Genomic DNA, 115,343 nt, shown 5'->3' on the forward strand with positions numbered 1-115,343 from the left:
TCATCGTCCCGACGGTCACCAGCGCGGCGATGTACACGCTGTTGACGTACTGCCGGACGAACGGGCGCCCGTCGAAGACCTTCTGGTAGGCCGACGCCGTCGGGTGGAGCGGCAGGAGCCGGGGCGGGTAGGAGAAGATCTCGCCGACGGGCTTGAACGACGACGTCACCATCCACCAGGTCGGGAAGACGAAGGGGATCGCGAGCACGCAGAGCAGGCCGTACAGGGCGACTCGGGCGCGCAGCGGGACCCTGCGACGCCGCGGGATCTCACGTTTCATAGAAGACCCACCTCTTGCGCAACTGCCACTGGAACACGGTGAGCGCCAGCACGATCAGCAGCAGCAGGATGGACAGGGTTGCGCCGTAGCCGAAGTGATGGAACTGGAAGGCCTGCTGGTAGAGGTAGTAGACGAGCACGGTGGTGGACAGCTTCGGGCCGCCCTGGGTGAGCACCGCGACCTGCGCGAACACCTGGAGCGAGCCCACGATGGTGATCACCGACGTCAGCAGGATCGTCGGGCTGATCAGCGGCACGGTGACGGACCGGAACCGCCTCCAGGGGTCCGCACCGTCGATCCGCGCCGCCTCGTACAGCTCCCTGGGCACGCCCTGGAGCGCGGCCAGGAACAGCACCATGTTCAGACCGACGTTCTTGAACACCTGCACGACGACGACCGAGAACATGGCGGAGCCCTCGCCGCGCAGCCAGTTGGGTCCGTCGACACCGACCGTGCGCAGCAGGCCGTTGATACCGCCTTCGGCCTGGAGCAGGAAGCCCCACACGATGGTCCAGGCGACCAGCGACACCACGACGGGAGAGAAGAACAGCGTGCGGAAGACCGTCATCCCGCGCAGCTTCTGGTTGAGCAGGACGGCGAGCGCCAGCGCCAGGGAGAGGTTGAGCACCACCAGGCCGGCCGAGAACAGGGCCGTGGACTTCAGCACCTCGGGGAGGTTGGCGTCGTCCAGCAGCTTGGTGTAGTTGTCCCCGCCGGTGTAGTGGAACTCGCCGGCCAGCACGTTCCACTCGTACAGGCTGTACCGCACGACCAGGGCGATGGGCAGCAGCACGAACACGACGCTGCCGGCGAGCTGAGGGGCGACGAACGCGAGACCGGCGAGCTGGTCGCGTCGGCGCCGGGTCCAGAACGGACGTCGCACCGGCTGCCCCGCGGTGGGGGAACCGCCCTCGGGTGGGTCCACCACCGCGGTCCGCGGGGAGACGGGCATGGTCACTTCTCCAGCAGCGGGGAGATGTTGTCGCACAGGTCGTCGAGGACGCCCTTGACGTCGGCGTTCGGCTTCCACAGCGCGTCCAGCCGGGCGCGGACCTGCTGGGCGAGTTCGGCCTGGCCGGTGTGGCCCGGCTTGTCCACGCCCTTCTTGACGCCGTCGACGACCACGCTGTCGAGCTGGTCCTCCTTCAGCAGCGGGTTGGTCCTGGCCAGGTTCTCCGCGGTGAGCTGGGACGCCCGGGGCGGCGGGAAGTAGGCGGCGAGCTTTGCGGAGTTCTGCGGGTTGGTGAAGTAGGCGAGGAAGTCCTCGGCCTCCTCGGTGTGCCCGCCCTGCTTGACCACGCCGATACCGGCCTGGCCGATCACCGAGTAGTCGCCGCTCGGCCCGGCCGGCAGCGGCACCAGGTCCCACTTGAACGTGGCGTCCTGGAGCAGCGACGCCCGGCTGATCTGGGTGACGGTCATCGCCGCGTCACCGGTGAAGAAGTCGGCGCTCTCGCCGGGGCCCGGCATCGCCTTGTCCTCGAAGATCCCCTTGTGCAGGGCGGTCATCGCGTCGACCATCGGCTTGCTGTTGAACGTGCAGGTCTTGCCGTCGGCGCTCCAGGGATCGGCCTTCCAGCCGCCCCAGAAGGTGGCCAGGTTGTCCCAGCCCTTGTAGTCGAAGTCGCGGATCACCATGCCGGCCTTGCCGGTGGAGCGGTGCACGTCGGAGCCCTCGGCGAGGACCGTCCGCCAGTCCCACTTTCCCGCCCTGACCAGCTGGTCCGGGGTCTGCTGGTGGGCCTTCTTCAGCAGGTCGAGGTTGACGAAGACACCGAACGGCGAGGTGGAGAACGGGTAGGCGTACAGCTTGTCGCCGCTCTTCCAGAGCTTGGTGGCGCTCGGGACCAGGTCGTCGTACTGGTAGCCCTTGGTCTGCTTCAGCGTGTCGTCGAGCGGCACCAGGGCCCCGGAGCTGACGAAGTCCGGCGCGGAGTTCTCGAAGACCCAGGCGAGATCCGGGGCGTTGCCGCCGGTCATCTGGGTGGTGAGCGCCGTGGTGTAGGTGTCCAGCGGCAGCGGGTCGAACGTGATCTTCTTGATCTCGGGGTGGGTCTTCCGGTACGCGGCGGCGATCTCGTTGAAGAGTTTCAGGTGCGGTGCGTTGGACGTCCACACCGTCATCCGCAGCGTCACCGGACCGCTGTCGTCGTCTCCCGAGCCGCCGGAACCACACGCGGCGAGCACGAGCGCCCCCGACATGGCGGCGGCGAACGTGGCCAGTCGTCTTCGTATCAACATGGTGTTCTCCCTGGGTGGTGCGTGGGCCTGGCCTAGGAGGCCGTGACCGGCCTAGGTCCTGTCGTCAAACTCCCGTCGTTGCCCGAAGGGCGGCCTGGCGGCGTCAGGTGCGTGCTCTGGGGGTCCCCCCTGCTCGAAGAGCTTGGGGGAGTGCCGGGCGCGAGTCCGCGTACTGGATGTACGTGGGCTTGCGCCCGGTGCGGCGAGAGGGCGTGCATGGCGTCGCCGGGCAGACGGGAGTTTGACGACAGGGCCTAGTAGCCCGCGACATCGGGCCAGCGCAGCTCGACGCCGGCCGCGGTGAGCCGGTCCTGGAAGGCGGAGAGCAGTTCGGGGTTCTCCCGGACCGCGCGGGGGCGGGTGCCGTGGGTGAGGCAGAAGTCGGCGAGCGCGCCGGCGGCCTCGCCGACGTTCCACTCGACCGGGTGCAGCCGGTAGGCGCCGTTGGTGATGTGGGTGGTGCCGATGTTCTTGCCCGCGGGCAGGAGGTTCTCGACCCGCTGCGGCAGCAGCGCGCCGAGCGGGATCTCGAACGGGCAGCAGCCGACGTCGATGTAGTTGTCGCCGCCCGTCGAGGGGTGCAGGTCGATCCGGTACATGCCGATGCCGACGGAGTCCGGGTACCGCACGGCGCCCCGCTTCCCTCGCACGGCGAGCGAGAGGTCCTGCTCCACGACGGTGTGGTCGGCCCTGATCCGGCGCGACTCGCGGATGTACGGGGCCTGGGCCAGGCCGTCGGCGGAGCCGGTGATGTCGCCGCGCAGCCGCAGTCCCGGGAATCCGGTTCCGCCGTCCGGGCGTGGTGCCTCGGTCTGCAACCAGTACAGGACGGCGAAGCTCAGCTCCCTGGCCCGGCGCAGGTGGTCGGCGGCGTCGGGGACGTCGATGACCGGGCCCTCGAAATAGTCGATCATCGGCCAGTTGACCAGGGTGATGTCGCTGGCGTAGGCGCCGTCGGTGAAGGTGCGGCGGGCGGCGATCCGGCGGAACGTCCACAGGTTGGCGTCGCCCGGGTTGACCCGCTGGTCGGCGTCGACCGCCAGCGGGTCGTCGTCGGGGTTGGGTGCGAAGTCGCGCTCGACGATCCGAAGCGTCCTGGGGTGCGGGGACCGCCAGGACAGCAGCGGTCCACCCCAGAAGTCGGGCTGGTAGGAGCGCCAGAAGTCGTAGTCGGCGGGCTTGTCGACGGTGTGGTCGCCGTCGACGTGGTCCAGGGCGAAGCACACCGAGACGGCCTGCATGTTCAGCGGCTGGGCCGCCTGGGGGGCGCTCGGCTCGCCGGTGTCGGCGGCGGACTCGAAGCCGGTGACGTACTCGGTGCCGGTGAGCGGCAGCAGTTCGCCGGTCTCGGTGGCGTCCAGCACGTAGGGAGCGGTGGCGTGGATGTGCTCGCCGGTGTCGCGGTGGGTCAGGGTCACCGCCGTCACCCGGTCGCCGTCGGTGTCGGCGGCGGTCGGACGGTACGGCTGGAGGACGGTGAGCCGCCCGCCGGCGCGGTACGGGGCGAGCATCGCCGCGATGACCGCCACCGCAACCTGCGGCTCGTGGCAGAGCCGGCTCACCCAGCCTCCGCCGGGGTTCAGGTCACGGCGCGCCCTGGCCCGCTCGGTGAGCGGGTAGTACCGGCGGTAGTGGTCGCGGATGCCGTCACGCAGGGCGCGGTAACCGGCCGTGACGCCGAACTGCTCCACCCAGGAGTGCTCGTCCGGTGGCACGGCCTGGCTGGTGAGCTGCCCGCCGAGCCAGTCGAACTCCTCGGTCAGCACGACGGTGCGGCCGGCGCGGGCGGCGGCGAGTGCCGCGGCGACGCCGCCCAGGCCCCCGCCGACCACCAGCACGTCGCTGCGTATCTCGGTCAAGAACGGTCCTCTCTCGGTTCGCAGAGGGTCTGCCCCTCGACGAAGTGGCACGGCAGGAGCCGCTGGAGCGTGGTGCTCGACTCGCCGTCCAGCAGGGCGGCGAGGAGTTGCACGGACTGCCAGCCCATCTCCCGGCGCGGAATGCTGAAGCCGGTGCACGCGGTGTCGGGGTCCGCCGGCTCGGTCGGTACGCCGGTCACCAGGACGGACAGGTCACCGGGCACGTCGAGGCCGCGCTCCCGGGCGGCCCGGATCAGCGCGACCCCGTCGTCGTGGCCCTCGACCACGGCGGCGGTCACTCCGGCGGCGAGCAGCGCGTCCAGGACGGCACTCGCGGACCGGCCGGCGGTCCGCTCGTGCCGGCCGCTCCGCTGCGCCCCGGCGCGGAACCCGTTCATCCGGTCGGCCGCGGACTCGGCGCCCTCCCCCGCCCCGACGTAGGCGAACTCCCGGTGGCCGAGCTGCCGGGCCCGCTCGAGAAGGGTCCGGGTGGCGTCGGCGTAGTCCGCGCCCACGCAGGGCACCGGGCCGCCGGCGTCGTCGCGTCGGCCGACCGCCACGAACGGGTAGTTCTCGCGATTCAGCCGGGCCAGCTCGTCGTGGGGGATGTCCCGGCCGAGGAGGAGGCAACCGTCGGCGATCCGCAGCCGGTTGTTCTCGTGGAACACCTTGCGCCGCCCGTCGGTGACCGGGGCGCTGGTGAACAGCAGCAGATCGCACCTGAGCTGCTCGGCGCACTCCTCTATGCCGCGCAGGAACGGGTAGTAGAAGTCGGCGCTGGTGCTCGGGAACACCGACTCGTAGGTGAACACGCCGAGGATCTGGTTGTGCCGGCGCACCATCCGGCGGGCCACCGGGTCGGCCGCGTACCCGGTCTCCCGGATCACGTCGAGGACGCGCTGCCGGGTCTCGGGGGCGATGCGAGTGGTTGCGTCGGTCCTGTTGTTCAGCACGAGCGAGACCACTGCCTGGCTGACGCCGGCGAGGCGAGCGATGTCGCGCTGCGTGATCCGTGGCACGGGGGGCTCCTCCGGGGCTACTGAAGCCATCGCTGATAATACGTATAATCAGCGGATGGGCAGTGACGCTACCCGGGCCGTTTCACGGTGTCAACAGTCGGACGTCCCGGGTGAAAACCCGGATTCAGGGCGCTGAGCTGTGCAAACTTCCGCGGGAGTGGGGTGTCCGGAAGTGGGGCGCTCGGCGTCCGTGCGTGGGCGTCGGGCTTGGCCCCGTCTGCTGGCACGCCGGTCGCCGGGTCGCCGGAGCCGGCTGGCCCGCGGTCGCCGGGAATCAGCGAGCGCAGGAAGGCCAGCCGGCCGGTGCCGTCCTCGGCGAGGACGGCGTTCAGGCCCCGCGCCCAGGTCAGTTACCCGTGCGCGCGGCGGTCAGACGGTACAGAGCACCCGGGCGGGTGTCGAAGGACACCACGCACTCCTCGGGGCGGTCGGCACCGGCGCCTGCGACGTCCATCGGGTGCGGGGTCCGGATGCGCACCGGGTTGCCGAGCAGGGAGCGCACCTCGGCGTGCGTGATCCCGTCGGCCGTCCACGCGAGGTCGACCTCGAATCCGCCGCGCGCCCGCAGCCCGCGGAAGGAGCCTGCCGGCCACGCCTCGGGAAGCGCCGGCAACAGGGCGATCTCGTCGGCGTGGCTCTGGAGCAGCATCTCGGTGATGCCGGAGATCCCGCCGAAGTTGCCGTCGATCTGGAACGGCGGGTGCAGGTCGAAGAGGTTGGGGGCGGTGCGCGCGGGCGTGAGCAGGTCCGACAGGTGCTTGTAGGCCTGCGCCGGGTCCAGGAGCCTGGCCCAAATGTTGATCTTCCAGGCGAGCGACCAGCCCTGCCCCGCCTCTCCGCGCAGTTCCAGGCTCTTGACCGCGGCCGTGGCGAGTTCCGGAGTCGTACGCGGGTTGATCTGCGCGCTCGGGAAGACGCCGTAGAGGTGGGAGAGGTGACGGCTGCGTTCCAGCGCGGCGTCCTCCCAGTCCTCCAGCCACTCCTGGATCTGGCCGAGGTAGCCGATCCGGGTGGGCGCGAGGCGGTCGCGGACCTCGGTGACCCGCTCGACGAGTCCGGCGTCCCGGTCGAGTGCCGTCGCGGCCTGCCGGTAGGCGTCGAACAGGTCCCGCAGGAGCTGCATGTCGATGGTGGGACCGGCGCAGATGCTGACGCTCTCGCCCTCGTCCTGGTGGTGGGTGACCTCGGGGGACTGCGAGGGGTTGGTGACCAGCCAGCCGGTCCTCGCGTCGACGACCAGCGTGTCGAGGAAGAACTCCACCGCACCCCTGATCACCGGGTAGTTGCGGCTCAGCGTGTCCTTCTCGCCGGTGAAGCGGTAGTGGTCCCAGAGCATCACGCAGAGCCAGGCGCCGCCGGTCGGCCACATGCCGTACTGTGCGGCGTCGACGGGCGCGGTCCCCCGCCAGCCGTCCGTGTTGTGGTGCAGCACCCAGCCCTGCGCGGCGTACATCGCCGTGGCGGTGCGGGTTCCGGACTCGGCCAGCTCGTGGACCATCTGCATGGCGGGGTCCCAGCATTCGGCGAGGTTGGTGGGGCCCGTCGGCCAGTAGTTCATCTCGAAGTTGATGTTGACGGTGTACTTGGACTCCCAGGCCGGGTTGAGGCTGTCGTTCCACAGGCCCTGGAGGTTGGCGGGCTGGCCCGGCGAGCGGGAGCAGGACGCCAGCAGGTAACGGCCGTACTGGAAGTAGAGGGCGGCGAGCTGCGGGTCCTTGCCGTCGGCGAAGAGGGCGATGCGCTGGTCGGTGGGGAGGCCGGTCCGCTCCGATGCTCCCAGGTCGATGTCGACCCGGGAGAACAGCCGGCGATAGTCGGCCACGTGCCGGGTGCGCAGCTGCTCGTACGGCCGCCCGGCCGGCGGGGCGAGGTGGCGTCGGGCTCTGTCCTTCGGGTCGGCGCCGGCGTCGAGGTAGTTGCGGTAACTGGTCGCCATGGAGATCAGCAGGGTCACGCCGTCGGCGTCCTCGACGGTCAGCGCGCCCTGGTCGGTGGAGACCCGGCCGCCCTCCGCTCGCGCATGGGCCAGTGCGCGAAACCGCACGGAACCGGGCAGCCCGTACCAGTCGCCGCTGACGCCGTCGAGCGCGATGGTGTGCGCGTCCACGGCGGAGTCGGTCGCCTGCTGGGGGGTGCTGAAGCGGGCGGTGAAGCCGATGGCGCCCGGCGTGTCGGCGGTCATCCGCACGACGATGACCTGGTCGGGGGTGCTGGCGAACACCTCGCGCACATGGCGTACGCCGTCGCGCCGGTAGCTGGTGCGGACGACCGCGGTCTCCAGGTCCAGTTCGCGTTCGTAGTCGGTCACCTCGCCGGTTCCGGTGAAGGTGCAGGCGAGGTCGCCGAGGACCTGGTAGGCGACCTGCTCGGAGGGGCTGCCGATGAAGCTGGTGTCGATCAGCCGCTGCGCCTGGTTCCACTTCTCCGCCACCACCAGACGGCGGATCTCGTCAAGGTGCTCCCCGGCGCCCGGACGGACGTAGTCGTGCGGGCCGCCGGCCCAGACGCTGTCCTCGTTGAGCTGGAGCCGTTCGACGTCCGTACCGCCGAAGACCATCGCACCGATCCGGCCGTTGCCGACCGGCAGCGCCTCCAGCCACTGGGTTGCCGGGGCCTGGTACCACAGGCGCATGGGGTTGGGGCCCTGGGCGGAACCGGCGGCCGGCGGCACGGCGGTGTCAGCCGCACCCGATGCGGCCTGCGCGGCTCCCGTGCTCAGGGCGGTCGTCGCCGCGGACGCGCCGGCAACCGCGAGGACATGCCGTCGGGACAACTCGGACATGGGGTACCTCCAGGTGTGTCGTGCAGGCAGTGGGTGCGCTCGGTCCCGCCGCGCACCGGCATCCGGGTGCGGGTCCTGCGGGCGGCGCCGGGTGTGCTCCTGGCCCGGCGAATCCGGCAGCTCCAGCCGTGCGAGCGGCGGCCGTCGCGACTCGCGCCGACCGACCGCTGCCGCCGGCCGACCGCTGCTGCCGACGGCCGGGTCGGGCCGGGCCGCAGGGCGTCCGCGTCGGCAGCGGACGCCCTGCGGGCCCGTCCGGGTGGCCCGGTCACCGGTCCCGTACGCCGCGGGATATCCGATCAACAGCAGGTCACTGGGTGTCGCCGTCGGGCAGCGGGTACGGGAAGGAGGCCGTGACGCCGATCTTGTCGTACTCCATCTTCGCGGCGTCGAAGTCGTCTTCCCAGTTGGCGTTCTTCACGTCGTTGCACTGGTAGCTCTGGTACTTCTGGTCGGTGACCTTGCCGACTTCGATGTCCTCGAAGCTGAAGCCGCACCCACCGGCGTCCATGTGCACGCCACGGGTGCCGCTGTCCGGCATGGAGGCGTCCGGGATCACGTCGCCGATGACGACCTGGCGCACATGGTTGTCGATCGTGTGCGGCTCGACGTTGCTGACGCCGTAGGTGTAGAAGGCGCCCATGTCGCCGCTGTCCAGGCCGGCCTGGTCGATACGCAGGTATTCGAAGGTGTTGTCACGGGCGTAGTCGTCCTCGGGCGCGACCTCGGGCCGCACTTCGAGGCTCACGCCGTAGCGCGCGCTGTGCTTGATGTGGCTGTGGCTGATCGTGTTGTGACCGGTGTCCATGAGCTCGATGCCGGAGGCGTCGCCGGGCACCAGCTCGCCGTAGTGGGTGATGTAGTTGTCGGTCAGCACGTGGCCGTTGGAGGTGTTTCCCTCGCCCGGGTACGGCCCCTCGATCTTGATGCCGTCGCCGCCGATGTTCTCCAGCAGGCTGTCGCGGACGGTCAGCCCGTCGTTGGCGAAGAGGGCGTAGACCGCGTGGTAGCCGGTGTCGGAGATGTGCAGCCGGGACAGGGTGATGTCCTTGCTGTTGGTCAGGGTCACGGCGCCGAAGCGGTCGCGGGGCATCTCGATCTGCCGGTCGTACTCGGGGTACTTGTGCGGTTCGCCGGAGTCGCCGTCGCTGATCCAGCCGTTGCGGTACCAGTCGACGAAGTCGGTGTACTCCAGCGAGAGCCCGTCGAGGGAGATGTTCTGCACACGCCGGTCCGGGGCGGGCCCGGCCAGGTCGAACAGGGTCTTCACGGTGGGCCGCAGCACGGTGACGTCGGCGATGTCGCCGCGCGGCTTGTAGTAGAGCTGCCCCTTCTTGAAGTCCAGGTAGTACTCGCCCGCCTGGTCCAGGAAGTCCAGCGAGTTCTGGAGGAAGTAACGGGAGCCGCCGCGGGAGTTCATGAGGGCGTAGCGGGTCCAGTACTTCAGCGTCATCTGGTTCTTCGCCGGGTTCCAGTCATGGATCGGAACGGTGTCGGTGAACCAGCTCCAGCTGCCGCCCGACCAGACGACCGCCTGGGCGTTGCTGAGGTCCCAGCTCGCGTCCCAGTCGCCTGGGTGGGAGTACAGCCACTGGTGGACGGCCTCCTTCTCCGGCTCCGCGAGCACGGAGGTCAGGTAGGGAGCCCACTCGTCGTCGGACTTGCGGTTGGGGTAGCGGGCGGTGGTGGCGCGCTTGCCGTCCTCGAAGAGGGTGTAGAAGGGCTGGTCCGTGCCGACGTCGGCACGGTAGATGCCGTCCTTGTACTCCTCCCAGCCGGTGACGGGGGCGGCGCCCATCACGCGGGCCTTGCCGGCGCCGTCGTAGGAGCGGTAGACGACCCGGTGTCCGTCGACGCCCGAGTCGCGGTCGTCGAAGTCGATGGTGCTGGAGACCGGGTAGTCGCCCGCGCGCAGGTTGACGTCGATGTCACAGCGCATCCGGCCGGGCCGGTTGAGGCCCTTGTCGCGGATGTGGTCGCGGGCCCCTTCGATGGTCTTGAACGGGCTGCTCCTGGTGCCTTGGGCCGTGTCGCTCCCGTCGGGCGCGACGAAGAGATCGGTGGCCTTGCAGTCGGCCGGCTTCGCGTCCGCGTCGGCGACGTTCAGCGTCACCCCGCCGGCCAGCAGGGCGCCGGCCGCGAGCAGCAGCGGAAGTCTTGTTCTTCGTCCTACGAGGGTGGTGATGGGCATGAAGCCTCCTTGCCACGTGCGTGGTGTCGCTGTCGTCGTCCGGCCGTGACCGCATGACGAGCCGCATGACGAACCGCGTGACGACAGCTGGGGACACAGGTCGCGCCGGACCGGGACGTGCTCCTGTCCGCGGTGACGACGTCGGCACGTCACCGCGGCTTCACGTTCGGCCTGTCGCCGCTCGTGGTCACCGGGGAGCGGGCACGCTCCGCCCGGGCCACGGGTACGTCATGGGCGCGGGAGCGGTTTCGGCTGGGTACGCGGGTACGGCGGTGCCGTCGCAGGCGCCGTCACAGCCGGGGGCCGCTGCCCCCTTCGGTCGGGTTCCAGGAGTCCTGGGCCAGGCTGGGGATGGTGTTCAGGAGCGGACGGACGGTGCGGCGCCGGCCCTTTCGGGCCCCACCTCTCCGGTCCGTCGTTCACGCAGGGTTTCCTCCTCGGCGGGCAGCACGGAACACGATCTAGTGGGTCGCTGATCGAGCACGACAAGTAAGATGTTCGCCCTTGGGCGCCGTCAATACGCAGGCACGAACAATAAGTAGATGTGTGCGGGACGGCATCGCCGCGGCCCCCTGAGTCATAAATCCACTCGACCACTGAAGTGGTGACGTCATGTCAGTTCCCGTTCCGCAGACGTTTCCGCAGCTCAGCGAGGAGGACCGGACGGCCCTGTCCGACTACTCGCGCCAGCCGCCCGGGGCGCTGCGGCTGCGCAGCAGCATCGTCCTGGCGTGCGCCGACGGACTGACCAACGCGGAGGTGTCACAGCGGCTCCAGGTCTCTCCCGCCACCGTGGCCAAGTGGCGGGACCGCTATCTGCGCCGGGGCATGGCCGGTCTGAGCGACGCGCCCCGCTCGGGCCGACCGCGCAGCGTCGCCAGGCAGGAGGCGGAGGCGCACATCGCCGCCGTGCTCGCGCGGGCCGAGAACGGCTCACCGGTGCCCTCCACCCGCTCCCTGGCGGACACGCTGGGCCTGTCGCAGTCCACGGTGGCCCGGATCTGGCGCGAACGGTCCGCCGGACTGCCCGAGCCGCCGCGACCGCCGAACGGCGGGCCCGGGCCGGGAGCCGAGACGGACGGGGACAGACCGGCACCGATCCCGGCGCGGATGCCGCGACAGCTGCTCTCCGACCATGTGTACACGCTGCTGCGCGACTGGATCGTCAGCGGCGAACTCCTGCCGGGCCAGCGCCTGGTGGAGTCGGAGATCGCCCGCCGGGTCGGCACCAGCCAGGCCCCGCCCCGTGAGGCGATCAAACGGCTGGCGTACGAGGGTCTGGTGATCTCACAGCCGCACCGCGGCACACGCGTCGCGCGGATCTCCGAGCGGCAGGCCCAGGACGTACGGGACATCCGGGTGATGTTCGAGGAGTACGGGGCCCGCCGCGTCGCCGGCCGCCTGGACGCCGAGCACACCCGCCTGCTGACCGACGACGTGGCGCAACTGCGCCGAGCGGTCGACAAGGGCGACATCGCGGCCTTCCGCAGCGCCGACATGTCCTTTCACCGCCATGTGTGCGAGGCGGCGCGCAACGAGGCGCTGATTCGCCTGTGGCGCATGATCGAGTCCAGCCTGTGGGATCTCCATGTTCTGGGAGACCCCCGCTACGTCGGTGGCTGGGGCGCGTTGGCCGATCACCACGCGGAGCTCCTGGACGTCCTGCGCTTCGGCGACCCCGATGTCGCCGGGCCGATGTTCGCCGCCCACGCCGCGGGCGAGGTGGACCGCTACCTCCCCGGCCCGGCAGGGCCCGGCGCCCCTTCCGGGCAGTAGAGCGACCGCGGACCCCCGGGCCTCTTCCGCGTCCTGATCTCGGGCGTCACCCTGCGCAACTCCCCGTTCTGGAACATCCATCCGGTGCTGAGCCGGAACATCGTCGTACGTGACGTCCGGGTGGAGTGCGCGGGCCCCAACAGCGACGGCTGCGCCCCCGACTCGTGCGAGAACGTCACGATCCAGCGGGTCGTCTTCGCCACGCACGACGGCTGCATCGCCATCAAGTCCGGCCGTGACAGGGGCTCTGGCGAGGCGTTTCTCGCCTCGAGACCGGGAGTGCGCAGCCGACTGCGCGCGCTGCCGCAGGACTTCAGGTCATCACTTGTATGATACGTTACGACTGTCGAGGGGGTGGCGCGGGGCCTCCCCCGACCGTGCAGCGTCACGCCCCCGCCCGAACTCCCCCACGGCCCGCGCCCGGCCTCCACGGGCCACGGACCACCCGGTCCGGGGGCCCACCGGACACCACGGCGGCGCCCCAGGAGGCGACAGCACCTCCGTCCAGGGGAGGGCGAACGAGCGCGCAGAGGGGGATCGGATGAAGATCACCGGATACCGGACGCTCCGGACGGTGCACGTCTGGGGCCGCCCCATCGGGGACGCCAACGGCTCGGTCACCGAGGGGACTACCGAGGTCCCGGTCCTGCTGGTCGAGACCGACGGCGGCCTCACCGGGGTGGGCCTCGGCGCCCACGCCGACGCTCACCGGATCTTCCCCGCCGTCGAGAACCAGGACCCACGCGCCGTCACTGCGCTCTACGACCGGATGCTGGCCCACACGTTCAAGGCCGGCCACGGCGGCACCGTCTTCGGCACCGTCGGCGCCTTCGACATGGCGCTGTGGGACCTCAAGGCGAAGATGGCCGGCGAGCCGCTGTGGCGCACGCTCGGGGCCGCCGACCGTTTCGTCCCCGGCTACGCGTCCGGCCAGGACATCGCCCTGGACGACGCGGAGTTGGCTGCGCTGTACACCGGCTGGGCCGAGCGCGGCTTCACCGGTGCCAAGGTCAAGGGCGGGCTCGACACGGACCGCGACGTCGTGCGGCTCGGCGCGGTGGCGGAGGCGCTACGCGGCAACACCCGATCCCCCGCCCTGATGCTCGACGTCGACGAGACCTGGGGCAGGCACCAGGCGGTGCGGCTGCTGGCCCGTATCGAGAACCGCGTCGAACTCACCTGGATCGAGGAGCCGGTGCGCCGGTGGGACGTGGCCGGCCATCACGCCGTGGGCCGCGCCGGACGTACCGCGGTCGCCACCGGCGAGAACCTGACCGGTCTCGAGCAGTTCCGTCCCCTGCTGACCGGCGACGCCGTCCAGGTGGTGCAGACCGGCAGCGTCTGGGGCGTCACGCACTTCCTGCGGGTCGCCCTCTTCGCGCACGGCCACGACCTGCCGGTCAGCCCGGCCGGCTACGGGGCCAACCCCCTCGCGCACGCCGCCGCCGCGGCCCCCAACCATCTCGTCACCGAAGTACTCGACGTCTCGCCCCCGACGGGACTGACCGTGGACCAGGTGATCGCCGACGGCGGCATCGTCCTCGGCGACACCCCCGGCCTCGGCATCACCGTGGACGAGGCGGCCATCGCACGACTGGACCGGACCGCCGGCCCGCAACCCGCCGGGGACCGGGTACGCCCGTCCGCCGCCGGTCTGCGGCTCGCGGCCGAGGCCGGCACCGGGTACCGGAACCGGCCACGAGAGGCAGACCGTACCGACACCGCCGCACCCCTTCCCCATGACGGGCGCACCGAGCGGAAGGGCACCCCGTGACACGACCACGTGCCGTCTTCGCCATGAACCCGCCGGGCCTGAGACGCGCCCTCTTCGACGAGGACGCCCTGGCCCGCCTGCGCCGTGCCGCCGACATCGACACGGACGTCGTCCTCACCGAGCTGGAATCCACCACGTCACGGGAGACGCTGGCCGGGGCGGACATCCTCGTCGCGGGCTGGGACGCGCCCGTCGTCCGGGCCGCCCACCTGCCGTACGCCGCCCGGCTGCGGGCCGTGGTCTACGCGGGCGGGGTCGCCGCGACCTGTCTGGAGGACCCCGCGTCGTTCGCCGCCCGCGGCGTGGTCGCGGCCAACGCCCGGGTCGCCAACTCCGGTCCGGTGGCCGAGTACACGCTCGCCATGATCCTCCTCGCCGGCAAGCGGGTGCTCCCCACCGGACGGGAGTACCGGCGGTCCAGGAGCCTTCCCGACCACTTCGCCACCGCCTCACGGCGCGGCAACTACCGGCAGACGGTGGGCATCGTCGGCGCCTCCACCGTGGGCCGCGCGGTGCTCGCCCTCCTCCGTCCCTTCGACCTCGACGTACTCCTGTACGATCCGACACTTTCGACGGAAGAGGCCGTCGACCTCGGTGCGCGGCCGGTGCCGCTCGACGAACTCATGAGGAGCAGCCAGGTGATCTCCCTGCACCAGCCGCTGACCCCCGAGACCCGGGGGCAGATCGACGCGGGTCGGCTCGCGCTGATGCGCGACGGAGCGACGCTCGTGAACACCGCGCGGGGCGCCGTCGTCGACCAGGACGCCCTGACGGCGGAGCTGCGCACCGGCCGGATCGACGCCGTGCTCGACGTCACGGACCCGGAGCCGCCGACCGCCGACAGCGATCTGTGGACGCTGGACAACGTCGTCCTCACCCCGCACATGGCCGGCTCCCTCGGCGGCGAGCTGCACCGCATCGGCGATGCCGTCGCCGACGAGGTGGAGCGGTTCGCGGCGGGCCGCCCGTTCGCCCACCCGGAGGACCTCGCGGCCGTCGCGCACCCGAGGGTCCGGTGAGCCGGATGCGCACCCGCACCTGCGCCCGCACCCCCGAACTGACCGAACTCGGCCTCGGTACGGCACAGTTGGGCAACCTCACCCGGACGACCAGCGACGCGGACGCCCTGGGCGCCGTCGACGCGGCCTGGGAGAGCGGCGTCCGCTACTTCGACACGGCACCGCACTACGGGCTCGGCCTTTCCGAACGCCGCCTCGGCGCCGCCCTCGCGCAGCGCCCCCGGGCCGAGTACACCGTCTCCACCAAGGTGGGCCGGCTGCTGGTGCCCAGCCCCCACACCGCGCACCTGGCGGACGACGGCGGGTTCGCGGTGCCCGCGGCGTTCCGCCGCAGCTGGGACTTCAGCCGGGACGGCATCCTGCGGTCGCTGGAGGGCAGCCTGGCGCGGCTCGGCCTCGACCACGTCGACGTCGTCTATCTCCACGACCCCGACGACCACTGGCTCCAGGCGTCCACGACCGGCGTCGACACCCTCGTCGAACTGCGTGACCAGGGCGTGGTGAAGGCGGTGGGTGCCGGCATGAACCAGGCCGGGATGCTCGCCGAGTTCGTCCGCCGCTGCGACGTGGACATCGTCATGGTGGCCGGTCGGCACACCCTGCTCGACGGCTCGGCCCAGGACGAGCTGCTGCCGCTCGCCCAGGAGCGCGGGGTGGGTGTCGTCGCCGCCGCGGTCTACAACTCCGGGCTGCTCTCGGCCCGCCGCCCGCCGGTCGACGCCACCTACGACTACCAGCCGGCCTCAAGCGACCTGATCGGCCGCGCGCTCGCGATCGCCGACGTCTGCGAACGCCACGCCAGCAGCCTGCCCGAGGCCGCCATCGCCTACCCGCTGCGCCACCCCCAGGTCACCTCGGTGGTGCTGGGCGCACGCGACGCCGGCCAGTCCCGTACCAACGCCGCCCGGCTGGCGGCCGGTGTCCCCGATGCGCTCTGGGACGAGCTGGCGCGCCTCGGCCTGCTGCCCGACGGCTCCGCGACGCAGCCGGCGGGGTGCCGACCATGACCGAGATCGACGTGCACCTGCACGTGTGGGACCCCGCCCGCGCCCCGTACGACTGGCTCGGCCCCGGCCTGGCGCCGATCGACCGGGTGATGCGGTTCCCGGACGTCCGGCCCGCGCTCCGGGCGGCCGGCATCACGGCGACGGTGCTGGTGCAGGCCGCCGACCATGATGCCGACACCGACCACATGCTGGACGCCGCGCGCGACGCGGCGGTGTGAACCACCCCGGAAGGAACGCCATGGAACACGGCTCGACCAGGCCGGACACGACCGCACTGGCCGGCTGGCTGCACAGCTGGGTGACGGACGAAGGTGCCGTCAACGGCTTCCACAACCACAGCGTGTGGGGCACGAACCCGTTCACCTTCCTCGACTTCACCAGCGGGCACACCACCTTCGCCGGCCCGGCGCTCGGCGCCTTCGGCCAGGCCCTTGCCGAGCGGCCCGACGAGCGGGGCGCCCTGCTGCTGCGGCGGTTGCTGCGCTACCAGTCCACCGAGGTGCAGGCCGACGGCCAGTACCGGCACATCGGTTTCCAGGTCGGCGAGTCGGCGACCACCGGTCTCATCCACAACGCCGTCGGCAGCCTCGGTGTGCTCCTCGCCCTGAAGCACGCCCGCCATCTGCTGCCCGCCGACGAGGTGAGCGCCGCGCTGGCAGCCGTCCGCCAGAATCTGGCGGCGTGCGAGATGTACGGGGGCGGGCGGCCGGGCGAGGACGGCACCTGCAATCAGGAGTACGCCCGGGTCTGGGTCAAGCAGCTCTACACGGAGTTGAGCGACGACAGGAGCTACGCGGACCAGATACCCGAAGACCTCGCCACCCTGGTCCGGCTCTTCCACCACCGCGGCGTGCCCGACGCGGACAGCGCCGGCACGTTCCGCACGGTACGGGACCGCACCGAGGGCGGCATCCTGGAACCGGCCGAGTACTACGGCCTCATGATCGTCCCCCTGGTGCTCGGCTACCGCGCACGGGGCGAGGAGGAGTTGCTGGCCGAGGCGAGGCGCCTGTGCCGGCACGTGGCCCGTTCGGCCTGGACGGACGCCGCCGGCGCGACCCGGTACCACCGCTACTGGTACGTCCGGGGCGAGCGGGTGCTCAAGACCGACACGCCCATGCTGATAGCAGGCATGGGGCTGACGCTGTACGGCATCCACGAGGTGCTGGCCGAGGGTCCGGACCCGGAGCTGGAGGCCTTCACCGAGGCGTGCCTGGCGACCTACGCCGGCTACCAGACCCCCGCCGGCTACTTCGCCTCAGCGAGCGGCTGGCACAACGAGGCCGACATCGCGCCCAGCACCGCCTGGCACGCCCACGACCTGATGTTCCTGATGGCCAGGCTCGGTCCGGGCGAGGGCTTCTGGGACAGGGTGCTCGCCCCCACGGGCCGGCAGTCGGTGCTGGTCAGCGACCGCGCCTTCTGGGCGGAGTCCGGTGCCCACTGGTGCGTGCGCTCCCCGCTGACCGCAGGAGACCTGCACATCTACGGCCGCAAGGACAAGGACACCTTCACCCGGGAGTTCTTCGCCTGGACGGACCGCGAGCCGCTCCCCGAGGACCTGCGCTACCCCGGCGTACCCGAGTTCTTCGTCGCCAACGACGGCATCTACCGCGTCGACGGCGACCGGACCCCCACCGACGTCACAGCCGTCGGCCCCCTGTCCTACCGGGGGCGGCTGTGACGCTACCCTCCGCCGCACTGTCCAGTGGATGTTGATCCCCAGCGTTCTCCACCCAGGAAAAGAGAGACGACAATGATGTCTGCCACCTCAGGGAGCAAGGCGCGCGGCGCCGCCCTGGCCGCCGTGGTTCCGCTGATATGCCTCGCGGCCTGCTCGTCGGGCACCGGGTCGGGCGGCAAGGACGGCGAGATCCGGATGATGGTCAATCTGACCGACAACCTGGATCAGGCCTACTGGGAGAAGCTGGTCAAGCCGTTCGAGGACAAGACCGGTCTGAAGGTGAAGATCGAGGGCCCGACGGGCAAGTCCGTCGCGGAGTCCTTCCCCCAGCAACTGGCCGCGGGCACCGCCCCCGACGTCATCCAGTCCATCTTCCCGGACGACGACACGGCGTCGGAGCTGCTCGACCTCAGCGGTGAGGACTGGGCCAAGGGCACCCCGATGTACGACGACTACGCCATCGGCAAGGCGCACTACGCGGTCGGCGTGGGTACCCAGACGCAGTCGCTCGTCTACTACAACAAGTCCGCGTTCAAGAAGGCCGGCATCACCGCGACCCCCACGAGCTGGGCGGAGCTGGCCGGCGACCTGGACAACCTGAAGAAGGCCGGCTTCACGCCGATGCAGACCGCCGGCGACTACGAGACCGGCCTCCAGCTCCAGCAGATCTACCACCCGACGCTCAACCAGCTCCACCCGAAGTGGCAGAGCTCCGTCAAGAACAGGAAGCTCACCGTCGGCGAGACCTACAAGCCGGCGTTCCAGATGTACGCGGACTGGATCAAGGCCGGTTACATAGCCAAGAGCGACGTCGGCCTCAGCCCCTCCCAGGCGGACGGCAACTTCATCGGCGGCAAGGTGGGCCTCTACACCAACGGCAGCTGGTTCTCCGCCACGCTCGCCAAGACCGGGAAGCTCCCGTTCGACGTGGGCGTGTTCTCCCCGCCGATTGCCGACAACAAGAGCTACCCGGGCCCGCAGGGCGCCACCATGGCCAGCCCGTACATGGTGCACAAGGGCGCGGCCGATGAGGACGACGCCAAGAAGCTGGTGGAGTTCATGGTCACCGACCCGGCGGCGATCAAGGCGCAGCTCGGCTCCGACGGGGTGTTCCGCAAGGACGCCCACCTCAAGCAGACCGGTGTCGACTCCCAGATCCAGGGCATTCTCGACGACGCTCCCGAACTGGTCGCCGTCGGCGAGGGCCAGGGCAACGTCCGGCTGCCCGTGACGGGCTTCAACCCCAAGTTCACCGAGGTCGCGCAGAGCCTCTACACCGGGGCGAGCCCGGCCGACGCCGCCAAGGCCATCGACCAGTGGGTCGACGAGAACCGCTGACCATGGCACCGAGGATCTCTTCGAAACCGCGGGGATGGCGCACCATGGGCGCCAACGTCAGCATGGTCCTCCCCGCGGTTCTCATCTATGCCGCTCTGCTGGTCGTACCGGTGATCTACGCGTTCTACTACAGCTTCACCGAATACAACGGATTCCCGGGCCGCGTCCCCGAGTTCATCGGCCTGGACAACTACCGCACCGCGTTCGACTCCGACGACATCACCGGCACCATGGTGATCACCGCCGTGGTGGCCGTGGTGGGCGCGGTCGCCGTCAATCTCGCGGCACTGGGGCTCGCGCTGCTGCTCCAGCGCACCGGCCGGTTCACCACCTTCGGCCGCGTGGTCATGTTCTACCCGCATGTGCTCAGCGCGCTGGTCGTGGGCTTCCTGTGGCAGGCCATCCTCGGGCCCCAGGGCGTGGTCAACACCATGCTGAAGAAGGTCGGCACCGGCGCCCTGCCCTTCCTCGACGACCCCGACTGGGCGCTGTGGTCGATGATCCTCGTCATCGTCTGGTCCCTGTTCGGCGTCCAGCTGATCCTGTACCTGGCGGGGCTCCAGGCCGTGTCGGCGGATCTGCTGGAGGCGGCGAGGCTCGACGGAGCCGGCCGGTGGCAGACCTTCCGCGCCGTCACCTGGCCTTCGCTGGCGTCGACGGTGACGGTCGCCATCATCACCTCCGGCATCTCGCTGCTGAAGACGTACGACGTCGTCGTGTCGCTGACCGGGGGCGGTCCCGCGGGGTCGACCAAGACCCTCGCCTACTCGATCCTCGCGGTCTCGTTCCCCCAGCGGGACATCGGCCTGGCATCGGCCCAGGCCGTGCTGCTGATCCTCGCGGCCGCCGTCCTGTCCCTCACGGTCCTCTTCCTGCGCAGGCGCGCCGAGGACGACGCGGAGTCCATCAGATGAAGAAGACACTCACTCCAGCCACCGTCGCACGGGTGGCGTTCCTCTCTGTCGTGTCCCTCGGCATGCTCGTGCCGATGTACATCCTGGTGGTCAACACCTTCAAGAGCCAGCAGGAGATCCTCGCCAACCCGTTCGCTCCGGACCTCGGTACGGCGACGTTCCGGCATCTCGCGGACGCCTGGAACAACCCGGACTTCAGCATTCTCAACGGCTACGGCACCACCATCGCGCTGGTGCTCTGCGTGAACGCGCTGGCCTTTCTGGTGTGCACCCCCGCGGCCTACGTGCTGGCCCGCACCCCGAAGACGATCGCCCGGCTGCTGCTGTTCTTCTTCATCGCGGGGATGTTCATCCCGACCCAGGTGATCCTGGTGCCGGTCATCTTCGTGCTCCGTGCCGTCGGGCTGATGGGGACGATGCCCGGTCTCATCCTGTTCATGACGGCCACCACCATCCCGTTCACGCTGTTCGTCTTCTTCGGCTACATACGGGTGCTGCCCAGGTCGCTGGACGAGGCGGCGGCGATCGACGGAGCGGGCAGGTACCACACGCTGTGGCGGATCATCGTGCCGCTGATGCGGCCGATCATCGCCACCGTGTTCATCCTGAACTCGCTGAGCGTGTGGAACGACTTCGCCAGCCCGCAGATGATCCTCGGCCCCGGCAGCGGCCTCTACACCGTCACCACCGGTGTGTACGCGGCCGTCGGCCAGTACTCCACGGACTACACCAAGGTCTTCCCGACCCTGCTGCTCGCCGTGATCCCGATCCTGGTGATCTTCGTCGTGATGCAACGTCACGTCATGAGCGGCCTCGCGGCGGGAGCCGTGAAGGGGTGATCCCCGAGGGAGTTCGTAGAGGTCTTCCACCTGGACTGATCGACGGTGCTCCGCCGCTGTCCGGAACACGGCATCCAAGGAAAGGCTCCTCCATGGTGAGAACTGGCAGACGGCCGGCGCGGACCGTGCTGGCCTGTGTCGCCCTGGCGCTGGTGATCAGCGCCGGCAGCGCGGCGACGGCGGCCCCCGGTCCGGCTTCGTCCCCCGAGGCCCTCACGGTCTACGTGTCGGCGGCCGACGGCGACGACGACAACAGCGGAACCAAGAGCGCTCCCCTGAAGACGATCACCGCCGCGCGGGACGCGCTGGCCGGCCGCACCTCCGCCAGGACCCGGGGCACGGTGTACCTCCGGGGCGGCAGCTACGTGCTCGACGACACCGTCCGGCTCACGGGGACGGAGAACTCGTGGGTGACGTACTCCGCGTACGAGGACGAGAAGGTGACGCTCACCGGGTCGCATGAACTCCCGGCCGACGGGTGGAAGAGGCTCACCGACCTCTCGGACGACACCCTCGCGGAGCCGCAGTACTCCTCCCACACCCGCCTGAACACACCGGAGTTGCGGGACGGTGTGTGGGTCTACGACCTCGGTGCGCACGGCATCGACCCGGGCACGCTCTACAAGAACGGCTTCAACTGGGTCCAGCAGCCGTTCGCTCCGGAGCTCGTCGTCGACGGCGGCACCCAGACCCTGGCCGAGTACCCCGACGGCAACTCGTGCGCCACCACGGACACCGGTTGCCATCTGTGGGGCACCGGCGCCAAATGGAAGGCCGACGGCCCCCGGGACCTCATGAACGTGGACCTGGACTCCCGCTTCGGCCCGGAGAGCGCCTGGAACACCTCCGGCACGACGCCGCGCGCACAGTTCGAGGACAAGAAGCAGCTCCTGCCGGACCCCGCGGGACGGGACACCTGGACCCCCGAGGAGCTGCGGCGCATGACGCCGTCGATCTTCACCGTCGGCGGCCGCGCGGCAGCCGACGACCGCTACCGGCGGTGGGCGCCACAGGCCGAGCCCACCGTGGACGATCTCGGCACGCGTGGATTCGGCGACTACGCCGACGTGCCCGTCCAGCTGGACCCGCAGTGGATCGAGGACATCGACAACACGAAGTCCGAGACCGAGGGCTGGCTCTCGGGCTACTTCGGCAACAACTACGCCAACGACATGGTGCGCATCCTGTCCTGGAGCGGCGACAAGCTGTACGCGAAGTACCCTTCCATGTACATCCCTCAGGACTCCTGGACCAAGGTCAAGGTCCTCAACGTCCTGTCGGAGATGGACACCGCCGGTGAGTACTACATCGACCGCTACCACGGCAACGACGTCCTCTACTACCGTCCCCAGGACGGCACGATGGACGGCAGGACCGCCACGTTGCAGACGTTCGACAAGAACTTCCTGCTGCTCGACGGCGTCCGGGGCGTGACGATCCGGGGCCTGGCGATGACCGGGTCACTCGTCAGCGGTGTGCAGATGCTGGACGCCGTCGGGACGCTCATCGACGGGGTCGACATCTCCAACGTGAGCATGGACGCGATCCGGATCGGGCGCACCACCGACACGATCACCGCCATGCCGGACTACGAGACCGTGCAGGGCGGGCACGACAACGTCGTGCAGAACTCCTACCTGCACGACCTCGGCGGCGGAGGCGTGCTGCTCGGTGGCGGTGAGAGGACCACCCTGAAACGCGGGAACAACGTCGCCCGCCACAACGAGATCACCCGCTTCTCGAAGCTCGCCACGTACACTCCCGCCGGCTACCTGTACGGCGTGGGGAACTCGTTCGAGTACAACTACGTCCACGACGCACCGCACATGGCCGTGCAGATCATGGGCAACGACATGCGCGTCAACCACAACCACTTCTACGACGTGGTGAAGAACGCGGGCGACATGGGCGCCGTCTACGCCGGACGTGACTTCACGTACCTGGGCAACGAGATCGCCTACAACCACTTCGAGAAGATCGGCGGTTCCAACGACGCGCTGTACATGGACGACGGCGCGTCCGGCGTCCGGTTCCACCACAACGTCGTGAACGGCTCGAAGTCCGGCGTCAACTTCAACTCCGGCCACAGCAACACCGCGAACGACAACGTCTTCATCGGTGCCGATCACGCAGGCCACGGCGGGATCTACCACAAGAACGGGGAGACGAGCCTTCCGCTGGCCAACAGCTGGGTGCTGGAGAGCCGCTACAACGCCTTCCTCGACGTCCGCGAGGGCGAGAAGTACAGCGCGACCCCCGAGAACGTCGCCGCCTGGCACGAGCACTACACGAACGGCAAGCAGAAGTACTCCGACGGGAAGCCGATCTCCTATCCGGAGATCACCCAGTGGTACGTGCCCCGGGTGACCGCGACGGGCGCGGAGTGCACGGCCGCCGCCTACACGACGTCCGGCACGAACGGGTGCAGCCGGGAGACGGTGTGGGAGGACCCCGACTCCCTCTGGGTGCCGTCGCGGGTCGAGTTCGACCACGCGGTGATCGTCGGCTGCTGCGGCTTCATCGAGACGGACGCGACCTTCACCGCACCGGAGTCCCTGTACAACCTGTCCCGGTGGAGCGACAGGATCAACACCGACAGCGTCCTGGCGACGTCGGTGGCGGACACCGGTCTCGACCTCGACACGCTCCGGTTCTCCGACTCCGGCTCGGTGGCCCGGTCGTACGGGACCGCGTGGGTCAGGGAGTGGAACCGCAGCGTCACCGCGAAGGGCATCGGCCGTCCGCAGCACGGCGACACGGCTGCCCGGTGACGCACGGCCCGGGGCCCGGGGCGTCCGTCGCGCGCGGACGCCCCGGGCCGTCACGTCCCGGACGTGTCGAGCGGGCGTCGGCGGGCCCACGAGGACGTGATGTGGTCCCGCATCGCCTCGGCCGCCTCGTCGGCGTCCCTGGCGGCCAGCGCCGCCGCGATCCGGGCGTGCGCCTGGTGCGTGAGGTCGAGGTCCTCGCGCGTCGGCTCGCCGCTGTACTGCGGGGAGCGGACGGCCTTGCCCTGGATGCTCGACACTATGGCGCGTCCGAACGCGTCCTGCGACGCGCGGTGGATGATCTCGTGGAACTCGATGTCGGCGCGCGAGTAGGCCGCCGGGTCGTCCCTGAGCGTCGCGAGTTCGTCGAGCTTGGCCGAGAGCGCGGCCGTCTGCGCGTCGTCGATGAGCCCGGCGGCGCGGGCGGACATGGCGCATTCCAGAGTCGTCCTGATCTCGATCAGGTTGTCGAGGAAGACCAGGCGGTCCTTCCGCTGGAAGAGCGCGTCGAGGATCAGGGGGTCGAGCAGACTCCACTGTTCCTGATCGAGTACGACCGTTCCCCATCCCTGCCGGGTCGCGACGAGGCCCTTTTCGGAGAGGGTCGTGGTCGCCTCGCGGATGACGGTGCGGCTCACCTCGTACTGGTCGCACAGCTCGCCCGCCGACGGAAGCGCCGTGCCGGGCGGGTACTCACCGAGCACGATGGCCGTCACCAGGCTCTGCACGACGGCGGCGGCGAGGGGCGGCCGGCGCCGTCGAGGGCGGGACACGGCACCGGTGTCGGCGGATGGCTTACTCATCTGTTCTAAGACTCCCCGTGTATGGCAGGTGTGCCCGGCCCGCTGTCCGAGGACTCAAGGCTAGCGGAAGCGTGCTAAAGTCATCACTCGTATCATAAGTTACGACCGATAGCCACCTTGGGCGCAAGGCCGCACCGGCGCTGCCTCGGTGGCAAGGGCGCTCGGCCGCTCACGACGGGCGCTGCGCGCACGCCGGAGCTCTTCAGGGCAGGCGTCGCACGTTGCGACCGTGCAACGCGCGCAGACCAAGGAGAAGCGCGATGCGAATCACCGGATACCGGTCCCTTGCCACGGTCCACGAGTGGGGACGACCGGTCGGCGATGTGAACGGCGTCATCCCCAGCGGAGTCACCGAGGTGCCGATCCTGCTCCTGGAGACCGACGAGGGCCTCACCGGCGTCGGCCTCGGAAACCACCCGGACGTGCACCGGGTCTTCCCCGCGCTCGACGGACAGGACCCCCGGGCGGTCACCTCGCTGTACGACAGGATGCTCTCCCACGTCTTCAAGTCCGGTCACGGCGGCCACACGTTCGGGACCATCGGTGCACTCGACATGGCGCTGTGGGACCTCAAGGCGAAGATCGCCGGGGAGCCGCTGTGGCGCACGCTGGGCGCTGCCGAACGCTTCGTGCCAGGCTACGCCTCGGGCCTGGAGTACGCGCTGAGCGACGACGAGTTGGTGGCGTTCTACGAACGGTGGGCCGCACGCGGCTTCACCGGCGCGAAGGTCAAGGGCGGACTCGACGTCGACCGTGACGTGCGACGCCTGACCGCCGTCCGCGACGTCCTGAGCGTCAACAGCGCACGCCCCGCGCTGATGTACGACGTCAACGAGTCCTGGGGAGCCCATCAGGCGGTGCGACTCGCCCAGCTGGTGGAGGATCAGGTCGACCTCACCTGGCTCGAGGAACCCGTGCGGCGCTGGGACGTGGCCGGTCACCGCGCTGTCGCGGCGGGCATCCGCGGCGCGGTCGCCAGCGGCGAGAACCTGACGGGTCTGGAGCACTACCGGCCGCTGCTCGACGCGGGCGCGGTCGGAGTCGTCCAGACCGGCAGCGTGTGGGGCATCACCCACTTCCTGCGGGTCGCCACGCTGGCGTTCGGATACGACCTGCCGGTGAGCCCCGTCGGGTACAACGCCAACCCGCTAGCACACGCGGCGGCCGCCGTGCCGAACCACCTGGTGACCGAGGTACAGGATCTGCACGCGCCCGTCGGGCTGCGGGTGGACCAGGAGATCACCGAGGGCGGGATCGTCCTCGGCGACACCCCGGGTCTCGGCATCGAGGTCGACGAGGAGAGGATCGCCGCGCACGCCGCGTCGGGGCAGTGGTCCGTCCCGACCGGCCCGCACGTGCGCCCCGTCGACGCCGGCCTGCGCCTCGTGCCCCGGGCCCGGTGAGGCGCCCCGCCCACGTTCACCGAAGACCGCCACAGCACGGAGGGGATCCCAAGTGAGTCAGCGCAAGGCCTTGGTGGTACGCGGTGGTTGGGAAGGGCACGATCCGGCCGGCTGCACCGAGGTGTTCATTCCACGGCTGGAGCGCGCGGGTTTCGGGGTCACCGTCGCCGAGGACCTGGCGGTCTACGAGGACGCGGCCCTGCTCGCGGCCAGCGACCTCGTCGTCCACTCCTGGTCCGGGGGCGAGCTGACGGCACTTCAGGAGAGCACGCTCCTCTCGGCCGTGGAGGCGGGCACGGGATTCGCCGGCTGGCACGGCGGCGTCATCGGAACCAACGTCGCCAACGCGCGCTACCTGCGCATGGTCGGAGGGCGGTTCCTCTGGCACCCGGACGGGTTCCAGGACTTCACCGTCCGTATCGTCGCTTCCCCGGACCGGGACGGCGAGATCACCGAGGGCGTCGAGGACTTCGATGTCGTCACCGAGCACTACTGGGTGCTGACGGACGGCCTGAACGCGGTGCTTGCCACCTCGGTCCTGGCTCCCACCGGCGATCAGTGGGACCAACCGGTCGAGTTCCCGGTGGTGTGGACGCGCCGCTGGGGCGCCGGGCGGGTCTTCGTGTGCACCCTGGGCCACCGTGTCGCGGACCTGGAAGTGCCGCAGACGGCGACGATCGTGGAACGGGGCCTTCGGTGGGCGGCCCGCTGAGCGTTCCGGGCCCGGGGCGGTGCGCACCCGGCCCCGGACCCGGACACCGCTTTCGCCCTCAGGAGCTTTCGCGGGCGACGACCCGGTAGCCGACGTCACGGTGCGGCGCACTGACCGGGGCGCCGCGCATCCGCGTCAGCAGCAGCTCGGCACCGAGCTCCCCGATACGGGTGCTGGGCACCGCCACCGTGGTCAGCGCGGGGACGAGATGCCGGGCGAACTCGAAGTCGCCGAATCCGGCCAGCGCGAGCGTGCCGGGCACGTCGATCCCCCGCCGCACGCAGGCTTGCAGGGCGCCGGCGGCGAAGACGTCGCTGGAGAACATCACGGCGTCGGAGTCCGGATACCGCTCCAGCGCCAGGTCCAGCAGGGCCACGCCGGTGTCCATGGTGACCGGCTCCTCCCCCGCGTCCACCGTGCGCGGGGCGGCGCCCAGCAGCTCGCGGACGGCGATCGCGTAGCCGTCGAGGCGTTCCGCGGCCCGGGGATCGCCGGAGGTGTGCCGGCCGGCGAAGGTGATTTTGCGCCGGCCGCGCCCGACGAGATGCGCGACCATCGCCGATGCCGCCGCCGCGTTGGAGAAGCCGACCAGCAGGTCCACCGGCTCGTCGGACCAGTCCCAGGTCTCCACGACGGGCACCCCGGCCGCCCCCAGCAGGGCGAGGGTGCCCGGGGTGTGGTCGGTGCCCACCATGAGCAGTCCGTCAGGGCGCCGGCCGAGGAAGCTGCGCAGCACCTCCTCCTCGTGCTCGGGACGGTAGTCGGTCGTGCCGACGAAGATCTGGTAGCCATGGGCCGCCAGGGCGGTCGAGAAGGCGTGCACGGTGTCCGCGAAGACCGACGTGTTGATCTGCGGGACCAGGGCGGCGACCGTGCGGCTCCGGTTCGAGGCCAGGTTGCTGGCGGCGAGGTTGGGCACGTAACCGGTCGCCGCGATGGCCGCCTCGACCTTGGCCCGGGTCTCGTCCGACACCGACCGCGGGTCGCGCACGACGCGGGAGACCGTCTGGGCCGACACCGCGGCTGCCGCCGCCACGTCCGACAGGGTGACGGAACGGGTTGCGGAACGCTTGCGGGGGCGGCTGGGCGGCTGAGTCACACCGGTAACGATATGCGTCGCTCCGGCCTCCGCCGCCCCGTCTCCCCGGCCCTGCCCGCCGCCCGGCGCCGATGCCTTTCGCGTCACCGTGTTCCGGTTCCTCTCGGCTCAGCGCTTGCGGAAGACGGGCGGGCGCTTCTCGGCGAACGCGCGGCGGCCTTCTGCGGCGTCCTCGGTGGCGAAGCAGACGGTCTGGAGGTCGCGCTCGTAGGCGAGGGCCTGGTCCTCGGGCAGATTCCCGGCGGCCCGCAGGTTGATCTTGGCGGTCTCCGCCGCCACGGGGGCCCGTGAGGCGATCACGGCGGCGAGGGCGCGGGCGCGGGCGAGCAGTTCGTCGGGGGCGACCACCTCGCTGACCAGGTGCCACCGCAACGCCGTTGCGGCGTCGATGCGTTCGCCGGTGAGCAGCATGAGTGCGGCGTTGCTCGGGCCTGCCGCCCGGCTGAGGAAGGCGGCCATGCCGCCGCCCCCGATCCAGCCGAGCGTGATCTCCGGAGCCCCGAAGGACGCCGTATGCGAGGCGAGCCGGATGTCGCAGGACAGCGCGGTCTCGAGACCGCCGCCGAGGGCGTAGCCGCCGACCGCCGCGATGGTGGGGGTGCGCGCGGCACGGAGGGCGTCGCAGTAGTCGACGCGGTTGCGGAACTCCCATGGCGTCGCGTAGCCGTCGAGTGCGCGGATGTCGGAGCCGGCGCTGAAGGCGCGCCCGCCCGCACCGGTCAGGACCACGGCACGGACGTCGTCCGTGGTGTCACACCATTCGACGGCCCGGACCAGGGCGTGGGACATCTCGGGGGTGACCGCGTTCAGTTTCTCGGGCCGGTTGAGGGTGAGGGTGGCGACGCGGCCGGCGACGTCGAGGGTCACGTGCTCGGTGCCGAGGTCGGGCGGGGTGCTGGTGGTGTCGGTCATCCTCGTCAGTCCTTCGTGGTCCGGCTCGTACGGTAGAGGGCGCGCATCCGGTCGAGTGCCGCCTGGTGGCCGGTCTCCTTGGCGAGGGCGTCCCGGACGACGGCCGACGCCGCGGCCTGGAAACCGATGTAGCCGGCGTGCCGGGGGCGGACCCACGCCTGCTCGCAGGTGGCGGTGGTACGGCGGTAGAAGTCCGCGGCGACGGTGGTGGGATCCGTCCAGGCGGCACGTGCGCTGGGCTGCCCGTGGTGCCGGGGCAGGAACTCCCGCTGGGCCGAGGGGGACATCAGCCAGCGGACGTGGTCCAGCAGTTCGGGGGTGGGTGCGCAGTGGGAGCTGACGGCGAGTCCGGTACCGCCGAGGGTGGAACCCGGCCGCCCTCCTGGTCGCGCCACCGGGGCGTCGGTGAAGGCCACCCGGTGGGCGTAGGTCACGTAGCCGTACACCAGCGGGCAGTGCGCCAGGCGGTCGGTGCGCGACATCAGCTCCAGCAGCCCGATCGGGTTGAGGGTGCGGGTCTCGGCCGGTGCACGGGCGTCGACGGCCGCCATGAGGTCGAGGACGGCGTGCCCCGTCCCGTCGCTGATCAGTTCGCCCTGGTCGGCGGCCGGCTCCTCGCCGAGGGCGACGGCGACGGAGGCGAAGGTGAGGAAGGCGTGCGGCCCGGCGAGCGACAGGGCCACCGGTGCACGGCGGGCGAGGCGGTGCACCTCGTCCCAGGTGGCGGGGGGCTCCCCCACGAGGTCGGTCCGGGTGGCGGCGACTTGCGTGGCGGCGTCCAGCGGGAGCGCCCACTGCTTGCCGGCCATGGCGTACGAGCGCATGGTGGGGCCGATCGAGCCGGTGCGCCAGCCGTCCAGTTCCGCCTGGCCGAACAGGTCGTCCAGCGGGCGAAGGCAGCCTGCCGCGAGGGCCTCGCCGAGGTGCGGATGGTCGAGTACGACGAGGTCGTAGCGGGCGCAGAGTTCGTCGACCGGGTGGGATTCGAAGCCCTCCAGCGGCTGGACCGACCAGTGCACGAGGTCGCCCGCCGCGGCGGCGAGTGCGTCGTAGCCGCGCGGGTGGTCCCAGGTCAGTCCGGCCCAGGTCATGACGTCTCCGCCACGATGCCGGAGGCGAACAGCTCCTGGATCGTGCCTTCGTCGAAGCCTGCTTCGGTCAGGATCTCGCGGGTGTGTTCGCCGGTGAGCGGGGCGCCGCGGTCGATGCGGGGCGGGGTGGCGGAGAACCTGTACGGGAACCCGGGCACCCGCACGCGGCCCTCGGTGGGGTGGTCGTAGGTGACGAAGGTGCCGTTGTGCCGGATCTGCGGGTCGTCGACCAGTTCCGCGTAGCCGTAGACCGGGCCCGCCCAGATGCCTGCGGCCTCGAAGGCGTCGAGCCAGTGGCGTGAGGTGCGGGTGAGCAGCCGGGACGCGGTGCGCGCGAAGATCTCGTCGCGGTGGGTCCAGCCGTGTTCCTCGTCCTCCATGGTCAGGAAACCGTCCTCGCCGAGGATCTCGCCGAGCCTCTTCAGGGGCGGGAAGGCGAGGACGATGTAGCCGTCGGCGGTCTGGAACGCGCCGTAGGGGGCCCGGATGTAGACGTGCGCGTGCGGCTCGGCGGAGCGGGACTGCGCCAGCCTGCCGACGGTGTGCACCGACAGCTCCTGCATCTGGAGGGTGGTGACGGCGTCGAGCATGTTCACCGTCACCAACTGGCCCTCGCCCGTGCGTTCGCGGTGCAGCAGCGCCGCGAGCACCCCCTCGAACGCGGTGGAAGCGGTGACGCCGTCCACGAGGTACTGCCCCGCGGCCCGCGGTGCCTCGCCGGCCCGGCCGGTGGAGAGCATGGCGCCGGACATCGCCTGGAGCAGCAGGTCCTGGCCGGGGCGCTGGGCGTAGGGCCCGTCTTCGCCGTAGCCGGAGATGGAGACGTACACGAGGGCCGGGTTGATCGCGGCCAGCGAGGCGTAGTCGACGCCGAGGCGGTCGGCGACGCCGGGCCGGTAGTTCTGAAGGAAGACGTCGGCGCCGGCCACGAGCCGGCGGAGCACGTCCTTGCCCGCCGGGTCCTTCAGGTCGACGGCGAGGGAGCGCTTGTTGCGGTTCAGCGAGAGGAAGGAGGTGTTGATCCGGTTGCCGCCCGCGCCGCCCGCCGCCGCGTGCCGCTGCCACTCGCCGGTGACCGGCTCGACCTTGACCACGTCCGCGCCGAGGTCGCCGAGGCGCTGTGCCGCGAAGGGTCCTGCCATGGCGATGGAGCAGTCGAGGACCCGGTACCCGGCGAGTATCCCGGGCTTGTCGCGCGTCGTCATGGGACTCCTTGAAGGCGGGAGGGAGAGGGGACGGCGGGGAGTCACCCTGGGGCGGTGGCCGCGTCGCGCGCCGATTCATCGCCTCGATGATGGTGCCAGACCCTGTTGTTAGCGCTACCGGCAGCGCTAACATTCACGCTAAGAGGGCACCGCGTGCAGTGTCAACGCCTCGATCCGCCCCTTCGGCGCCCGGCCGGCACCGGGAAGATGGGAACCACTGATGAAACAACCGCGAGTCGCACTCGTGACCGGCGCCGGCGGCGCCCTGGGCCGGGCCATAGCCACCCGGCTGGCCACCGACGGACACGCCGTCGCCGTACTGGACCGCGACGCCGCAGCGCTGGAGCGCACGGCGGAGCAGGTGCAGAAGGCCGGCGCCCGCGCGTTGGCGCTCACCATCGACCTGCGCGACCCGCAGGCGATCGGGACGGCCGTCGAGCGGGTCACCGCCGAGCTGGGCACCCCGCGCGTCCTGGTCAACAACGCGGCCGTGTACCCGAGCCGGCGCTTCCTCGACGTACCGCTCGCGGAGTACGAGGACGTGGTGGCGGTCAACCAGCGCGCCTACTGGGTCACCGCGCAGGCCGTCGCGCGCTGCATGGCCTACGCCGGCGGCGGGGCGATCGTGAACATCGCCTCGATCACGATGCACGGCGGCTGGGACTCGCTCGCCGCGTACGTCTCCACGAAGGGCGCGGCCGTCGCGTTCACCCGCGCGCTCGCCCGCGAGCTGGGACCCGAGGAGATCCGCGTCAACTGCGTCTCCCCCGGCGCCTTCCCCACCGCGGCCGAGGAGATCCACGACGACCCCGAGGGCTACACGCGGCATGTGCTCGAGCATCAGGCGCTGAAGCGGCGTGGCCGTCCCGACGAGCTGGCCGCAGTGGTGTCGTTCCTCGCCGGTCCGGACGCCTCGTTCGTCACGGGCCAGTGTGTGGAGGTCAACGGAGGGTGGGTGATGTCTTGAAGCTGAACGGACGCGACTACGACCGCCATGCCCTCGCCCGGCTCGCCGGCGACCTCGGCGCCGCCGGCGGCGTGCGGTCCGTCGTCCTGGACGACGGGTCCGAACGCGGCATCCGCACCCTGGAGTTCCGCACCGGTGCGGGGCTCTCCTTCGACGTGCTGGTGGACCGGGCGATGGACCTCGGCGGGGCGGAGTACGCGGGCCGCGGGTTCGGCTGGCGCTCCGCGACCGGGTTCCGCCATCCCGGCCTGCACGAGTACCGCGACGACGACGGTCTGTCGATGATGCGCAGCTTCTCGGGGCTGCTGCTCACCGCCGGGCTCGACCACACGCTCTTCGGCGCCGAGGTGGACGCCTCGCAGTACCGCTACCCACCGCGCCGCACCGTCTCCAACGGACTGCACGGCCGCATCGCCAACCTTCCGGCCCGCCTGACCGGCTATGGAGAACGGTGGCAGGACGACGGCCGGCGCTGCGTGCTGTGGGCGGAGGGCGAGGTGCGCCAGGCGGCGATCTTCGGCGAGCATCTGCGGCTCACCCGCCGTGTCGAGGCCGACCTCGGCGGCACGGAGATCCGGCTCATCGACCGGGTGCGCAACGCGGGCTTCGACCCCACACCGCACATGTACCTGTACCACGTCAACATCGGCTGGCCCTTCCTGGACGAGGGCGCGCGCTACGAGCTGCCCCTGCGCCGCACGCTGTGGCAGAGCGACAGCGTCGCCGAGCAGGGCGTCTCGAACACCGCCATGCCGGGCCCGCTGTCCGGGTTCGTCGAGCAGGTCTACGAGCACGAACTGGAGCCGGACGCGGACGGTCTGGTACGGCCCCGGCTGGTGAACGACCGGCTGGGCATGTACTTCGAGCTGGAGTACGACGCGGCGCAGTTCCCGTCCTTCTTCCAGTGGATGCACCTGCGCGAGGGCGCGTACGCGGTGGGCTTCGAGCCCTCCACCCACCATGTGCAGGGAGAGACCGCCGCCCGTGAGGACGGGTCCATGACGTTCCTGGAACCCGGGGAGGAGCGTTTGTACACGACGGTGTTCCGGGTGGGCAGGACCGGCTGATCAGCGCGGCCGCTCAGTCCGTTCCAAGCATCTCCCGGGCGGCGTAGTAAGCGTGGAGAGCGGCTTCGCCGCCCGAGCCCATCGCGGTCATGATCCGCTGGTAGCGGGCCGAGCGCAGGTCGCCGGCGATGAGGACGCGGGGATGCTGGTGGGAGGGGGGACAGTAGCCTGCCGTGTCACGGACGAGGTCGCCGGGCGGGGTGGTGGGGGCGCTGCCGATGCTGAGGAAGACGGCGTCTGCCGTCAGCGTTTTCCGTGTGCCGTCGCGGCCCACCGTTTCGGCCGTGTGAGCCGCCCCTCGCGGGTGCAGGGTCAGGTGGTCGACGGGAAGCAGGGTGACACGGGGGTCCTGCTGGATTTCCTCGACCTTGTAGTCGTCGTCTTGCGGGTACGCCACGAGCAGGCGGGTGGCGGTGGTCGGGTGAGCCCGCAGGAACGTGCCGACGGGGCGGTCGCCACCGAGGACGAGCAGCGTGCGGCCCTCGGTTTCGCCGGGTTCCACCTGCCACAGCGGGGGCGGGGCGAGGTCGGGTGGTGCGGTGATCCAGGGGGCTTCCCGGGGCTGGAGCGGGCCGACGCCGGTGGCCAGGATCGCGTAGGGAGCCGTCAGCGGGCTGCCGGTGTCCAAGGTGACGGTGACGTGGTCGTCGCCGGCGCGGATCTCGGTGACGCGGCAGCCGAGTTCGATCCGGCACAGGTCGGTGTTCCGCAGATCCGTCGTAAGGGCGTCGGCCAGATCCGGGCCGCTGGTGTGGCCGCCGAGGACGTTGGCCAGCACGCGGATGCGGCGGAGGGTGTGGCAGAGGGTGTCCTGTTCGACCAGTACCGAGCGCATCCCCACGCTGGCGGCCATGCGGGCGGCGGCGCAGCCAGCCGGGCCTCCGCCGATGACGATCAGGTCGGTGTCGGTGTCGGTGCGGCGGGATGGGTCGTTTCGGTCCGGCACCGTGGCCCTGTCGTGTGCGTCGAGGTGCCGTGTCACGAGGTCGGCGGTGATGAGCTGGCCTTCTCCGACCAGGCGGCGTGCCACGAGCAGTCCGGCATCGTGTACGGCCGGTCCGGCGTCGCTGGCGCAGGCGTCGGTGATGATCCAGGGCGTGTAGCCCTGTTCGAAGGCGTCGGCGGCGGATTTCAGTACGCAGCTCTCGGTGGCAACCCCGCAGAACACCAGGTCCGTCCAGCCCGCCGCACGGACGAGTGCGGCGGCTTCCGCGGTGAGGAACGTGTAGCCGGGTTTGTCGAGCACCCGGTAGGCGTCGGCGGCGTGGTCGGTGAGTTCCGCGACGATGTCGGTCTCGGGTGGTCCCTGGAGACGGTGCCAGCCGAAGAACTGCTCGTACGGGCTGCCGGGGTGGTTGAAGTAGCGGGTGAAGACCACCGGCAGCCCTGAGGCGGACCAGCGGGTCACCAGATCGGTGACCGCTGCAACGGCATGGCGACTGTGGCGGTTGACGAAGCCGTTCTGCATGTCGATCACGACCAGTGCCGCGTGGCCGATGTCCATGCGCGCAGCTTACGAGGCCGGCGGGGTACGAGCCGGCGGATCGGCGTCCGCCACGGCCGCACGTCCCAGGAGTGCCGGTCGACCGCCTACCGGTCGTCAGGGCCTACGGTCCGCCAGGGCCTTGAGGACGCCGTCGGGGACCCGGACGGTCAGTTCGACGTTGCGGTCCGCCGTCGCGCCCTCGGCGCGGTCCCCGCCGACGCCGTCGAGGATGTTCGCGGCGATCTCCCGGCCGGCGGCTGCGACCCGCAGCAGTGGGGAGTCCTCGTCGCCCGGAGCGGCGTGCGCCAGGTGGTCCAGCATCGTCAGCCGCAGCAGGACGTGGTCGCCCTCCACCGCGATCTCGACGAGCCGGGCCTGGCACGGCCAGTCGATCGTCGCCGAGGTCGAGACCTGCCAGAACCCCTGCCCGTCGGGGCCGACCGCGCCGACCCGGTTGCGGTGCGTGTGACCCGACAGCCACAGCGCCACGTTCGGGTACGACAGCAGAAGCTCCTCGATCTCCGGGCCGAGTACGCGCGGCAGGTCCTGGCCCGGCCGGGCGGCGCCGGACTCGTCGCGTGCCACGTACCCGTTCGTCATCGTGGACAGGCCGTGGTGCGAGGCCACCACCACCAGTTGGTCGCTCGCCAGCGCCCCGTCGAGCTGCGCGCGCAGCCACCGGAACTGTTCCGTCCCGAGGGAGCCGTCGACGTGGCCGCCGGGGTTGGTGGTGTCCAGGACGAGCAGGCGCACGGCCGGGTGCGGTTCGTCCGCGAAGTAGGCGACGCCCCCGGCCTCCGCGGCCTCCGCGGCCTCCGCCGCGTCCGCGCCGCGCGTCGCGGCGACGAACCGCGCGCGGTCGAAGAGCCGGCGGTCGGGGTCGGCGGCAACGGGTGCGGTGGGTCCGCCGCTGAAGCGCGCGGGATCGTGCTGGTACAGCTCCATCGCCGGCGTGTCGGACGCGTCCGTGGCGGCGCGTGTCGCCTCGTCCAGCAGTACCGGCTTCGCTTCGCCCGCGAGCAGCGCGGCCACGCCGGGCGAGCCCGGGGCGCGGCCCTGCACCAGCGCGTCGTGATTGCCGAAGCAGGCCAGCCAGCGCACCCCGAAGCCGGTGGACACGAACTCCCGGGCGGAGTCGCGCAGGGCGCGCGCGTAGCCGGGGAAGCCGCGCGTGTCCTTCCACTCGTCGGCGACCTCGGGGTCCGGATGGTAGTAGGCGGGGTCCGGGTCGCCCGCCGTACCGGTGCCCGGCCGGGTGTCCGGCGGGAACGAGCGCGTGCGCGCGCCGCCGCTCATCAGCGCGATGAACTGGTCGAGTTCGTTGACCTGCTGGTTGTCGGTGTTGTCGCCGGTGGTCAGGACGAGGTCTGCCGGCCGCCCCGCCTCCGCCAGCGCCCGTACGGTCCGCGCGAGGGCCTCGACCTGTGCGACGGCGGCGAACTCCTGCGGCCGGTAGCTCGGCACCATCTGGGCCCAGGTCGGCTCGTCGCCGATGCGTTGCAGGAACTCCAGGCGGGTCGGCGAGGTGAAGTCGGCGAGCTGGAAGTCCGAGACCTGGACGAGGCGGAGCACGGTCTCGGCCGTGCCGTCGGCCGCCTCCCCGGCATCGCCGAGGCGGGTGTGGCACTCGCCCGGGCCGATGCCCAGACGCCGGTATCCGCCGTCCCCCGGCTGCCGCCGGACGGTGCGCTCAGTGGTCAGGCCCGGGCGGGACGGACGGTCGCGGTCCTGGGAATCGCTCATGGCAGCACACTACGACGTTCTAGTGATCGGTGACAGCTTCGGCTCACCCCGGACGGCGTGTCAGAGTGCACGAGCACGGCCGGCCGCGTGCCCTCACCCAGCTCACCTCCGCAAGGTGCGTCGGGGTGGCACCGGGGGGCGCTTCGCAGTGCCCGGGGCGTGCGGCCGATGGAACGCCCGCCGCGTCATCGACGCTGGTGGTAGCCCCGTCAGGGGCGTTGTCAGGGGCCCCTTGTCAGGGGCGTTCGGGGACTGTCAGGGGCGCGGGGGACGCGGGGGAACTCACGTGCGGGTGGCCAGGCCCGGGCCTGGCGCGGGGCGACGGGGCGAGGGTGCGACCGGTCGAGGCGCCGCCATGCCACCTCACCCCGGCGGGGCCGTCGAGGCGCGTTCGACCAGCTCCACCGGCAGCAACTCGCGCACCGGCGTGCCGTCCGGTCCGTCGAGCGAGTCGATCAGTATCCGCGCAGCCCGCCGCCCGAGGCCGAGCCGGTCGGCGCGGAGCGTGGTCAGCGGCGGGTCCGTCAACGCGGACGTGGGCAGGTCGTCGTGCCCCACCACGGACAGGTCAACGGGGACGCGCAGACCCTCGGCACGGGCCGCGGCGTAGACCGCGTACGCGATCCAGTCGCTGTTGGTGACGATCGCAGTCGGCCGGTACGCGCGCGGGCGGCGCAGCTCGGCGCGGAGTACGGCCTCGGCGGCGTGCGCGGTCAGCGCGGACTCGATGACTAAGGGTTCGAGCCGGCGCTCGGTCATCAGCTCGGTGAAGGCGGCGAGGCGTTCGGGGTCCGGGGAGGTCGCGGCCGGGGCGGTGAGCAGTGCGATCCGCCGGTGGCCGAGGCCGGCCAGATGCCGCACGGCGAGCCGGACGGCCTGCGGCCCGTCGATCCGCAGGGAGTGCATCGAGTCGACGACGGCCCGGCTGCCGTTGAGCACGACGACCGGCTTGCCGGTCCGCCGGGCCCACGAGCGGACGGCGCGACCGGGGCCGATCGGAGCGACGGCGAGCGCGTCGACCCCGCGCGCGGCGAAGGCGTCCAGCAGCTCGCGCTCGTGCCGGGGCTCGTACCGCGCCGAGCTGGTCATGGCCTGGTAGCCGGCCGCCGAGCACTCGCGGTCGAAGCCCTCGACGACGTCCAGGAAGAAGGGGTTCTGCAGATTGCGGATGAGCAGGCCCATCACCCGGGAACGGCGGGTGCGCAGCGAGACGGCGGCCTGGTCGGGGACGTAGCCCATGGCCCGCGCGGTACGGCGCACCCGCTCCCGTAGCTCGTCGCTGACGCCCTTGCGTTCGGAGAGCGCGATGCTGACGGCCGAGACGGAGACGCCGAGTCGTTCGGCCACGTCCCGCATCGTGGGTCGCGGAGTGCGAAGCATGCCCGCAACTCTAGACGCGTGGCGCGCCCCACTGCTAGAACGTTCTAGTCCTAGTCCGCCTTCCAGATCCCCGGCCGTTCGTCCGAGCCAGGGTCCGAGCCTCTGACGCGCTCTGGGCCGTGGCCGCCCGGCACCACCCCCAACCCCCGGGAGCGACATGTCCGCAGATGCCCGCGAGGAGTGGGAGATCCTCGAAGCCGACTCGATGCGCAGGTTCCACAACAAGGTCGCCCGGCTGTCCGCCGCCGGGACCTTCCTCGACGGGTTCGACCTGGCGGTGATCGCCGTGGCCCTGCCCGTCCTGACGGACAAGTGGCATCTGAGCACCGACATGAACATGACCGTCGCCGCCTCTGCGGTCGTCGGGATGCTGATCGGTTCCGCGGTGGTGGGCCGGCTCACCGACAAGCTGGGCCGGAAGAAGATGTACTTCCTCGACCTGCTCTTCTTCGTGGTCTTCGCCGCGGCGACCGCGCTCAGCCAGGACGTCTGGCAGCTGATCGCCTTCCGCTTCCTGCTGGGCATCGGGCTCGGCGCGGACTACCCGATCTCCGGCACGCTCCTCGCGGAGTTCGCCCCGGCGCGGCGGCGCGGTGCGTTGATGTGCCGGTTGGGGGCCATGTGGTTCGTGGGGTCGGCGACGGCCTACATCGTCGGTATCGCCTTCGAACCGCTCGGGGACGAGGCCTGGCGGTACATGCTCGGGCTCGGCGCCGTGTTCGCCGCCTTCGTGATGTACCTGCGCCGCTCCATCCCCGAGTCGCCGCGCTGGCTTGCGGCCGAGGGGCGCGGCGAGGAGGCCACGTCCGTCATCGGCCGGATGAACGAGGCGGGCTTCGCCGACGCCGACCACACCTTCGCCGAGGCCTCGATGGCCGAGGCCTTCCGCAAGGCCAAGGAGGGCCCGGCCGACCACCCCTGGCAGCGCCTCTTCAGCCGCCCCCTGCTGCGCTGGACGCTGTTCACCTGCGGCTTCTGGGCGATGTACACGATGATGTACTACGGCATCACGATCTACACACCCACGATCCTCAACGGGCTCGTCAACACCGACGAACGCTGGCAGGCCTACCTCGGCTCGGCCGCCGTCGGCCTCCTCGGCGTCGCCGGCGCGGCCCTCGGGATCTCCCTGGTCGACCGGATCGGACGGCGCCCGCTCATCATCGGCGCGTACGCGGCCACGCTCGTGGTGCTGCTGCTCATCGCGCTCGTCACGGCACCGCCGATCGGCATCCTCACCCTGCTGTTCGCGCTCGCGGTGATGTTCGCCAACAGCGGCCCCGGCATCCTCGACTTCGTCTACCCGACCGAGCTGTTCCCCACGGACGTCCGCGCCACCGGCTCCGGGCTCGCGACGTCGGTCAGCCGGATCGGCGGGCTGCTCGGCGTGCTCGTCTTCCCCCAGCTGATCGACCGCTGGGGCGTGTCGCACGCGATCTGGATGTTCGTCGGCTCGGCGATCGTCGGAACCCTGGTGTGCGTCTTCCTCGCCCCGGAGACCAAGGGCCGCACGCTGGAGGACCTCGAATCCATCGTCGCCCGGGGTGCGTTGACGCGGCACGGGGTCCAGGCGCCTGACGCGGTCGAGGTGCCGTGATCCGCTGAACGGCCGCCGGCGGCGGGCGACGCCGCGGAACGCGCCCCACCCCCACCTACCGAACGACCATGCGGCGCGGCCGGGTTCCGGGCGGGCGGCCCACGGGCCAGGCCCCGCCAGGTACCCGGCCCGCTGCTGGACCCCGGCCGGCAGCAGACGATGCTCCGCCGGCAGGCCACCGACGTCGGCGGCCTGCCGGTTCAGCGATTCGGCACCGCCCCGCCCGCTGCCGCACGCCGACCGAGCGCCTCAGCGCTGTAGGTGTCAGAACCGTGTCCGTGCTGGTCAGAGGAGCCGAGTACGGCCGGCCCCAGCCCACGTGAGACCTCCGGTTTCGGGCCGCCGAACTGAAGCGCCGTCACCCTCCTCGGCAGGCGTCACCTCGCTCCCGTTGCTTCCAGGTTGCCGACTGCTGCCACAAGCAGAGGTCTTGTCGAGCCCCATACGCTCCTGTAGACAATAGACGAAACCGAAGCCGCCGAGCTGAGAGCACCGTCGCGGCATCGCCGAATCCATCCCACTCAAGGACGAGGAGGATCAAGCGTGGCGCGGACGACAGACGGGCCGGCCGCCGGACTCGTGGGGCTCGGGAACCTGGGCCAGGCGATCGGGCTGCATCTCCTGGCGGAAGGGTGGCGTGTGCGGGCAACCGACCGGTCACAGGGACGGACTGACGTGCTGACGGATGCGGGCGCCGAGGAAGCGTCACCGAAGGAGCTGGCGGAGTGCGATGTCGTGGCGTTCGTCGTACCCGACGAACGGGCGATCCATCAGGTGCTCGACAGCGGGTTCCTCGACGAACTCGGGGCGGACTGCAACGTTGTCGTGCACAGCACGGTGCTCCCCGAGCGGACGCGTGAGCTGGCGGGAATCGTCACGGCACGCGGCGCCGGATACGTGGACGCCCCGGTCACCGGTGGGGCGGAGCGAGCGCGAGCAGGTGACCTCAGCGCATTCGTCGGCGCCGAAGCGCCCGACCTGGCGGCCGTGCGTCCCTACCTCGACACGGTCGCCAGTGATGTCCACCATCTCGGTGCCGTCGGCGCGGGTGCCGCGGTCAAGCTCGCCAACCAGCTCGTCATGTTCGCCGCGCTTGCCGGTGTGTTCGACGGCATCCGCATCGGTGCCGCGTACGACGTCGACGAGGAGGCACTGCTCCGGGCGATCTCGACCGGGACGGGCGACACGTGGATCGGCAGGAACTGGGGGTTCTTCGACCGCGTGGCCCGGGACTACGACGTGGCCGGCGTCCCGGCCGAGGATCGGTCGTGGCGTAAGGACATCCGTGAAGTCATCGAGGCGGCGGGCTCCGCCGGTGCTCCCACCGCCTTGGCGGCGCTGCTCGCCGACACGGTCCCCCAGACGCTCGAAGCGCACGCCGCTGCAACCGGCCGGGACGGGGGAGCAGCCCGATGAGCATGACCGACGGTCTGGTCCTCGACGTCACGGACACGCCCGGGGCCGCCACGACCCCTCGACGCCGCAACAGGTCGCGGTCACGGGACGGCCTCGCCGCCCTCGGCTTCCTCACACCCTGGCTGATCGGCATGGTCTGCCTGACCCTGGGGCCGATGATCTACTCGCTCTACCTGTCGTTCACGCGATACGACCTGTTGAGCAGCCCGCGGTGGGTCGGTATCGCGAACTTCACGCAGATGTTCTCGGATCCTCGGTTCGACAGCGCTGCCAGCGTCACGATCACTTATGTCGTCGTGTCGGTCCCGGTCGTCCTCGTCGTGTCGATGCTGGTGGCGCTCCTCCTGAACACCGGCATCCGGTTCATCACCGGGTATCGCGCGCTCGTCTACCTGCCGTCGCTGCTCGGCGCGAGCGTCGCGATCGCGACCCTGTGGCGGCAGATATTCGGTGCGAGCGGCCTCATCAACAACGCGCTGCACGCGGTCGGCATCGAGCACTCCAGTTGGATCGGCGATCCGAACACCTCGCTCCTGGTGATCATCACCCTCAACGCATGGGCGTTCGGTTCCACGATGGTCATCTTCCTGGCCGGGCTCCGACAGGTGCCGCGGGACCAGTACGAAGCGGCCCTGGTCGACGGTGCCGGCCGATTCCGCCGGTTCTTCAGTGTCACGCTCCCGCACATGAGCCCGCTCATCTTCTTCAGCGTGCTGCTCGACACGGTCCACGCGTTCCAGGCGTTCACCAGCGCTTACGTAGTCAGTGGGGGCGACGGCGGCCCGGCCGACTCGACGCTCTTCTACACGCTGTACGTGTACCAACAGGGCTTCACCCAATTGAACATGGGCTACGCGTCGGCAATGGCCTGGCTACTCGTCGTGGTCCTGGCCGCTTTCACCGGCCTCTTGTTCCTGACCTCCCGTTTCTGGGTGCACTACGGAGATCGGTGATGGCCATGACGACACCTCGAATCGCCCCCGCGCTCACGCAGCGCATCCGTCCCGTCCGCAGCGCGGTCGCCGTCGGCGTCGTCCGGCACGTGGTCCTGATCCTGGTGTTGCTCGCGATGCTCTATCCCTTGCTGTGGATGATTGCGGCATCGTTCCGGCCGAACTCGGAGATCTTCTCCAGCCTCGGTCTCCTTTCGAGCCACTACACCGTGCAGAATTACGTCGACGGGTGGGCGAGCGGGTCGTTGCGGTTCTCCCGCTACTTTCTCAACTCGATCGTGATATCGGTTCTCACGGTGCTCGGTAACCTGATGGCCTGCTCGCTGACCGCCTATGCCTTCGCACGGCTCGAGTTCCGTTTCAAGCGCGTGCTGTTCGCGCTGCTGCTCGGGACGCTCCTGCTGCCGTACCACGTCACCCTCGTCCCGCAGTACATCCTGTTCAACAAGCTGCATCTCGTGAACACGTTCGCGCCTCTGATCGTTCCGCACTACCTCTCGACGGACGCGTTCTTCGTGTTCCTCATGGTGCAGTTCATCCGTGTACTGCCCCGCGAGCTCGACGACGCGGCGCGTATGGACGGATGCGGCCACTGGGGCATATTCAGACGGGTCATCATACCGCTCTCGCTGCCGGCGATCGGGACGACCGCGCTCTTCAGCTTCATCAATTCATGGAACGATTTCCTCGGACCGCTGCTGTACCTGGGCGACGCGAATCTCTGGACGGTACCGCTCGGACTCAACTCGTTCCTCGACTCCACGGGTGGCCAGTCATCCTACGGTGCGCTCTTCGCCATGGCCACCCTGTCTCTGGCACCCCTCGCAGGTTTCTTCGTGGCTTTTCAGCGCCTCCTCATCGAGGGAATCGCCACCTCCGGAATGAAGTGAGGCGATAGTGCGATGAAGGTGTCGAACCACAAAGGGAAGCTGCTCGTCACTGCGGTCGCGGTGTCAGCGCTGCTCGGCGGATGCTCCGCCTCGTCGAACAACTCCACGGTCCCGGCGGCGAACGCCCCCGTCGCCGGATCGATCCAGCTGTCCTACTGGGGTTCCTCGACCCGGGTGGACAAGACCGACCGGATCAACAGGCTCTTCGAGGGAAAGTACCCGAAGGCGTCGGCCCAGACGCAGGTCGGCGACTTCTCGACCTATTTCGACAAGCTCAACGTGCAGGCCGCGAGCTCCTCGATGCCGTGCGTCACCGGACTACAGACCCGTCAACTCAACGACTACACGCACGACGGACTGCTCCAACCGCTCGATCCGCTCGTGAAATCCGGGGCGATCGACGTCGGTTCGATCCCGAAGAACGTGCTGGACAGCGGGCGCGGATCGGACGGCAGGCTCTACATGATCCCGTACGGTTCGGCCTGGAACGCATTGATGATCAATCAGGCGATGGCCAGGAAAGCGGGTGTCAAACCGCTTCCGATGCGCTACAGCTGGAACGGATTCGTCTCGTGGCTCAAGGCGGCGAAGTCGAAGCTCCCCGCCGGGGTGGCTCCGACGACCTCGCAGGGCGGTAACGAGCCGGTGTTCTCTGCGTACGTCATCGGCAACGGCGAGAAGATGTTCAACGCGGACGGCCGGATCGCCTTCTCGAAGAGGACCCTGACCGACTACTGGACGCTCTGGGAACGGCTTCGCAAGGCGGGCCTGACGAACTCCGCAGAAGACGCAGCGGACGAACCCGCCCAGCCGGAGCAGTTCTACGTCACCACGGGCAAGGTGCTCAGCGAGCCCACCGCGGGCAACGCGCTCGTCGCCGCGTCCGCGGCGGCGCCCGGCGAGGATCTCACGACGGTTCCGTTCCCCACCGGGTCGGCCGGACTCGGGAACGCATTCTTCGTCAGCGGATGGTCGATCCCCGCGAAGTGCGACAACAAGGCGACCGCTGCGGCGTATATCGACTTCTTCACGAACAACGACAAGGCCGCCGCCATCTACGACTCGGACAATGGCGCCGTGGCGAACAGGGAGCAGCTACAGCAGCAGCTCGACAAGCCGACGTCACCGCCGCTCAAGCAGGAGCTGCACGTCTACGACTACATCCTCAGCAAGAAGGTTCCCCAACCACTCATGCCGTCCGGATACAACACCACGTTCGAGCAGGCCTTCACCCGTGGATACGAAAACATCGAGTTCGGCAGAAAGTCGATCTCCGAGGCAGTGGACGACTTCTTCGCGGAGGCCGCGATAAACCTCGGTACCAGGTGACGGAACGGGAACGACGAGCAACGAGGAGGAATCAACCATGCCTGATCCCGACTCCGCCGGGGCGCGCACAGGTCAGCGGCCGACGGCACTAGGGGGTATCCGTGTCCTCGACCTGACGCAGGTGATGTCGGGTCCGTTCTGCACGATGATCCTGGCCGACCTGGGTGCGGACGTCATCAAGGTGGAGAACCCGGACCACGGCGACCAGACCCGAAAGTCGTGGGGCAGGTCCGTCGTCGGTGACGACAGTCGGGCGTTCCTGTCGCTGAATCGGAACAAGCGCAGCGTCGTACTGGATCTGAAGGGTGATCAGGACCGGAAGACATTCCTGGAGCTCGTACGGACCGCCGACGTCGTCATCGAGAACTTCCGACCGGGTGTCACCCGGCGCCTCGGAGTGGACCATGACGCGGTGCTGGCGGTCAATCCGAGGATCGTCTACGCCAGCATCTCGGGATTCGGCCAGACCGGACCGTATGCGGCGTACCCGGGCTATGACCTCATCGCGCAGGCCATGACCGGAATCATGAGCGTGATGGGTGAGGCGGGGCAGCCCCCGGTGAAGTCGGCGATACCGGTGGCTGATCTCGGCTCGGGCCTGTTCTGCGCGATCGGGATCCTCGCGGCGCTGCGCGCCCGGGAGGTCACCGGTGCCGGCCAGTACCTGGAGACATCGCTCTTCGAGTCGGCGCTCGCGATGTCGGTATGGGAGTCGACGGAGTTCTGGTCGACGGGCGAGCCACCGACTCCGCTCGGCTCGGCCAACCGCATGTCGGCCCCGTACCAGGCGCTCGCGACACGGGACGGGTATCTGACGGTCGGCGCGAACAACGAAAGGCTCTGGCAGCGGCTGTGCAAGGTGATCGAGGCACCGGACCTCCTCGCCGATCCGCGCTTCGTGGACAACGACCACCGGATGACGCACCAGCGGGAACTCGTCGACGCGCTCCAGCGGACCCTCGTGACGCGCGACACGGACGACTGGGTGACCGCACTCCTGCACGCGGGTGTGCCCGCGGGACCGATCCGTGACTACCGGCATGTCCTGACCGAGGACGAGCACGTCCGCGCACGCCAGATGGTGACCTCGTTCCAGCACCCCGTGGAGGGCGAGACGAACGTGCTCGGATCGCCACTGAAGCTTTCGGGGACACCCGTTCGGACCGCGGCTGCCCCGCCTCTGCTGGGGCAGCACACCCAGGAGGTGCTCGCGGAGCTGACGACGCGTGCGGCACAGGCGCAGACGCAGGTACCGGGGCAGGCGCAGGGGCAGGCGCAGGGAGATCCCGCGTGAGCCCCGTGGAGCGCGGGGACGGGGTCGACCTCGTCGTCAGCGACGGCATCGCAGCGGTCCGGCTGCGCAATCCGGGACGCCGGAACGCGCTCACCTGGGCGATGTACGACCGTCTTCGGTCCATCGCCGCCCACGTGGGAGAGCGGGACGACGTCGTCGCGGTCACCATCCGGGGTGACCCCGAGGACGGGTTCGCCGCAGGCACGGACATCGGCCAGTTCGTCGATTTCGCGGACGGACGTGACGGCGTCGCCTACGAGCGCCGTGTCGGTGCCGTCGTCGCTGACCTGCTCGCGATAGCGGTGCCGGTCGTCGCGCTCGTCGAAGGCGCTGCCGTCGGCGCAGGGCTCGTCGTGGCCGCATGCTGCGATCTCGTGATCGCGGAACGGGGAGCGCGGTTCGGCGCTCCGATCGCGCGGACCCTCGGCAACTGCCTCCCGGCCGCGGTCGTCGCCCGGCTGCGTGCCCGGGTCGGGGTCGCCAGGACCGACGCAATGCTGCTCGGTGCGACGCTCCTGCCGGCCGAGTCGCTCGCTGAGGCCGGGTTCGTGACGGCGCTCGCCGAGCCGGGACACCTTCAGGAGGCGGCCGAGCCCTACCTGCACCGCCTGCGCGGGACGGCGCCGCTCACCACCCGGGCGCTCAAGGAGATCGGGCGTCGGCTCGACGCCGCGCACGCCGTCCCCGACGACGAGGACCTCCTCATCCGTTGTTACGGCAGCACGGATTTCCGCGAGGGCGTAGGTGCGTTCCTCGCCCGCCGACGCCCCGTCTGGACAGGAAGCTGACCGGCCATGACTCCTCCCCTCCCCATCGACAGCCATCAGCACTTCTGGCGCACGGCGGCACAGGAACAGCCGTGGCGGCACGCGTCGCACACCGCGCTCGAGCGTGACTTCACGCCGGATGATCTCGTCTCCGAACTCGACGCGGCCGGCGTCGCCGCGAGCGTGCTCGTCCAGTCGGTGGACGAGCCGGAGGAGAACGTGCGGCTCGCCGCGTACGGGACTCATCCGCGGGTCGCAGGCGTGGTCGCGTGGCTGCCGCTTCCGGATGCCGCGGCCGCGCGCAAGGAGCTCGATCGGCTCGCCGTACCGAAGCTCGTCGGGGTGCGGTGTCTCATCGCGGACGACCCCCTCGCATGGCTCGTGGAACCGGACTCGGTGGCGCTGTTCACCGAGGTCGCCCGGCGCGGACTCGTCTGGGATGTCGTGCCGATCACGCCTCAGCAGACTCGGCAGGTGCTCCGCCTGGCGGAGACGGTTCCGGAGCTGCGCGTCGTCGTCGACCACCTCGGACGACCGCCGATCGAATCGCTCGGCTGGGAGCCGTGGGCATCGCACCTGCGACAGCTCGCCGGCTGCCCGAACGTGGCGGTGAAGGTCTCGGTCGGCATCGACGCGTTGACGGCGTGGTCCGGCTGGCAGGTCGGCGCGCTCGAACGGTACGTCCGGTTCGTCGCCGACCTCTTCGGCCCCCGGCGGATGATGCTCGCCAGCAACTGGCCGGTGGTGCTGCTGCGCGCCGAGTACGGCAGGGCGTGGGCGGACCTCGCCGATCTCGTCACGGCGGTGTGCCCGGACGAGGACGACCGGGAAGCGGTCCTCGGTGGATCGGCCTGCCGGTGGTACGGGCTCCACCGGTTCCTGCCGGACACGACGAGGAAGGAGGGAGCCGCGGAACGCCCCGCCTGACCGGACCACGACGGCATCAACGACCGCATCGACGACGACATCGAAGGCGCTCGACAACCAGGACAGGAAGATCGTGACACCCACAGACTGCACGTCCCCCCAGTTCAAGAAGGCCTCGGCGGACAACCTCAGCAGCCTCTACCAGCCGCTCCGCGTGTGCGACGTCGTCGATGCGCTCGACGGCATCGGGTACTTCAACATCGGCCTCATGGACCGCGAGGTCCGACCGCTCTGGCAGGGCATGCGGTTCTGGGGCGAGGCTGCCACGATCCGTGCCGTTCCCTCGAACAAGCCGATGTGGAAGCTCGATTCCACGCAGGACATCGTTGAGGCGCACCGGATCTGGTTCGAACAGAACAGCCCCGCGCGCCTCCCGGACGACCTCGCGCCGGGCCACGTCGTCGTCATGGACGCCGGCGGCGGTCCAGAAGTGGGTTTCTGGGGCAGCGAGAACTCCATGGGCGCCGTGCTCGGCGGCGCCGTCGGCATCGTCACCGACGGCTACTGCCGCGACACCGCCGAGGTGGTGGCGCAGCGCACCCCCGTCGTCGCGCGGTACCGCGGGCGCACCATCATCCCCGGCCGCATCATGGCGATCGAGACGCAGGTGACGATCGCGTGTGGCGGAGTGCAGGTCAACCCGGGTGACATCGTCGGTGCCGACGATGACGGGGTGGTCGTCGTGCCGGAGGAGGTCGCGCTTGAGGTGGCAGGGCACGCACGCGCGATCCTGCTTGCCGACATGCGTTCCCGGCGCTCCAAATACGAACGTCTCGGCCTGGCGACGGACCGCACGGTCGACGTGGAGGCGATCGAGGCCTACTACGCGGACGTGTGACCCTCCCCTGCCTCGCGGCCGGCGCACGGCCGCGAGGCAGGATTCCGCACGCGTGCAGCGCCACTAGTCTATTGTCTACAGGACCGGCGAGGCACGTGAAAACGGGCAGACCCGACCGTTCGGTCGGCCCCCCGGACGGTCCGGACCACCGCGGCAGATTGGGAGCACGATGGACAACCCCCCGGCCTCACGCCGGATCGACCCGCCCAGCCTGGTCGAACTCGCCGCCGAGCAGCTGCGGGGGATGATCCTCGCCGGAGAGTTGCGCCCCGGAGACCGGTTGATCGAGGAACGGCTCACGGCCGAACTCGGCATCAGCCGCCCACCGTTGCGCGAGGCAATGCGCCTCCTCCAGCAGGAGGGCCTGATCACCATGGCTCCGCGCAGGGGCATGACCGTCATGGAGCTGGCGGCCCGGGACGTCCACGAGATCCTCACGCTGCGCTCGGCGCTGGAGCGACTGGCCGTCGAACTCGGTGTGCCGGTGCACGAACCGGCCCGGTTGGAGAACTGCCGCACGGCCCTGGACCGCATGCGGGAGTGCGCCGACAAGGGAGACCGGGCGGAACTGGTGCGTTGCGGTTACCTCTTCCACCGCGCGATCATCGAACTCGCCGATCACAAGAGGCTGATCACCATGTACGAGTCGCTGCACCGTCAGCTGGTCCTGTGCATGGCCCTGAACCTGTACGAGCGCGAGCACTACCACGAGGACCTGGCCGTCCATGTCGCCCGACATGGCGAGTTGTTCGACCTGATCGCCTCGGGCGACCGCGATGCCGTCCTGCACGCCCTCGCCACGCATGGCGAGCGCTCCTTCACGGACCACTGGCCGCCGTCCGACACCCTGGTGCACCCCGACTGAGGGGCGTCCCCCCACCGTGTCTGGCCGGAGGGCGGGGTGGCCTCGCGACGCCACCCCGCCCGCGTATCGGCGCCGCATCCGCACGACGTCCACGAGCGCGCTCCGCGTCAGCTGGTGCGCACCGCACTCGTGGTGCGCACCGCACTCGTGGCCTGCACCGCACTCGTGCGCACCGAAAGCCCCGCCGCGGCACGGACGTCCGCGGTGCCGTCCGGCTGCACCGTGATCTCCATCGGCTCGCCCGCCACCGCCAGGCCGGTGACACTGAGCGGGCCGAACTCCCCCGCCAGCGCCGGTGAGACGGTGAGCGTCCCGCCGGGCACGTCCGCGTGCAGGCCGAGCACCGACTGGAGCAGGGAGATCGAAGCGGTCGCCGCCCACGCCTGCGGACGGCAGGACGCCGGATACGGTGTGGGCCGCGTGTCAACGGCGCTGCCGTGCCCGCCGAACAGCTCGGGCAGCCGCCCGTCGAACGCCCCGGCGGCCGCCACGAGACCGCGTGCAAGACCGCGCGCGGCCTCCGGGAAGCCCGCACGTACCAGGCCCTGTACCGCGATCGCCGTATCGTGCGGCCAGATCGACCCGATGTGGTAGCCCAGCGGGTTGAAGCCCACGCTCTGCGAGCTCAGGGTGCGCAGGCCGAACCCCGCGTCCAGGTCCGGAGCGCAGAGCCGGGCGGCGAGCACCGCGCTCTCGTCGGCGTCGAGCAGGCCGGTGCCCAGCAGGTGTCCGAACCCCGAGGTGACCGAGTCCACCGGCTTCTTGTCTGCGTCGAGCGCGACGGCCGGGTAGCGGCCCGTGGCGTCCTCCACCCAGAACCGTTCGCGAAAGCTCCGCCGTACCCGGTCGGCCCACTCCTCCCAGCGGTCAGCGCCCGGCCGGTCGAAGGCGCGCAGCAGGGCGGCACCGCAGCGGGCCGCCTCGTAGGCGTACGCCTGGACCTCGCACAGCGCGATCGGGGCCCGTGCGATCCGGCCGTCGCGGTAGCGGATCGAGTCGCCCGAGTCCTTCCAGCCCTGGTTGGACAGGCCGCGCCCGGTGTGGTCGACGTATTCCAGGAGACCGTCGCCGTCCGCGTCACCGTGCTCGGCCATCCAGGCCAGCGCGGCCTCAGCGTGCGGGAGCAGCGCCCGTACCTGCTCCGGATCGAGGCCCCAGCGCCACGCGTCGTGCAGCAGCGTCACCCACAGCGGCGTGGCATCGACCGTGCCGTAGTACCGGGGCGGCAGCCCGACGCCCTCCCGCCGCACCTCGTGCAGGATCTTGCCGGGCTGCTCCTCGGTCTCCAGGTTCACGACCGTGCCCTGACGGCGGGCGAGCGTGCGCAGGGTACCCGCGGCCAGTTCGGTGCCGAGCGGCAGCAGCATCCGGGCGGTCCACAGCGAGTCCCTGCCGAAGAGGGTGAGGAACCACGGCGCGCCGGCGGCGAGGAACAGGTCGCCGTCGCCCTGCGGGTCGGTGAGCAGGAGCCGGCGCAGATCGTGGGCGGACTGCTCGACCCAGTGGTCGAACCGCCGGTCGGCGCTGAGCAGGTGAGGGGTGCGCCAGAGGGCGGCGTCCGGTGGGGCGGGCGGGAACAGCACGCTGCTGCGGTCCTCCGCGACGACCACCAGCTCGGTCGACCAGCGCGCGCCGGGGGCGAGACGGACGTCGTGGTGGAGCCGTCCGGCCGGCCCGTCGACCGCCGCGGGCGCCTGCGTGCTGGTCAGACGCACCGTCATGGAGCGGTCCGTCCAGACGAGTCCGCCGCCGTCCGCCGCCGCGTCCGCCGCCGCGGTCGTCTCCGCGGTCGCCCTGCCTGCCTTGACCTGCTCCATGGTGGCGAAGTCGGACGCTGCCATGACCGTGAGGCGGACCGCCACCTCTGCCGGCCCGGAGTTGACCAGCTCCAGCGTCTCGGTCAGGCGTCCCGGCGCCACCCGGCGCCGCCGCTCCAGCGTGACCGCCGGATCGGCGGTGTGCTCGCCGACCCCCCGGAGAACGGCGCGGAACGCCGCCGTGTCGGCACCCGTGACACCGCCGCCCACCGGTGCCACGGGAATTCCGGGTGCGTCCACCTCCAGCCGGGACAGGCACCGGCGGTCGCCGTGGAAGAAGCCGTCCCCGGGGCCGCCGATCCGCCCGTCGGGGCGGGAGACCACAAGGCTCGGTGCGTACAGGCTCACGCAAGCGTCGTGCAGGAACGGCTGAAGTTCGTTCGATGTCTTGACAGGCGTCTCCACTGGGCGCAGCCTCTCGTAGAACGTTGGATCGATCTAAGACACTAACGGCCGAGTCAAGCAGCGTATAGGGGCGTTGGATCGATCCAAGCAATATGCACTGAGAGAGCTCAGGGCAGTCGAGGAGCGTGGAGACCGCGATGGCGCACCCTTCCACCCCGCCCGCACAGCGGCGGGGCCCCGTCACGCTCGCGATGGTCGCGCAGCGGGCCGGGGTGGCACCGCAGACCGTCTCCAACGCTCTCAACTCTCCGGAGCTGCTGCGTCCTGAGACCCTGGAGCGGGTCCGCCGCGCCATCGACGAGATGGGCTACCGGCGCAACCGGTCGGCCAGTGCGCTGCGCACCCGCTCCTCCAAACTCATCGGATACGGCATCGCACCGACCGCTCCCGGGGTCTCCACCCCCGTTCTCGACCGGTTCCTGCACGCCCTGTCCCAGGCCGCCGACGAGGCCGGTTACCACATCCTGCTGTTCGCCTCCCCCAGCGGACCCGATCGCCTCGGCGGCTACGAGGAACTCCTGCGCGAGCACGCCGTGGACGCCTTCGTGCTCAGTGACACCGATCGTGGCGACCCGCGCCAGGCCTGGCTGGCCAAGCGCGCCATTCCGTTCGCCGCCTTCGGCCGCCACTGGTCGAGCCGCGAAGTCGGCGACTGGGTGGACGTCGACGGCGCGGCCGGAACCGACGAGGCCGTCGAGCACCTTGTCGCCCTCGGCCACCGCCGGATCGCGTTCCTCGGCTGGCCCCGCGGTTCCGGCATCGGCGACGACCGGGCGGCCGGCTGGAGCCGCGCCATGCGGCGGCACGGGCTGCCGGTCCGCGGACGCCGCGCCTCCAGCGTCGACGACGTCGACACCGCGCACGCCGCCGCAGTACCGCTGCTGGACGGCGGTGCCACCGCCGTCGTCACCGCCAGCGACACCCTTGCCCTCGGCTGTCTCCGCGCCCTGGCCGAGCGGGGGTCGGCCCCGGGTCGCGATGTCGCGGTCATCGGCTTCGACGACTCCCCCGCTGCCGCCCTGCTCTCACCCGGCCTGGCCAGCGTGGCCCAGCCCCTCGAGGAGGCGGGCCGCGCCTGCATGCGGATGCTCCTGGCCCGCATAGCCACGCCTGACGGCCCGCCGGAGCGCCTGCTGCTGCGCCCTGCCCTCATCGTGCGCGACAGCGCCGCGTGCGCTCCCTTATCCGTCTGATACGCACACCCGGCCCAGGACGTGGGCCCGCGATCTTCCGCACGTCTGTGCCCGCCACGGGCGTCACCTGCCGCGGCCGCCACGGGCGCTGCCGGCACGCCCGGACCGCCCGAACCTCCCGGACCGGGCCCCGGCGATCCCGTGCGTGGGCCGGTCGCCACCGTGCGACGAGAACCGGACCGGTACGGACGGGGCGAGGCCCGGGTCGTGCGGGCCGGCCACCGGAATCCCAAGGAAGAGTGGAAATGCCACGCCGAAGTGTCGAAGTAGCCGCCACCCCGCGCCCGACGGCGGGTGCCGCGGCGGCCGGTCCGAGCGCCGGTCCGAGCGGGGACGCACCGTTCCGGTGGCGCCGTCGGCGGGTGCGCAGCGTGATGGCGCGGCGTGAGGCGCGCTGGTGTTACCTGTTCATCGCTCCTGCCGTCCTGGGACTGCTGCTGTTCTCGCTCGGCCCGATGATCGCGTCGTTCCTGCTGAGTTTCACCTCGTACGACATGCTCGCGTCGCCGAAGTGGGTGGGCCTGCACAACTACGGCGAACTCGCCGGTGATCCGCTGTTCCGGAAGTCGCTCAAGGTCACGCTGGTCTACGGAGTGGTGAGCGTGCCCGCCACCATGGTCGTCGCGCTGGTGCTGGCGATCCTGCTCAACTCCCGGATCCCGGCGATGGCGTTCTTCCGTGCCGCCTACTACCTGCCGAGCGTGATCGGCGGTGTGGCGGTCGCCATGGTGTGGCGGTGGCTGTTCAACAGCGACTACGGGCTGGTCAACATCGCGCTCGGGCGGGTCGGCGTGCACGGCCCTTCCTGGCTGACCGACGAGCAGTGGTCGCTGCGGGCTCTGATCATCATGTCCCTGTGGAGCTTCGGCGGCACCATGCTGATCTATCTGGCCGGACTCCAAGGCGTGCCGAAGGAGTTGTACGAGGCCGCCCAGGTGGACGGCGCCGGCCGGTTCCGGCAGCACCTCCACATCACCGTGCCGATGCTGTCGTCGGTCACCTTCTTCAACCTGGTGATGGGCATCATCAACGCTCTCCAGGTGTTCGCCGAGCCGTTCGTGCTGACCAATGGCGGGCCCGACAACTCGACCCTGCTGCTGCCGCTCTACCTGTACAAGAACGCTTTCGTCTACTTGAAGATGGGCTACGCGTCGGCGATTGCCTGGGTGGCGTTCGCGATCGTTCTGATCCTCACCCTGCTGGTTTTCTGGTCCTCCCCGAAATGGGTGCACACCGAGGAGTCGGAACAATGATGCGGACCCGCACCTCCACCGTCATCCGGGCCGTGATCGCCTCGGTCGGCTGTTTCCTCGTGCTGACGCCGGTGATCTGGATGGTCCTCACTTCGCTGAAGTCGGCGCACGAGGTGTTCGTCGATCCGCCGGTCTGGCGATTCACGCCGCAGTGGCGCAACTACATCGACGTACTGGCCATCGCCCCGTTCCAGCGTTACATCCTCAACACGGCCACCGTCGTGACCGGTGTGGTGGCCGGCACGCTGCTCAGCTGCTCGTTCTGCGCCTACGGCTTCGCCCGGTTGCGCGCCCCGGGCAAGAACGCCGTCTTCATGACGCTGATGGCGACCCTCATGCTGCCGACCACCGTGACCCTGGTGCCCACCTATATCGTCTTCAACCAGATCGGATGGGTGAACACCTTCAAGCCGCTGATCGTCCCGGCCTTCTTCGGGTCGGCGTTCTTCATCTTCCTGTTCCGGCAGTTCTACCTCCGCATTCCGAAAGAGCTCGAAGATGCCGCCCGAATCGACGGCGCCGGATACTTCAGGATCTGGTGGAACATCTTCATACCGCTGAGCTGGCCGGTCATCGCGACCGTGACGGTGTTCACCTTCATCGGCGCCTACAACGACTTCTTCGGGCCGGTGATCTACCTGACGGACGAGAGCAAGTGGACCATCGCCGTCGCCCTCTCCACATTCGCCGGATCTCCCAAGGTCGGCCCGCAGATGCATTTGCTGATGGCCGCCACCACCATCGCTTCCCTGCCCTCGATCGTCGTCTTCCTGCTGGCGCAGCGGTACTTCATCCGCGGCATCGCGGTCAGCGGACTCTCCAAATAGCACCGTCCCGCCACCAGCCCGGCGGACTCGAAACGAGGCTCCCCATGACCCGACCGTCCGAACAGCTCCCGCACCCGCCCACCGGCACCGACCGCACGGCCCGGCGGCTGTCCCGCCGCACCCTGCTCGGTGGCCTGGCCGCCGGCTCGGCACTCACCGTCGCCGGTTGCTCGGCATCGAGCGGCGCACCGGGAAACAAGAAGCACGTCGAGGTGTACGTCTGGACCAACGGCCCGGCCATCGACGCGAACTTCCGCGCACGGGTCCAGATGTTCAACAAGCACTTCGCGGGCAAGTACAGCGCCCACATCAACTTCCTGCCCTACGACCAGTTCTGGCAGAAGGTCGACCTGCAATATGCCGCCCATAAACCGTTCGACATGTACTACTGGGACGTCCAGGCCTACGCCCAGTACAAACGCGGGCTGCTCCAGGACGAGGAGTCGGTGGTCGGCAAGAGCGGCATCACCGATCCCGCGAAGTACCGCACCCAGCTGTACGACCCGTGGCGGTTCGACGGAAAGAACCTCTACGTCATCCCCGACAACGTCCAGTCGATGGCGCTGTTCTACAACAGGGACCACTTCGACGACGCCCGCCTGTCCTACCCCGACCCCACCTGGACGTACGACCGCGTCATCGAGACCGCGCGCAAGCTCAAGAAGACCTCCGGTGCGAAGGTCACCCGCTGGGGATTCGACGTCGGTGACCTCGGTGGGACGTGGTGGGGCATCCAGACGCTGAGCTGGGCGGCCGGCACCGCCTTCGTGGACCGGCCGCTGGAGCCGAGGAAGTTCCGGTTCACGGAACCCGCCAACGTCGCGGCGCTGAAATTCATCCAGGACCTGATGTGGGACGAACACATCGCTCCCCGACCGGACGAGCGTGCCGCCATCGGGCAGCAGAACGGGGGATTCCAGTCCGGGACGTACGCGATGACTCCGGTCGGTACCTGGAACATCGCGACGTACAAGCAGATGAAGGGCAACTGGGCCATGACCTCGCTGCCGTTGTACCAGGGCAAGAGCATTGCGCCCTATTGGCTCGGCGGCTGGGTGATTCCCAAGAACTCGCCGGCGCTCTCGGCCGCTCAGGCCTTCGCGACCTGGAGCGCGACCACCTTCCAGGAGCAGATGGCCAAGGACCACGACTGGATCCCGTTGCAGAACGCGGCCCGCGAATCCGCCGCCATGCTGAAGGGAATGCCACGGGGTTTCGCCGACGCGATGAAGAAGCTCCCCGAGGCCCGCATCGGCGACATCTACACCCAGAACATGCAGAAGATCTTCAGCGAGCCGTTCGCCAACAGCATCGAGCAACTGCTGGCCAGGAAAGTGACCCCGCATGCCGCGGCGAAGCAGATGCAGGACGGCGCCACCGAGCTGCTCGCCTGACCCGCCCCCGCGCGGCCGACCCCCGTCGCCCCAACGGCAGACCCCAGCCCCCAAGGAGCCAGCCCCATGCCCGCCCTCCTTCCGCTGCCCGTCGTCCGACCGACCAACCCGGACGACACGATCGCCCCCATGCACACGTCGGACACGGCGACGACCTATGCGGTCTCGCGCGGCGCCCGGGGAGGCACCGAGCCGACCGTCGCGACCGTGACGCTGCCGCCCGCCACCGCGGTGCACGGTTTCACCAGCGGCTGGGGCACGGAGTACGAGCCGACCTCCCTCGATCCGGCGGCGACCGGGACCCTCCGGGTGACCAGCGGCCGGTCGGGCCAGGGCGCCGTCCCGTGGCTCGGGGTCGACACCGGTCAGGGCGCCTACGTGATCACCTTGCACTGGAGCGGCAACTGGCGGATCACCCACACCCCCGGCGCCCACGGCTCGGCGGTGCAGGTCGGCCTCGACCCCCGCGGCCAGCAGGTACGGCTCGACGGGGCGGAAACGTTCACCCTGCCCGAGGTCAGCATCGCCTGGGGCGCCGACCTGACCGACGCCTCCGCCGCGCTCGCGCGGCATCTCCTGGGCCAGACACCCCCGGGGCCACCACCGCTCACCGAGTGGAACCACTGGTGGCCGTACGAGGACGCCGAGATCGACGAGGACACGTTCCTCGCCAACGCTGCGATCGCCGGGGACCTGGGTCTTGACGTGGCGCTCCTCGACGCCGGCTGGTTCGGGGACGCCGATGCCGGCAGCGACTGGTACGAGCAGCGCGGCGACTGGCACAGGGTCAACACCGCCCGCTTCCCGCACGGCCTGGCCTGGCTGGCCGAGCAGACCAGGCAGCGCGGCGTCGCCTTCGGCATCTGGCTGGAGGGCGAGGCGATCGGCACCCAGGCGGGCACCGCCCGCGACCGGCCGGACCTGATCGCGACCGGACCCGACGGCGAGGCCCTCGGCTACGTCTGCCTGGGGTCCCCGGCGGGCTGGAACCACATCCTCGACACCACCGCCGGACTGGTGCGCGAGACCGGCGCCCGCTGGCTGAAATGGGACTTCAACCTCGACCCCGGCGCCGGTTGCACCAGGAGCGATCACGGCCACCACGCCGACGACGGCCTGCTCCGCCACTACCTCGGCCTCTACGCACTGCTGGACCGGCTGCGCACCGAATTCCCCGACCTCGTGCTGGAGGGATGCAGCTCCGGCGGGCTGCGGATCGACGCCGGTCTCGCCGCCCACGTCGACGCGCTGTTCCTGTCGGATCCGGACTGGACCGAGCACGCCCTGTGCTGCACCTGGGGCGCCGCCCGCATGCTGCCCGCCCGGCAGCTGTACCACTGGCCGCAGAGCGAGTGGCGCGGCGAACACCGCTTCCAGCACGTCGACTACTCCGGCACCCTCATCACCCGCCAGCAGTTCGACACCAAGATCAGGGCCGCTGTGCTGCACCGGTTCGGCCTGAGCATCCGGCTCCCCGAGATCCGCCCCGACCTGCGAGAGAGGCTTCGTGAGCACATCACCGGCTTCCGCGAGGTGATCGCTCCGCTGCTCACCGACGGCGTGCTGGTCCCGCTGACGGACCAGCCGCTGCGGGAGGAGAGAGGGCATCGGCAGCCGTCGTTCCAGCTGGTCTCGGGGGCCCGCTCGATCGTGGCGGGCTTCCGGCTGCCGCGGGCCGGCGACTGGCAGCCGGTCCGTCCCCGGCACCTGGAACCGGACGGGCGGTACGAGGTGCGACTGCTCGACGGTGCGGACCTCGGGCAGCCGACGGTGGTCACGGGCGCCGAACTCGGCCGCACCGGCCTGCGGTGCCCCGAACCGGGGGCGGCCTCGGTGATCTGGCTCCTGACCCGGATCGACCGGGTGGGCGGAGGAACCGGCGGTTGAACCGGCAGCGGACACTCCACACCCACCGAAGGAGCGACAACCGGATGCGAGCCCTGGTGTACGAGGCGCCGCGCGTGATGAGCCTGCGCGAGGTCGACCGTCCCGTGCCCGGTCCCGGCGAGGTGCTGCTGCGGGTGGCGTACTCCGGCATCTGCGGCTCGGAACTGAGCGGTTTCCTCGGCCAGAGCAGCCTGCGGACGCCTCCGCTGGTATTCGGCCACGAGCTGTCCGGCACGGTCGCGGAGATCGGCGCCGGCGACCCGGGGTCCGCCACCGAGGGCGCCCGTGTCACCGCCAACCCCCTGGTGTCCTGCGGGAGCTGCGACTACTGCGTCACGGCCCGGCACCACCTGTGCCGCGACCGGGCGCTGCTGGGAGCGTCGCTGCCCGGCGGCAACGCCGAGTACGTCGTGGTACCGGCCGGCGCGATCGAGCCGGTACCGGACGGTCTCAGCCTCCAGGATGCCGCCATGGCCGAGCCGGCGGCGTGCGCGGTGCACGCGGTCACCCTCAGCGGGATCGATGCCGCCGGCTCGGCACTCGTGGTCGGTGCCGGTCCGATCGGTCTCTTCCTGATCCAGGTGCTGCGCGCGCACGGGGTGGCTCGGGTGCTGGCCACCGACCGCAATCCGGAGCGGCGCCGGATGGCGGCCCGCCTGGGCGCCGTCCTCGTGGGTGACCACGGCGAGCAGCTGCCGGCCGACGTGCGCGAGCTGACCGGGGGCCACGGCGTCTGCGTCGCCTTCGACGCCGCGGGCACGGCGGAGACCCGCCGCACCTGCCTGGCCGCGACGGCGCCCGGCGGCAGGGTGATGCTGATCGGCCTGCACACCGACGCCACCACCCTGCCGGTGAACTCGCTGGTACGCGGTGAGATCGCCGCCCAGGGCGTGTTCGCCTACCCGCAGGCGGCCTTCAGGACCGCGCTCGCCTGGCTGGCCGGGGGCCGTATCGGTCTCACCGACGGTGTCGTCGAGGTCGCCCTCGAAGACGGACCCGGCTGGTACCAACGGCTCGTCGACGGCGATCCGGCCGCCAAGGTGCTGATCCGGCCGACCGGCGCGGCCCCCGCACCGGCCGGGGTGACGGCGTGAGAGCGCGGGTCAGCACCGACTGGAGCTTCCACGGCACCCAGGCCCTGGTGCTGGAGAACGGCAGGCTGCGTGCCGTGGTGCTGCCCGCACTCGGTGGCAGGATCTGGCAGCTGACCCAGCTGACCCAGCTGCCCCACGGCAGGGACCTGCTGTGGCACAACCCCCGGATCACGGCACGGCCGGTGCCTTTCGGGGCGGTCTACGACGACGTGTTCTTTGGCGGCTGGGACGAGCTGTTCCCCAACGACGCCCCCGAAGAACTGGCCGGCGAGGTCTACCCCGACCACGGCGAGCTGTGGACCTCCCCCTGGAGCTGGCGCATCGTCGCGGAGGGACCCGACGCCGTCCAGGTGAGACTGTCCCTGGACACACCGATCAGCGCCTGCCGCTTCACCAAGACGCTCACCCTGGTGGCGGGAGAACCGCGGCTCGGGATCGGGTGGCGGATCGAGAACGCCGGTTCCCGGGATCTGCCCTACCTGTGGAAGCAGCACCTGGCGGTCCCCGTCGACGAGCCGGCCCGGCTGACGATGGGGGCACGCTCGATGTACGTCGAGGACTTCGGCAGCCCCCGCTCCGGCCGGACCGGCACCTGGTACAGGTGGCCGTATCTGGTCGAGGAGACGGCGGCCGGCCGCCGCCACGACATGCGCACGACCCTGCCGGGTGCGTCGCGGGTGAGCGAGTTCCAGTACGCCACCGACCTCGACGGCGGCTGGTGCGCGGTCACCTATGCCGACGGCTGCGGCATCGGGATGGCGTTCGACACGGCCGTGTTCCGGTCCTGCTGGACCTTCGCGTCGTACGGCGGCTGGCGGGCACACCAGGTACTCGTCCTCGAACCCTGCACCGGCCACCCCATCAGCGTCAACGAGGGGGTGGCCGCCGGCACGCATCGGATCCTGCCGGTCGGCGAGGTCATCGACACCGAGCTGACGGTGGTGGCCTACGAGGGGATGGCCGACGTCTCGGGCATCACGCCCGACGGCGGCGTCGAGGGCGACCGTTCGGACTGCGGGAGAGCGTCATGAGAATCGACTCGGTCGACCTGTTCTACCTGCGCATGCCCCAGGTGCTCGACATCGGCGACGGCAGCCAGGACATGCTGCTGGTCCGCGCCGAGGCCGACGGAAACGTGGGCTGGGGGGAGTGCGAGGCATCGCCGCTGACCTCGATCGCGAGCTTTGTCGCGCCGCTCTCCCACAGCGCCTGCCATCCCGTCGCGGCCTCGGTGCTGGGGCAGCGCCTCGACCACGCCGACGACATCGCCCGGATCAGCGCGGAGGTCCGCGCCGCAAGCCTGGACCTGTTGCAGACCGACCACACCCTGTCCGGCATCGAGATCGCGCTGTGGGACCTGCTCGGCCGGGTCCGGGAGCAGCCGGTCTGGCAGCTGCTGGGCCACCGGAGATCGTTCCCCAAGACCCCCTACGCCTCCTCGCTGTTCGGCGACGACCCGCAGGAAACGCTGGAGAAGGCTGCCGCGGTACGTCGCGCCGGGTACCGGGCGGCGAAGTTCGGCTGGGGCCCCTACGGCACCACCTCGGTGCAGGGGGACGCCGACCAGGTGCACGCCGCCCGCGAGGGTCTGGGCGAGGACGGTGTCCTGCTCGTCGACGCGGGCACGGTCTTCGGCGAGGACGTCGACGCCGCCGCGCTGCGGCTGCCGGCGCTGGAACAGGCGGACGTGGGATGGCTGGAGGAACCGTTCACCTCGGGTGCGCTGCGCTCGTACCGTTCCCTCGCCGCCAGGTCGGCCACCGTGCGACTGGCCGCGGGCGAGGGCGCGCACAACCCATCGCTGGCCGAACACCTGATCGACCACGGCGGCATCGGGTTCGTCCAGATCGACACCGGCCGGATCGGCGGCATCGGGCCCGCCGCCCGCGTCGCGCGTCATGCGCGTGCCGCGGGGGTCGCGTTCGTGAACCACACGTTCACCTCGCACCTGGCTCTCAGCGCCGCACTCCAGCCGTACGCCGGAGCGCAGGCGGACCGGCTGTGCGAGTACCCGGTGGAGGCGAAGCCCCTGGCCCGCGACGCCACCACGACCCGCATCGAGGTGGACGCGGATGGCACGGTGGCCGCCCCGGACGCCCCGGGCCTGGGCCTGGAGCCCGACCTCGAGGCGCTGCGCGGCTATCTCGTCGACGTCGAGATCACCGTCGGCGGGAACACGTTGTACCGGACCCCTGAGCTGCGTCCATAGCGGGCAACGGCGGTTTTGCGGACCGGCACGCACGCACGAGGGGAGAGCACAGATGAACCAGGCGAACACGGCGGGGACCGGCGCGGCGGCCCGCGCCGATACACCCGGCGCGGCAGCCCGCCGGGAGTCCCCGGACTTCTCCGGCCGGCGTGCCGTCGTGACCGGAGGGGCCCATGGGATCGGCGCGGCGATCGTGGAGCGGTTGCGTACCGCCGGCGCCCAGGTCGTCGTCCTCGACCGCGAGACGGGCCCCGGTGTGGTCGAGGTCGACCTCGCCGACCGGGCCGCGGTGCAGGAGGCGAGCACGACGGCCCTGCACCGGCTCTCTGGCGTCGACATCCTGGTCAACTGCGCCGGTGTCCTGCATCCCTCCGCGCTGCTCGGCCTGGACCTGGCCGGCTACGACACGACACTCGCGGTCAACCTGCACGCGCCGGTGCTGCTCATGCGGTCCCTGTCGGTCCCGATGGCCGAGCAGGGCTACGGGCGCATCGTGAACGTGACGAGCGTCCACGCCCGGTTCGGCGAGCCGCTTTCGCTGGCGTACGACGCGTCCAAGGGCGCACTGGAGTCCGCCACCCGCACCGCGGCCCTCGAACTCGCCGACCACGGTGTCCTGGTGAACGCGGTGGCACCCGGCTTCGTGGCGACCCGTATGTCGGTGGTCAACGGCGAGGACGAGCTGTCCGCGGAGCCGTTCACCAGCGTGTACGCCGGTCAGGGAAGGCTCCCGCTGCGCCGCGCCGCCCGACCGGCCGAGGTGGCGTCCGCCGTGGCGTTCCTGGCCGGCGAGGAGAACAGCTACATCACCGGCCAGACTCTCACCGTCGACGGCGGCCTGACCGCCCGCTTCTGACCCGGCCAGGGCCGCGCGGTTCGACGGTTCACACCGCTCGGGATTCCGGCGGCCGGCAGGTGGGTTTGCCGGCTGGGCTCGTTCATCGGCCTTGGAACCTCTCCAGGTCCGAGGTGCGCGACTCGATGACGAGCACGGCGATCAACGCCGCCAGCGCCGCCAGGAGGGCGGCGACGATGAACGCCGCGGTGACACCCGCGGCGAGTACCTGGTCCCTCAACTGCGGCGGCAACCTGCCGGTACGTTGCACCCGTCGCCGCTCTTCCGGCGTGGCATGGGCGAGGAACCGGTGGAGCAGGTCCTGTGCCTTGTGGCGGCTGGCGGTGCTGTAGGCGGTGACGAGGATGGACAGGCCGAGGGAGCCTCCGACCTGCTGGGTCGCGTTGAGCACGCCGGATGCGGCGCCGGATTCCCGCTCGGCCACGTTGGAGACGGCCATCAGGGTGAGGGAGACGAACTCGAGTCCCATGCCGAAACCGAACACGAGCACCGGTCCGAGGATGCCGCCCGGGTAGCTGCTGTCGGCGTCGAGGCGGGTCAGCCAGCCCAGGCCGGCTGCGGCGAGCACGGCTCCGGTGACCATCACGATCTTGGGCCCGGTCCTCGGCAGCAGTTGGGAGGCGGCCGCGGCGCCGACGGCGATGACGGCGCTCACCGGCAGGAAGGCCAGTCCCGCGCGGAGCGGGCTGAAGTTCAGCACCTCCTGCACGAAGAGGGTCAGGAAGAAGAACATGCCGAACAGCGCCGCTGCGAGGCACAACATGATCGCGAAGGTGCCGGACCGGTTGCGGTCGCGGAACAGCGTGAGCGGCGTGATCGGCTGCCGTGAGGTGCGCTCGAGCAGGAAGAAGGCCACCAGCAGCACGACCGCGACGGCGAAGGCGGCGACGGTGAGAACATCGGACCAGCTCTTGTCCCCGGCCCGGATGAACCCGTACACCAGCGCGACCATGCCGAGTGTCGAGGCGAAGGCCCCGACCACGTCGAACCGTCCGGGCCTGCGCTCGGACTCCCGAATGTGACGCGGGGTGGCGAGCGCGATGAGGAGGCCGATCGGGAGGTTGACGAAGAAGATCCAGCGCCAGGTCAGCCACTCGACGAGCAGACCCCCCGCCAGCAGTCCGATCGCGCCGCCCCCCGCGGACACCCCCGCGAAGACGCCGAACGCCCGGTTGCGTTCCCGTCCTTCTGTGAAGGTGGTGGCGATGAGCGCCAGGGCCGTCGGTGAGGCGACGGCACCGCCCGCACCCTGCACGGCGCGGGCGACCAGGAGCTGCCAGGGCTGCTGCGCGAAACCGCACAGGAGCGACGCGACCGCGAAGAGCAGCACGCCGAGCAGGAACATCCGCCGACGGCCGAGGATGTCACCTGATCGGCCGCCGAGCAGGAGCAGTCCGCCGAAGGTGAGGGTGTAGGCGTTGATCACCCACGAGAGGTTCGCCGTGGAGAAGCCGAGGGCCGACTGGATGTGCGGCAGCGCGATGTTGACGATGGTGATGTCCAGTACCACCATCAGCTGAAGCGAGGAGATCACCAGGAGCGCGACGAGCTTGCTGCCACTCGTCGAAGCCGCCGTGCCGGCTCCGTTCGGGTGCCCCCGCGGGCTCGACGCCACGTTCAAGCTCCCTTCCCGGCCGGCTCCGGCCGGACGCCTGTTCGTGCAGGTCGGCGGCCTTGTCCTCCGAGGCACTGGCGGATCCTCCGGCCGACCCTATGGTCGGCACCGCAGCCGCGCGACTGGAGTGAACCCTTCGGCGTCCGTCCCGCCCTCGCACGCTGGCAGCCATGGCCCACCGCCCTCCCCCGTCGTGGCCGCGGGCCCGGCCCAAGTGGGGACGCAACTGGGGACGGTCGTTCTGGTGCATGCGGCCTCAGCTGTGGTTACCTGCTTCCATGACCGTGCTTGTGACCCGTCGCCACGTGGACTACGTGCGTGTCACCACCATGGGTTGTTCCGCCGCAAGCTGACGCCACGCTCCGGCTTCTGACGAGCCTTTCCCGCACCGTTCGACGCTGACCGCCACCGCGGTACCGGGCGCGATCCACCACGCCGCGGTTTCCTCATGCCTTCGCGTTCCCACCCTCCATCCAGGGAGCAGCCCGATGAGCCAGCCCAACGACTCCGCCACCGCCGGCCACACCCCCGAGGAATTACCTGCCGGGCCCGACGCCTCCGCCTGGTCCTTCGAGACCCGGCAGGTCCACGCCGGGGCCACCCCCGACCCGACCACCGGCGCCCGTGCGACGCCCATCTACCAGACCACGTCGTTCGTGTTCCGCGACACCAAGCATGCCGCCGACGTGTTCTCACTGGCCGAGCCCGGCAACATCTACACCCGCATCCACAACCCCACCCAGGACGTCTTCGAGCAGCGCATCGCCGCGCTGGAGGGCGGTGTCGCGGCCGTCGCGCTGGCGTCCGGGCAGGCGGCGGAGACGCTGGCCATCCTGACCCTCGCGGGCTCCGGCGACCACATCGTCGCCAGTTCGTCGCTGTACGGCGGCACGTACAACCTCTTCCGGCACACCCTGCGGAAGCTGGGCATCGAGGTGTCCTTCGTCGACGACCCCGACGACATCGACGCCTGGCGGACGGCGATCCGGCCCACCACCAAGGTCCTGTTCGCGGAGGCCCTGGGCAACCCGCGCGGCGACGTGCTCGACGTGGAGGCGGTCGCGGACGTGGCCCACCAGGCGGGCGTGCCGCTGATCGTCGACAACACGATCCCGACCCCCTACCTGGTGCGGCCCATCGAGCACGGTGCGGACATCGTCATCCACTCGGCGACCAAGTTCCTGGGCGGCCACGGCACGGCCATCGCGGGTGTGGTCGTCGACGGCGGCACCTTCGACTTCGGCGCGCACGCCGACCGGTTCCCCGACTTCACCGAACCCGACCCCACCTACCACGGCCTCCAGTACTGGCCGGCGCTGGGACCGGGTGCCTTCGCCATCAAGCTGCGGGTCCAGCTGCTGCGCGACCTCGGCCCTGCCCTGTCCCCGCACTCCGCGTTCCTGCTGCTCCAGGGCGTGGAGACGCTGAGCCTGCGCATGGAACGGCACTCCGCCAACGCCCAGGCCCTGGCGGAGTGGCTGGAACAGCGCGACGAGGTCGCCGCCGTCCACTACGCGGGACTCGCCTCCAGCAAGTGGTACAAGGCGGGACAGAAGTACCTGCCGCGCGGCGCCGGTGCCGTGGTCTCCTTCGAGCTGCGGGACGGCGTGGAGGCGGGCAAGCGGTTCGTGGACGCGGTGGAGCTGTTCAGCCATCTCGCCAACATCGGTGACGTCCGCAGCCTGATCATCCACCCGGCGTCCACCACCCACAGCCAGCTCGACGAGGAGCAGCTGGTGGCCACCGGCGCCTCCCCCGGCCTGGTGCGCCTGTCGGTCGGCATCGAGAACCTCGCCGACCTGAAGGCCGACCTGGAGGCCGGCTTCCGCGCGGTGAAGGGCGCGTCCTGAACACCGTGGTGACGCCCTCCCAGGTCCCCCTCCCGCCGGCCGCCGGTGCCTGGCGGGAGGGGGACCCGCCCGGGCGTCGCCGGTGGTACGACCGCGAGCGGCCGCTTCCGCTGGAGGCGGGCGGTGAACTGCCGGGTGTGCGGCTCGCGTTCGAGACATGGGGACGGCTCGCGCCGGACGCGTCCAACGCCGTCCTCGTCCTGCACGCCCTCACCGGGGACAGCCATGTCGCCGGCCCCGCCGAACCCGGGCATCCCACCCCCGGCTGGTGGGACGGCCTGGTCGGACCGGGACGCGCCCTGGACACGGACCGCTGGTTCGTCGTCGCTCCCAACGTGCTCGGCGGCTGCCAGGGCAGCACCGGGCCGTCGTCCGCCACACCGGGCGGACGCCCCTGGGGCGGTGACTTCCCCTTTCTGACCCAGCGCGACCAGGTCGCGGCCGAGGCCGGCCTGGCCGACGCGCTCGGCATCGACCGCTGGGCGCTGGTGGTCGGCGGCTCGATGGGCGGCATGCGGGCACTGGAATGGGCCGTGTCGCATCCCGAGCGCACCGGCGCGCTCCTGCTACTCGCCACGACGGGCGCGGCGAGTGCCGAGCAGATCGCCTGGGCCAACATCCAACTCCACGCCATCCGCTGCGACCCGCACTGGCGTGGCGGCCACTACCACGGCACCGGCAGCGGCCCGCACACCGGACTCGGCCTGGCCCGGCGGCTCGCCCACGTCACCTACCGCAGCGAACCGGAACTGCACGCCCGGTTCGGCCGTACGCCCCAGGGCGCGGAGCGTCCGTGGAGCGGCGGCCGGTACCAGGTCGAGTCCTACCTCGACCACCACGCCGCCAAGCTGGTGCGCCGCTTCGACGCGGGCAGCTACGTCGTCCTGTCCGAGGCCATGAACGCCCACGACATCGGCAGGGGCCGCGGAGGCACCCGTGCCGCCCTGAGCCGCGTCACCGCCCGCACCCTGGTCGCCGGTGTCGACTCCGACCGCCTCTACCCACCGTCCCAGCAGGCGGACCTGGCCGCGGGCATCCCCACGGCCGACGGCCTCCGACTCATCGAGTCCCCCTACGGTCACGACGGCTTCCTCATCGAGGTGGCACAGGTCGCCGCGCTCGTGGGCGAACTCGTTCCCGAACCAGACACCCGAGACAGCCGCTGAGGAGGACGGCGTCGCAGGCGGCAACGGCTAGCAGGCCTCGTGTTCGGCGTCGCCGAGACCCTGGGCCCAGAGGTACGTCAGCTGGTGCATCCGGTACTGCTGACCGGCCTTGAGGAGATGACGCTCGGCGAGATCGTCAAGGATCAGTGCGACGTCCACCGCGACATAGCCGCCCTGGCTGCTGGTCCCGCTCTGGCCGAGCCGCCGCACCACCGACTGGTGCGCGGTGCCCAGTCGTGCATAGCCCCGTTGGAGCCGCTGCTGAAGGTTCAGGTTTCCGGAGACCAGTTCTTCCACCCGGTGGCGCGCCGGACGCAGCCGCCGTGCCAGGTCGGCCACGCGCCACCCGGGGTTGGACACCAGCCGGGCGGCGGCGATGCGCAGCGCCAGCGGCAGCCCACCGCAGTCGCTGACGATCTGGGCGGTGGCCTCCGGTTCGTCCCGCAGCCGCCGCTGGCCGACCACCGCGGCGAGCAGGTCACGCGACTGGTGGGCGGTGAGCGGCTCCAGGCCGATCACCCGGGAGCCGACCGGTGCGACGCCGGGCGCCTGTGAGGTGATGATCAGGGCACTGGAGTCACCGGTGGGAAGGAACGGCAGTACCTGTTCCGGTGTCTCGACGTCGTCGAGCACCACCAGCATCCGTCTGGTCGCCAGCAGGCTGCGGTACAGCTGGACCCGAAGGTCGAGGCCGCTCGGCAGCATCTGCTGCGGAATGCCCAGCGCGACGAGGAATCCACCGAGCACCTCGTCCAGCCGGCGCGGCTGGTCGGCGGGTGTGTGCAACTCGGCGAAGAGGTGCCCGTCGGGGAAGGCCGCCGCGTGGGCGTGCGCGGCCCGCACGGCCAAGGCGGTCTTGCCGATGCCGGGCATACCGGTGATCACGATCGGATCGGGCGACTTGAGCCGCAGCCCGGCGTCGATCGAGGCCAGCTCGGCCTCGCGCCCGACGAAGTGCGCCAGGTCCCTGGGCAGCATGGCCGGGATGACACCCGCCCATGCGCCGGGTCTCGGCAGGGCGAGCGCGCCCGTCAGCAACCGCTGGTAGGTCTCCGTCAGCTCCGGGCCCGGGTCGACGCCGAGCTCGTCGGCCAGCAGCCGGCGCCCCTCGTGGTAGGTGGCGACCGCGTCCGCCTGCCGGTCGCAGCGGTACAGAGCCGTCATGAGCTGGACGCGCAGTCGTTCCCGGAGCGGATGCTCGGCCACCAGACCGGTCAACTCGGCCGTCAGCTGGCGATGGCGGCCGAGGGCCAGGTCGGCCTCGATCCGCGCTTCCAGCGCCGTCATCCGTGCCTCGGTCAGCCGTGGCCCCTCGATCGCGATGAGGCGGGCCGTGGCGTCGTCCAAGGCCGGACCGCGCCACAGCGCGAGGGCGCGCCGCAGCACCGACGACGCGTCCGCGCAGTGCCCCTCGGCCAGGGCCGTCGCGCCGGCCTGCGCCAACTGGTCGAACTGTATGTGGTCGCACGCCAGGCGGTCGACGTTCATCTGGTATCCGGTGGTGACACGTGTGATGGTGGCCGCGGCACCGAAGAGCTTACGGAGCCGGGACACGTAGGTGTAGATCTGAGCGCTGGCCGTCGCGGGTGGGTGCTCGTCCCAGAGCCGGTCGGCCAGTTGCTCGTCCGACACCACTCGGCCGTCCGCCAGTAACAGCGTGGCCAGCACGGTCCGCTGCTTCGCGCCATGCAGCATGTGTTCGTCCTCGCCATCGTTTACTCGGATGGGCCCGAGGACTCTGAACTCCATGTCGGTCTCCTCTTGTGCCGTACGACGCACCCCCGACTCGGATACCGCGAGGCCGCGGCTCACCGGTCCCGTGGGTCGGGGTGGTCGTGGACGAATGTTTGGGAGCAACTGGCCGTCGCCGAAGCCCGTCGTTCTCGGCCGGCACCTGCTCGTGTGTCAACGGGGTACGTGGTCGTGCCACGGCTGCGAGCAGCCGGATCGGGGCTTGGACCCGGTGGCCGACGTGCGCTGCTCCCCCCAGCGCCCCGCCGGCCGCGAGGCCTGGTCCTGGCCGGGTTCCTCGCGCTCCCGGTCGGGTGGTTCGAGCGGTGGGCCGGGGGCGCCGGGAGTGCGGGAGCGCCTGGTGCTTCGGCCGGCTCAGGCGCGGGTACGGACAGGCCTCCTGGAACCGTGCCGGGGAGCCGCGTCTGCTCAACGCGCGTAGCGCAGCGGCAAGAGGATGCCCGTGGTGCAGTCGGTTTCCGGCCGCGCTGTCGAACGCGGCTCGCGCCGGTGTCGGCCGGGCGGCGCGTGTCTCGGCGCGGTGCGACGAAGGGCGGTCCGCCGCTGCCACGTCCCCCCGTGTCCTTGCCGCGAGGGCGGCACACCTCGGTGTGGGTGGTCTGGCCGGGCGGGACCGTGGTGCCCCGCGTACGCGTCGGCCGGACGCCTGCCTTCTGTGCGGGCGCGCACGACGTCGGCAGGGCGATCGGTCTGGGACGGCTCGCCGGAGGTGGAGCAGAGGCAGCCCCCGGCGGGGGCACCGGGCCCGAGCGGCCGGGGCCCCGGCCGGTCGGCCACGGGAGGCCCGCTGGTGCGACGCCGCAGCGCGCTCCCGCCCCGCGGTCAGCGGGGGCCGACGCATGGCCGGATCAGCCGAGGCGAGATCGGTGAGCGGGCGGCGCGGCCGGGCGATCGGGACCTCGCGGTCCACCGGGTGGCCCTCGGTACGCACGGCCGCCGCGTCTGAACCGGTTACGTCGGAAGGCCGGCCGCCGTCGAAGGAGACGATGGCGTCATCGAGCCGGACCACGCCCAGGTCGTCCCGGTGGGCACGGACGCGCCGGCGGTGCTCGGCACGCTCGACGGCGGTGAGCCGTTCAGGCGGTAATCGTTTCCCCCAGGTGAGACCGGTAAATGAGCACACTGCGGACACGCCGCCCACGATGTCTATGTCCAAAATAGACCCCCCGTGTGACAGGTGGGACTCGATCGGCGCGCTTAGGCTAGCCCGAAGCCGGCCCGAGCAGATCAGCACTGAGCGCACGAAAGTTCGACCGAACGCGCATGTCTGCTGCGCAGGGGCATGCGTGAGGGTATGACCGCCGCCGGTGGCGTGCCGACGGCGAGTTCCAGCCCCGACGGGTCGTGGTCTGCCGGATGAAGGTCCCCGCCGCCCGCTCGCGGCCCGAACCGTGAGGCAGGGGCCTGCTATGGCTCCGATATAGGCACCTTCGGTCTGCTATCCATCATGAGGGACCCTTCTACGGCTGAAAGCCGGTCGGACTACCACGTCGTGTTGTCCGGCCCGGAACGAGACGAGCTCTCGGCATCCGCACGGGAACTGATGCGCACTCCGCCGGGGCTGGTGAACGACGGGAAATGGCTGACTGCCGCGGAGCAGCTGGCGGCGACGGTGCCTCTGAGGGCACGCCAGGCGATTCGGCGGTTCCAACGCGACCCGGGCCTGGACGGCGTGCTCCTGCTGTCCAACCTGTGGGTGGACCCGGAGGAGTTGCCGCCGACCCCGACCCAGCAGGGCTCGGTGGAGCGGGAAGCGACGCTGCCGGCGGCGACACAGGCGCTGATCGCGATGTGCCTCGGCGAGCTGATCGCGTACCAGAACGAGAAGGGCGGAGCGCTCGTCCAGAACGTGGTGCCCGTCCAGGGGCAGGAGGAGTCGCAGAGCAACGCCGGCTCGGCGGTGCTGGCGATGCACACGGAGAACGCGTTCCATCCCCATCGGCCCGACTACGTCCTGCTGATGTGCCTGCGCAACGACCACGAGGACCGCGCCGTCCTGCTCACCGGGCCACTGCGCCGGGCCCTCCCGCACATCCCCGCGCCGGTGCGTGCCGTGCTGCGGCAGGAGCGGTTCGAGACCAAGGCACCGCCGTCCTTCCTCGCCTCGGGAGCCAAGGACCTCCACCATGCCGTGCTCACCGGAGCGCGGGAGGACCCCGACATCGTCGTCGACTTCCACGCCACCCGCCCGCTCGACGAGGCGGCACGGGAGGCGATGGGGGTGCTGCGGCAACAGCTTGCCGCGGCGGCGCAGGAGTTCGTGCTGCGGCCCGGGGACCTGGCGATCCTGGACAACCGGGTCACCGTGCACGGTCGCAGCGAGTTCGTGCCGCGCTACGACGGGCGGGACCGCTGGCTGCACCGGACCTTCGTCCATCTCGACGCGAGGAGGTCACTCGGAGCCCGGTCGGGAGACAGCCAGATCATCGCGTGACGGCGGCGAGGGGCCCCCGGTCGTCCGGAAGGCCAGAGAGGTGGCACGGAGAGATGGACAGCGGCACGGTGAACAGACCGGTCAAAGGCGTGCTCGCCACGATCGGGAACACGCCCTTGGTCGAGCTGACCTCGCTGATACCGGGCTTCGGGGGGCGGGTGTACGGCAAACTCGAGTTCTTCAACCCGGGGGGCAGCGTCAAGGACCGCTCGGCGGCCTCGATGATCCTTTCGAAGATCAGGTCCGGCGAGCTTGAACCGGGCCGCTCGGTGGTGGTCGAGTCGAGTTCGGGAAACCTGGCGATCGGTCTTGCGCAGATCTGCCGGTACTACGGACTTCGGCTGATCTGCGTGGTGGACGCGAAGACCACGGAGCAGAATCTCGCGATCCTGCGGGCCTACCAGGTGGGCCTGTCGATGGTGAGCGAACCGGATGCGGAGACCGGGGAGTTCCTGTCCGTGCGCAAGCAACGCGTGCAGGAGCTCATGGCGGAGATCCCCCACGCGTACTCGCCCAACCAGTACTCCAATCCCCTCAATCCGGCGGCGCACGAGCGCACCATGGCCGAGATCGCCCACGCGCTCGACGGCAAGGTCGACTATCTGTTCTGCTCGACCAGCACCACGGGGACGCTCAACGGCTGCGCTGCGTACGCCCGTGCGCAGGGACTGTCCACCACGTTGGTGGCGGTGGACGCGGTCGGCAGCGTGCTCTACGGCCTGCCGGCCGCGCCGCGCCTGATTCCCGGGCACGGCGCCTCCGTGCCGCCGGCGCTGCTCGACCCTGCGGTGCCGGACAGGGTCGTGCACGTCAGCGATCTCGACTGTGTCGTCGGCTGCCGCATGTTGGTGCAGCGGGAGGCGATACTCGCCGGCGGCTCCTCGGGCGCCACCGTGTCGGCCCTGCGCCGCCTCCGGTCGGAAGTTCCCGACGGTGCCACCTGCGTGCTGATCTTCCCGGACAGGGGCGACCGCTACCTGGACACCATCTATTCGGACGGCTGGGTGATCACTCACTTCGGAGAGGCCACGCACCTGTGGAAAGACGACGACGTCGAGGTATAGGCCGTGCATAGCGCAGGCTCTGAGGCTTTGGCCATGACGGCAAGCCTGTTGGTCATCGACTCCGGAGCGGTCGGAAGGATCCTGGACGTCTCACCGACGTCCGTGGTCGATGCCGTGCGCACGGCCTACCGGCTGCACGACCAGGCGCAGACCGTGGTGCCGCACTCCACGTTCCTGCGCTTTCCGGACGACACGGTGAACCGGATCATCGGCCTGCCGGCGTATGTCGGCGGGCCGGTGCACACCGCGGGAATGAAGTGGATCGCCTCCTTCCCGGGCAACCTCGCGGCCGGACTGCCTCGGGCCAGCGCGGCGATCGTGCTCAACTCCATGGCGACGGGCGGTCCCACGGCCCTGCTGGAGGGGGCGCAGATCTCCGCCCACCGCACCGCGGCGAGCGCGGCCCTGGCCGCGCAGGTGCTCGGTCCCGAGGAGCCGACGGGCATCAGCCTGATCGGATGCGGTGTGATCAACCTGGCGGTGCTGCGCTACGTCAGGCATCTGCTGCCGTCGGTCCGCGTCGTCACGCTGCACGACGCAGATCCCCCGCGTGCCTCCGCCTTCGCCTCCCAGGTGCCCGACGGTGTGTCCGTGCACGTGGTCGAAGAGCTCGACGAGGCGCTCGCCGCCCACCGTCTGATCTCCTTCGCCACCAACGCGTCCGCGCCGCACACCGGCCTCACGGCCTGCCGGCCGGGGACGGTGGTGCTGCACATATCGCTGCGTGACCTGCATCCGGAGGCACTGCTGGCGGCGCGCAACATCGTCGACGATCCCGATCACGTCGACCGCGAGCGCACCTCGGTACACCTGGCCTCCCAGCGTGCGGGTGACCGGGGGTTCGTCCACGCCACGATCGGCGGGCTGCTCTCCGGGCGGGTGGAGCTCGCCCCGACCGAGCAGGTGACGGTGTTCTCCCCGTTCGGGCTCGGAGCCCTCGACATCGCGGTGGCGGAGATGGTGCGGCAGGAGGCGGAGCGTACCGGGGGCGGGCTGGCCGTGCCCTGGTGACCGGTGGAGTCGACTCGAGCGAATGGCGAGAACGGAACGAGGGGGCTACATGTCCGAGGAGCAGGTGCTCTACAACGTCGTCGTCAACGACGAGGAGCAGTATTCGATCTGGTGGGAGGGCAGGGAGCTGCCCGCCGGATGGCGCATCGAGGGGACGCGGGGCAGCAAGGACGAGTGCCTGGCGCACATCGACGAGGTGTGGACCGACATGCGGCCACTGAGCCTGCGTCGTCGGATGGGACGTGTGTGACCGTGCTCGACCAGGACGCCGTCCGCCCGTTGCCCGCGCTGGTGGCCGCGCAGGCCCGCCGGACTCCCGACGCCGTGGCCGTACTCGGCCCCGGTAGCGACTCCCTGACGTATCTGGAGCTCGAGGAGCGCGCCGCGCAGGTCGCCAGCTACCTGCGCGGGCGTGGGATCGGACCGGGGGCACGCGTCGCGGTACGCCTGCCGCGCAGCCCCGACCTGGTCGCCGCGCTGCTCGGTGTCTGGCGTGCGGGCGCGGCCTACGTGCCCGTCGAGCCGGACGGGCCGGCCGAGCGTGCCGCGTGGGTGCTCGCCGACAGCGGCGCGGCGTGCACCCTCACGACCGCGACCCTGGGCGCGCTGCCGGCGGCGTCGACGGTGGGGCCCGACCCGGTCGACGACATCGACGGCGACTCGGCCGCCTACGTGATGTACACCTCCGGATCCACCGGGCTCCCCAAGGGGGTCGTGATCCCGCACGCCGGGATCGCCAACCGTGTTCGGTGGGCCGTGCGGCAGCACGGACTCGGCGCCGCGGACCGGGTGCTGCAGAAGACGGCGATCGGCTTCGACGCGGCGGGCTGGGAGATCTGGGCTCCGCTGATCAGCGGCGGTGTCGTGGCGCTCGCCCCGCCCGGTGCGGAACGCGATCCGGCGGCGATACTGCGCGCCGTGGCCACGCACGGGGCGACGGTCCTCCAGGTGGTGCCCTCCGTGCTGCGGCTGCTCGTGGCGGAGGACTGGACCGGGTGCGACTCGCTGCGCCTGCTCTTCTCGGCCGGCGAGGCGCTGCACGCCGACCTGTGCCACCAGGTGCTCGCCAAGGTGGACGTGGAGGTGTGGAACACCTACGGCCCCACGGAATGCTCGATCGACGTGACCGCGCACCGGTTCGACCCGGAGCAACGCACCGGCCCCGTCCCGATCGGCCGGCCGTTGCCGGGCATGCGCGTCGTGGTGCGGGGCGCCGGCGGTCAGCCGGTGCCGATCGGCGTTCCCGGCGAGTTGTACGCGGGAGGTGTCGGCCTCGCCCTCGGCTACCAGGGGTCCGGTGCCCTGACCGCGGAGCGGTTCGTGCCCGATCCCTTCGGCCCGTCGGGGGCACGGCTGTACCGGACGGGCGACCAGGTGCGCTGGCGCTCGGACCGGGTGTTGGAGTACCTCGGCCGGCTGGACTCCCAGCTGAAGGTGAACGGGGTGCGTATCGAGCCCGGCGAGGTGGAGGCGGCGCTGGGCGCGCATCCCGCCGTGCGGGCGGCCGCGGTGACCGCGCTGGACGGACAGCTCGTCGGTTACGTGGTCGGTGAGGTGCCGCCGCGGGAGTTCCTCGCCGAGCGGTTGCCCGCCGCCGCGCTGCCCACCGCCTACGTACAACTGGACGAGCTGCCGTTGAACACGAGCGGCAAGGTGGACCGGCGGGCGCTGCCGGAACCGGACCTGGGCCGGCCGCCGTTCGTCGCGCCGCGCACGATCGCCGAGGAGGAGGTGGCCGCCGCCTGGAGCGACCTGCTCGGCCTGCCGCAGGTCGGCGTGTACGACGAGTTCTTCCACCTGGGTGGCTCCTCGCTGCTGCTGACGAAGCTCGCCAGCCGGCTCGGTGACATCTCGATCCCCGCGCTGTTCACCGCGACGACGGTCGAGGCGCAGGCGCAGCTGCTGGCGGACAGCGCCGACGTGCCCGTGGTGCGGCAGGTCAGCCGGAGCGCGCCGCTGGCGCTCTCGGTGGCGCAGTACCAGTTCTGGTTGCTGGACCGGATGAACCCCGGCGGCCCCGAGTGGAACGCGCCGCTGTTCCTGCGGCTGCCCAGCACCCTCACCGGCGAGGACGTGGACGCGGTGCTGACCGCGCTGGCCGCCCGGCACGAGATCCTGCGCACCCGGTACGTGGCGGAGGCGGGCGAGCCGCACCAGGTCATCGACCCGCCGGCACCGGTGTCCGCCCGTGTGGTGGACGGCCTGGCGGACCTCGCCGACGTGCTCGGGTGCGGCTTCGACCTGGCCCGAGGACCGGTGTGGCGCGCGGTGCTCTACCGCCAGCCCGGTGCGGAGCACCTGCTGGTGCTGGTCGTGCACCACATCGCCTGCGACGGCTGGTCGGCGGCGGTGCTGGAGCGTGACATCCGCGCCCTGTGCGAGGGTGCCGAGCTGCCGCCGCTGACGACGCAGTACGCGGACTACGCGGCCTGGCACCACAAGTACGGCATCGACGACGGCCAGCTCGACTACTGGCGCGAGCGGTTGGACGGCCTGGTGCCGGTCGAGCTGCCCCTGGACCGGCCCCGTCCCGCGCGCCGCGACTTCTCCGGCGGCACGGTCACCTTCACCGTGCCCGCCGAGCTGACGGCGCGGTTGGAGGCGGTGGGTCGCCGGGCCCAGGCCACGCCCTACACCGTGCTGCTCACCGCCTTCGCCACGATGCTGGGGCGGTACGGCGCCGGCTGGGACGTGCCGATCGGGACGTCCGTGACCGGCCGTACCCGGCCCGAGTTCCATGATGTGGTCGGCGTGTTCCTCAACACCCTGGTGATGCGCTGCTCGCTGGATCCCGAGCTCGGCTTCGGTGCGGCGGTCGGCCGGATGCGCGAGGTGACGCAGGGCGCGTTCGCGCACCAGTCGCTGCCCTTCGACCGGCTGGTGGACGAGCTGCAACCGGACCGTGATCCCTCGCGCACCCCTCTTTACCAGGTGATGTTCAACTTCCACGAGGACGGCCTGACCGGGGTCGCGAGTGATCTCGTGGACGTCGAGAAGGTGGCCGAGGCCTGGCAGGTCGCCAGGACCGACCTCACCCTGGTGCTCCAGCGGGACGACGAGGGCTCGCTGGTCGGCTTCCTGGAGTACGCGACCGCGCTGTTCGACCGCGCCAGCGTGGAGCGGATGAGCCGGCACCTCCAGAGCCTGCTGAGGGCGGTCGCAGCGGACCCGGACGCACGCCTGGCCGACCTCGACCTGCTGACCGACGAGGAGAGGGCGCGGCTGTCCCGGCCGACGGAGCACCGCCCGGTGGACTGCGTACCCGACGCGATCGCGCGGTGGGCCGAGCGCGCCCCGGACCGCGTCGCCGTGATCAGCGCGGCGGAACGGCTGACCTACGGCGAGTTGGACCGGCGTGCCGCGCTGGTCGCCCGGCGGTTGGGCGCCCTGGGGGTCACGACCGAGTCGGTGGTCGGCGTGTCCCTGCCCCGCGGTGCCGCGTTCGTGGTCGCGGTGCTCGGCGTGTGGAAGGCCGGTGGCGCCTACGTCCCGCTGGACCCGGCCGACGCGCCGGAACGCCGCTCGCACATCCTCGGCACCACCGCAGCGGAGATCGTCATCGACACCGCGTTCCTGGCGGACCTCGCCGACCAGCCCGTGCCCGACGGGCTTGCGGCGCTGCCGGAACCGTCCCCTGACACCCTGGCCTACGTGATGTTCACGTCCGGGTCGACGGGACGGCCCAAGGGCGTGGCGATCGAGCACGGCTCGTTGGCGACCACGCTGGCCGCCTCGCGCGACAACCTCGGATTCGACGAGGAGTCGACCTGGCTGGCGATGGCCGCTTTCACCTTCGACATCTCCTGTGTCGAGCTGTTCCTGCCGCTCAGCCGTGGCGGCTGCACCGTCATCGCCAACGCCGAGCAGGTCCTGGACCATGCGGCGCAGTTGCGGCTGATGGACGAGCATCGGATCACCCATCTCCAGGTGTCGCCGCCGCACTGGCAGATGCTGCTCGACGCCGGCTTCGGGGTACGGGACGTGATCGCGCTGACCGGTGGCGAGGCGGCCACCCCGGCGCACCTGGCCACGATCGCCTCCCGGGTCAGGGAGTTCTACAACGAGTACGGCCTGACCGAGACCACCATCGCGGCGCTGCGTTGGCGGGTGCCCGAGCGGGTCGAGACGGTCGCCGTCGGCCACCGGTATCCGCAGGTGACCGTGCACCTCCTGGACGAGCGGATGCGGCCGGTGCCGCCGGGTGCGATCGGCGAGCTCTACATCGGCGGTGCCGGCGTCGCGCGCGGCTACGTGGCCCAGCCGGGCCTGACCGCGTCGCGCTTCCTGCCCGACCCGTTCACCGGCGGCGGGAACCGGCTCTACCGCACCGGCGACCTCTGCCGGGAGCTGCCCGGCGGCGAGCTGGTCTTCGCCGGGCGGGCCGACCGGCAGGTCAAGGTACGCGGGCGCCGGGTCGAGCTGGGTGAGATCGAGGCGGTGATCGCCGAGTACCCCGGGGTGCGTGCCGCCGTGGTCGCGTTGCACAAGGACCAGCTGGTGGCCTACTGCGTCGGCGAGGTGCCGGCGCCCGGTGAGCTCATCGCGCACGCCGGCCGTTTCCTGCCCGAGTACATGCTGCCCGGTCGGGTGATCCCGATCGAGCGCGTCCCGCTCAACCGCAACTCCAAGATCGACTATGAGGCGCTGTCCCGACTGGCGCAGCCCGTGGAGGAGAAGCCCGACATGTCCGGTGCACCGAGAAACAAGGTGGAATACCGCATCGCCGGCCTGTGGGCCGACGTCCTGGACCGCTTCGTGGGCGTCGAGGACGACTTCTTCCAGGCCGGTGGAACCTCGATACTCGCCACCCGGCTGATCTCGGACGTGAACCAGGAGTTCGACGTCAGGGTCTCGATGCGCGCGTTCTTCGACCACCCGACCATCGCCGGACTCGCCGTCCTGGTCGAGGAGGCGGTGCGGGCCTCGGTCGAGGAGCAGCTGGGAGACGACGCGGGCGCCGTCGCATGACCAGGGCCGCCCTGAGGGAACAGCTGGTCAGCGAGCGGCTGGCGGGCGGGCGGCGGGCCCGCCCGGGCTTCGGCCACGCCGACCGCGCCGGCGAGTTGCCGCTGTCCTGGGGGCAGTGGCAGTTCTGGGCGCTGCACACCGCGGCGCCCGGCAGTACCGAGTACCTCGTCCCGCTGATGCTCCGGCTCGACGGCGTGCTGGACGTGCCGGCGCTGACCAGGGCGTGGCAGGGGCTGGTCGCCCGGCACGAGCTGCTGCGCACGACCTACGTCTGGGACGACTCCCGGCCGCGCCAGGTCATCCACGGGCCGGACGACCCCGAGGCCGCGGTGGACTTCGCGATGTACGAGGAGGGCGGCGCCGTCGACCGTGACGCGCGCATCGCGGAGGTCTTCACGCGCGAGACGGCGATCCCCATCGACCTGGGGCGGCATGCGCCGCTGCGGGTGCGGGTGGTCCGGTTCGCAGCGGACGACCATGTGATGCTCGCCGTCTTCCACCACATCGCCTGCGACGCGATGACGTACGGCATCGTCACGCGGGAACTCTCGGAGCTCTACGCCGCACAGTGCGAGGGCAGGGCGCACCGGCTGCCGCCGGTCACGGTCCAGTACGCCGACTTCGCGGCGTGGGACCGCGGGCGGCGCTTCGACCTCTCCTACTGGCGCGAGCAGCTCGCCGACCTCTCCCCGCTGGAACTGCCGACGGACCGACCGCGCCCGTCGACGCGTGACGGGGCGGGGGCCACGGTCCCGGTCGCCCTCCCCGACGAGGTCGCCGGACGGGTACGCGAGCTGGCCACGCGGCACGGTGCCACGGTCTACGTCGTGCTGCTCACCGCGTTCCAGGCGCTGCTCGCGCGCTACACGGGCACGCCCGACGTGGCGGTCGGCACGGCCGTCTCGGCACGCAACAACCCGGAGCTGGCGGACCTGGTCGGCTACGCCTTCAACACGCTGGTGCTGCGTGCCCGCTGGGACGGCGGCAGCTTCGCGGATCTCCTGGCGGCCAACCGGAACACGGTCCTCGACGCCTTCGACCACGCCGACGCACCGTTCTTCGCGGTGGCCGACGCCGTGCGGCAGGGCGGGGACCGGCAGCTGTTCCAGGTGATGCTCGACCTGCGTACCGACGCCGCGCCCGGCCCGGTGTTCCCCGGACTCACCGTCCACCCGTTGCACACCGGCGAGGGTGTCGCACGGTTCGACCTCACCATGCACCTGCACGACGTCCAGGGCTCGATCTTCGGCGAACTGGAATACGCCACCGCGCTCTTCGACGAGGCGACGGCGGCACGGATCGCCGAGCACTTCGCGCTCTTCCTCGAGAGGGCCACGGCCCGCCCGGACGGCCCGGTCGACCTGATCGACTTCCTGCCCGACGCGGAACGCCGGTTCCTGCTCCCCGCGGCCGAGCCCGCGCCCGACTTCGGTTTCCGGCTCTCGGGGGCCCCGGACGCCGTCGCCGTGGCGGCCGGCGACACCCAGATGACGTTCGCCGAACTCGACGCGCGTGCCAACCAGTACGCGCACCACCTCCTGGCCTGCGGGGTCGCCCCGGAGTCTGTGGTGGGCGTGCGGATGGGCCGCACCCCGGACATGGTCGCCTGCCTGCTGGGCGTGTGGCGGACCGGCGCTGCCTACCTGCCCATCGACACCAGCCACCCCGAAGACCGCGTCGCCTACATGCTGGAGAACTCCCGCGCGCGCGTCGTCGTGGACGCGGACACCGACGTCGACGCCCAGCCCACGACACCGGTGGAGCACGCGCTCGATCCCGACAGCCTGGCCTACATCATGTACACCTCGGGGTCGACGGGACGGCCCAAGGGCGTGTCCATCACCCATCGCGGCCTGGCCAACTACCTGTCGTGGGCCGTCAGCCGCTACGCCGGAACCGACGGTGGGGCGCCGTTCCTCTCGTCGATCGGTTTCGACCTGGGCGTGCCGAACCTGTTCGCGCCGCTGCTGACCGGCCAGCGGGTGTACCTGCTCCCGGACGACTTCGACCCCGCGGACCTCGGCGCCCTGCTGGCGGCCGGCGCGCCGTACGGCTTCGTGAAGCTGACCCCCGGCCATCTGGACCTGCTCTCCCATCAGCTCAGCCCGGAGCAGGCACGGTCACTGGCGGGCCTGGTGATCGCGGCGGGGGACGAGTTCCCGCAGCGTCTCGTGCGGCGCTGGGCCGAGCTCGGCGGGCCGCCGCTGGCCGCCGAGTACGGGCCCACCGAGATCACCGTGGGCAACTCCGCGCAGTTCGACGTCGGCGAGTCGACCACGGAGCTGGTGCCGATCGGCTCGCCGATCCCCGGCACCTCCATGTACGTGCTCGACGAGAACCTGCTGCCCGCGCCGATCGGTGTCGTCGGTGAGGTCTACATCGGAGGGGTGGGCCTGGCCCGGGGCTACGCCGGCCGGCCCGACCTGACCGCGGGGCGGTTCCTGCCGAACCCGTACGGCGAGCCGGGCTCCCGGCTGTACCGCACCGGCGACCTCGCCCGGGTGCTGCCGGACGGCTCGGTGGACTTCGCCGGACGCGTGGACCACCAGGTCAAGCTGCGCGGCTACCGGATCGAGCTCGACGAGATCGAGGCGGTGCTCAGCGCCGCGCCCGGGGTGCGCGACGCGGTCGTGGTGCTGCGCGAGGACCAGCTCGTCGGCTATCTGGTCGGCGACGCCGATCCGGAGGCGCTGCACGAGCGGGCCGCGGCCGCCCTGCCGCCGTACATGGTGCCCTCGGCTCTGGTGACGCTCGACGCGCTTCCGCTGACCGCCAACGGGAAGATCGACCGCCGGGCGCTGCCCGCGCCGGAGCGTGAGGCGTTGACCCGGGTGGGGTACCAGGCCCCGGACGGACCGGTGCAGGAAGCGATCGCCGGCGTCTGGTCGCGGGTGCTGGGGGTCGAGCGGCCCGGCGCCCTCGACAGCTTCTTCGACCTCGGCGGCGACTCGATCAGCGCGGTGGGCCTGGCCGGTGCGCTGCGCGAGGCCGGGTTCGACATCAGCGTGCGCGACGTGTTCGCCGAACGCACCATCGCCGCCCTCGCCGGCCTGGTCGACGCGGCGGGCAGCGGAACCCCGGTGGCCGCCGCCGTGGCGCCGTTCGCGCTGCTCCCGCCGGCGGACCGCGCCGCGCTCCCGCCGGGCGTCGCGGACGCCTTCCCGCTCTCCCTCACCCAGCGCGGCATGCTGCTGGAGATGTACACCGGTGGCACCGTGCACCGGTACCACAACATCACCGCGTTCCGGATCATGGACGCCACCCCGTTCCGCCTCGACGCCTTCCAGGCCGCGGCGGCGCTGATCGTCGCGCGCCACGAGGTGATGCGCACCGGCTACGACCTCACCTCCTACTCCGTGCCCCTGCAACTCGTGTGGCCCACGGCCCGGATGCCGGTCGGGTTCACCGACCTGCGGCATCTGGAGGCGCCGCGCCGGCAGGACGCTCTGATGGCGCACTGCGCCGCGGAACGCGCGGTGCTCTTCGACATCGCGCGACCGCCGCTGATGCGGATGCACGTCCACCTGTGCGACGACGAGAGCTGGTGGCTGTCGATCACCGAGTGTCACCCCGTCCTGGAAGGCTGGAGCTACCACTCCCAGCTGATGGAGATGCTCACGGCCTACCAGCGGATCCGCGACGGCCTGGCACCGCAGGAGCCGGAGCCGACGCCCTTCCGCTACGCCGACTTCGTCGCCACCGAGCTCCAGGCGCTCGACTCGGCCGAGGACCAGGAGTACTGGCGCGGCGTCCTGGCGGACCACGCCATGTTCACCGTCCCTCCCGCGCTGGCCGATCCGGCCGGAGGGACGCGGCGGTACCAGCTCATGATCCCGATCGACGACCTCGAGGAGCCGCTGCGTGCCCTGGCGACCCGCGCCGACGCCTCGTACAAGAGCGTGTTGCACGCCGCGCACCTGTACGTCCTCAGCAGGCTGACGCCGGAGCCGGCCTTCCACAGCGGCGTGGTCTGCGACGGCAGGCCGGAGCTGCCCGGCTTCGAGCGGGTCTCCGGCATGTACCTCAACTCCGTGCCGTTCCCGTACCGCCGGGGCGCGGGCAGCTGGCGTGAACTGGTCAGGCGCACCTCGGACTCGGAGATCGAGATGTGGCCGCACCGGCACTTCCCGATGCCCGCCATGCCTCAGCTGGTCGGCGGGGGACGCCCGGTGGACGTGCTGTTCCACTACCTCGACTTCCACCAGGTCGACAGGACGCTGATCGACGTCGAGGCCGCCATCGACGACAGCCCCAACGAGTTCCGGCTCGTCGTCGGCACACCGGTCAGGGGGAAGCTGAGCATCGCGAGCACGCCCGAGGTGCTCAGCGAGGACAACGCCGCCAGGCTGGCGGCCATGTACCGCGCGGTCCTGGAGGCGATGGCCGCCGATCCGGAGGGCGACCCGCGTGCCCTCACGCTCTCCGGCTCGCCCCGGCTGGTCGGCCCCGAGCGCCCGGTGGACGACCTGGGCGACCTGCTGGCAGTCGGCGCACCGGACCGGGTCGCGGTGATCGCCGACGGACACGCCCACACCTTCGGCGAGTTGGCCGAGCGCGTCGATCGCGTCGCACACCGGCTGCACGCGCTGGGTGCGGGGCCCGACACCACCGTGGGCGTGCTGCTCGACCGCGGCGTCGACCTGGTCGCCGCACTGCTGGGCGTGCTGCGGGCGGGCGCCGCTTTCGTTCCGCTGGATCCCGCGCATCCGACCGCCGCGCTGCACGAGGAACTGGCGCACACCACCATCGTGTTGAGCTCGGCCGGACACGCGCACCGTGTCGCCGCCTGGGAGCCCGTCCTGGTCGAGGAGTTGCCGGACGCTCCCCCGGTCGGCCCGGCCACGGATCCCGACTCCCTGGCCTACGTGCTGCACACCTCCGGCTCCACCGGCCGGCCGAGCGCCGTGGGCGTCACCCGGCGCGCCCTGGCGAACTACCTCCGCCATGCCGTGGAGAACTACATGGGGGACGCGGACGGCCGCTGCGGCGCGCCGGTGTTCTCCTCGATCGCCTTCGACATCACCGTGCCCAACCTGCTCGCCCCGCTGCTGGCCGGGGCGCCCGTGTGCCTGCTCCCGCAGGACCTGGACGCGGCCGACCTCGGCGCGCAGCTGCTCCAGCACGGCCCGTACCACTTCGCCATGCTGACCGCCAGCCACCTCAGCCTGCTGCTGGGCCAGCTCGGCGGTGAGCGGGTCCAGCAGCTCATCGACGTGATCGTCTCCGCGGGAGAGCCCCTCGGCGCGGACAGCGCACGGCTGCTGCCGAACCTGCGCGTCGAGTACGGGCCGACCGAGGCCACCGTCGGCGTGTGTGGCGCACCCGTGCACCCGGCTGCCCGGGCCCTCACGGCGCCGCTCGGGACACCGCTGCCCAACACGGCCGTCCAGATCCTCGACAGCGAGCTGCTCCCGGTGCCCCCAGGGGCCGTCGGGGAGCTCTGCATCGCGGGAGTGGGGCTGGCACGGGGATACCTCGGCGCGCCGGCCCGTACCGCGGCCCGCTTCGTACCGGACCCGTACGGCGCACCGGGATCCCGGCTGTACCGGACCGGGGACCTGGCCCGCATGACCGCCCGGGGGCGGCTGGAGTTCGTCGGGCGCCTCGACGACCAGGTGAAGGTGCGCGGCCACCGCGTCGAACCCGCGCAGACCGAGGCGGCGCTGCTGGCCGATCCCCGGGTGGCGCGGGCCGCGGTCGTCGTCCACGATCAGCAGCTCGTCGCCCATCTCGTCACCGCCTCCGACACCAGGGACATCCGTGACGCCCTGGCACGCAGGCTGCCCGCCCACCTGATCCCGACGCGCTTCGTCACCGTCCCCGAGCTTCCGATGACCGCCAACGGGAAGCTGGACCGGCGGGCCCTGGCCGCGCCACCGCCCACCTCCACCGGCCGGGGACGGCCACCCGAGAGCGCCATGGAGCGGGCGGTCGCCGAGGTCTGGAGCACGCTGCTCGAGACGGAGGTGACCGACGTCGAGAACACCCCCTACGAGCTGGGTGCCGACTCGCTCACGCTGCTCCAGGTCCTGGCCGCGACCGCGCAGCGGGGCCTGGACCTTCCTCGGGACCTGCTGCGCGCCAACGCCACGCTGGAACAGATAGCCGCCCACACTCGGGGGAAGCCGTGACACGAGACTCATCCGAACCCGGTGACGTCGCGACCATCGACCTGGACACCGTGGACCTCGCCGACTCCGCGACGTTCCGCGACATCGACCTCACCGCGCTCTGGCGGCGGTTCCGCGACGAACGGCCGGTTCGCCTGCAACCGGCGAGCGGCGGGCGCCCGGCCTTCTGGGCCGTGACCCGCTACGCCGACGCCCTGGCCGTCTACCGCGACCACGAACGCTTCACCACCGAGCAGGGCAACATGCTGGCCACGCTGCTGACCGGCGGAGACACGGCCTCCCGCAAGATGCTCGCGGTCACCGACGGAGCCAAACACCGCGAGATGCGGCAGCTGATGGCCAAGGCCTTCTCGCCGCGCGTGCTCGGCGAGGTCGCCGAGCGGATCAAGACGCGCATCCACCGGCTGATCGCCGAGGCCGTGGAACGCGGTGAACTCGACTACGCACGCGACGTGGCCGAGTACATCCCGATCGGCACCATCTGCGACCTGCTCGACATCCCCGAAGCGGACCGCGCGGACCTCCTCGAGTGGAGCAAGGGGGTCCTCAGCTCCGACACGGCGACGCCGAACCAGGCGGACATGGTCCTGGCCCGCAACGAGATGCTGCTCTACTTCACCAGCCTGGCCGCCGAGCGCCGCAAGAAGCCCGGTGACGACGTCATCAGCACCCTGGCGACGAGCTTCCTCACCCACGAGGAGGTCGTCTTCAACTGCTACAGCCTCATCATCGGCGGCGACGAGTCCAGCCGGCTCAGCTCCATCGGCGCCATCCACGCCTTCGCCACGCATCCCGACCAGTGGCGCGCCCTGAAGGAGGGGCGGGTCACCGCGGACAGCGCCGTCGAGGAGATCCTGCGCTGGACGACCCCGCCGATGCACTTCGGCCGTCGTGCCCTCGTCGACGTGACGGTCGGCGACACGCCGATCCCGGCCGGCGCCGCCGTCACCGTCTGGAACTCCTCCGCCAACCACGACGAGCGTGCCTTCCCGCACCCGGAGCGCTTCGACCTGGCCCGTACCCCGAACAAGCACATCACCTTCGGCCACGGCACGCACTTCTGCATGGGTGCCTTCCTGGGGCGCGCGCAGTTGAAGGCGATGGTCGAGTCGGTGCGTGAGAGCGTCGACACGATCGAGTCACGCGGGGAGCCGCAGCAGATCCACTCCAACTTCATGTACGGGTACTGCCGCCTGCCGGTTGCCTTCGCTTAGCGGGCAACCGGCGGGCGACTCCCCTGCCGGGCGGAATGCGGGAGGGCTCCGACCGGAGCCCTCAGATCTCGGAGGAGAGCAGCGCGGGGTCGGGCCACTGCGCGAACTCGCGCAGCCCGAACATCAGGGGCCGGACGTTCCCGCGCTGGGTGATCCGGGTGACCTCACCGAACACGACGGTGTGGTCACCGACCGAGGTCTGCCGCAGCACCTGGCAGTCCGCGGTGGTGTGTGCGGCCTCGCTCAGATGCGGGCCCTGTGCGCCGGGCTCCATGTCCCAGCGGACCCGTTCGAAACGGTCGGGCGAGCCGGAGGCGAACAGCTCGGCGACGGGCTGGGCGTCCGCCCGCAGCAGGTTCAGCGCGAAGCCGCCGTGCGCCAGCACCGCGCCCAGCGTCGGGCTGGCACTGCGCAGGCTCACCAGCAGACAGGGCGGTTCCAATGCCACGCTGGCGATCGAGGTGCAGGTCATGCCGGCGGGCCGGTCGTCGTGGCCGATCGCGGTCACGATGCCCACGCCGGTCGGGAACGTCGCCATCACGATACGTAGATCGACCATCTTTCAGGTCCTCTCGGTGGACGGCGGAGGCCGTACGGCCTCCGCCTGGTCGTGCACGGATTCGTCGACCGTCCGTCTCACCGGCCGTGGAGCTGCTTCAGGTACTCGTAGTTGCTCGGCAGGCTCTCCACCAGGCTCTGCTGGTCCTTCTTGATCTCCTCGAAGAGCGGCCCGGCCGCCTCCACCGCCGAACGCCGGTGCTGGAGCGAGGGCAGCACACGATCGGGGAGCAGCCCGAGCCCGGCGAAGATGCAGTAATAGCTGCCGTTGGTCCAGAAGTTGCGGAACTCGGCTTCGAAGTTGCCGTAGTACCCGTCCTCGCTGGTGATCGGCGGGTTCACCGGCAGGCCCGCCTTGTAGGTGGCGATCTTCTCCTTGATGTGGTCCGCGAGGTTCAGTTCCTTGTTGGCCCGCCAGAACGGCGTGTCCATACGCGGCGCGAAGTAGAAGTGCGCCTGGAGGAAGTCGCGGGTGTCGTCGAACATCGCCTCGATCTCGGTGTTGAACCGGTCGGACAGGACCGTGTCGCAGTCCTTGTTCGGGAAGTGCTTGACCAGGTAGTAGATCGCGGCGGTGGTGAAGTAGATGCCGGTGGACTCCAGTGGTTCGACGAAGCAGGAGGACAGGCCGATGCTGACGCAGTTGCGCACCCAGGCGCGGCGGTTGCGCCCGACCCGGAAGCGGACGTGGTTGAACTCGGTCTTCTCGGGGTCGAGACCCCACATCTTGGAGAACTCCAACGTCGCCTCGTCCTGGGTGGCGAAGCGACTGGAGTGGACGTAGCCGGTGCCGTGCCGGCCCAGCATCGGGATCTTCCAGGCCCATCCCGAGTTCATCGCGATCGACGAGGTGTACGGCTCGACGCCGTGCTTCTCGTCGTCGTTGGGGATCGCGGTCGCCACGGCGCGGTCGTTGATCAGGTGGTCGCTCATGTCCAGGAAGGGCTCGCGCATGGCCTGGTTGATGAGCAGGCCGCGGAAGCCGGAGCAGTCCACGAACAGATCGCCCTCGAGCACCTTGCCCGACTTGGTGTGCAGGGCGGTGATGAATCCTCTCGAGTCGAGGTCCACCGTGGTCATCTCGTCCTTGACGTGCACCACGCCCTGCTTCTCGGTGGCGAAGCGGCACAGGAAGTTGGCGACGAGCTGCGCGTCGAAGTGCCACGCGTAGCGGGTGGCACGGCGGCCGTCGAACCAGCGCGGCGCCCGGTTGGCGTCCATCATGGCCGGCTCGCGGAAGCAGGCGTAGTCGTACGGCTCGTCCGTGCGGCCCGCCTGGAAGTCACGGAACCAGTAGTGGGAGAGCGGCACGCCGCCGGATTCGGGCAGCAACCCGAACGGGTGGAAGAACTGGTCGGTACGTGTCCCGAGGGGCCGCGGACGGGTGCTCGCCTCACCGGGCGTACGCCAGTTGATGAACTTCACGGCGGTCTTGAACGCCGCGTTGCACTCCGGCATCCAGTCCTCCTCGGCCAGGCCGAGGAAGTCGAAGAACGTCTTCTGAAGGTTGGGCACGGTGGCCTCGCCGACACCGATGCGCGGGATGGTCGGGGCCTCCAGCACGGTGACGGTGACGTTCTCCTCCAGCGCCTTGCTCAGGTACGCGGCGGTCATCCAGCCCGCCGTACCGCCCCCCAGGATCACGACGTTGCGAATCTGATCGTCCACGGATGACCGACCCTTCCAGTTCTTGAGGTCAACGGGCCGTTCAGCCTGCGCGGATCCGCTATATCCGTGCTATGCCCAGCCGGTATGGCTCGGATATAGAAGGCTGCCGGACACTGCCCCGCGAGGTGGGAAACCGATCGAGGGGGCGTGCGTGGCCGAGCAGACCGCGAAACTCGACGAGGCGCTGCGCGCGGAGATCAAGGACATCGTGTGCGGGCTGCTGCGCGCCGACCCGGACACCGTCACGCTCACGAGCCGCTTCGTGGAGGACCACGGTGCCGACTCGCTCCAGTTCGTGGACATGCTCGCCTCGGTCGAGCGGGTCTGCGGCGTGCTGGTCCCCCCGGAGGAGATGAGCCGGATGACGACGCTGGGCGGGGTCTACTCGGTGCTGGAACAGGTGCTGGACTGCACTCCCCCGGGGGATGACCTCCGGACCAGCCGGACGAGCAGGCCGGCCGGGTGACCGGCGCGGACATCGCGCGGGAAAGCTGAGTAGCACATGACCTCGTCCCCTTCGAAGCCGCTCTCCGTCATCCAGCAGGCGATGTGGCTCGAGTACCGGCTGGCGCCGGCCAGTTCGGCCTACAACCTGGTGCTCCCGATCCGCATCCGCTCGCCGCACGACGTGCGGGCGCTGAGCCGCGCCGTCGAACTCGTCGGCGCGCGGCACGAGCTGCTGCGCACCCGCTTCGTCGAACTCGCCGACGAGCCGCGCCGGGTCCCGTCCGACGCTCCGCTGGCCCGGCTGGACGTCATCGAGTCCCCGCCGGAGCTGCTGCGCGACGCCGTGCGCGACTATGTGGGCCGGCCCTTCGACCTCTCCGAGGGCGCGTTCCGGGTCGGTCTGATCGTGGCCGCTCCCGACGACGCCGTGCTCGTGCCCGTCGTCCATCACATCGCCGGCGACTTCGTGTCGCACTGGCTGATCGTGCGCGACCTGCTCGACGCCTGCCAGCACGGGGACCTGCCCGAGGCCGAGGGCGGCTACGACCTCTACGTGGCGGAAGAGGCCAGGGTGGTCGCCTCGGACATCGGCACCCGCTCGCATGCCCACTGGTCCGCCCGGATCGAGGGCGCGACGGCCGCCGAGCTGCCGACCGACCGTCCCCGTCCGGCGCTGCCCCGGCATGTGGGCGCGACCTGCAAGGTCCGGCTGGCCGCTGACGTCACCGAGCGGTTGCCCGCCGCGGCCGAGGCGGCCGGTGTCACGCCGTTCGCCTACCTGCTCGGCAGCTTCAACGCCGTGCTGCGGCACTACACGGGCCTGGACGACTTCGTCGTCGGCTGCCCGGCGACCAGCCGGCTCGGCACCCAGTTGCGTGACGTGGTCGGGTGCTTCGTCAATCCGCTGCCGATCCGCGCGCACTTCACGCCGACCACCACGTTCCGCGAGGTGATCGCCGCCGCGAACGAACAGGTGCGCTCCAGCATGCTGCACGTGCGCTATCCCTGCGGACTGCTGGGCAGTGGTGCCCCGTTGTTCCGTCTGGCGGTCCTGCTGGTGGCGATGGACCGGCGCGAGCCGTCCATCCCGAACCCCGTAGCCGACCAGGAGTGCGGCCCCACGATCGAGTACGCCGGGATGCGGGTGGCGCTGATGGACGTGCCCTCGCAGGAGGGTCAGTTGGACCTGGTGATCCGCCTCGAGCAGAGCGAAGCGGGGATCGACATGGTCTGCACCTACGACACGGACCTCTTCGACGCGGGCACCATCGAACGTTTCGCCGGCCACTACCAGCGGTTCGCACGCGCCGCGGTCGAGGACGTGGACTCCACGGTGGCCTCCCAGTCCCTGTCCGACGGCGACGAACTGCGGGATCTCCTTGCGCTGGGCGGAGTATGGAGCCAATAGATGCCGCCTCGGTATGAAGGCCCCATGAAGAACCTGATCTCCTTGTCGGACCTTCCTGACGACAACCTGCACGCGCTGGTGTCCGACGCACTCCACCACGCGGCCGGGGCTGGCGAACCCTCCCTGCACGGACGGATCGTGGGGACGTATTTCCGGGCGACCTCGACCCGTACCCGGACCGCCTTCACCGCCGGCGCACTCCGGCTCGGCGCCCAGGTGATCGCTTTCGGCCCCGAGGACATGCAGCTCGTGACGGGCGAGAGCACCCGGGACACCGGACGGGTGCTCTCCGGAATGATCGACGCCCTCGTGGCCCGCACCACGGGAAGCACCGAGGAGCTGCTCGACTTCGCCGCCCAGGGCAGGATGCCGGTGATCAACGCGATGAGCGCCGGCGAGCACCCGACGCAGGCACTCGCCGACCTGACGACGCTCCACGAGCGCTTCGGCCAGCTCGAGGACCTCAGCGTGCTCTACGTCGGGGAGGGCAACAGCACCGCCGCGGCGCTGGCCCTGGCGCTGAGCCGGTACCGCGGCGTGCACCTGCAGTTCCGCACGCCGCCGGGGTACGGGCTGCCGGCCGAGTACAGCCGGCAGGCGAACGCCAACGCCACCCGCAGCGGCGCGACCGTGATCGAGCGGCACGACATGGCCGATCTTCCGAAGGACTTCGACGCCATCTACACCACCCGGTGGCAGACGACGGGCACCAGCAAGCCGGATCCGAACTGGCGGACGGTCTTCGCGCCGTTCCAGGTGTCCTCGGCACTGTGGGAGGGGAGCCCGAAGGCCGTGTTCCTGCACGATCTTCCCGCCCACCGCGGCGAGGAGGTCAGCGCGGAGGTGCTCGACGGCCCGGCGAGCCTCGCCTTCCGGCAGGCGGAGCACAAGATGCACAGCGCCATGGCGGTGCTGCGGTGGTGCCTCGGGTGACCACGGCCGACGAGCGGATCACCGTCAAACCCCTCCGACGCAACCGGGACTTCGGGCTGCTGTGGGTGGGCGCCGGTTTCTCGTACCTGGGCTCACGCGTCACCGCGCTTGTGTACCCCATGCTCCTGCTCTGGGGCGGCGGCTCCACCGTGACGGCCGGGCTGCTGGGTTTCACCGCCCTGCTGCCGCAGCTCGTGGTGCAGCTGCCCGCCGGGGCCTTCGTGGACCGCCGGGACCGGCGCAAACTGATGATCGCCAGCGAGCTCGGCATCGTGCTGGCCGTCGGCAGCCTGGTCGTTCCGCTCCTCGGGGGCCACCTGTGGCTGCCGCAGCTCTTCGCGGTCGCGTTCGTCGAGGGCAGCTTGCAGGTGGTGTACCAGCTGGCCGAGCGCTCCGCCGTGCCCCAGTTGGTACCCCCCGAGCAGCTCCCCGCGGCCTACAGCGGAAACGAGGCCCGCACGCGCGCCGCCTCGATGCTCGGCCAGCCGGCGGGCACGGCACTGTTCGCGGTCGGCAACGCGGTCCCGCTGCTGCTCGCCGTCGGCACCCGGATCGTGGCGCTCGCCTCGTTGCTCGGTATCCGCGCGAGCTTCGACGCCGCGCGCAAGGTGTCACAGGCACCGGTCCTCGCCGACATCGGGGACGGAATCCGCTGGCTGTGGCGGCAGCGCTTCCTGCGCGCCGTCCTGCTCATCCTGGCCGGCACCAACATGATCAACCAGATGCTGGTCTTCGCGATGCTGCCGCTCTTCCGCGCCGAGGGGTGGGCGAACGGCCTGGTCGGCGTGGTCGTCGCCAGCGCCTCGGCGGGCGGTCTGGTCGGTGCGCTCACCGCCGGCCTGTGGATGCGGATCTGGGGCCTGCGACGCATCCTGATCGTCGCCACGGCGGTGTGGGCGATCGTGACGCTCCTCGTCGCGCCGGTGCACAACGTCGTGGTGATCGGCATGCTGTTCGCCGCGAGTGGGTATGTCGGAGGCGCGTTCAACGTACCCGCGATCGTGTACGTGATGCGCATCACCCCGCCGGAGATGCAGGGGCGGGTCTCCAGTGTCGCGAACTTGGTCAGCTACGGCGCGATGGCGCTCGGGTGGGCGGTGGAAGGTCCGCTCCTCGAAATGATGACCCCCCGTCAAACCATCATTACCATAGGTGCCGGTCTAACGTTGATCACAGTGAGCGCGATCCTGAGCCCGGCAATCCGCGGTGCGGTAAGCGCTGCGGAGACCGAGCCACTCGCCTAAGTAACTCGGAAGGGTACATGGTGCGCAGAAACCCGGTCTCCACAGAGGTGGCCGTCCGGTTGGAGTCGGTGACGAAGGCCTATGGCAAAGGCAATGGTCTGGTCACCGCGCTGAACGACGTCTCGGTCGCGATGCCACGAGGCACGTTCACCGCGATCATGGGTCCTTCGGGCTCCGGCAAGAGCACCTTCCTGCACTGCGCAGCCGGTCTCGACCGGCCCACCTCGGGCCGGATCTTCCTCGGCTCGATGTCGTCCGACTTATCCACCCTGTCCGAGAGCCAGCTCACCGAGCTGCGCCGGGACCGGATCGGCTTCGTGTTCCAGTCCTTCAACCTGCTGGCCGCGTTGACCGTGCAGCAGAACGTCACCCTGCCGCTGCGGCTGGCCGGGCGCCGCACCAACCGGGCCCACCTGGCCGACACGCTGGCCAGGGTCGGGCTCACCGACCGGGCCAAGCACCTGCCCTCACAGCTGTCCGGCGGACAGCAGCAGCGCGTGGCCATCGCACGCGCGCTGATCACCCAGCCGGACGTGATCTTCGCCGACGAGCCCACCGGCGCCCTCGACACCGTCACCGCCCGGGAGATCCTGAAACTGCTGCGGCACACCGTGGACACCGCCGGGCAGACGATCGTCATGGTCACGCACGACCCGGTGGCCGCCTCGTACGCCGACGCCGTGCTCTTCCTCGCCGACGGAAGCATCGTGGACACCGGTACGGGCTTCACCGCCGACCAGATCGCCGACCGGATGACGCACCTGGGAGCGTGGGCCTGATGTTCCGACTCGCGCTCGCCACGCTCCGCAAGCGCAAAGGCTCGGCCGTCGGCAGCCTGCTCGCCCTCTTCTGCGCCGCCGCCATCGTCTGCGCGTGCGGGGTGCTGCTGGAGAGCGGCATCCACGGCAAGGTCCCTGTCGAGCGGTACGCGGGCACGTCCGTCATGGTCGGCGCGAAGCAGGAGATCTCGTGGACCAAGGTCAAGCACAAGAAGGGCAAGACGAAGAAGAAGACCAAGTCCGACCCGCTGAGCGCGCACGCCTGGCTGCCGACGTCGGTCGGTGACCGGCTCTCGGCACTGCCCGGCGCGAAGGTGGTCGAGGACCTGACCTTCACCGCGAACCTCGTCTCCCCCAGCGGCTCGGTGCTGCCGGGCCCGGAGGGCAAGCCCTCCAAGGGACACGGCTGGGCTTCGGCCGCGCTGACCCCGTACACGCTGGTGTCCGGCACCGAGCCGCGCCGGGACGACGACGTGGTGATCGACACCGATCTCGCCGCCGCGAGCGGGCTCAAGGCCGGTGACCGCACGGTCATCCAGTCCACCGGCTCGCCGCAGACCTTTCGCGTGGCCGGCGTCGTGCAGCCGAAGAGCGCGGTGAACCATGAGTCCGCCCTGTTCTTCGATGCGAAGGAGGCCCGGACGCTCGCCGGACACGCCGGCAAGGTCGCGGCCTACGGCGTGTCAGGGGTGAGCCCCGCGAAGGTCGAGGCCGCCCTCTCAGGCACCACCGCACAGGTCTTCGCGGATGACGACCGCGGCAAGATCGAGTATCCCGACGCGTCCGCCGCCCGAACCAAGCTGATCAGCATGAGCGGGGCCATCGGCGGCACCGCGCTGATCGTCGCGGTCCTGGTGGTGGTCGGCACCTTCGCCCTCTCCATCCAGCAGCGCTACCGAGAGCTGGCCATGCTCCGTGCCATCGGCGCGAAGCCCCGGCAGATCCGTCGCATGATCGGCCGCGAGGCGCTGCTGCTGGGTGTGGTCGCCGCGATCCCCGGCGCGCTGGTCGGCCTGCCGCTCTCGTCCTTCATCCACCATGAGTTCGTCTCGCTCGGTGCCCTGCCGGACGCGCTGAAGATGACCCGCGGGCCCCTGCCCGTTCTCGGGGGCGCCTTCGCGACCGTGCTCGCCGCCTGGGTGGCGGCCCGGGTGACCGGCCGCCGGATCGCGCGCATCTCCCCGATGGGGGCGCTGGCCGAGTCCGCCGTCGAACGCCGGAGCGTGGGTGCCGGCCGGGTGCTGGCCGGGCTGGTCTTCACCGGCGTCGCCGTGATCATCACGGTGGTGCTCGCGGCGCTGCACACCGAGGCGGCCTCGATGCCGGTCACCTACCTCAGCATCCTGCTGTGGATGATCGCGGTCTCGCTGCTCGGCCCCTACCTCTCCCGTGCCGCGGTGGCGTTGCTCCGCGGGCCGCTGCGGGCCTTCCCGGTCGGCGGCTTCCTCGCCTCCCGCAACTCGCACGCGAACAGCCGCCGGTTCTCCTCGGTGGTCACGCCCCTGGCGCTGCTGATCGGAATGACCACGACGATCCTGTTCGTGCCCAGCACGATCAGCCAGGCCGCGCAGGCCCAGAGCGATGCCGGGATCAAGGCCGACCACGTGGTGACCGCCGACGGGCCCGGGGTGCCGGCCGCGGCAGCCCGGGAGCTCAGCGCGGCACCGGGCGTCAGCACCGTCACCCAACTCCTCCAGACCAGGGTCTGGGTCGGCCAGGACAAGCGCCAGAGTCTCGGCGTCAGCTCCGCCGGGTTGCAGAAGACCCTGGATCCCGATGTGAAGTCCGGTTCGCTCGCCCACTTCGGTCACGGCACGATCGCGATGAGCGAGGGCGCCGCGGACGGACGAGACATCGGCGACCGCGTTCAGCTCACGCTCGGGGACGGCACCAAGGCCAGCTTCCGACTGGTCGCGACCTACGGTCGGAGCCTCGGGTTCGGCGACATACTGTTCGACTTCGACGACGTCGACGGCCACGTGGACAATCCGTTGGCCAGCGCTTTGCTGGTCAAGGACACCTCGACGGCGGACCGGCTGGGCACCCGGCTCAAGCGTTTCCCCGGGCTCGCCGTGGCAAGCGGTTCCGCCTTCGACCAGCTCCAGGCGGACCAGGAGAAGACCAACAACGACGCCAACATGATGTTCATGGGGCTGATCATCGCGTTCACCGCGATCGCCATCATCAACACCCTGGCCATGGCGACCGGTGGCCGATCCCGCGAGATCGCGCTGATGCGCCTGGTGGGGAGCACCCGGCGGCAGGTGCTGCGCACGCTGCGCTGGGAGGTGGCGCTGATGCTCGTGGTCGCCACGGTGCTCGGCACAGGTGCGGCCTGGTTGACCCTGAGCGGCTTCAGTGTCGGCATGGTCGGCTCCGCCTCACCGGGCATAGTCCCCGGCTCCTACCTCCTCGTGCTGGTCGGCGCCATCGCGCTGGGCATGGTGGGAACGGTGGTTCCAGCCCGGTTCGTGATGCGGCGCAACCCCGCCGAGGACATCAACGGACGACAGTGACGGAAGACAGTGGTGGACAACGACTATCTGCGTAGGTACCACCCGCGCCCGCAGGCGGCAGTGCGACTTGCCTGCCTGCCGCACGCGGGCGGGGTGGCGACCGCGTTCCGCGGCTGGGGCGAGACGTTGCCGTCCCGGATCGAGTTGCTCTGCGTGCAGTACCCGGGGCGACAGGACCGGCTGAGCGAGCCCCTCGTCCCCGACCTTCCGAGCCTGGTGGACGAGGTGGCGGCGGCGCTGCCCGTCGACCGGCCGCTGGCGCTTTTCGGGCACAGCATGGGGGCCACGGTCGCCTTCGAGGTCGCGCGACGGGTGAAGCCGGTGCACCTGTTCCTCTCGGCGCCGGTCACCGGCCGTGCTCCGCTGGACTTCTCCACCGAGGAACGGCTGGTGGCCAGTGTCCAGCAGCTCGGCGGCTCCGGCGCCGCGCTGCTCGACCACCCCGAGATCAGGCGCCTGGCGCTGCCGACGATCCGGCATGACCTCCAGATCCTCGATGCGCACCGGATCGCCGCGGGCGCGCCGCTCGAGTGCCCCGTCACGGTGCTCGTCGGGGAGTCCGACCAGAGCAGCACGGCCGCGGACGCCGAGGTCTGGGCCGAACGCACGACGGGCGACTTCGAGATCCGGACGCTCCCCGGCGGTCACCACTACTTCGAGGAGGCGGGGGACGAGCTCGTCGCACTGTTCACTCGGCGGCTGGAACCGTTGTCGGGCACGGGCTGAGAGACTGGGGGACGGGATGATCTGGGATGATCTCTACATCACGGCGGTGGCGTCCTGCCTGGGCAAGGCCGTCGACGTTCAGGAGGCGGTGAGCGCGGGGGCGTACGACCCGGAAGACGCCGAGCGCCAGGACTTCCTGTCCGTGGCGGTGGCCGATCCGGGGGAGAACGTGGCCGTGCTCTGGTCGCGCGCCGCAGAGCTGGCGTTGTCCCGCGCCGGCATGGACCCCGCGGACATCGACCTGTTGCTGTGTGCCGGCACCTTCGGCGCCGGTGTCGACGGTTGGAACGCCGCCGCGTACGTCCAGCGCGAACTCGGTATGACCGGTGGCTTCGCGGCCGAGGTCCGCGGCGGCTCCAACGGGGGGATGGCGGCCCTCGAACTCGCCGCCTCGTTCCTGACCAGGCAGGGCGCGAAGGCCGCCGTCATCACGGCGGGCGACATCTTCCCGATGCCGTACTTCGACCGGTGGCGGGCCGAGCGCTTCCTGTTCGGGGACGGCTGCGCCGCCGCAGTGCTCTCCCCGCACACCGGCTTCGTGCGGCTGCGGAGCACCGCGACCACGAGCGACCCCTCGCTGGAGGCGATGCACCGTGGCCACGCGCCGATAGGCCCCTTCGACCCGGACAAGAAGTTCCCGATCGACCTGCGTGAGCGAGCGCGCGAATTCCAGCAGGGAGGAATGGTCAGGGAGGAACTCACCCAACGGCTCTCGGCGGGACCGCGCCAGGTCGTCCGCCAGGTCCTCGCCGAGACCGGGGTCACCCTGGACGAGATCGAGCACATGATCGTGCCGCACTTCGGCCGCACCATGACCACTCTCCAGTGTCTCCTTCCTCTGGGGCTGCGCGACATCGACCGTACGACCTGGGACTTCGCCCGCCAGACCGGCCACCTGGGTCCGGGTGACCAGTTCGCCGCCCTCGACCATCTGCGCGAGAGCGGCGAACTCAAGCCCGGGCAGCGGGTACTCATGCTGGGGATCGGCGCCGGATTCGCCTGGAGCAGCGCCCTGCTCGAGGTCACGGAGCCGGACGACTGACGGCCGGCTCGACATGGGCGAAGCCCGGCCGCCCGCACAACACGCGTAGCGGGAGGAGGGAGGAGCCCCGTGGCCAGCCTGCGTGATCCGGGAAGTCAGGCACATCGTGACGACGTCCGGTCAGGCCGCAGCGAACGCCCGCCGCGCCGGCGCAGTTCGCTCGGCACGACACCGTAGGCCTGGCGGAACAGCCGGCCCATCTGTGAGCCGTCGCCCAATCCCCAGTTCGCACCGATCGCGGCCACGGTCAGATGGTCCAGGCGCGGATTGCTCAGTGCGGCCCGGCATCGTTCCAGACGTTCGTTGCGCAGCCAGCGGGCCGGTGTCTCCCCCTGCTCGGCAAAGAGTTGTTGCAGGTAACGCAGCGAGATGTTGTGTTCGGCTGCCAGCGTCCGCGGCGAGACGTCGGGGTTGGCGAGGTGCTCTCGCGCATAGTTCTTGATCTGGCGCAGCAACTCCCCTCGCGCGCTCGAATGGGAACCGCCCGGCGGGCCCAAGCGCTCGGCGAGCAACGAGCGGATCACACCGTCCAGGGTGGCGCCCAGGGTGACGAGTTCGGCCATCGAGAGCTCGGTGAGTTGGCTGGCAAGCTCGGTGATCACGGCGCTGGCGACCGCGCTCACCCCACGCGTTGCGGACCAGGGTGCCGCCGTCAGCGGGCCGGTGTCCTGGGTGGTCAGGTCCATCACACGGTGCGGAAAGCGGACCACGGCCAGCTTCATGGGGCCCTGACTGTGCACCGTGTAGGGGCGGGAACTGTCAACGGACGCCACCGCCCCGCGGCCCACGGTCACGTCATGGTCGTCCTGACCGATCCGCACGCTGCCGCAGAACGGTGCCATGATGAAGACGTGGCTCTGGCCGAGATCCTGTTGTGTCTTTCGGACGGCGTGTGCGTCGGCGGTGATCAGTGACACCTGCATCTCACCCAACCGGCCGATCACGAGGGTGCCCTGGTTGAACTCGGATTCCACGGCGATATCGAGCGGGCCGCATAACTTCATCATGTGCTCACGCCATAACGCTGTGCGACGTGAGGGTTCCGAATCAGCAGTGGTATAGACCTCTACCGAAGTTCTCGACTCCATCGTCACCCATTTCTTATGCTGTCCTCTTCTTTGGCCGGCGTCACCGATGCGGCAGCGCGACGCGTTGAGAATATTATTTGGCAAGTATCTGGTCGACAAGATGCGTGGATTTTGTAAGTACCGCCGAGTCCTGCTGGCCCTTTCCCGGTCGCCCCGAATGTGGCCACAGGTGGCACGACGCCGGCTGCGCAGGGTGGACGAGATGCCGGCAGCCGCCGCCGACCGAGGGCGTCACGCGCGCCCGATTCTCCCTACGAGTGGCTGAAAGAAGCGGCACCGAGGCGTCCCGACGGGCCGTCTCCGCGACCACGGAGAAACCGGGAGGGCAGGGCCGAACGAGAGAACCGGCCGCGCCGCGCCGCGCCGGCGCGCGCAGGGGACGGCGCCTCAGACATCCCTGACATCCGGACCGTCGACAATGGTGACGGACCCGGCCACCCGCTTCAGGTGGACACCGGGCCGAATACCACTCGACCCGTCAGAACTGGAATTGGGAAGTCAGGGCGCTCGAGTTCATCCGCGCCGTCCTCGGTGCCGGACGTGAGCGCGGGAGGTTTCCCGGAGTAAGCAAGGACGCCCGGGGTGGATTTCCCGGGCGTTCACGAAGCTGCGGCTGGGCTTGCGAGCCGATTTCAAGCCTTATTCTCCGGCGCCGTGGAGATTCGAAGCCGATCCGCTTCGCGAATGCGATCTGGAATGTGAACACCCGCTTATAAAAATCCGTACGTGCCCGCGGGCATTTCCGGAACAAGGCCGCGACTGCCGCGTGCGGATACCTGGCGCGCCCTTGCACCTGGTGGTGCTCCGTCAGCTGGCGGAGCACGCACATCCGGCCCACCGACCGCGCCCCGCGGACCTGGACGAGACCGCCGGAGTCCGTCCAGGTCCGCGGGGCGCGGTCGGCGCGATGCCTCAGGCCAGGGCCTTCCGCAAGGTGCCGGAGGCCACCAGGTCCACCACCCTTGCCACGTCCTGCCGCATCGGCCGGTCGCGGTCGAGGAACGGGGCGACCTCGCGCACCGCCCCACGCGCCGCGCGTACACCCGGGTTCACGACCTTCTCACCCCGCAGGTCGGCCGCCTGCGCGAGCGCGAGGAGATGGATGGCGACGACCTGTTGGGTGAGCTCGATCACGGTGCGGGCGTCACGCGCCGCTATGGTTCCCATGCTCACCTTGTCCTGGTTGTGCGCCTCGGTGGAGCGCGAGAAGGACGTGGCCGGCATGGTGTCCTTGAGCGCCTCGGCGACCAGCGACGATGCCGCGATCTGCATGCCCTTGAAGCCGTGGTGCAGCCCCGCCTCCCGGTCGTCGGCGGCGAACACCGGAATGAGGTTCGGCGTCAGACCGTTGTTGAACTTCTCGTCCACCACCAGTTCGAGCTGGCGGTCCAGCAGGTCGGCGACGCTCGCCACGGCGGTCTTGAGCGCGTCCATGGCCTGGCCGACGTGGCCCCCGTAGAAGTTGCCGCCGTTGCGCACCGCGCTCTCCGCGACGTCGAACAGGGGGTTGTCGTTGGAGGAGTTGACCTCCACGGTGAGCCACCGCTCCGCCCACTCGATGGTGTCGCGCAGTACGCCGACCACATGCGGTGCGCAGCGGATCGAGTAGCGGTCCTGGATCGGGTCGTCCAGCTCGCGGAAGCCGTCCTGGGACAGGGCGGCGGCCTGCGGTCCCCGGGTGTCGGCGCCGCCGAGCAGCTGTCGGATCAGCTGGGCGCTGGTGATCACGCCGTCGTGCGGCTTCTGTTCGAACAGGAAGTTCGCGAAGTGGCCGGGGTTGCCCATGAGGACCGCCGAGGCCATGGCCGTACACACGTCGGCGGCGTAGGCCACCTCGGCGGCGTCGTGCAACGCGAGGACGGCGTAACCGGACATGAACGACGTGCCGTTGACCAGTCCGAGGCCCTCCTTCGCGCTGAGCACGAGCGGCTCGATGCCCGCCTCGGCCAGTGCGTCCGCCGCGGAGCGCTCCTCGCCCCGGTGCAGCACGGTGCCCTCACCCGTGAGCAGGGTCGCGAGGTAGCTGAGCGGAACCAGGTCGCCGCTGGCCCCCACGGAACCCTGTTCGGGTATCAGCGGCAGGATGTCGTTCTCCAGGCAGGCGAGCAGGTTCACGACGATCTCGGGGCGCACGCCGGAGTGCCCGCGGGCCAGGCAGTTCGCCCGTACCAGCATCGTGGCCCGGATGACGGCGGGCTTGGCGTACTCGCCGATACCGCACCCCAGGAAGCGGATGAGGTTGCGTTGCAACGCCTCGACCTTGGCCGGACCGATCTGACGCGTGTTGCTGTCGCCGAAGCCGGAGGTGACCCCGTAGATGGGGATACGCGTCTCGATGAGCTTGGTCTTCAGCTCCTCCGACAGGCGCATCCGGCGGGCCGCCTCCTCGGCGAGCCCCAGGCCGAGCCGGCCGGGGTGGTTGGCCACCCTGACGATGTCCGCGAGAGTCAAGGTGTGACCGTCGATGAACAAACTTGTCATTGGGTCCTACTTTCTGCTGTGAACGGTTCACACCGAGCCGCAGGACCGAAAGCTGCTGCCGCCAATGCACGCACGGCGGCTCGGTCGATCTTTCCGGCAGCGTTGCGGGGCAGCGCCTCCAGGCACAGGAGTCGGCTCGGCCACTTGAAGCGCGCCAGAGCCTTGGCGGCGAAGTCCCTGACCTCGTCGAGCGTGGGCGCCGTGCCTTCGCCCGGGCACAGCACCGCGACCGGTGTCTCCCCCCACTCCGAGTGCGGCAGGCCGACCACGGCCACGTCGCGCACGTGGGGCAGCTCGGCCAGGACGCGCTCGATCTCCGCGGGCGAGATGTTCTCGCCACCGCTGATGATCAGGTCCTTGATGCGGTCGACGACGAAGCAGAGCCCGCGCTCGTCGAGGTGGCCGAGGTCGCCGGTGTGGAACCAGCCGTCGGCGTCGAAGGCCGCGCGGGTGGCCTCGGGGTCGTTCCAGTACCCAGGGGTGACGTTCGGGCCGCGCACGCACAGTTCGCCCTGCGCATCCGGCAGGGTGAGGGGGCTGCCGGTCTCCGGGTGCACCACCCGGACTTCGGAGTAGGGCATGGCGAACCCGGCCGAGGCCGGATGGGTACGGACCAGCTCCGGCGGCAGGTGCGTGGCGAAGGGCGCCGTCTCGGTCAGCCCCCAGGCCTGCTGAAGGGCGACGCCCCGCCCGGCGTACTCGGTGACCAGCGCAGGCGGCACGGGGGCGCCCGCGACGACCGCCGCGCGCAGCGAGGACAGGTCGGTGGTCGCGAACTCCTCGCAGCGCAGCAGCGCCGCGTACATGATGGGCACCATGAACATGCTCGCGACGCGGTGGCGCGCCACGTCCCGCAGGCAGGTCTGCGGGTCGAACCGGCGGTGCAGGACGACGGCACCACCCCGGACGAGCACGCCGAGGGTGAAGGCGTTGAGACCGCCGATGTGGAACAGCGGAGCGACCGCCAGGGTGGCCTCCCTGGGCCGGATGTCGACCGCGGCGTGCACGTTCGCCTGGTTCCACCAGAGGTTCCCGTAGGTGAGGATCACCCCCTTGGGCCGGCCGGTGGTTCCGGAGGTGTACATCAGCATCGCGATGTCAGCGTCGTCCGGCTCCACCGCCTCGGGAGCGGTGCCGTCCGCGGTGTCCCCGGTGAGGCTCCGCCACATCTCGCGCGACGACCCCGGGGCCTTGCCGTCCAGGTAGCACCGCCGCACCGGAATCGAGCCCGGATCCGACCGCACGATGCCTTCGACCAGCTCGCGGTGGCCCGGCTCGACGACCAGGCTGTGACAGCCGGCGTCGGCCAGCAGATAGGCCACCTCGTCGGCCGCGAGACGGAAGTTCAGCGGCACGAACACGGCCCCGAGGTGGGCCGCGGCCAGCAGCGTTTCCAGGAAGAGCGGGCTGTTCAGGCCGAGGTACGCAACCCGGTCTCCGCGCCGGAGGCCACCCGCGGCGAGGATCGTGGCCAGCTGCCGAACGCGATGGCTGATCTCCGCGAAGGTGAGCGTCCCGTCCTCGTAGTGGAGGGCGGGATCCCCACCGGATGTACGCGCCCGTCGATGGATCGCCACCGCGGGACTGATCCAGGACTGATTCACACCAGCAGGATCACCGCGCCGTCTATACGTCCCCTATCTCCGGACACCGGGCGCCCGCGCCCCACTCATGGCAGCGTGCTCTTCACCCAGACCGTCGCCCGGACAGGCCGGCGCTCGGCCACCCGGCCGAACGCGCCGGCCGATCGGCAGAGAGGCTTTCCCCATGACCGTCCGCCTGGAACGCCGCGGCCCGATCGCCGTCGTCACCATCGACCGCCCGGACAAGCGCAACGCCTTCGACGGCCCGACCACCCAGGCCCTGGACCGCGCGCTCAACGAGTTCGAGGATGACGCCGCGCTGCGCGCTGCCGTACTCACCGGCGGACCGCACTTCTTCTCCGCCGGCACCGACGTCAAGTCCTGGGCCGGCGCCCCGACCGAGCGCGGCGGCCCCTACGGCGTTGCCGGCCGTGAACTGCGCAAGCCGCTGATCGCCGCGGTCGAAGGCGTGGCCGCGGGCGGTGGCTTCGAGATCGCCCTCAGCGCGACGATGATCGTGGCCTCCACCACGGCGAGGTTCGCCTTCCCCGAAGTCGGGCTCGGCCTCGTGGCCGAGTGCGGGGGCCTGTTCCGCGGGCCGCGCGCCCTGCCGCTGAACATCGCCCGCGAGCTCCTCCTCACCGGCCGCCCGCTGTCCGCCGTACGGGCCCACCAGCTCGGCCTGGTCAACCAGCTCACCGAACCCGGCAGCGCCCTGGCCGCGGCCGTCGAACTCGCCGAGGAGGTCGCCGCACACGCACCCGTCGCCGTCGAGGAGTCCCTGGCCGCGGTCGAGGCCGCCTACGCCGAGGCCAACACCACCGGCTGGAAGACCACCGCGCAGGCCAGCGCCCGCGCCCGCGCCACGGGCGACGCCGTCGAGGGCGTGGCCGCCTTCCTGGAACGACGCCCAGCGCGCTTCACCGGACGCTGATCCCCGCCTCTCCGGCGGATCAGCGCAGCCCGGCGAAGAGGTCGTTCTCGGGCACGGCCGCTCCGGTGGTGTCCTGGACCCGAACGAAGGTCTCGACGCCCATCAACTCGGTGAACCTCTGCTGGCCCATCTTGAGGAAGAAGATGTTCTCGCCCTGGCTTGCGTGCGCGGCGAGCGCATCGAACTTCTGGCCGCCGAACGCGCTGGTGTCCACCCAGGTGGTGATCTCCTCGTCGGGGAGTCCGATCTCGGCCACCGCGGCGGCCTCGGCGGGATCCGGCTCCGGCCCGTCCGCACCGAACTCGCGCATGGTCTCCCCGAACCGCTGCATCATCGAGCGGGGCGCCGTCGTCCAGTACACCTTCGGTGTCAGCTCCTCGGTCATCGCCAGCGCCGCCATGGTGATGCGGTTGGCCTGGATGTGGTCGGGGTGGCCGTAGAAGCCGTTCTCGTCGTAGGTCACGACCACATCGGGTCGGTAGCGCCGCAGGAGTTCGGCGAGCCGGGCAGCACCCTCCTGCACGGGGGTCTGCCAGAAGGATTCGGGGGCGTCGTTGGTCGGCCAGCCCATCATCCCGGAGTCGGCGTAGTCCAGCGTCTCCAGATGGCTGATCTTCAGGACGTCACAGCTCGCCTGGAGTTCCTGACGCCGCATCAAGGCGACGGCCGCCGGATCGTGCCCGGGATCGCCCGGCTTGACGCCTCCCGGCCCGTCACCGCAACCGCCGTCGGTACACGTCACGAGGACCGTGCGGATGCCCTCCGCCGCGTAGCGCGCGAGGACGCCTCCGGTTCCGGTGGCCTCATCGTCGGGATGGGCGTGCACCGCCATGAGCGTCAAGGGCCAGTCGTTCATGAAACAGTCCTCCTGTGTGAAAAGGCCTCGGTCCGAGTCCGCCTTCGGGCCTTCCTGTGCTGCACTCGCATGGCGGCGGTCCGGTGCAACAATCCCGCCCGTACGGCTGTTCCCACCCTGCGAGGGAACTCTCCGGCGCGCTCTCTTGCACGCCGGTACGCGGATCGGGACCCCGTGCCGCGCTCCCCGGCCGCACAGACTCCGACCTGCGGCGATCCTCCGCGACCCGAACGTCATCCACCGGGGACGGCTGACCAGATCGAATCCTTCCGGTGTATTTGTTTTCCGGGCGGTTAGCCTCGGAGTCATGGCACGTTTCCGGTGGCGTGACGGGATGGGCACGCACGCACTCCCCCACTGCCTGAAGGGCGTGGGAGGTACCCCCAGCCGCGCCCCCTCGCGCCCGGAGAAACGGATCCCATGACTCCACTGAACCGCAGACGCTTCCTCCAGCTTGCCGGCGCCACCACCAGTGCGTCCGCCCTCACGACCAGCATCGCCCGCGCCGCGGGCATCCCGGCCCACCGCCGCGCCGGGTCGTTGCAGGACGTGGAGCACATCGTCGTGCTGACGCAGGAGAACCGCTCCTTCGACCACTACTTCGGCACGCTGCGCGGAGTACGCGGGTTCGGCGACCCGCACCCCGTGACGCTGCCCGGCGGCAAGCCGGTGTGGTACCAGCCGGACGGCGCCAAGGACGTCCTGCCGTTCCGCCCCGCGGCCGACGACCTCGGCCTGAAGTTCATCCAGGATCTGGCGCACGGCTGGAGCGATACGCACGCGGCCTGGAACCAGGGCTGCTACGACCGGTGGGTGCCCGCGAAGACCGCCACCACGATGGCGTACCTGACGCGCGACGACATACCGTTCCACCACGCGCTGGCCGACGCGTTCACCGTCTGCGACGCCTACCACTGCTCGCTCATGGGTTCCACCGACCCGAACCGCTACTACCTGTGGACCGGCTACACCGGCAACGACGGCAAGGGCGGCGGCCCGGTGCTCGGCAACGACGAAGCCGGCTACTCCTGGACCACGTACCCCGAACGCCTCGAACAGGCCGGCGTCTCCTGGAAGATCTACCAGGACGTGGGCGACGGCCTCGACGCCGCCGGCAGCTGGGGCTGGATCGACGACGCCTACCGGGGCAACTACGGAGACAACTCCCTGCTCTACTTCGACCAGTACCGCACCGCGGCCCCCGGCACCCCGCTCTACGACAGGGCCCGCACCGGCACCGACGCGAAGAACGGCGACGGCCTCTTCGACGTGCTGAAGGCGGACGTACAGGCCGGAAGGCTGCCGCAGGTCTCCTGGATCGCGGCGCCCGAAGCCTTCAGCGAGCACCCCAACTGGCCCGCGAACTACGGTGCCTGGTACATCGCCCAGGTCCTCGACGCGCTCACCGCCGACCCCGACGTGTGGTCCCGGACGGCGCTGCTGATCACCTACGACGAGAACGACGGTTTCTTCGACCACGTCGTGCCGCCCCACCCGCCGTCGTCGTCCGCGCAGGGCGCCTCCGGCGTGGACGTCACCGGGGAGCTGTACGGCACGGAGGCGCCGCTGCCCTACGGCCTCGGGCCGCGGGTACCGATGCTGGTGGTGTCGCCGTGGAGCACCGGCGGCCGGGTCTGCTCGCAGGTCTTCGACCACACCTCGGTCATCCGCTTCATCGAGCAGCGCTTCGGGGTGGCCGAGCCGAACATCTCGCCCTGGCGGCGGGCGGTGTGCGGCGACCTGACGTCGGCGTTCGACTTCGCGGGCAGCGACACCGCGGTGCCCGCACTGCCGGACACCAGCGGCTACCGGCCTGCGGACCACGACCGGCACGACGACTACGTGCCCACCCCGCCCGCTGACCCCGCACTGCCACGCCAGGAATCCGGCACCCGCCCCGCCCTGCCGCTCCCCTACGATCTGGCCGCCGACGCCACCGTGTCCGGGCCCGGTGCGCTACGGGTGGACTTCGCGAGCCGCGGTGCCGCCGGTGCGGCCTTCCACGTCACATCGGCGGCGGAGCCCGACGCACCGCGCACGTACACCGTTGCGGCCGGTGGACAGCTCTCCGGCACCTTCGCGGCGGACCCTCGGGACGGCACGTACGACGTTTCGGTACACGGGCCGAACGGCTTCTGGCGGCAGTTCACCGGGGTCGCCACCGAGGCGGGCCCCGAGGTGCACGTACGACACAGGGCGCAGGGCACGCAGGTGGAGCTGGTACTCACCAACGACGCCGGCCGGGCCGTGGAACTCACCGTCGACCAAGGCCACGGCGGTGTGCGGGCGGCCCGTCTCCGGGTGGCCGCCGGCAGACGCACCGTCCACACGGTGCCGACCACCGACGGCTGGTACGACCTGACGGTGACGTCGGCCGACGGCGGCGGCTTCGTACGGCGGCTCGCGGGGCACGTGGAGACGGGGCGGATCAGCACCACGGACCCGGCGCTCGGCAGGTCCTGACCGGCCCCGGCCAGCCCTCGTCACTCGAACCGGGCCGGGTCGCCGGCCCCTCGACGTACGATCTCCGCCTCGCCGCCGGAGAAGTCGATGACCGTGGTCGGTTCGGTACCGCAGTCACCCGAGTCGAGCACGGCGTCCACCACGTGGTCGAGCCGCTCCTTGATCTCCCAGCCCTGGGTCAGCGGCTCGTCCTCGCCGGGCAGCAGCAGCGTGCTGGAGAGCAGCGGCTCACCGAGTTCGGCGAGCAGGGCCTGCGCCACGACATGGTCGGGGATCCGGACCCCGACCGTCTTCTTCTTCGGGTGCAGCAGCCGGCGCGGTACCTCCTTCGTCGCGGTCAGGATGAAGGTGTAACGGCCGGGCGTCGCCGCCTTGATGGCGCGGAACACATCGTTGTCCACGTGCACGAACTGCCCCAGTTGCGCGAAGTTCTGGCACACCAGGGTGAAGTGGTGACGGTCGTCGAGGTTGCGGATCGCCCGGATCCGGTCGATCCCGTCACGGCTGCCGAGCCGGGTGCCCAGCGCGAAGCACGAGTCCGTCGGATAGACGACGAGATCGCCGGAGTGCAATCGGTCGACCACCGTGCTGAGGGTCCGCCGCTGGGGGTTCTCGGGGTGCACATCGAAATACTTCGCCATCCGCCGAGCCTATGGGATGCCGGCAGCGCGCTCCGCGGGCCCGGAGCGCCGGTGGGTCCTGCGGAATCCGATGGTGCGCCCGGTGCCGGCGTCCGGGACCTACGCGCCACCACCCGGTGACGACCCGTTTGCGGGATCGCGTTCGATGTGACGCGAGACACGTACGAAACCGTTTCGTTTCGATAGTGCGCGGGGCTTAGGCTCTTGACTGTACGAAACCGTTTCGTTCGGAGTGGGATGCGAAGTGGGAGTGGATGAGCATGGCCGAAGCCACGCCGGTGCGCCGCAGCCGGATCACGCCCGAGCGCGAGGCCGAGCTCTACGCGGCCGTGCTCGACCTGCTCCGCGAGGTCGGCTACGACGCCCTGACGATGGACGCCGTGGCATCCCGCACCCGATCCAGCAAGGCCACCCTCTACCGCCAGTGGGGGAGCAAGGCGGAGCTGGTCGTCAAGGCACTCAGGCACCAGAAGCCGGTGAACATCGGCGAGATCGACACCGGCACCCTGCGGGGCGACCTCCACGAGTTGGCGACACGTGAGGACGACTGCCGGATGGAGCAGGACACCTCGCTGATGCGCGGCCTGGCCATGGCGGTGCACGAGAACGCCGATCTCCTGCGTGCCCTTCGCGAGCTGCTGTTCGAGCCGGAGATGACCGGCTTCGAGCGCATGCTCCAGCGGGCCGTGGCGCGGGGCGAGATCCGCCCGGACAATCCCGCGGTGGAGTACGTCCCGCACATGCTGGTCGGCGCCCTCGTCGTCCGGGGGCTGATCGACGACCAGCCGCCGACGCAGGCCTTTCTCACCTCGTACATGGACGCCGTGGTCCTCCCCGCGCTCCGCGCCTGACACCCGGGGTCCCGCACCCCCTGCTGCACACGCCCCGGCTCCCCCGCCGCCCTCGAGGCGCGGGAGGGCCCCATCGTCGCCGGGTCGATGACCCCTGCCCTTCAAGACTCCATGACCTGACCCAGGAGCAGTTCCTCGTGGCCACATTCCTCTCCAGACTCGGCCGGTTCGCCTTCCGGCGGCGGCACCTGGTCACCCTGATCTGGGTCGCGCTGCTGACCCTCGCGGGCGTGGGCGCCGCACAGGCGCCAGCGGCGGGCTCCACCTCCTTCTCCATCCCGGGCACCGAGGCCCAGAAGGCCTTCGACCTCCTGGAGAATCGTTTCCCCGGCGCCAGCGCCGACGGAGCCACCGCGCGTGTCGTCTTCAAGGCGCCCGACGGCGACAAGATCACCTCCGCCGGCAACAAGGCCGTCGTCAAGGAGACCGTCAAGGAGCTCGGCACCGGCTCCGAGGTCGCCTCCGTGGCCGATCCCTACCAGGGCAAGGCCGTCAGCAAGGACCGCACGACCGCCTACGCGCAGGTGTCGTACAAGGTCTCCGGCATGGAGCTGGAGGACTCCTCGCGAGACGCGCTCAAGGACACCGCGCAGCAGGCGCGGGAGTCGGGACTGACCGTCGAGATCGGCGGTGACGCGCTCCAGGCGGTTCCCGAGACGGGCGCCACCGAGGTCATCGGCATAGGCGTCGCCGCGGTCGTACTGGTGATCACCTTCGGATCGCTGATCGCCGCAGGGCTGCCGCTGCTCACCGCACTGATCGGCGTCGGTATCGGCATATCCACGATCACGGCGCTCGCGAACACCCTCGAACTGGGCTCCACCACCTCCACCCTGGCGATGATGATCGGCCTCGCGGTCGGCATCGACTACGCCCTCTTCATCGTCTCCCGCTACCGCGCCGAGCTCGCCGAGGGCCGGGAACGCGAGGAGGCGGCGGGACGGGCCGTCGGCACGGCGGGTTCCGCGGTGGTCTTCGCCGGCCTCACCGTCGTGATCGCGCTGGTGGGCCTGGCCGTGGTCAACATCCCGATGCTCACCAAGATGGGCGTTGCCGCCGCCGGCACCGTCGTCGTCGCGGTCCTCATCGCGCTCACCCTGATTCCCGCGCTGCTGGGATACGTGGGCAGGAAGGTGCAGCCCGCCGGCCAGAAGAGCAGGCTGCTGGGCGGTGGACGCAAGGACGCCGAGGGCCCGGCGGGGCACGCGTCGCAAAAGCCGAACATGGGAACCCGCTGGGCGCGCTTCGTCGTCCGCCGTCCCCTCGCCGTGCTGCTGCTCGGCGTCGTGGGCCTGGGCGCGGCCGCGGTTCCGGCCACCTCGCTCGAGCTCGGACTGCCCGACGACGGTTCGCAGCCGACCAGCACCACCCAGCGCAAGGCCTACGACCTGCTCTCCGAGGGATTCGGGCCCGGCTTCAACGGGCCGCTGATGGTCGTCGTCGACGCCGGGTCCAGCAACGCCCCGAAGTCCGCTGTCAAGGACGTCACCCGCACCGTCAAGGGCCTCGACGACGTGGCCGCGGTGGCCCCCGCGACCTTCAACAAGGCCGGCGACACCGCGATGATCACCGTGGTCCCGGACTCCAAGCCGTCCTCGGCCGAGACCGAGGATCTCGTGCACGCCATCCGTGCAGCGGGCGGCGGCATCGAGGCGGACACCGATGCGAAGGTGCTGGTCACCGGCTCCACCGCGATGAACATCGATGTCTCGCAGCGGCTCAACGACGCGCTGCTGCCGTATCTCGGGCTGGTCGTCGGCCTGGCGTTCCTGCTGCTGATCGTCGTGTTCCGTTCGATCCTGGTGCCGCTCAAGGCCGCGCTCGGCTTCCTGCTCTCCGTGCTCGCCGCGCTCGGCGCCGTCGTCGCGGTCTTCCAGTGGGGCTGGCTCGCCGATCTGATGGGCGTCGAGCAGACCGGTCCCGTGATGTCGATGATGCCGATCTTCATGGTGGGCGTCGTCTTCGGCCTGGCGATGGACTACGAGGTCTTCCTGGTGACGCGTATGCGAGAGGCGTATGTGCACGGGGAGCAGCCCCGGGAGGCGATCGTCACCGGATTCCGGCACGGGGCCCGGGTGGTCACGGCCGCCGCCGTCATCATGATCGCGGTGTTCTCGGGCTTCATCGGCTCCAGCGAGTCGATGGTCAAGATGATCGGCTTCGGTCTCGCCATCGCCGTCTTCTTCGACGCCTTCATCGTGCGGATGGCCATCGTCCCCGCGGTCCTGACGCTGCTCGGCAAGGCCGCCTGGTGGCTGCCCAGGTGGCTCGGCCGAGCCCTACCGAACGTCGACGTCGAGGGCGAGGGGCTGCGCGCCACCCACGACTCCCACGACACCCACGACACCCGGAAGGCTCCCCTTCCCGAGCCGGTCGGGCCGGGCTTCCCGGCCGGTGGTGAGACCGTGCCCGTGACCGTGGATCCACGCGGGCCCGTGGCCGCGGGGGTGGCCGCGGCAGCCGGTTCCGATCGGGAGCTGTACCTGCCGGACGGCTGGGGTGTGCGCGGCACCGTCCGCACTCCGGGCGGTGCGGCCGTGGCAGGCGCCGCGGTGACGCTGATCTCGCCGGACGGACAGCAGCTGGGCCGCTGCGTGGCGCACGCCGACGGCTTGTACGCGGTGGACGCCCCCGGGCCCGGCAGCTACTTGGTGATCGCGGCGGCCGAGGGGCACCAACCGTACGCGTCCATGATCGCCGTGGGCGACGAGGCACCGCACCACGACATCGTGCTCGGCGGGGCGAACGGCCCGGCGGACGCCTCGGTTGGGGGCACCGTGCGTGCGGGCGCGGACATCGGCGGCCGGCCGCTGCCGGACGCGCGGGTCACGCTGCTGGACACGGCAGGCCGTGTGATCGCCACCGCCACCACCGGCGAGGACGGCGCCTACGCCTTCACCGATCTGGTCGCCGGTGAGTACTCGATCATCGCCAGCGGCTACCCGCCGGTCGCGAGCGCGCTACAGGTCGAGGGCGCCACGGCGGGCTTCGACATCCGCCTGCACCACTCGGACGGGTAGTCCGTCCGACAAGCCGCCTGCCCGACGAGTACTCCATCCGACCAGTACTCCGTCAGGCCGTTCGACGACTGGTCCGTCCGCGCACCTGCGGACACACGGTCGCCGGGTCCTCCCCTCGGTGCCTTCGACAAGGGCACCTGGGAAGTAACCCCCAGGGTAGGGCGGGCCTGGGTGCGCCGCCCGTGGGGACGGGACAGGCGCAGGAGAGAGGGTCCGGCGGCAGCACGAGCGGAGCTGCCGCCGGGCCGTCTGGTCGTCCCCGGCACGTGCCCCGGTACATGCCCCGGTGCATGCCCTGCACGTGCCCCGGTAGAAACGCCGGTGCTCGTGGGGCGCCCGGTGAGTCGTTCTCGGCGGCCCGAGCGCACGCCGAGGCCGGCACCTTCTGCACGCAGGCGATCGGTGCGATCGAGAAGAGCTCGTGGCAATGGGCCTCCCCGGCGAGCGGCAGGACGGACCGGTCCATCACGGCAGGGCCCTCTTCGGCCGTGCTGTAACGGACGTACCGACGCCTCTACCGGGGCGGCGCCGTCGAGGCGCGTACCACGAGTTCGGTGGCGAGTTCGATGTGGTGGGACTCGAGTTTCTCGCCGTTGGCCACGCGCAGGGCGGTACGCAGGGCGGCACCGCCCATCTCCCGTAGTGGCTGGCGCACGGTGGTCAGTGGTGGTGAGGCCATCCGGGCGAGGTTCGTGTCGTCGAAGCCGACCACGCTCAGGTCTTCGGGGACGCGCAGGCCCCGGGCGCGGGCGGTTTCGACGACGCCGAGGGCGATCTCGTCGTTGCCCGCGAAGATCGCCGTCGGTGGCGCTTCCAGGTCCAGCAGCGCCGCGGCGCCGAGCAGGCCGGCCCCGTACGTGAAGTCTCCGGGCTGGACGTACGCATCGGGTACCGGCGCTCCTTCTGCCTCCATGGCGGCGCGGTAGCCGTGCACGCGTGCCTGGTTGCACACGGCCATGGTCGGTCCGCCGAGATAGGCGACGCGGCGGTGACCGAGGGAGAGCAGGTGCCGGGTCGCGGCCAGGCCGCCGGCGAAGTTGGTCGCCCCGACGCTGTTGACCCGGCTGTCCGGCAGGTGCAGCGGGTCCAGCACGACCAGCGGCAGCCCGGCCCGGGCCAGCTCGTCCAGGTGCGCGGCGGTGTACACGCCGGTGATCGCGATGAGGGCGCGGCGTCCGGCCGAGACCAGGTCCCGGGTCCAGTGCGGGGCACGGGAGGCCCTGCCGATCACCACCGAGGCCCCCAGCTCGGCGGCGGAGTCGATGATGCCTTCCAGGGCCTCGGCCACGTACGACTTGAGGTCCCCCCTGAACTGCACCTCGATGGTCGGGCTCTGCGCGGCCTCGGTGTGGCGGAACACGGGCGCGAGGTAGTCGTGCTGATGCAGCAGTTCCTGCACCCTGGCGCGGGTCCGCGGTGCCACGCCACCGCGGTCGTTGACCACTTTGGACACGGTGGCGACGGAGACCCCCGCCGCTCGGGCGATCGTCGCCAAAGTGGTGCGCCTGGCGTTCGGTGGCATCGGTTCCTTCCAGCTGTACGTCCACTGGTGTGGGGAGCCGCTCCGGGCCTGCCCCAGCGGAGCGTTCGGGCTCCGCGAACGCATCCCTCAAGGCGCCACGCGCACACTCTCGGCCAGGGGCATCGCCCCGATCCGGGCAATGTTTCGAAACGTTTTCAAGCTCAGCCGGGGCTACTCGAGAGTCGTGCCAGCCTGATACTACGCAGCTGACTGTTTCTCCGACAACGTGCGTGCACACACCTTGACAGTCATGGGCGCGAAATCTAACTTGCATTCACAAGCTGAACACAAGGCTGGATTTCGAAAAGTTTTCATAACGACTCACGAGAAGCCGGCGGCTCTCGAGTGCGGAGAACGAACATGGAGATCCCCCTCTCTCGACGTACCCTCCTCGGCCTGGCCGCCGGTGTGCCTCTTTCCGCGGCCCTCGCGGGCTGCGGCACGTCCGGTCCCGGCAAGGGCGGCGGTGGCGGCAGTGGAGCCACGTACTGGTACCTGGCCAGCCAGCCCCAGGAAGGCGTCAGGGCCAGGGCGGTGGAGCGGTTCAACAAGGCCCACCCCAAGGAACAGATCAAGGGCACCGCCTTCCAGAACGACGCGTACAAGACGAAGATCAAGACCGCCCTCGGCGCCGGTCAGGCGCCCACCATCATCTGGGGCTGGGGCGGCGGCACGCTGCGCACCTATGTGGAGGCGGGCCAGGTCGAGGACCTCACCTCGTGGTTCGACGAGCACGCCGCGGTCAAGAAGCGGCTGTTCCCGTCCTCGTTCGGCGCTGCGACCGTCGACGGCAAGATCTACGCGATGCCGTGCGAGACCGTGCAGCCGATCGTCCTCTACTACAACAAGAAGGTCTTCGACAAGGTAGGTGTGAAACCGCCGGAGTCGTGGGGCGACATCATGGCGCTGGTGCCGAAGTTCAACGCGAAGGGCATAGCGCCGTTCGCCCTCGGTGGCCAGTCCCGGTGGACCAACATGATGTGGCTGGAGTTCCTGTTCGACCGCATCGGCGGTCCCGAGGTGTTCCAGGCCGTCTTCGACGGCGAGAAGAACGCCTGGTCCAACCCGGCAGCCATCAACGCGCTGACCAAGGTCCAGGAACTGGTCAAGGCCCACGGGTTCATCAAGGGCTTCTCCTCGATCACCGCGGACTCCAACGCCGACCAGGCGCTGCTCTACACCGGCAAGGCCGCGATGATGCTGCACGGCGCCTGGTCGTACGGCATCCAGCAGTCGGCCGGTGGGGACTTCGTCTCCAGCGGCGGTCTTGGTTTCATGACCTTCCCGCCCGTCGAGGGCGGCAAGGGCGATCCGAGCGACACCGTCGGCAACCCCGGCCAGTACCTGTCCATCTCCTCCAAGGCCAGTGCCGAGGAGAAGAAGATCGCCAAGGACTTCCTCGCGACCGGCGTGCTGGCGGACGCCGAGGTGAAGGACTGGATCGGCACCGGAGGGGTCCCGATCCGGCTGGGCACGGAGAAGCTGCTGGCCGCCTCCAAGGACGCGGACTTCCTGAAGTTCACCTACGACGTCGCCAGCAAGGCCAAGTCGTTCGGTCAGTCCTGGGACCAGGCACTCAGCCCGACGGCCGCCGAGACGCTGCTGGACAACATCGCCAAGCTGTTCCAGCTGTCCATCTCGCCGCAGCAGTTCGCCACCAACCTCAATGCGGTCATCGGCAAATGAGTTCACTCACCGACCATCCGCCACGTCGCGAACCCCGCAGCATCCTGCCGTGGCTGGCCGTGCCGGCGCTGGTGGTCTTCGTAGGCTTCGCCGTCATCCCGCTCGTCGGTGTCTTCGCGCTGAGCTTCACCACATGGGACGGGATCGGCGCCATCCACCCGTCGGGGCTGACCAGTTGGCGTGCGGTCCTCACCAACCCCGGGCTGCCGCACGCCATCTGGGTGACGTTCCTGGTGATGGCCGTGTCCTGGGCGGTGCAGACTCCGCTGAGCGTTCTGCTCGGCACGTTCCTGGCCGGCCGCCAGCGCTACCGTGCGGTGCTGGGCGTGGTGTACTTCGTCCCGCTGCTGCTCAGCGCCGCGGCGATCGCGGTCGTGTACAAGGCCCTGCTGGACCCCAATTTCGGGCTCGGTACCGGGCTGGGGATCGGGGCGCTCAGCCAGGACTGGCTGGGGCGGCCCGGGCTCGCCTTCGGCGTCGTCATCTTCGTCGTCTCCTGGCAGTTCATCCCGTTCCACTCACTGATCTACCAGGGTGGCGTCCAGCAGATTCCGCAGTCCCTGTACGAGGCCGCGCAGTTGGACGGCGCCGGGCGGATCCGGCAGTTCTTCAGCGTCACGCTGCCCCAGCTGAAATACACCATCATCACCTCGTCCACGCTGATGGTGGTCGGGTCGCTGACCTTCTTCGACCTCATCTGGGTCCTGACCCAGGGCGGCCCCGGAGACGCCACCCGAGTCCTCGCGCTGGACATGTACAAACGGGGATTCCAGGCCAGCCTGATGGGACCGGCCAGCGCCATCGCGGTCATCCTGGTCCTGGTGGGCCTCGCCCTCGCCCTGCTGCTGCGCCGGCTCGGCGGCCGGGACGCCGGTGAGAGCCAACTCGAGGGGGCCTGACGTGACCACCACAGTGACCAAGCCCGGGCGACCGCAGAAGGCCACGCCCCGCGAGCGGCGGCGCCACCCCCGTCCGGCGACCCGCCGGCGCAACTGGCTCGGCGGCCTGGCCGGATGGCTCTGGCTCGTCATCGTCGCCGTACCCCTGTACTGGACGCTCATCACCAGCTTCAAGCTCCAGAGCAACTACTACGCGAGCAACGCGCTGGTGCCTTCGAGCGACCCCACACTGGAGAACTACCGGCTGGTCATCGAGTCCGACTTCATCGGCTACCTGGTGAACAGCGTCGTGGTCACCGTCGGCGCTGTGGTGCCGGCGGTCGCGTTCTCCTTCATGGCCGCCTACGCCATCGTGCGCGGCTGGCGCATACGGGTCCTGCGTACGGTGAACGGGCTGTTCCTGATGGGCCTGGCCATCCCGCTCCAGGCCACGGTGATCCCGATTTACCTGATCATCATCAGACTGCATCTGTACGACAGCCTGCTGGCGCTGATCCTCCCGTCGATCGCGTTCGCCATCCCGCTGTCCGTGCTGGTGCTCACCAACTTCATCCGCGACATACCGAAGGAACTGTTCGACTCCATGCGGGTCGACGGCGCCACCGAGTGGGCGACGTTGTGGCGGCTGGCGGCACCGCTCACCCGGCCGGCCATCCTCACCGTGTCCATCTACAACGCACTGACCATCTGGAACGGATTCCTGCTGCCGCTGGTCCTCACCCAGAGCCCTGACCGCCGGACCCTGCCGCTCGCCCTGTGGAACTTCCAGGGCCCCTACGGGGTCAATGTCCCTGCCGTGCTCGCCGCCGTCATCCTCACCACCCTGCCCATCCTGGTCCTGTACGCGTTCGGCCGCCGTCAGCTGCTCAGCGGTCTGACCGCCGGATTCAGCAAATGATCGACGCCTCGCTCGCGCGCGGCGCGGCGAGTGGGGCGAACAGCCGAGGGAACAGGTGAGGGGCCGTTCGAAGAGAACGGCCCCTCACCTGCCACTTCCGAATGCCCTCACCCCAGGGCCAACCGGTCCTGTCACGCCTTGTGCTGCATGGAACGCCGGGCCGGATTGCCCTGTTCCGCGGCCTTGGGGTCCTTCTCGTCGGCCTTGGCGCGGACACCGGCGGCGATGCGCTTGCCGATGGTCTCGTCGATGTGCGACCAGTACGCGAAGGCGCGCTCGAGGACGGGCTCGCTCACCCCGTTGAGGAGGTGTCCGACGACGTTGTCGACCAGCCGGTCACGGGCGGCGTCATCCATGACCTCCCGCACCATGGTGCCGGGCTGCCCCCAGTCGTCGTCCTGTGCGTGGGAGACGTAGGCGGAGCGGGTGATCTCGCCGTCGGCCGTCCAGCTCGGCGGGGATCCGTGGCGCTCGGTGTCGGCCGCGGGGCCACCCTCGGAGTTGGGGGCGTACACCGGGTCGGTCGTGTTCCGGTAGGCCATCGCCCCGTCCTTGGAGTACGTGTGGACGTCGACGACGGGGGCGTTCACCGGCAGTTGCTGGTAGTTGCCGCCGATGCGGTGGCGGTGGGCGTCCGCGTAGGAGAACAGCCGGGCCAGCAGCATGCGGTCCGGGCTCGGCCCGATACCGGGGACGAAGTTGTTGGGCTGGAACGCCGCCTGTTC

Annotated in this window: 85 protein-coding genes and 2 pseudogenes (2 of these 87 only partly in view); 59 read left to right on the forward strand and 28 right to left on the reverse strand. The window is 70.6% G+C overall.

Going from position 1 to position 115,343, the window contains the following annotated elements; genetic code table 11:
- The 7 genes from NQO67_RS07285 to NQO67_RS07315 all read right to left on the reverse strand — a co-directional run.
- Nucleotides 1-280 carry the 5' portion of a carbohydrate ABC transporter permease gene (locus NQO67_RS07285; RefSeq protein ID WP_255948190.1) on the reverse strand. The gene continues 578 nt to the left of window position 1, outside the view, so the window shows 280 of its 858 coding nt (coding positions 1-280); the start codon lies at nucleotides 278-280; its stop codon lies off the left edge, out of view.
- The gene (locus NQO67_RS07290) at nucleotides 270-1,232 is read right to left on the reverse strand and encodes a carbohydrate ABC transporter permease (protein ID WP_255948192.1); all 963 of its coding nucleotides are present in this window, start codon (nucleotides 1,230-1,232) and stop codon (nucleotides 270-272) included. Before NQO67_RS07290 ends, NQO67_RS07285 begins: the two co-directional genes overlap by 11 nt.
- Nucleotides 1,233-1,234: 2 nt before the next feature.
- Nucleotides 1,235-2,521: an ABC transporter substrate-binding protein gene (locus NQO67_RS07295; RefSeq protein WP_255948194.1), complete on the reverse strand. Its 1,287-nt coding sequence runs from the start codon at nucleotides 2,519-2,521 to the stop codon at nucleotides 1,235-1,237.
- Nucleotides 2,522-2,775: 254 nt separating this feature from the next.
- The gene (locus tag NQO67_RS07300; protein ID WP_255948475.1) at nucleotides 2,776-4,371 is read right to left on the reverse strand and encodes an FAD-dependent oxidoreductase; all 1,596 of its coding nucleotides are present in this window, start codon (nucleotides 4,369-4,371) and stop codon (nucleotides 2,776-2,778) included.
- A gap of 5 nt (nucleotides 4,372-4,376) precedes the next feature.
- Nucleotides 4,377-5,399, reverse strand: coding sequence for a LacI family DNA-binding transcriptional regulator (locus NQO67_RS07305; protein ID WP_255948196.1), 1,023 nt, complete (start codon nucleotides 5,397-5,399; stop codon nucleotides 4,377-4,379).
- Between the two features lie 346 nt (nucleotides 5,400-5,745).
- A complete protein-coding gene (locus NQO67_RS07310) occupies nucleotides 5,746-8,181 on the reverse strand; it encodes a glycoside hydrolase family 95 protein (RefSeq protein ID WP_255948198.1) in 2,436 nt (811 codons plus the stop codon).
- Between the two features lie 310 nt (nucleotides 8,182-8,491).
- Nucleotides 8,492-10,372, reverse strand: coding sequence for a right-handed parallel beta-helix repeat-containing protein (locus tag NQO67_RS07315; protein WP_255948200.1), 1,881 nt, complete (start codon nucleotides 10,370-10,372; stop codon nucleotides 8,492-8,494).
- A gap of 612 nt (nucleotides 10,373-10,984) precedes the next feature.
- Here NQO67_RS07315 and NQO67_RS44180 point away from each other — a divergent pair.
- The 11 genes from NQO67_RS44180 (at nucleotide 10,985) to NQO67_RS07375 (ending at nucleotide 23,494) form a co-directional block, all read left to right on the forward strand.
- The gene (locus NQO67_RS44180; protein ID WP_308295626.1) at nucleotides 10,985-12,148 is read left to right on the forward strand and encodes a GntR family transcriptional regulator; all 1,164 of its coding nucleotides are present in this window, start codon (nucleotides 10,985-10,987) and stop codon (nucleotides 12,146-12,148) included.
- A 36-nt stretch (nucleotides 12,149-12,184) separates the two neighbouring features.
- Entirely contained in the window at nucleotides 12,185-12,481 is a 297-nt protein-coding gene (locus NQO67_RS07330; RefSeq protein WP_255948479.1) for a glycosyl hydrolase family 28 protein, read from the forward strand.
- A 208-nt stretch (nucleotides 12,482-12,689) separates the two neighbouring features.
- On the forward strand, nucleotides 12,690-13,922 hold the full coding sequence (locus NQO67_RS07335; RefSeq protein ID WP_255948202.1) for a mandelate racemase/muconate lactonizing enzyme family protein: 1,233 nt from the start codon (nucleotides 12,690-12,692) through the stop codon (nucleotides 13,920-13,922).
- Entirely contained in the window at nucleotides 13,919-14,941 is a 1,023-nt protein-coding gene (locus NQO67_RS07340; protein WP_255948204.1) for a hydroxyacid dehydrogenase, read from the forward strand. The genes NQO67_RS07335 and NQO67_RS07340 overlap by 4 nt, the downstream gene beginning before the upstream one ends.
- A 5-nt stretch (nucleotides 14,942-14,946) precedes the next feature.
- Nucleotides 14,947-15,948 carry an aldo/keto reductase gene (locus NQO67_RS07345; RefSeq protein WP_255948206.1) on the forward strand — a complete coding sequence of 334 codons (1,002 nt, stop codon included), beginning with the start codon at nucleotides 14,947-14,949 and terminating at the stop codon, nucleotides 15,946-15,948.
- Nucleotides 15,945-16,166: a hypothetical protein gene (locus NQO67_RS07350; protein WP_255948208.1), complete on the forward strand. Its 222-nt coding sequence runs from the start codon at nucleotides 15,945-15,947 to the stop codon at nucleotides 16,164-16,166. Before NQO67_RS07345 ends, NQO67_RS07350 begins: the two co-directional genes overlap by 4 nt.
- A 20-nt stretch (nucleotides 16,167-16,186) precedes the next feature.
- Entirely contained in the window at nucleotides 16,187-17,632 is a 1,446-nt protein-coding gene (locus NQO67_RS07355; protein WP_255948210.1) for a hypothetical protein, read from the forward strand.
- Nucleotides 17,633-17,707: 75 nt separating this feature from the next.
- Complete coding sequence (locus NQO67_RS07360; RefSeq protein ID WP_255948212.1) at nucleotides 17,708-18,970, forward strand: ABC transporter substrate-binding protein; 1,263 nt, start codon at nucleotides 17,708-17,710, stop codon at nucleotides 18,968-18,970.
- A 44-nt stretch (nucleotides 18,971-19,014) separates the two neighbouring features.
- Entirely contained in the window at nucleotides 19,015-19,884 is an 870-nt protein-coding gene (locus tag NQO67_RS07365; RefSeq protein ID WP_255948214.1) for a carbohydrate ABC transporter permease, read from the forward strand.
- Nucleotides 19,881-20,723: a carbohydrate ABC transporter permease gene (locus tag NQO67_RS07370; RefSeq protein WP_255948216.1), complete on the forward strand. Its 843-nt coding sequence runs from the start codon at nucleotides 19,881-19,883 to the stop codon at nucleotides 20,721-20,723. Before NQO67_RS07365 ends, NQO67_RS07370 begins: the two co-directional genes overlap by 4 nt.
- A 92-nt stretch (nucleotides 20,724-20,815) precedes the next feature.
- Complete coding sequence (locus NQO67_RS07375; RefSeq protein ID WP_255948218.1) at nucleotides 20,816-23,494, forward strand: right-handed parallel beta-helix repeat-containing protein; 2,679 nt, start codon at nucleotides 20,816-20,818, stop codon at nucleotides 23,492-23,494.
- A 50-nt stretch (nucleotides 23,495-23,544) separates the two neighbouring features.
- On the opposite strand, the gene NQO67_RS07380 is transcribed toward NQO67_RS07375, so the two are convergent.
- On the reverse strand, nucleotides 23,545-24,294 hold the full coding sequence (locus NQO67_RS07380) for a FadR/GntR family transcriptional regulator (protein ID WP_255948220.1): 750 nt from the start codon (nucleotides 24,292-24,294) through the stop codon (nucleotides 23,545-23,547).
- A 260-nt stretch (nucleotides 24,295-24,554) separates the two neighbouring features.
- Here NQO67_RS07380 and NQO67_RS07385 point away from each other — a divergent pair, with 260 nt between their 5' ends.
- On the forward strand, nucleotides 24,555-25,697 hold the full coding sequence (locus NQO67_RS07385) for a mandelate racemase/muconate lactonizing enzyme family protein (protein WP_255948222.1): 1,143 nt from the start codon (nucleotides 24,555-24,557) through the stop codon (nucleotides 25,695-25,697).
- Nucleotides 25,698-25,749: 52 nt separating this feature from the next.
- Nucleotides 25,750-26,409 (forward strand): ThuA domain-containing protein, encoded by a 660-nt coding sequence (locus NQO67_RS07390; RefSeq protein WP_255948224.1) that lies wholly within the window; start codon nucleotides 25,750-25,752, stop codon nucleotides 26,407-26,409.
- Nucleotides 26,410-26,467: 58 nt separating this feature from the next.
- Here the strand turns inward: NQO67_RS07390 and NQO67_RS07395 are convergent, their stop codons facing one another.
- From NQO67_RS07395 to NQO67_RS07410, 4 genes are all read right to left on the reverse strand, one after another.
- Nucleotides 26,468-27,508 (reverse strand): LacI family DNA-binding transcriptional regulator, encoded by a 1,041-nt coding sequence (locus tag NQO67_RS07395; RefSeq protein ID WP_255948226.1) that lies wholly within the window; start codon nucleotides 27,506-27,508, stop codon nucleotides 26,468-26,470.
- Nucleotides 27,509-27,616: 108 nt separating this feature from the next.
- Nucleotides 27,617-28,420, reverse strand: a complete 804-nt coding sequence (locus NQO67_RS07400; protein WP_255948228.1) for an enoyl-CoA hydratase/isomerase family protein — start codon at nucleotides 28,418-28,420, stop codon at nucleotides 27,617-27,619.
- 5 nt (nucleotides 28,421-28,425) lie between these two features.
- The gene (locus NQO67_RS07405; protein WP_255948230.1) at nucleotides 28,426-29,511 is read right to left on the reverse strand and encodes an extracellular solute-binding protein; all 1,086 of its coding nucleotides are present in this window, start codon (nucleotides 29,509-29,511) and stop codon (nucleotides 28,426-28,428) included.
- A complete protein-coding gene (locus NQO67_RS07410) occupies nucleotides 29,508-30,716 on the reverse strand; it encodes a CaiB/BaiF CoA transferase family protein (RefSeq protein ID WP_255948232.1) in 1,209 nt (402 codons plus the stop codon). Before NQO67_RS07410 ends, NQO67_RS07405 begins: the two co-directional genes overlap by 4 nt.
- Nucleotides 30,717-30,936: 220 nt before the next feature.
- On the opposite strand from NQO67_RS07410, the gene NQO67_RS07415 reads away from it, so the two are divergent.
- A complete protein-coding gene (locus tag NQO67_RS07415; RefSeq protein WP_255948234.1) occupies nucleotides 30,937-31,683 on the forward strand; it encodes an SDR family NAD(P)-dependent oxidoreductase in 747 nt (248 codons plus the stop codon).
- Complete coding sequence (locus tag NQO67_RS07420) at nucleotides 31,680-32,750, forward strand: aldose 1-epimerase family protein (protein ID WP_255948236.1); 1,071 nt, start codon at nucleotides 31,680-31,682, stop codon at nucleotides 32,748-32,750. The genes NQO67_RS07415 and NQO67_RS07420 overlap by 4 nt, the downstream gene beginning before the upstream one ends.
- A 13-nt stretch (nucleotides 32,751-32,763) precedes the next feature.
- Here NQO67_RS07420 and NQO67_RS07425 read toward each other — a convergent pair whose 3' ends face one another.
- The 4 genes and pseudogenes from NQO67_RS07425 to NQO67_RS07440 form a co-directional block, all read right to left on the reverse strand.
- Nucleotides 32,764-33,696 (reverse strand): FAD-dependent oxidoreductase, encoded by a 933-nt coding sequence (locus NQO67_RS07425; protein WP_255948481.1) that lies wholly within the window; start codon nucleotides 33,694-33,696, stop codon nucleotides 32,764-32,766.
- An 87-nt stretch (nucleotides 33,697-33,783) separates the two neighbouring features.
- Nucleotides 33,784-34,254: pseudogene (locus NQO67_RS07430) on the reverse strand (cysteine hydrolase family protein); the annotation flags it as partial.
- 96 nt (nucleotides 34,255-34,350) lie between these two features.
- Nucleotides 34,351-35,979 (reverse strand): metallophosphoesterase, encoded by a 1,629-nt coding sequence (locus tag NQO67_RS07435; RefSeq protein ID WP_255948238.1) that lies wholly within the window; start codon nucleotides 35,977-35,979, stop codon nucleotides 34,351-34,353.
- Between the two features lie 363 nt (nucleotides 35,980-36,342).
- Nucleotides 36,343-37,359, reverse strand: coding sequence for a LacI family DNA-binding transcriptional regulator (locus tag NQO67_RS07440; protein ID WP_255948240.1), 1,017 nt, complete (start codon nucleotides 37,357-37,359; stop codon nucleotides 36,343-36,345).
- A 157-nt stretch (nucleotides 37,360-37,516) separates the two neighbouring features.
- Between NQO67_RS07440 and NQO67_RS07445 the strand changes: the two genes are divergently transcribed.
- From NQO67_RS07445 to NQO67_RS07490, 10 genes are all read left to right on the forward strand, one after another.
- Nucleotides 37,517-38,956, forward strand: coding sequence for an MFS transporter (locus NQO67_RS07445; RefSeq protein WP_255948242.1), 1,440 nt, complete (start codon nucleotides 37,517-37,519; stop codon nucleotides 38,954-38,956).
- Nucleotides 38,957-39,499: 543 nt separating this feature from the next.
- The gene (locus NQO67_RS07450) at nucleotides 39,500-40,372 is read left to right on the forward strand and encodes an NAD(P)-dependent oxidoreductase (protein ID WP_255948244.1); all 873 of its coding nucleotides are present in this window, start codon (nucleotides 39,500-39,502) and stop codon (nucleotides 40,370-40,372) included.
- Complete coding sequence (locus NQO67_RS07455) at nucleotides 40,369-41,325, forward strand: carbohydrate ABC transporter permease (protein ID WP_255948246.1); 957 nt, start codon at nucleotides 40,369-40,371, stop codon at nucleotides 41,323-41,325. Before NQO67_RS07450 ends, NQO67_RS07455 begins: the two co-directional genes overlap by 4 nt.
- Nucleotides 41,325-42,215, forward strand: a complete 891-nt coding sequence (locus NQO67_RS07460) for a carbohydrate ABC transporter permease (protein ID WP_255948248.1) — start codon at nucleotides 41,325-41,327, stop codon at nucleotides 42,213-42,215. Before NQO67_RS07455 ends, NQO67_RS07460 begins: the two co-directional genes overlap by 1 nt.
- Nucleotides 42,216-42,233: 18 nt before the next feature.
- Nucleotides 42,234-43,544 carry an ABC transporter substrate-binding protein gene (locus NQO67_RS07465; protein WP_255948250.1) on the forward strand — a complete coding sequence of 437 codons (1,311 nt, stop codon included), beginning with the start codon at nucleotides 42,234-42,236 and terminating at the stop codon, nucleotides 43,542-43,544.
- Between the two features lie 37 nt (nucleotides 43,545-43,581).
- The gene (locus NQO67_RS07470) at nucleotides 43,582-44,838 is read left to right on the forward strand and encodes a CaiB/BaiF CoA transferase family protein (RefSeq protein WP_255948252.1); all 1,257 of its coding nucleotides are present in this window, start codon (nucleotides 43,582-43,584) and stop codon (nucleotides 44,836-44,838) included.
- Nucleotides 44,835-45,626 carry an enoyl-CoA hydratase gene (locus NQO67_RS07475; RefSeq protein ID WP_255948254.1) on the forward strand — a complete coding sequence of 264 codons (792 nt, stop codon included), beginning with the start codon at nucleotides 44,835-44,837 and terminating at the stop codon, nucleotides 45,624-45,626. Before NQO67_RS07470 ends, NQO67_RS07475 begins: the two co-directional genes overlap by 4 nt.
- Nucleotides 45,627-45,632: 6 nt before the next feature.
- Complete coding sequence (locus NQO67_RS07480; RefSeq protein WP_255948256.1) at nucleotides 45,633-46,532, forward strand: amidohydrolase family protein; 900 nt, start codon at nucleotides 45,633-45,635, stop codon at nucleotides 46,530-46,532.
- Between the two features lie 73 nt (nucleotides 46,533-46,605).
- Nucleotides 46,606-47,370, forward strand: a complete 765-nt coding sequence (locus tag NQO67_RS07485) for an RraA family protein (protein WP_255948258.1) — start codon at nucleotides 46,606-46,608, stop codon at nucleotides 47,368-47,370.
- A gap of 169 nt (nucleotides 47,371-47,539) precedes the next feature.
- Nucleotides 47,540-48,235 carry a GntR family transcriptional regulator gene (locus NQO67_RS07490; RefSeq protein WP_255948260.1) on the forward strand — a complete coding sequence of 232 codons (696 nt, stop codon included), beginning with the start codon at nucleotides 47,540-47,542 and terminating at the stop codon, nucleotides 48,233-48,235.
- Nucleotides 48,236-48,342: 107 nt separating this feature from the next.
- Here the strand turns inward: NQO67_RS07490 and NQO67_RS07495 are convergent, their stop codons facing one another.
- The gene (locus NQO67_RS07495) at nucleotides 48,343-50,400 is read right to left on the reverse strand and encodes an amylo-alpha-1,6-glucosidase (protein ID WP_255948262.1); all 2,058 of its coding nucleotides are present in this window, start codon (nucleotides 50,398-50,400) and stop codon (nucleotides 48,343-48,345) included.
- A gap of 194 nt (nucleotides 50,401-50,594) precedes the next feature.
- On the opposite strand from NQO67_RS07495, the gene NQO67_RS07500 reads away from it, so the two are divergent.
- The 9 genes from NQO67_RS07500 (at nucleotide 50,595) to NQO67_RS07540 (ending at nucleotide 61,170) form a co-directional block, all read left to right on the forward strand.
- Entirely contained in the window at nucleotides 50,595-51,650 is a 1,056-nt protein-coding gene (locus NQO67_RS07500) for a LacI family DNA-binding transcriptional regulator (RefSeq protein ID WP_255948264.1), read from the forward strand.
- Between the two features lie 245 nt (nucleotides 51,651-51,895).
- Nucleotides 51,896-52,903, forward strand: coding sequence for a carbohydrate ABC transporter permease (locus NQO67_RS07505; RefSeq protein ID WP_255948266.1), 1,008 nt, complete (start codon nucleotides 51,896-51,898; stop codon nucleotides 52,901-52,903).
- Nucleotides 52,900-53,730: a carbohydrate ABC transporter permease gene (locus NQO67_RS07510; RefSeq protein WP_255948268.1), complete on the forward strand. Its 831-nt coding sequence runs from the start codon at nucleotides 52,900-52,902 to the stop codon at nucleotides 53,728-53,730. Before NQO67_RS07505 ends, NQO67_RS07510 begins: the two co-directional genes overlap by 4 nt.
- 44 nt (nucleotides 53,731-53,774) lie before the next feature.
- Complete coding sequence (locus tag NQO67_RS07515; protein ID WP_255948270.1) at nucleotides 53,775-55,124, forward strand: ABC transporter substrate-binding protein; 1,350 nt, start codon at nucleotides 53,775-53,777, stop codon at nucleotides 55,122-55,124.
- A 66-nt stretch (nucleotides 55,125-55,190) separates the two neighbouring features.
- The gene (locus NQO67_RS07520) at nucleotides 55,191-57,011 is read left to right on the forward strand and encodes a glycoside hydrolase family 36 protein (protein ID WP_255948272.1); all 1,821 of its coding nucleotides are present in this window, start codon (nucleotides 55,191-55,193) and stop codon (nucleotides 57,009-57,011) included.
- 44 nt (nucleotides 57,012-57,055) lie between these two features.
- The gene (locus NQO67_RS07525) at nucleotides 57,056-58,105 is read left to right on the forward strand and encodes a zinc-binding dehydrogenase (RefSeq protein ID WP_255948274.1); all 1,050 of its coding nucleotides are present in this window, start codon (nucleotides 57,056-57,058) and stop codon (nucleotides 58,103-58,105) included.
- Nucleotides 58,102-59,136 (forward strand): aldose epimerase family protein, encoded by a 1,035-nt coding sequence (locus NQO67_RS07530; RefSeq protein WP_255948277.1) that lies wholly within the window; start codon nucleotides 58,102-58,104, stop codon nucleotides 59,134-59,136. Before NQO67_RS07525 ends, NQO67_RS07530 begins: the two co-directional genes overlap by 4 nt.
- Nucleotides 59,133-60,314: a mandelate racemase/muconate lactonizing enzyme family protein gene (locus tag NQO67_RS07535; protein ID WP_255948279.1), complete on the forward strand. Its 1,182-nt coding sequence runs from the start codon at nucleotides 59,133-59,135 to the stop codon at nucleotides 60,312-60,314. Before NQO67_RS07530 ends, NQO67_RS07535 begins: the two co-directional genes overlap by 4 nt.
- A gap of 52 nt (nucleotides 60,315-60,366) precedes the next feature.
- Nucleotides 60,367-61,170, forward strand: a complete 804-nt coding sequence (locus NQO67_RS07540) for an SDR family NAD(P)-dependent oxidoreductase (RefSeq protein ID WP_255948281.1) — start codon at nucleotides 60,367-60,369, stop codon at nucleotides 61,168-61,170.
- An 82-nt stretch (nucleotides 61,171-61,252) separates the two neighbouring features.
- Here NQO67_RS07540 and NQO67_RS07545 read toward each other — a convergent pair whose 3' ends face one another.
- Entirely contained in the window at nucleotides 61,253-62,785 is a 1,533-nt protein-coding gene (locus NQO67_RS07545; protein WP_374118918.1) for an MFS transporter, read from the reverse strand.
- A gap of 488 nt (nucleotides 62,786-63,273) precedes the next feature.
- Here NQO67_RS07545 and NQO67_RS07550 point away from each other — a divergent pair, with 488 nt between their 5' ends.
- Complete coding sequence (locus tag NQO67_RS07550; RefSeq protein ID WP_255948283.1) at nucleotides 63,274-64,635, forward strand: bifunctional o-acetylhomoserine/o-acetylserine sulfhydrylase; 1,362 nt, start codon at nucleotides 63,274-63,276, stop codon at nucleotides 64,633-64,635.
- Nucleotides 64,636-64,640: 5 nt separating this feature from the next.
- Entirely contained in the window at nucleotides 64,641-65,801 is a 1,161-nt protein-coding gene (gene metX / locus NQO67_RS07555) for a homoserine O-acetyltransferase MetX (protein WP_255948285.1), read from the forward strand.
- Between the two features lie 27 nt (nucleotides 65,802-65,828).
- On the opposite strand, the gene NQO67_RS07560 is transcribed toward metX, so the two are convergent.
- A complete protein-coding gene (locus NQO67_RS07560; RefSeq protein WP_255948287.1) occupies nucleotides 65,829-67,496 on the reverse strand; it encodes an AfsR/SARP family transcriptional regulator in 1,668 nt (555 codons plus the stop codon).
- A gap of 1,504 nt (nucleotides 67,497-69,000) precedes the next feature.
- Between NQO67_RS07560 and NQO67_RS07565 the strand changes: the two genes are divergently transcribed.
- Genes NQO67_RS07565 through NQO67_RS07595 form a run of 7 tightly spaced genes read left to right on the forward strand, consistent with a single transcriptional unit; the run spans nucleotide 69,001 to nucleotide 84,375 of the window.
- Complete coding sequence (locus NQO67_RS07565) at nucleotides 69,001-69,987, forward strand: TauD/TfdA family dioxygenase (RefSeq protein WP_255948289.1); 987 nt, start codon at nucleotides 69,001-69,003, stop codon at nucleotides 69,985-69,987.
- A gap of 53 nt (nucleotides 69,988-70,040) precedes the next feature.
- Nucleotides 70,041-71,051: a 2,3-diaminopropionate biosynthesis protein SbnA gene (gene sbnA / locus NQO67_RS07570; protein WP_255948291.1), complete on the forward strand. Its 1,011-nt coding sequence runs from the start codon at nucleotides 70,041-70,043 to the stop codon at nucleotides 71,049-71,051.
- A gap of 33 nt (nucleotides 71,052-71,084) precedes the next feature.
- Nucleotides 71,085-72,062, forward strand: coding sequence for a 2,3-diaminopropionate biosynthesis protein SbnB (gene sbnB / locus NQO67_RS07575; RefSeq protein WP_255948293.1), 978 nt, complete (start codon nucleotides 71,085-71,087; stop codon nucleotides 72,060-72,062).
- Nucleotides 72,063-72,111: 49 nt separating this feature from the next.
- Nucleotides 72,112-72,312, forward strand: coding sequence for an MbtH family protein (locus tag NQO67_RS07580; RefSeq protein WP_255948299.1), 201 nt, complete (start codon nucleotides 72,112-72,114; stop codon nucleotides 72,310-72,312).
- Nucleotides 72,309-77,030: a non-ribosomal peptide synthetase gene (locus NQO67_RS07585; RefSeq protein ID WP_255948300.1), complete on the forward strand. Its 4,722-nt coding sequence runs from the start codon at nucleotides 72,309-72,311 to the stop codon at nucleotides 77,028-77,030. Before NQO67_RS07580 ends, NQO67_RS07585 begins: the two co-directional genes overlap by 4 nt.
- Nucleotides 77,027-83,161, forward strand: coding sequence for a non-ribosomal peptide synthetase (locus tag NQO67_RS07590; protein WP_255948302.1), 6,135 nt, complete (start codon nucleotides 77,027-77,029; stop codon nucleotides 83,159-83,161). Before NQO67_RS07585 ends, NQO67_RS07590 begins: the two co-directional genes overlap by 4 nt.
- Complete coding sequence (locus NQO67_RS07595; protein WP_255948310.1) at nucleotides 83,158-84,375, forward strand: cytochrome P450; 1,218 nt, start codon at nucleotides 83,158-83,160, stop codon at nucleotides 84,373-84,375. The genes NQO67_RS07590 and NQO67_RS07595 overlap by 4 nt, the downstream gene beginning before the upstream one ends.
- A 61-nt stretch (nucleotides 84,376-84,436) precedes the next feature.
- Here NQO67_RS07595 and NQO67_RS07600 read toward each other — a convergent pair whose 3' ends face one another.
- Together NQO67_RS07600 and NQO67_RS07605 are read right to left on the reverse strand one after the other, a co-directional pair.
- Nucleotides 84,437-84,934: a flavin reductase family protein gene (locus tag NQO67_RS07600; RefSeq protein ID WP_255948312.1), complete on the reverse strand. Its 498-nt coding sequence runs from the start codon at nucleotides 84,932-84,934 to the stop codon at nucleotides 84,437-84,439.
- Nucleotides 84,935-85,011: 77 nt separating this feature from the next.
- A complete protein-coding gene (locus NQO67_RS07605; RefSeq protein WP_255948314.1) occupies nucleotides 85,012-86,601 on the reverse strand; it encodes a tryptophan halogenase family protein in 1,590 nt (529 codons plus the stop codon).
- Nucleotides 86,602-86,752: 151 nt separating this feature from the next.
- On the opposite strand from NQO67_RS07605, the gene NQO67_RS07610 reads away from it, so the two are divergent.
- Genes NQO67_RS07610 through NQO67_RS07645 form a run of 8 tightly spaced genes read left to right on the forward strand, consistent with a single transcriptional unit; the run spans nucleotide 86,753 to nucleotide 95,696 of the window.
- Nucleotides 86,753-87,067, forward strand: coding sequence for an acyl carrier protein (locus NQO67_RS07610; protein WP_255948316.1), 315 nt, complete (start codon nucleotides 86,753-86,755; stop codon nucleotides 87,065-87,067).
- A 36-nt stretch (nucleotides 87,068-87,103) separates the two neighbouring features.
- The gene (locus NQO67_RS07615) at nucleotides 87,104-88,456 is read left to right on the forward strand and encodes a condensation domain-containing protein (protein WP_255948318.1); all 1,353 of its coding nucleotides are present in this window, start codon (nucleotides 87,104-87,106) and stop codon (nucleotides 88,454-88,456) included.
- A 24-nt stretch (nucleotides 88,457-88,480) separates the two neighbouring features.
- On the forward strand, nucleotides 88,481-89,389 hold the full coding sequence (locus tag NQO67_RS07620) for an ornithine carbamoyltransferase (RefSeq protein WP_255948320.1): 909 nt from the start codon (nucleotides 88,481-88,483) through the stop codon (nucleotides 89,387-89,389).
- On the forward strand, nucleotides 89,386-90,633 hold the full coding sequence (locus tag NQO67_RS07625; RefSeq protein WP_255948322.1) for an MFS transporter: 1,248 nt from the start codon (nucleotides 89,386-89,388) through the stop codon (nucleotides 90,631-90,633). The genes NQO67_RS07620 and NQO67_RS07625 overlap by 4 nt, the downstream gene beginning before the upstream one ends.
- Before the next feature lie 17 nt (nucleotides 90,634-90,650).
- Nucleotides 90,651-91,412, forward strand: coding sequence for an ABC transporter ATP-binding protein (locus NQO67_RS07630; protein WP_255948324.1), 762 nt, complete (start codon nucleotides 90,651-90,653; stop codon nucleotides 91,410-91,412).
- Nucleotides 91,412-93,928 (forward strand): ABC transporter permease, encoded by a 2,517-nt coding sequence (locus tag NQO67_RS07635; RefSeq protein WP_255948326.1) that lies wholly within the window; start codon nucleotides 91,412-91,414, stop codon nucleotides 93,926-93,928. Before NQO67_RS07630 ends, NQO67_RS07635 begins: the two co-directional genes overlap by 1 nt.
- Nucleotides 93,929-93,940: 12 nt before the next feature.
- Entirely contained in the window at nucleotides 93,941-94,654 is a 714-nt protein-coding gene (locus NQO67_RS07640) for a thioesterase II family protein (protein ID WP_255948328.1), read from the forward strand.
- Between the two features lie 16 nt (nucleotides 94,655-94,670).
- Nucleotides 94,671-95,696, forward strand: a complete 1,026-nt coding sequence (locus NQO67_RS07645) for a ketoacyl-ACP synthase III family protein (RefSeq protein WP_255948330.1) — start codon at nucleotides 94,671-94,673, stop codon at nucleotides 95,694-95,696.
- Nucleotides 95,697-95,791: 95 nt separating this feature from the next.
- Here the strand turns inward: NQO67_RS07645 and NQO67_RS07650 are convergent, their stop codons facing one another.
- The 3 genes from NQO67_RS07650 to NQO67_RS07660 all read right to left on the reverse strand — a co-directional run bounded on the left by NQO67_RS07650 (nucleotide 95,792) and on the right by NQO67_RS07660 (nucleotide 100,869).
- Complete coding sequence (locus NQO67_RS07650; protein WP_308295627.1) at nucleotides 95,792-96,784, reverse strand: AraC-like ligand-binding domain-containing protein; 993 nt, start codon at nucleotides 96,782-96,784, stop codon at nucleotides 95,792-95,794.
- 912 nt (nucleotides 96,785-97,696) lie between these two features.
- Nucleotides 97,697-99,265, reverse strand: a complete 1,569-nt coding sequence (locus NQO67_RS07655) for an HAL/PAL/TAL family ammonia-lyase (protein WP_255948332.1) — start codon at nucleotides 99,263-99,265, stop codon at nucleotides 97,697-97,699.
- On the reverse strand, nucleotides 99,262-100,869 hold the full coding sequence (locus NQO67_RS07660; protein ID WP_255948334.1) for an acyl-CoA synthetase: 1,608 nt from the start codon (nucleotides 100,867-100,869) through the stop codon (nucleotides 99,262-99,264). Before NQO67_RS07660 ends, NQO67_RS07655 begins: the two co-directional genes overlap by 4 nt.
- A 163-nt stretch (nucleotides 100,870-101,032) precedes the next feature.
- On the opposite strand from NQO67_RS07660, the gene NQO67_RS07665 reads away from it, so the two are divergent.
- A complete protein-coding gene (locus NQO67_RS07665; protein WP_255948336.1) occupies nucleotides 101,033-101,782 on the forward strand; it encodes an enoyl-CoA hydratase-related protein in 750 nt (249 codons plus the stop codon).
- Between the two features lie 19 nt (nucleotides 101,783-101,801).
- On the opposite strand, the gene NQO67_RS07670 is transcribed toward NQO67_RS07665, so the two are convergent.
- A complete protein-coding gene (locus NQO67_RS07670) occupies nucleotides 101,802-102,638 on the reverse strand; it encodes a PIG-L family deacetylase (RefSeq protein WP_255948338.1) in 837 nt (278 codons plus the stop codon).
- Nucleotides 102,639-103,058: 420 nt separating this feature from the next.
- On the opposite strand from NQO67_RS07670, the gene NQO67_RS07675 reads away from it, so the two are divergent.
- Nucleotides 103,059-105,101 carry a phosphocholine-specific phospholipase C gene (locus NQO67_RS07675; RefSeq protein ID WP_255948340.1) on the forward strand — a complete coding sequence of 681 codons (2,043 nt, stop codon included), beginning with the start codon at nucleotides 103,059-103,061 and terminating at the stop codon, nucleotides 105,099-105,101.
- 20 nt (nucleotides 105,102-105,121) lie between these two features.
- Here the strand turns inward: NQO67_RS07675 and NQO67_RS07680 are convergent, their stop codons facing one another.
- Nucleotides 105,122-105,742: an L-threonylcarbamoyladenylate synthase gene (locus tag NQO67_RS07680; protein ID WP_255948342.1), complete on the reverse strand. Its 621-nt coding sequence runs from the start codon at nucleotides 105,740-105,742 to the stop codon at nucleotides 105,122-105,124.
- A gap of 260 nt (nucleotides 105,743-106,002) precedes the next feature.
- Here NQO67_RS07680 and NQO67_RS07685 point away from each other — a divergent pair, with 260 nt between their 5' ends.
- The 3 genes and pseudogenes from NQO67_RS07685 (at nucleotide 106,003) to NQO67_RS07695 (ending at nucleotide 109,613) form a co-directional block, all read left to right on the forward strand.
- Nucleotides 106,003-106,593 (forward strand): TetR/AcrR family transcriptional regulator, encoded by a 591-nt coding sequence (locus NQO67_RS07685; protein ID WP_255948344.1) that lies wholly within the window; start codon nucleotides 106,003-106,005, stop codon nucleotides 106,591-106,593.
- 137 nt (nucleotides 106,594-106,730) lie between these two features.
- Nucleotides 106,731-108,929, forward strand: a pseudogene (locus NQO67_RS07690) (MMPL family transporter); the annotation flags it as partial.
- A gap of 165 nt (nucleotides 108,930-109,094) precedes the next feature.
- Nucleotides 109,095-109,613: an MSCRAMM family protein gene (locus tag NQO67_RS07695; protein WP_255948486.1), complete on the forward strand. Its 519-nt coding sequence runs from the start codon at nucleotides 109,095-109,097 to the stop codon at nucleotides 109,611-109,613.
- 514 nt (nucleotides 109,614-110,127) lie between these two features.
- Here NQO67_RS07695 and NQO67_RS07700 read toward each other — a convergent pair.
- Nucleotides 110,128-111,135 carry a LacI family DNA-binding transcriptional regulator gene (locus NQO67_RS07700; protein WP_255948345.1) on the reverse strand — a complete coding sequence of 336 codons (1,008 nt, stop codon included), beginning with the start codon at nucleotides 111,133-111,135 and terminating at the stop codon, nucleotides 110,128-110,130.
- 366 nt (nucleotides 111,136-111,501) lie between these two features.
- Here NQO67_RS07700 and NQO67_RS07705 point away from each other — a divergent pair, with 366 nt between their 5' ends.
- Genes NQO67_RS07705 through NQO67_RS07715 form a run of 3 tightly spaced genes read left to right on the forward strand, consistent with a single transcriptional unit; the run spans nucleotide 111,502 to nucleotide 114,618 of the window.
- Complete coding sequence (locus NQO67_RS07705) at nucleotides 111,502-112,821, forward strand: extracellular solute-binding protein (protein ID WP_374118931.1); 1,320 nt, start codon at nucleotides 111,502-111,504, stop codon at nucleotides 112,819-112,821.
- Complete coding sequence (locus NQO67_RS07710) at nucleotides 112,818-113,720, forward strand: carbohydrate ABC transporter permease (protein WP_255948347.1); 903 nt, start codon at nucleotides 112,818-112,820, stop codon at nucleotides 113,718-113,720. Before NQO67_RS07705 ends, NQO67_RS07710 begins: the two co-directional genes overlap by 4 nt.
- A gap of 1 nt (nucleotide 113,721) precedes the next feature.
- On the forward strand, nucleotides 113,722-114,618 hold the full coding sequence (locus NQO67_RS07715) for a carbohydrate ABC transporter permease (protein ID WP_255948348.1): 897 nt from the start codon (nucleotides 113,722-113,724) through the stop codon (nucleotides 114,616-114,618).
- Between the two features lie 131 nt (nucleotides 114,619-114,749).
- Here NQO67_RS07715 and NQO67_RS07720 read toward each other — a convergent pair whose 3' ends face one another.
- A protein-coding gene (locus tag NQO67_RS07720; RefSeq protein ID WP_255948349.1) for a catalase crosses the window boundary here: on the reverse strand, nucleotides 114,750-115,343 show its final stretch. The gene runs 927 nt beyond the window's last position; 594 of the gene's 1,521 nt are visible here — the last part of the coding sequence; its start codon lies beyond the right edge, outside the window; it ends in the stop codon at nucleotides 114,750-114,752.

Origin of the sequence: Streptomyces odontomachi (assembly GCF_024435355.1) — a bacterium.
GTDB lineage: Bacteria > Actinomycetota > Actinomycetes > Streptomycetales > Streptomycetaceae > Streptomyces > Streptomyces odontomachi.

Coding starts and splice junctions, on each gene's coding strand:
- NQO67_RS07290 (WP_255948192.1), bottom strand. CDS start 1,232: ATGCCCGTCTCCCCGCGGACCGCGGTGGTGGACCCACCCGAGGGCGGT.
- NQO67_RS07295 (WP_255948194.1), bottom strand. CDS start 2,521: ATGTTGATACGAAGACGACTGGCCACGTTCGCCGCCGCCATGTCGGGG.
- NQO67_RS07310 (WP_255948198.1), bottom strand. CDS start 8,181: ATGTCCGAGTTGTCCCGACGGCATGTCCTCGCGGTTGCCGGCGCGTCC.
- NQO67_RS07315 (WP_255948200.1), bottom strand. CDS start 10,372: ATGCCCATCACCACCCTCGTAGGACGAAGAACAAGACTTCCGCTGCTG.
- NQO67_RS44180 (WP_308295626.1), top strand. CDS start 10,985: ATGTCAGTTCCCGTTCCGCAGACGTTTCCGCAGCTCAGCGAGGAGGAC.
- NQO67_RS07335 (WP_255948202.1), top strand. CDS start 12,690: ATGAAGATCACCGGATACCGGACGCTCCGGACGGTGCACGTCTGGGGC.
- NQO67_RS07345 (WP_255948206.1), top strand. CDS start 14,947: ATGCGCACCCGCACCTGCGCCCGCACCCCCGAACTGACCGAACTCGGC.
- NQO67_RS07350 (WP_255948208.1), top strand. CDS start 15,945: ATGACCGAGATCGACGTGCACCTGCACGTGTGGGACCCCGCCCGCGCC.
- NQO67_RS07355 (WP_255948210.1), top strand. CDS start 16,187: ATGGAACACGGCTCGACCAGGCCGGACACGACCGCACTGGCCGGCTGG.
- NQO67_RS07360 (WP_255948212.1), top strand. CDS start 17,708: ATGTCTGCCACCTCAGGGAGCAAGGCGCGCGGCGCCGCCCTGGCCGCC.
- NQO67_RS07365 (WP_255948214.1), top strand. CDS start 19,015: ATGGGCGCCAACGTCAGCATGGTCCTCCCCGCGGTTCTCATCTATGCC.
- NQO67_RS07370 (WP_255948216.1), top strand. CDS start 19,881: ATGAAGAAGACACTCACTCCAGCCACCGTCGCACGGGTGGCGTTCCTC.
- NQO67_RS07375 (WP_255948218.1), top strand. CDS start 20,816: ATGGTGAGAACTGGCAGACGGCCGGCGCGGACCGTGCTGGCCTGTGTC.
- NQO67_RS07380 (WP_255948220.1), bottom strand. CDS start 24,294: ATGAGTAAGCCATCCGCCGACACCGGTGCCGTGTCCCGCCCTCGACGG.
- NQO67_RS07385 (WP_255948222.1), top strand. CDS start 24,555: ATGCGAATCACCGGATACCGGTCCCTTGCCACGGTCCACGAGTGGGGA.
- NQO67_RS07400 (WP_255948228.1), bottom strand. CDS start 28,420: ATGACCGACACCACCAGCACCCCGCCCGACCTCGGCACCGAGCACGTG.
- NQO67_RS07405 (WP_255948230.1), bottom strand. CDS start 29,511: ATGACCTGGGCCGGACTGACCTGGGACCACCCGCGCGGCTACGACGCA.
- NQO67_RS07410 (WP_255948232.1), bottom strand. CDS start 30,716: ATGACGACGCGCGACAAGCCCGGGATACTCGCCGGGTACCGGGTCCTC.
- NQO67_RS07415 (WP_255948234.1), top strand. CDS start 30,937: ATGAAACAACCGCGAGTCGCACTCGTGACCGGCGCCGGCGGCGCCCTG.
- NQO67_RS07435 (WP_255948238.1), bottom strand. CDS start 35,979: ATGAGCGATTCCCAGGACCGCGACCGTCCGTCCCGCCCGGGCCTGACC.
- NQO67_RS07440 (WP_255948240.1), bottom strand. CDS start 37,359: ATGCTTCGCACTCCGCGACCCACGATGCGGGACGTGGCCGAACGACTC.
- NQO67_RS07445 (WP_255948242.1), top strand. CDS start 37,517: ATGTCCGCAGATGCCCGCGAGGAGTGGGAGATCCTCGAAGCCGACTCG.
- NQO67_RS07455 (WP_255948246.1), top strand. CDS start 40,369: ATGAGCATGACCGACGGTCTGGTCCTCGACGTCACGGACACGCCCGGG.
- NQO67_RS07460 (WP_255948248.1), top strand. CDS start 41,325: ATGGCCATGACGACACCTCGAATCGCCCCCGCGCTCACGCAGCGCATC.
- NQO67_RS07470 (WP_255948252.1), top strand. CDS start 43,582: ATGCCTGATCCCGACTCCGCCGGGGCGCGCACAGGTCAGCGGCCGACG.
- NQO67_RS07480 (WP_255948256.1), top strand. CDS start 45,633: ATGACTCCTCCCCTCCCCATCGACAGCCATCAGCACTTCTGGCGCACG.
- NQO67_RS07490 (WP_255948260.1), top strand. CDS start 47,540: ATGGACAACCCCCCGGCCTCACGCCGGATCGACCCGCCCAGCCTGGTC.
- NQO67_RS07500 (WP_255948264.1), top strand. CDS start 50,595: ATGGCGCACCCTTCCACCCCGCCCGCACAGCGGCGGGGCCCCGTCACG.
- NQO67_RS07505 (WP_255948266.1), top strand. CDS start 51,896: ATGCCACGCCGAAGTGTCGAAGTAGCCGCCACCCCGCGCCCGACGGCG.
- NQO67_RS07510 (WP_255948268.1), top strand. CDS start 52,900: ATGATGCGGACCCGCACCTCCACCGTCATCCGGGCCGTGATCGCCTCG.
- NQO67_RS07515 (WP_255948270.1), top strand. CDS start 53,775: ATGACCCGACCGTCCGAACAGCTCCCGCACCCGCCCACCGGCACCGAC.
- NQO67_RS07520 (WP_255948272.1), top strand. CDS start 55,191: ATGCCCGCCCTCCTTCCGCTGCCCGTCGTCCGACCGACCAACCCGGAC.
- NQO67_RS07525 (WP_255948274.1), top strand. CDS start 57,056: ATGCGAGCCCTGGTGTACGAGGCGCCGCGCGTGATGAGCCTGCGCGAG.
- NQO67_RS07535 (WP_255948279.1), top strand. CDS start 59,133: ATGAGAATCGACTCGGTCGACCTGTTCTACCTGCGCATGCCCCAGGTG.
- NQO67_RS07540 (WP_255948281.1), top strand. CDS start 60,367: ATGAACCAGGCGAACACGGCGGGGACCGGCGCGGCGGCCCGCGCCGAT.
- NQO67_RS07550 (WP_255948283.1), top strand. CDS start 63,274: ATGAGCCAGCCCAACGACTCCGCCACCGCCGGCCACACCCCCGAGGAA.
- NQO67_RS07560 (WP_255948287.1), bottom strand. CDS start 67,496: ATGCTGCATGGCGCGAAGCAGCGGACCGTGCTGGCCACGCTGTTACTG.
- NQO67_RS07565 (WP_255948289.1), top strand. CDS start 69,001: ATGAGGGACCCTTCTACGGCTGAAAGCCGGTCGGACTACCACGTCGTG.
- sbnA (WP_255948291.1), top strand. CDS start 70,041: ATGGACAGCGGCACGGTGAACAGACCGGTCAAAGGCGTGCTCGCCACG.
- sbnB (WP_255948293.1), top strand. CDS start 71,085: ATGACGGCAAGCCTGTTGGTCATCGACTCCGGAGCGGTCGGAAGGATC.
- NQO67_RS07580 (WP_255948299.1), top strand. CDS start 72,112: ATGTCCGAGGAGCAGGTGCTCTACAACGTCGTCGTCAACGACGAGGAG.
- NQO67_RS07590 (WP_255948302.1), top strand. CDS start 77,027: ATGACCAGGGCCGCCCTGAGGGAACAGCTGGTCAGCGAGCGGCTGGCG.
- NQO67_RS07600 (WP_255948312.1), bottom strand. CDS start 84,934: ATGGTCGATCTACGTATCGTGATGGCGACGTTCCCGACCGGCGTGGGC.
- NQO67_RS07615 (WP_255948318.1), top strand. CDS start 87,104: ATGACCTCGTCCCCTTCGAAGCCGCTCTCCGTCATCCAGCAGGCGATG.
- NQO67_RS07620 (WP_255948320.1), top strand. CDS start 88,481: ATGAAGAACCTGATCTCCTTGTCGGACCTTCCTGACGACAACCTGCAC.
- NQO67_RS07630 (WP_255948324.1), top strand. CDS start 90,651: ATGGTGCGCAGAAACCCGGTCTCCACAGAGGTGGCCGTCCGGTTGGAG.
- NQO67_RS07635 (WP_255948326.1), top strand. CDS start 91,412: ATGTTCCGACTCGCGCTCGCCACGCTCCGCAAGCGCAAAGGCTCGGCC.
- NQO67_RS07645 (WP_255948330.1), top strand. CDS start 94,671: ATGATCTGGGATGATCTCTACATCACGGCGGTGGCGTCCTGCCTGGGC.
- NQO67_RS07650 (WP_308295627.1), bottom strand. CDS start 96,784: ATGGAGTCGAGAACTTCGGTAGAGGTCTATACCACTGCTGATTCGGAA.
- NQO67_RS07655 (WP_255948332.1), bottom strand. CDS start 99,265: ATGACAAGTTTGTTCATCGACGGTCACACCTTGACTCTCGCGGACATC.
- NQO67_RS07665 (WP_255948336.1), top strand. CDS start 101,033: ATGACCGTCCGCCTGGAACGCCGCGGCCCGATCGCCGTCGTCACCATC.
- NQO67_RS07670 (WP_255948338.1), bottom strand. CDS start 102,638: ATGAACGACTGGCCCTTGACGCTCATGGCGGTGCACGCCCATCCCGAC.
- NQO67_RS07675 (WP_255948340.1), top strand. CDS start 103,059: ATGACTCCACTGAACCGCAGACGCTTCCTCCAGCTTGCCGGCGCCACC.
- NQO67_RS07680 (WP_255948342.1), bottom strand. CDS start 105,742: ATGGCGAAGTATTTCGATGTGCACCCCGAGAACCCCCAGCGGCGGACC.
- NQO67_RS07685 (WP_255948344.1), top strand. CDS start 106,003: ATGGCCGAAGCCACGCCGGTGCGCCGCAGCCGGATCACGCCCGAGCGC.
- NQO67_RS07700 (WP_255948345.1), bottom strand. CDS start 111,135: ATGCCACCGAACGCCAGGCGCACCACTTTGGCGACGATCGCCCGAGCG.
- NQO67_RS07710 (WP_255948347.1), top strand. CDS start 112,818: ATGAGTTCACTCACCGACCATCCGCCACGTCGCGAACCCCGCAGCATC.